The sequence below is a fragment of the Vibrio rumoiensis 1S-45 genome (genome assembly GCF_000286955.2).
Taxonomy (GTDB): domain Bacteria; phylum Pseudomonadota; class Gammaproteobacteria; order Enterobacterales; family Vibrionaceae; genus Vibrio; species Vibrio rumoiensis_A.
The window spans coordinates 1-81164 of record NZ_AJYK02000057.1 but is presented as its reverse complement, the minus strand read 5'-3'; the positions used below and the strand labels follow the sequence as shown (position 1 = coordinate 81164).

Annotated in this window: 64 protein-coding genes, 2 tRNA genes and 1 pseudogene; 18 read left to right on the top strand and 49 right to left on the bottom strand. The window is 41.9% G+C overall.

Annotated elements, in window-relative coordinates; genetic code table 11:
- The first annotated feature begins 114 nt into the window (after window positions 1-114).
- On the top strand, window positions 115-663 hold the full coding sequence (locus A1QC_RS07425; RefSeq protein WP_017023868.1) for an OmpA family protein: 549 nt from the start codon (window positions 115-117) through the stop codon (window positions 661-663).
- A gap of 106 nt (window positions 664-769) precedes the next feature.
- Here A1QC_RS07425 and A1QC_RS07420 read toward each other — a convergent pair whose 3' ends face one another.
- The 5 genes from A1QC_RS07420 to A1QC_RS07400 all read right to left on the bottom strand — a co-directional run bounded on the left by A1QC_RS07420 (window position 770) and on the right by A1QC_RS07400 (window position 12264).
- Entirely contained in the window at window positions 770-1231 is a 462-nt protein-coding gene (locus A1QC_RS07420; protein ID WP_017023867.1) for a YhcH/YjgK/YiaL family protein, read from the bottom strand.
- A gap of 22 nt (window positions 1232-1253) precedes the next feature.
- The gene (gene recD / locus A1QC_RS07415; RefSeq protein ID WP_017023866.1) at window positions 1254-3572 is read right to left on the bottom strand and encodes an exodeoxyribonuclease V subunit alpha; all 2319 of its coding nucleotides are present in this window, start codon (window positions 3570-3572) and stop codon (window positions 1254-1256) included.
- A complete protein-coding gene (recB, locus tag A1QC_RS07410; protein WP_017023865.1) occupies window positions 3572-7282 on the bottom strand; it encodes an exodeoxyribonuclease V subunit beta in 3711 nt (1236 codons plus the stop codon). The genes recD and recB overlap by 1 nt, the downstream gene beginning before the upstream one ends.
- A gap of 315 nt (window positions 7283-7597) precedes the next feature.
- Window positions 7598-11200 carry an exodeoxyribonuclease V subunit gamma gene (recC, locus tag A1QC_RS07405; RefSeq protein WP_017023864.1) on the bottom strand — a complete coding sequence of 1201 codons (3603 nt, stop codon included), beginning with the start codon at window positions 11198-11200 and terminating at the stop codon, window positions 7598-7600.
- An 89-nt stretch (window positions 11201-11289) separates the two neighbouring features.
- Window positions 11290-12264, bottom strand: coding sequence for a TDT family transporter (locus A1QC_RS07400; RefSeq protein WP_017023863.1), 975 nt, complete (start codon window positions 12262-12264; stop codon window positions 11290-11292).
- A gap of 140 nt (window positions 12265-12404) precedes the next feature.
- Between A1QC_RS07400 and A1QC_RS07395 the strand changes: the two genes are divergently transcribed.
- From A1QC_RS07395 to A1QC_RS07350, 10 genes are all read left to right on the top strand, one after another.
- A complete protein-coding gene (locus A1QC_RS07395; protein WP_017023862.1) occupies window positions 12405-13307 on the top strand; it encodes a LysR family transcriptional regulator in 903 nt (300 codons plus the stop codon).
- A gap of 219 nt (window positions 13308-13526) precedes the next feature.
- A complete protein-coding gene (locus tag A1QC_RS07390; protein WP_017023861.1) occupies window positions 13527-13826 on the top strand; it encodes a YebG family protein in 300 nt (99 codons plus the stop codon).
- A gap of 231 nt (window positions 13827-14057) precedes the next feature.
- Window positions 14058-14651 (top strand): acetate uptake transporter, encoded by a 594-nt coding sequence (locus A1QC_RS07385; protein WP_017023860.1) that lies wholly within the window; start codon window positions 14058-14060, stop codon window positions 14649-14651.
- A gap of 157 nt (window positions 14652-14808) precedes the next feature.
- Window positions 14809-15840, top strand: coding sequence for a 2,3,4,5-tetrahydropyridine-2,6-dicarboxylate N-succinyltransferase (dapD, locus tag A1QC_RS07380; protein WP_017023859.1), 1032 nt, complete (start codon window positions 14809-14811; stop codon window positions 15838-15840).
- A 315-nt stretch (window positions 15841-16155) separates the two neighbouring features.
- On the top strand, window positions 16156-17349 hold the full coding sequence (gene pncB, locus A1QC_RS07375) for a nicotinate phosphoribosyltransferase (RefSeq protein WP_431305839.1): 1194 nt from the start codon (window positions 16156-16158) through the stop codon (window positions 17347-17349).
- Between the two features lie 126 nt (window positions 17350-17475).
- Window positions 17476-18615, top strand: coding sequence for a sugar diacid recognition domain-containing protein (locus A1QC_RS07370; RefSeq protein WP_017023857.1), 1140 nt, complete (start codon window positions 17476-17478; stop codon window positions 18613-18615).
- Window positions 18616-18747: 132 nt separating this feature from the next.
- A complete protein-coding gene (locus tag A1QC_RS07365; RefSeq protein WP_017023856.1) occupies window positions 18748-19893 on the top strand; it encodes a glycerate kinase family protein in 1146 nt (381 codons plus the stop codon).
- 77 nt (window positions 19894-19970) lie between these two features.
- Entirely contained in the window at window positions 19971-21173 is a 1203-nt protein-coding gene (chrA, locus tag A1QC_RS07360; RefSeq protein ID WP_017023855.1) for a chromate efflux transporter, read from the top strand.
- 225 nt (window positions 21174-21398) lie between these two features.
- Window positions 21399-23078, top strand: coding sequence for an AMP-binding protein (locus tag A1QC_RS07355; RefSeq protein ID WP_017023853.1), 1680 nt, complete (start codon window positions 21399-21401; stop codon window positions 23076-23078).
- Window positions 23079-23141: 63 nt separating this feature from the next.
- A complete protein-coding gene (locus A1QC_RS07350; RefSeq protein ID WP_017023852.1) occupies window positions 23142-23354 on the top strand; it encodes a VF530 family DNA-binding protein in 213 nt (70 codons plus the stop codon).
- Between the two features lie 220 nt (window positions 23355-23574).
- Here A1QC_RS07350 and fusA read toward each other — a convergent pair whose 3' ends face one another.
- Window positions 23575-25665 carry an elongation factor G gene (gene fusA, locus A1QC_RS07345; protein ID WP_017023851.1) on the bottom strand — a complete coding sequence of 697 codons (2091 nt, stop codon included), beginning with the start codon at window positions 25663-25665 and terminating at the stop codon, window positions 23575-23577.
- 322 nt (window positions 25666-25987) lie between these two features.
- Here fusA and mtgA point away from each other — a divergent pair, with 322 nt between their 5' ends.
- Window positions 25988-26677 carry a monofunctional biosynthetic peptidoglycan transglycosylase gene (gene mtgA, locus A1QC_RS07340; protein ID WP_017023850.1) on the top strand — a complete coding sequence of 230 codons (690 nt, stop codon included), beginning with the start codon at window positions 25988-25990 and terminating at the stop codon, window positions 26675-26677.
- An 18-nt stretch (window positions 26678-26695) separates the two neighbouring features.
- Here mtgA and radA read toward each other — a convergent pair whose 3' ends face one another.
- Window positions 26696-28078: a DNA repair protein RadA gene (radA, locus tag A1QC_RS07335; RefSeq protein ID WP_017023849.1), complete on the bottom strand. Its 1383-nt coding sequence runs from the start codon at window positions 28076-28078 to the stop codon at window positions 26696-26698.
- 187 nt (window positions 28079-28265) lie between these two features.
- On the bottom strand, window positions 28266-29246 hold the full coding sequence (gene serB, locus A1QC_RS07330) for a phosphoserine phosphatase (RefSeq protein WP_017023848.1): 981 nt from the start codon (window positions 29244-29246) through the stop codon (window positions 28266-28268).
- A 182-nt stretch (window positions 29247-29428) separates the two neighbouring features.
- Here serB and A1QC_RS07325 point away from each other — a divergent pair, with 182 nt between their 5' ends.
- On the top strand, window positions 29429-30031 hold the full coding sequence (locus A1QC_RS07325; protein WP_017023847.1) for a YtjB family periplasmic protein: 603 nt from the start codon (window positions 29429-29431) through the stop codon (window positions 30029-30031).
- 94 nt (window positions 30032-30125) lie between these two features.
- On the opposite strand, the gene deoD is transcribed toward A1QC_RS07325, so the two are convergent.
- The 26 genes from deoD to rlmE form a co-directional block, all read right to left on the bottom strand.
- Window positions 30126-30842 (bottom strand): purine-nucleoside phosphorylase, encoded by a 717-nt coding sequence (gene deoD / locus A1QC_RS07320; RefSeq protein ID WP_017023846.1) that lies wholly within the window; start codon window positions 30840-30842, stop codon window positions 30126-30128.
- A gap of 88 nt (window positions 30843-30930) precedes the next feature.
- The gene (deoB, locus tag A1QC_RS07315; RefSeq protein WP_017023845.1) at window positions 30931-32151 is read right to left on the bottom strand and encodes a phosphopentomutase; all 1221 of its coding nucleotides are present in this window, start codon (window positions 32149-32151) and stop codon (window positions 30931-30933) included.
- Window positions 32152-32181: 30 nt separating this feature from the next.
- Window positions 32182-33549 (bottom strand): thymidine phosphorylase, encoded by a 1368-nt coding sequence (deoA, locus tag A1QC_RS07310; RefSeq protein ID WP_017023844.1) that lies wholly within the window; start codon window positions 33547-33549, stop codon window positions 32182-32184.
- Between the two features lie 127 nt (window positions 33550-33676).
- The gene (gene deoC, locus A1QC_RS07305; protein WP_017023843.1) at window positions 33677-34450 is read right to left on the bottom strand and encodes a deoxyribose-phosphate aldolase; all 774 of its coding nucleotides are present in this window, start codon (window positions 34448-34450) and stop codon (window positions 33677-33679) included.
- 543 nt (window positions 34451-34993) lie between these two features.
- Window positions 34994-36247 carry a NupC/NupG family nucleoside CNT transporter gene (locus A1QC_RS07300; protein WP_017023841.1) on the bottom strand — a complete coding sequence of 418 codons (1254 nt, stop codon included), beginning with the start codon at window positions 36245-36247 and terminating at the stop codon, window positions 34994-34996.
- Window positions 36248-36474: 227 nt separating this feature from the next.
- The gene (locus A1QC_RS07295) at window positions 36475-37275 is read right to left on the bottom strand and encodes a TatD family hydrolase (protein WP_017023840.1); all 801 of its coding nucleotides are present in this window, start codon (window positions 37273-37275) and stop codon (window positions 36475-36477) included.
- The gene (locus tag A1QC_RS15535; protein ID WP_017023839.1) at window positions 37275-37439 is read right to left on the bottom strand and encodes a hypothetical protein; all 165 of its coding nucleotides are present in this window, start codon (window positions 37437-37439) and stop codon (window positions 37275-37277) included. The genes A1QC_RS07295 and A1QC_RS15535 overlap by 1 nt, the downstream gene beginning before the upstream one ends.
- A 104-nt stretch (window positions 37440-37543) precedes the next feature.
- Window positions 37544-39124 carry a peptide chain release factor 3 gene (gene prfC, locus A1QC_RS07290; RefSeq protein WP_017023838.1) on the bottom strand — a complete coding sequence of 527 codons (1581 nt, stop codon included), beginning with the start codon at window positions 39122-39124 and terminating at the stop codon, window positions 37544-37546.
- A 114-nt stretch (window positions 39125-39238) separates the two neighbouring features.
- Complete coding sequence (gene rimI, locus A1QC_RS07285) at window positions 39239-39739, bottom strand: ribosomal protein S18-alanine N-acetyltransferase (RefSeq protein WP_017023837.1); 501 nt, start codon at window positions 39737-39739, stop codon at window positions 39239-39241.
- Window positions 39726-40136, bottom strand: a complete 411-nt coding sequence (locus A1QC_RS07280) for a DNA polymerase III subunit psi (protein WP_017023836.1) — start codon at window positions 40134-40136, stop codon at window positions 39726-39728. The genes rimI and A1QC_RS07280 overlap by 14 nt, the downstream gene beginning before the upstream one ends.
- Window positions 40137-40142: 6 nt before the next feature.
- A complete protein-coding gene (locus A1QC_RS07275) occupies window positions 40143-40658 on the bottom strand; it encodes a GNAT family N-acetyltransferase (RefSeq protein WP_017023835.1) in 516 nt (171 codons plus the stop codon).
- Between the two features lie 298 nt (window positions 40659-40956).
- Window positions 40957-41940 (bottom strand): lipoprotein NlpI, encoded by a 984-nt coding sequence (gene nlpI, locus A1QC_RS07270; protein ID WP_017023834.1) that lies wholly within the window; start codon window positions 41938-41940, stop codon window positions 40957-40959.
- 191 nt (window positions 41941-42131) lie between these two features.
- Window positions 42132-44246, bottom strand: coding sequence for a polyribonucleotide nucleotidyltransferase (gene pnp / locus A1QC_RS07265; RefSeq protein ID WP_017023833.1), 2115 nt, complete (start codon window positions 44244-44246; stop codon window positions 42132-42134).
- 437 nt (window positions 44247-44683) lie between these two features.
- Window positions 44684-44953, bottom strand: a complete 270-nt coding sequence (rpsO, locus tag A1QC_RS07260) for a 30S ribosomal protein S15 (RefSeq protein ID WP_017023832.1) — start codon at window positions 44951-44953, stop codon at window positions 44684-44686.
- A 140-nt stretch (window positions 44954-45093) separates the two neighbouring features.
- Window positions 45094-46035 carry a tRNA pseudouridine(55) synthase TruB gene (truB, locus tag A1QC_RS07255; protein ID WP_017023831.1) on the bottom strand — a complete coding sequence of 314 codons (942 nt, stop codon included), beginning with the start codon at window positions 46033-46035 and terminating at the stop codon, window positions 45094-45096.
- A complete protein-coding gene (gene rbfA, locus A1QC_RS07250; protein ID WP_017023830.1) occupies window positions 46035-46436 on the bottom strand; it encodes a 30S ribosome-binding factor RbfA in 402 nt (133 codons plus the stop codon). Before rbfA ends, truB begins: the two co-directional genes overlap by 1 nt.
- Before the next feature lie 116 nt (window positions 46437-46552).
- Window positions 46553-49240: a translation initiation factor IF-2 gene (gene infB, locus A1QC_RS07245; RefSeq protein WP_017023829.1), complete on the bottom strand. Its 2688-nt coding sequence runs from the start codon at window positions 49238-49240 to the stop codon at window positions 46553-46555.
- A 21-nt stretch (window positions 49241-49261) separates the two neighbouring features.
- Window positions 49262-50749 carry a transcription termination factor NusA gene (nusA, locus tag A1QC_RS07240; protein WP_017023828.1) on the bottom strand — a complete coding sequence of 496 codons (1488 nt, stop codon included), beginning with the start codon at window positions 50747-50749 and terminating at the stop codon, window positions 49262-49264.
- Between the two features lie 18 nt (window positions 50750-50767).
- On the bottom strand, window positions 50768-51223 hold the full coding sequence (gene rimP / locus A1QC_RS07235) for a ribosome maturation factor RimP (RefSeq protein ID WP_017023827.1): 456 nt from the start codon (window positions 51221-51223) through the stop codon (window positions 50768-50770).
- Window positions 51224-51536: 313 nt separating this feature from the next.
- Window positions 51537-51613, bottom strand: a tRNA-Met gene (locus A1QC_RS07230).
- Window positions 51614-51683: 70 nt separating this feature from the next.
- A tRNA-Leu gene (locus A1QC_RS07225) sits at window positions 51684-51768 on the bottom strand.
- A 15-nt stretch (window positions 51769-51783) separates the two neighbouring features.
- Window positions 51784-52131: a preprotein translocase subunit SecG gene (secG, locus tag A1QC_RS07220; protein WP_017023826.1), complete on the bottom strand. Its 348-nt coding sequence runs from the start codon at window positions 52129-52131 to the stop codon at window positions 51784-51786.
- Window positions 52132-52356: 225 nt separating this feature from the next.
- Window positions 52357-53694, bottom strand: coding sequence for a phosphoglucosamine mutase (gene glmM / locus A1QC_RS07215; protein WP_017023824.1), 1338 nt, complete (start codon window positions 53692-53694; stop codon window positions 52357-52359).
- A gap of 72 nt (window positions 53695-53766) precedes the next feature.
- Window positions 53767-54600, bottom strand: coding sequence for a dihydropteroate synthase (gene folP / locus A1QC_RS07210; RefSeq protein WP_017023823.1), 834 nt, complete (start codon window positions 54598-54600; stop codon window positions 53767-53769).
- 108 nt (window positions 54601-54708) lie between these two features.
- Window positions 54709-56673, bottom strand: a complete 1965-nt coding sequence (gene ftsH, locus A1QC_RS07205) for an ATP-dependent zinc metalloprotease FtsH (protein ID WP_017023822.1) — start codon at window positions 56671-56673, stop codon at window positions 54709-54711.
- A 51-nt stretch (window positions 56674-56724) separates the two neighbouring features.
- Entirely contained in the window at window positions 56725-57354 is a 630-nt protein-coding gene (gene rlmE / locus A1QC_RS07200; RefSeq protein WP_017023821.1) for a 23S rRNA (uridine(2552)-2'-O)-methyltransferase RlmE, read from the bottom strand.
- A gap of 150 nt (window positions 57355-57504) precedes the next feature.
- Between rlmE and yhbY the strand changes: the two genes are divergently transcribed.
- The gene (gene yhbY / locus A1QC_RS07195; RefSeq protein WP_017023820.1) at window positions 57505-57801 is read left to right on the top strand and encodes a ribosome assembly RNA-binding protein YhbY; all 297 of its coding nucleotides are present in this window, start codon (window positions 57505-57507) and stop codon (window positions 57799-57801) included.
- 82 nt (window positions 57802-57883) lie between these two features.
- Here yhbY and greA read toward each other — a convergent pair whose 3' ends face one another.
- Entirely contained in the window at window positions 57884-58357 is a 474-nt protein-coding gene (greA, locus tag A1QC_RS07190; protein WP_017023819.1) for a transcription elongation factor GreA, read from the bottom strand.
- Between the two features lie 547 nt (window positions 58358-58904).
- On the opposite strand from greA, the gene A1QC_RS07185 reads away from it, so the two are divergent.
- Both A1QC_RS07185 and dacB read left to right on the top strand, forming a co-directional pair.
- Window positions 58905-59948 (top strand): porin, encoded by a 1044-nt coding sequence (locus A1QC_RS07185; RefSeq protein WP_017023818.1) that lies wholly within the window; start codon window positions 58905-58907, stop codon window positions 59946-59948.
- Between the two features lie 105 nt (window positions 59949-60053).
- Window positions 60054-61463, top strand: a complete 1410-nt coding sequence (gene dacB / locus A1QC_RS07180) for a serine-type D-Ala-D-Ala carboxypeptidase (protein WP_017023817.1) — start codon at window positions 60054-60056, stop codon at window positions 61461-61463.
- Between the two features lie 145 nt (window positions 61464-61608).
- Here dacB and carB read toward each other — a convergent pair whose 3' ends face one another.
- From carB to ffh, 8 genes and pseudogenes are all read right to left on the bottom strand, one after another.
- The gene (carB, locus tag A1QC_RS07175) at window positions 61609-64839 is read right to left on the bottom strand and encodes a carbamoyl-phosphate synthase large subunit (RefSeq protein WP_017023816.1); all 3231 of its coding nucleotides are present in this window, start codon (window positions 64837-64839) and stop codon (window positions 61609-61611) included.
- Window positions 64840-64852: 13 nt separating this feature from the next.
- Window positions 64853-65992, bottom strand: a complete 1140-nt coding sequence (gene carA / locus A1QC_RS07170; protein ID WP_017023815.1) for a glutamine-hydrolyzing carbamoyl-phosphate synthase small subunit — start codon at window positions 65990-65992, stop codon at window positions 64853-64855.
- Window positions 65993-66539: 547 nt separating this feature from the next.
- Window positions 66540-67350 (bottom strand): annotated as a pseudogene (gene dapB / locus A1QC_RS07165) (4-hydroxy-tetrahydrodipicolinate reductase).
- A gap of 158 nt (window positions 67351-67508) precedes the next feature.
- Entirely contained in the window at window positions 67509-67862 is a 354-nt protein-coding gene (gene rplS, locus A1QC_RS07160) for a 50S ribosomal protein L19 (protein WP_017023813.1), read from the bottom strand.
- Window positions 67863-67919: 57 nt separating this feature from the next.
- The gene (gene trmD / locus A1QC_RS07155; protein WP_017023812.1) at window positions 67920-68663 is read right to left on the bottom strand and encodes a tRNA (guanosine(37)-N1)-methyltransferase TrmD; all 744 of its coding nucleotides are present in this window, start codon (window positions 68661-68663) and stop codon (window positions 67920-67922) included.
- Between the two features lie 28 nt (window positions 68664-68691).
- Entirely contained in the window at window positions 68692-69225 is a 534-nt protein-coding gene (gene rimM, locus A1QC_RS07150; RefSeq protein WP_017023811.1) for a ribosome maturation factor RimM, read from the bottom strand.
- A 64-nt stretch (window positions 69226-69289) separates the two neighbouring features.
- Window positions 69290-69538, bottom strand: coding sequence for a 30S ribosomal protein S16 (gene rpsP, locus A1QC_RS07145; protein ID WP_017023810.1), 249 nt, complete (start codon window positions 69536-69538; stop codon window positions 69290-69292).
- Window positions 69539-69758: 220 nt separating this feature from the next.
- Window positions 69759-71141, bottom strand: a complete 1383-nt coding sequence (gene ffh / locus A1QC_RS07140) for a signal recognition particle protein (protein WP_017023809.1) — start codon at window positions 71139-71141, stop codon at window positions 69759-69761.
- Window positions 71142-71473: 332 nt separating this feature from the next.
- Between ffh and A1QC_RS07135 the strand changes: the two genes are divergently transcribed.
- Entirely contained in the window at window positions 71474-72268 is a 795-nt protein-coding gene (locus A1QC_RS07135) for a cytochrome C assembly family protein (protein WP_026025657.1), read from the top strand.
- Window positions 72269-72357: 89 nt separating this feature from the next.
- Window positions 72358-73641 (top strand): HlyC/CorC family transporter, encoded by a 1284-nt coding sequence (locus tag A1QC_RS07130; protein WP_017023807.1) that lies wholly within the window; start codon window positions 72358-72360, stop codon window positions 73639-73641.
- 164 nt (window positions 73642-73805) lie between these two features.
- Here A1QC_RS07130 and luxS read toward each other — a convergent pair whose 3' ends face one another.
- The 6 genes from luxS to A1QC_RS07100 all read right to left on the bottom strand — a co-directional run bounded on the left by luxS (window position 73806) and on the right by A1QC_RS07100 (window position 80980).
- Window positions 73806-74324, bottom strand: a complete 519-nt coding sequence (gene luxS, locus A1QC_RS07125; protein ID WP_017023806.1) for an S-ribosylhomocysteine lyase — start codon at window positions 74322-74324, stop codon at window positions 73806-73808.
- A 42-nt stretch (window positions 74325-74366) separates the two neighbouring features.
- Window positions 74367-74981: a hypothetical protein gene (locus A1QC_RS07120; RefSeq protein ID WP_017023805.1), complete on the bottom strand. Its 615-nt coding sequence runs from the start codon at window positions 74979-74981 to the stop codon at window positions 74367-74369.
- Between the two features lie 3 nt (window positions 74982-74984).
- Entirely contained in the window at window positions 74985-76556 is a 1572-nt protein-coding gene (gene gshA / locus A1QC_RS07115; protein ID WP_026025655.1) for a glutamate--cysteine ligase, read from the bottom strand.
- 143 nt (window positions 76557-76699) lie between these two features.
- On the bottom strand, window positions 76700-79567 hold the full coding sequence (locus tag A1QC_RS07110; RefSeq protein ID WP_017023803.1) for a M16 family metallopeptidase: 2868 nt from the start codon (window positions 79565-79567) through the stop codon (window positions 76700-76702).
- Window positions 79568-80017, bottom strand: a complete 450-nt coding sequence (locus A1QC_RS07105) for a YqaA family protein (RefSeq protein WP_017023802.1) — start codon at window positions 80015-80017, stop codon at window positions 79568-79570.
- 9 nt (window positions 80018-80026) lie between these two features.
- Window positions 80027-80980, bottom strand: a complete 954-nt coding sequence (locus A1QC_RS07100) for an NADP-dependent oxidoreductase (protein WP_017023801.1) — start codon at window positions 80978-80980, stop codon at window positions 80027-80029.
- Window positions 80981-81164: the final 184 nt, after the last annotated feature.

Sequence of the window (81164 nt, the reverse complement as noted above, 5' to 3'; positions counted from 1 at the left end):
TTTCTTCAGAATCATTATTTTAACTATAGATCGCGCCAGTCCTAGAGGTTGGTTAACTAACAAAATAATAATGAGTCTTATATGAAAAAAACAATCTGACATACCACTATTGCCATGTCATTGTTAGGGCTGTCTCTATCAGCAACAGCAAGTGATACGACGATTGATCGTTCTGGTTTGTACCTAGGTGCAAAAACAGGTTGGGCTGAATTCAACAGTTGCATTGATAATGCTTGTGATGATGCATTAGAAACAGCTCAAGCTGATCGTGATGCTGCCTTAGCTCGTGCCAAAGCTGCCGAACTGGCTTTAGCCGCAGATAAACCGCAGATTGTTTATGATTCCAATAGCTTTGCAACCAACTCAGCAACCATGAGTTCAACGGCAAAAGTGCAAACTAAAGGTATTCTTGAAGCACTCAAAGCCGATTCTACCTTAAAAGCTCGTATTGTTGGTCATACTGATTCAACAGGTTCTGCGGCTTATAATGTAACGTTATCTAAAAAGCGTGCTGAAGCAGTGGCAGATTATTTGGAATATCAAGGTATTGATGCTTCACGTATCACAACTCAAGGTTTAGGTGAGTCTAATCCTGTCGCGATCAATACAACGGAAGCTGGTCGTTCTAAAAACCGTCGTGTAGAAGTATTTATTACTCAATAACCTCAGTTCAAGAACGTTTTTAATTCGTTCCACTTACTTAAATGAAAAAGCACTCCTTACTATTAAGTAAAGAGTGCTTTATATTTCTGTCACCATAATCAATCTACTAAATAAGATCGCGGTGCACTTTCACCACTAATTTTCTTACCATCATCGGCTCTTTGGTTGCGCATTGTGGACGGTGTGATTCGCCAGGATAAAAGATAATAAAATCGCCTCTTCTTAACGAAATAAAGCTTTCATTTCCCACTTCGTTAAACAGTAATACATCGTTTGTATACTCAGGCTTATCCAATAATGCTTGAGGGGTTTCGATTGAATAACCGAACGTTTCTTCCCCTTCTAAAATGAGTTGGATATCTAAATAGTCACGGTGAATTTCAGTTTTCCGCTCTTCTCTTGGCTCTGTTTCTGGCGTCATGATCACGCAGAAAACCTTATCGCCATCGATGTCATATCGACCATTTTCATTACTTTCTGCTATGTGTTGAGCTTGCTTAATATACTCAATAAAATGCTTAGGAAGGATTGAGCTCCACTCTAAGCGTTCAACATTGCCAAAAAACATTTTGCCTCTCCAATATTACGTTCTAGTCCCTGACGATTTGGTTTAACTTTTCACTTAACCCACTCGTTCTTAGGGTTTTTATCGAAACACCTTGCGCCAAAACGTGAGGGTTTGCAAATAAATCCAAGCGAGATTTTGCCCGTGTCACACCGGTATAAATCAGCTCTCGCGTGAGGATACGATTCATTTTTGGTGGTAACAATAAAACGGTATGAGCAAACTCACTGCCTTGAGACTTATGAATTGTCATCGCAAAAGCAGTTTCATGCTGCGGTACTCGGCTTGGTAAAACACCTTTGATACGTCCATCTGGCATTTCAAAATACACGCGCGATCGAGGGTCTTCCTCGCTTAAGTCTGACAAACAAATACCGATATCACCATTGTGTAGCCCTAGAGCCGAATCGTTATGACTGATCATTATCGGCCTCCCTTCATACCAAAGCTCACCTGGCTTAGGCGAAATATGTTTCTTCTGCGTTAAAGCATGCTCGATCGCACGATTCATGCCTTCAACGCCATGCTCACCTTCACGTACAGCGCAAAGTAAACGAGTTTGAGAAAATGCCTTTAGCACCTGTTTAGCTTTTTCTTCCATCTGCGCTTTGCTTAACGGTTCAACATCAATATCAGCAAATAAATCGGCTTGAGCCTGCTCTGCATGAAATTGAGATAATGCTGATTTTATCAAACGTATGGTCTCGCAATAAGGGCGATACCCTTCAACCATTAAGCCGAGTAATTCAGCTTGAGCGGTTTCTAGTTCTTGAGGCGTTTGCAGGTTTGGTGCGATTAATGGATGAAGGTGAATATCATTAAAACCTTGCAGCCAAGTTGCGGAGACTTGTGCGACATCACCCTCATTAATCGCTTTGGCTAACTTGCCGATCCCCGAACGAGCATGGAAACGATAACTCTTTCTTAGCATGCATAAGCTGTCGGCAATATCATTGCTTTTCGTTGATGATTGGAACGATTGAAATCCAGTAATATCTATTAACTGCTTTGCGTATTCAGCTTGGTATTCGGTTTGACTTAAAGAGCAAATATCACCCAATATCGCACCAGCTTCAACCGAAGCTAACTGATCTTTATCTCCTAACAAGATAAGACGAGCATGCTTTGGTAACGCATCGAGTAATCGGTGCATCATAGGCAAATCGACCATAGAAGCCTCATCGACCACTAAGATATCAACGTGTAACGGGTTTAGCCTATTGTGTTTCAATTGAACAGTATTAGCTCGAGCACCAAGCAGCTTATGGATCGTACTTGATTGTCTTGGCATTTTAGCTTTGATATTAGGGTCAACTGGCAATTGGTCAATCGCTAAGCCTATCGACTCCGTTAGCCGGGCCGCAGCTTTACCCGTCGGTGCCACCAGCTTAATGATCGGCGTGGTCGCTTCATCTTGAGATTGAGTGACTAGCGCGGCAAGTAACTTGGCTACTGTGGTTGTTTTCCCCGTCCCCGGACCACCTGAAATCACTGAGAATTGACGAGTTAATGCTACTGCTGCAGCGACTTTTTGCCAGTTTAAACAGGCAGACATGGGTACCAATGAATCCAAAAGAGCGAGATCATTCACGCAACGGGCAGAAGCTAAAGCGTTATCTATTTCTGTCCAATTTAAGTTATCGGTTATTTCAACATCCAGCGATTCGCACATTGCACGTCGACGATCTTGAATATTATCCAAGTCGATTTGGGATAATGCCATCCAAAGGTAGGAATATTCACGAGCAAAAAGACGGTCTAACGTATTTCTCATTGCTTGTTTTTTATCAGATGAATACAACACCGGCTTCGCTCTTTGCAAAAATCCTGCAGCAACTTTCATTTCATAATGCCAATAGCGAGTCATATAAACTCGGTCACCGTCTAAAACCAAAGGTTGTGCGGTCGAGCCATTTGCATTTGCAACGAGATCAGACTTTAAACAGATGGCTTTCCAATCAAGTTGTTGCCATTGCATCAAGGTAGTGGCGTATTTATCAGACCATTTTGAATGTATTTTTAACCAATATTTAAGCGATAACATCTCATGGATAGAAACCTTATTCACATCAATGCAAATATGCCCCAACCCAAATTCATAGCTCAGCAAACAAGCCAAAACCCCGATATGCTCGGCGAGTTCGTGAACTGAATTATCTTGATCACGACTAGCTCGGCATTGCTGTTGGTAAATAAACAATCCAAATTGCACATCAATTGCGCGTAACCCACCTGCAGATTGCAACTCTTTTAATAATCCAAAAGAAGCGGGGATTGAGCGCGACGATTGAGCGGTAGCGAGCGATGATTCCATGAGGCTTTCAGAGGTGTTAATTTTTGACATTACACACGCTCCCCATCAAGTAAACGGTCAAAGTCTTGCAAGAAACTTTGGCTTGGTTTAGCCGAAAAAATTCCATACTGAGCATGGCTATTTTCTGGTTCATCACTTTCAAACCCTTGAGCTTCTTGTGAAGAAAACCCACGCAAGAACAGATAATACACCCCTCCAAAATGCTTCTGATAATCATAATCGGCAATTCGGCTTTGTAAAAATCGATGCAGTGCGAGCGCATAAATTTGATACTGAAAATCATAACGATGATCCACCATCGCTTGTTTTATATTATCAAGATGGTAATCCTCGACATTCGAGCCTAAATGATTCGATTTCCAATCTAAAACATAATATTTACCTTGGTGCTCAAACACGAGATCAATAAAGCCTTTCAGCATGCCTTTTACCGAATAAAAATCCAGATCGCCCGCAACGCTGGATAGCTCATCATGCGTTTTTATCAGCTTATTTAACGAACTGGCCATTAATGATGTTACTGGCAATAAAAACTCCATCTCCACTAAACGCTGCTTTGGCCCTTTCGTTCCAAGCCGTAAATCATGGCTATCTAATGGGGTCTTTAAAACCTGATCGACCATATTTTGAATAGCAGGTAACCACTGTAAATCGTATTTTTCTTTCTCCAAAAGCTGAGTAATCACTTCAGTATTACTAGAGCTCGTAGCAGCTTGGGTAAATTCAATTTCTTCAAAAATAGTATGTAAGAATGTACCGGGTCTCGCGCCTCTTGGAAATTCAAACATGTTCCATGGATCTACGTTTTTCGCCTCTAGCATTTCGCTACCGGTCATTTCATCGCCCAATACGTCACTACCAACCTCCATCGCAATAGAAGATGCCGAGCTGACAGCGTTGTCATCTTGAGCATCACTGTCGATGTTAGATTCAACATCAACTGCAACATCAAAAACTTGATGCCCATGAGGTTGATGTGATTGTTTTATCAAGCTCGAATAGCTGGTCATGCGCCATGAGCGATCAATGGCTGCCTTCAATTCAAGTGCTTTCAAACTCAACTTTTGTTCTACACTCGGGACATAAGGTTGCGACGGGATTGCAGGCTCAGCTGCAATTAACATGCTTGATGCTTTCTTTAACAACGACTCACACCCTGCCTTTAAACCTGAGGCTGGCGACGCTTGATGATTTTGCAACAAACAGCCTAATGCACTTAGATGAGCAGTCGATTCATCTTTTTTCGAATTGCCTTTTTTCAATGGCGCTATACCAATAAAACAGCCGTATACCGCCCGAGTTAACGCTACATACAACAAACGGAGATCTTCAGCTAAACGCTCTTTTTCAGCCAGAGATAAGCCTTCATCTGGCTTAGAGAGATCCAACACTGTTTGTTTTTTGTCTTCTTGATAATACTTCGCCACTTTCGCGGCTCTAAAATTACTCGTAAATGGCAAGAAGACTAAATCGTATTCCAAACCTTTTGATTTATGAATAGTGATGATTTGCACCAAATTACGCTCAGATTCCAAACGTTGAGTTTGATCGCCTATCTCACCATCAGGTTGCTCGATGTTTTCGCCTAACCAACGGATCAGTGCATTTTCACCCTCTAACGTTAAACTCGCTTGCTGAATCAATTCGGATAAATGCAATAGATCAGTAAGCTTGCGCTCTCCATTGATTTCCATCAACCAACGTTCGGCAATATGACGCTGACTGATAACCGCGCGGATCATCGGCAGTACACCACGTTGTAACCACAATGCATGATAACTTTCAAATTCGTTGACCACGTTTTCCCATGCATTTTCATCAGTATTAAACCGGTCAAGTTCTTGAGCATTAAGAGCAAATACATCACTGGCAAGAATTGCTCGTAAAGCGCCTTCATCACTCGGGTTAGATGCAGCTACTAGCAAACGGAGCACATCACTTGCAACGTCACTACCAAACACACTGTCACGGTTCGACAAATACACACTGGCAATCCCTTGTTTCGCTAGTGCTTGTTTGATTTGCTTGCCTTCTCGGCCAGTTCGAACCAACACCGCAATGTCACTGGCTTGAATGGCTTTTTCTCTACCTTTTTTATCAATAAATACCGCTTGATTGCTTTGAGATGCCGATAAAATACGATGGATTTGATGCGCGGTGTGGCTTGCCATCGCTTGGTTATAATCGCCACTAGAAACCGGCAAATGAGTGTCATCTTCATGTAGCCAAAACTGAATGGCGCTCTGCGCTTCCCCTTCTAATAACCAATGCATGTTGTCCGCGTTATCACTGGCATTAACGGGCAAAAAGGGAATATCCTCATCATAAAGAAATGGGCGTTCTGCAAAGCTAAAAATCTGGTTCACACCGTCGATCATAGCAGAGCTGGATCGCCAGTTAGTTCCCAATGTGTAATGATCGTTTACTTCATTACGCGCTTGAATATACGTAAAGATATCCGCACCACGAAAGCCATAAATAGCTTGTTTGGGATCGCCGATCATGAACCATCCATTGTCAGCATGATTGAGATAAATATTACGGAAAATTTGATATTGCTGAGGATCGGTATCTTGAAATTCATCGATCATCGCCACCGGATAAAGCTGGCGAATTCGCTCGGTAAGCAGGCCATCTTTATCGCTATTTATCGCACGTTCTAATTGACTTAATAAATCATCGAATGACAACTGTCCTTGCTGTTCTTTGGCTAGTGCAAGCAGCTGCCGACAGCCACGAATCGCTTGGTATTTAAAAATCAATTCAAAATTCGGCTGGTTATCAAGTAACTCATCAATCGCAACAAAAGCTTTATGTTGAGCAACATCGCCTTTTTTAGTATCCGTGGCGGTATTTAAAGTACTTTGCGCAAAGCGGATTAATTTATCCGATATCTGACCATCGGTTGTTGGCATTTGCGCCCATTGATGCACTTCATCCAACCAAGCAGGAAGACGGGTTTTATTGTATGGATTGCGTTTAATACCTGAACCATCAATCAAACTAAACATATCATGACGGCTTTCATTCCATAATGTTTTGACCTTCTCAAGACGTTGTAAGTGTTGCTGTTGAAGCTCAACTAAATCCACATCCAATTTCATCGCTGGAAACGATAATTCTGGCCCAGATAAATAATTGCCGATTTCAGACAACAAGCTGTGAGGGCTGCTCCAGATCGTTTGAATTTGGGCAGCTAAACTTTTGGGTAATGGATAAAAATGACGACGCCAATAATCACTGACAACTTGCAGTTTTATTTGGCTTTCATCGGTAATAAATTCATTTTGAAAACGACTGCCTGATTCAAATGCATTTTGGGTGAGCATACGTTGGCAAAAACCGTGAATGGTAAATATCGCTGCTTCATCCATTTGCCGTTCGGCTTGCAATAATGTCTCAATCGCAAGTTCTCTTTGGCCACTTTTGGCTATAACATTGGCTAATAACGGCGCTAAAACCGGATCGTTGGTTTCACCTTGCGCAAATGCAATTCGAGCTTCATGGATACGGCGTCGAATTCGACCCCGTAGTTCAGCAGTTGCCGCTTCGGTGAAGGTCACCACTAAAATTTGGTCGACCGTTAAAGGTTGTTGATGTGCTGCGCCATCTCGACCATGCCCAAGTAATAAACGTAGATACAATGCCGCAATGGTAAACGTTTTTCCGGTACCGGCCGATGCTTCAATTAATCTCGCCCCATGCAGTGGAAAAGTCATACTGTTCAGTGTTTGCGCCATCGATTTTTATCCTGTTTAAACGTGAGCTTAGCCGATTTTTTCGTGAGTCGATTCTCACTTTCAGCCAGATATTTGGCTTTGACTGAGTTTGAAACACAATGTGAGAATCAACTCACATTTTTTTAATTCACTTCGTCTTACTATCCGTGCCGCATCAAGACTAATTAGAGTTCACTCAATCATTCGATGCAAACCAACATTACCAAATCAAAATAATAATGAGAAACAACGGTCTCCTCGACCCTCGGCCGACCAGCGAACACCCTACACGATAACGATTTGCTGGCGGCCTTTTCTTTTTATTCTTCGAATTCTTTACTGTTCATTACTCTCTTCTGACGAATTGGCATCTTTACAGTGATCAAGCAATGGCTTTAGAATCTGCTGTGCGCAATCCAATAGTGCTAACCCGGCATTGTCCGTCCACTTTTTCCATACTCGTTGAATATAAGTCTCTCGACCTTCGCCCAATACAGGGCTTCCGAAACTATCATGAAAACATTTCGACATAGCATTCAGCGCGCTATCTTTCGCCTCTCGGCCTTCTTCGTTTTCTTCAAACCCAACCCACGCACCATATTTATCATAACCTTGCTCTATACCTGCAAAGGCCGTTTTAGGTGCAAACCAGAGCGGTGAATCCATTCCTTGATAATACAATTCAATTAAGGTTTGTAAGTGTTGCTTTGCTTGTAGCTGATCCAGTGCTTGCAGTTGGATATGCTGAACTTGCCCTTTACTCGTACCAAAAAGCTGAGTCGATTTGTGGTGCCCCATTGCGTTAAAACACAAGTGCTCAATCCAGTTACTCAGTAAATTGACACTATGCACACCACCATTTCGGTAACGCACCAACCCATTTTGGTAGTGGCCAGTGAGCCATCCAGATAAACGATGAGCTTGAGTTTTCCCGCTTATATTCAATTCAAAATCTAGAATGACTTCTAAGTCTGAATTTGGGTTCTCTACCCAAGGTAACAAAGCTTCTGCCAATGGCTTCACACTGGTTAATAAACTATCCGCCGCTAAGTCACCAAAACTGGCGATCGGCAATTGTCCTTGCGCGTGCTGCTGTTTTATAAACGCTTGTGCCGTTTGGTCAAATTCTGCTAAACAAGGCTGGGTTGAAATATTGAGCCAATGAGATAAAAGCTGTTCACCAAATTGATACTTCTCTAATCCTGCAACCAAAAACGGTTCATCATCAATCTGAGCCGACATCACCTGATGACTGTCGAAATACGTTTTTAATCGACGGTTAAAGAAATATTTCACAGGTAAACGCCAAAAACGTTGCAGATCGTGTAATTCGAGCGGGTAATAGCCTGAACTGTCTAATTCCAATTGAGCTAGATATGGCTCTAATGGTTGATGAAAGAAGGCTTGGATAGCATCATCAGGTGCATCACTCGGGTTTACCTCTAAGTCTGATTGCTTCGCGGCTGGAAGCCATTCTTTGGCATAACTTGAAAGCGCATGATCACGACCATCAAATGCTCGAGTACTAAATGGCACTAATGGATGCGCATGGGTAAAAGTGTTAATCAAGGCGAGTCCGGATTGATCACTCGGCTGATTTTCATACCCTTTTAGCGCATAGTTTTGCTGGCAGTATTCTAATAATTCTGCCACTAACACCGAGGGTTCTTGCTCGCTGTTATCTTGAATAGAACGCCCGACATAACTGATGTACAAATATTGCTGAGCAGATAATAAAGCTTCAAGAAAGAGGTAACGATCATCATCTCGGCGTGAACGGTCACCGGCTCGAGTTCGGCCATTAATTAAATCAAACCCTTCAGGGGCAACCGTTCTTGGATATAAACCATCATTCATACCGAGTAAACATACCGCTTTGAAAGGTATTGAACGCATCGGCATTAAGGTACAAAAATTCACTTGTCCGGCTAAAAAGCGCTGACTAACTCGGGCATTCGATAGATGATTTTGCAAATACTGCTCAAGCACTTTAGGAGAGAATTCTTCATTAGTACCGATTGCCGCATCTTTCAATTGCTCACTTAATTGATGCAAGCATTGACGAATTGAACCCAGGACCACCTCCCCTTCTAAATCAACAACGAAGAAGTCCTCTAGCAATTCCAATAGATAGTTCTGCCAAGTATTAAAGGTATGGGTGTGGGATAAACGATCGCGGTAAACTTGCAAGGCACGAACAAACTCAGCCAATTTACCGGCCAGTTCAGCGTCCATTCCTTGAACTTCATCAAAAGCGGCGATGATCTCATCACCACATTCAAATAAGCCTAGCTCTTCCGGCATGGCATAACCAAGCAACATCCGTTCAATACCAAATAACCACGTATTTTGTTGCTGGCGTGGTAAAGATAAATCGAGCGACGTATTTTCATCTAACCCCCAGCGAATGCCAACTTGCTGCACCCACAGCGATACTCGTTCAAATTCTTTATCATCCATACCAAAACGCGACATCACTGCGGGTACTTCTAATAATTCTAAGATCTCTGAAGCTTGGCAACGACGACGAGGCAAAGAAAGCAAGCGCATAAAGGCTTGCAGAATGGGGTTTTCTTGGTCAACACTGCGATCGGAAATAGAGAACGGAATAAAACGCTCGCCCGGCGCATTCCCAAAGACGGCTTGAATGGCATGACTATAAGCATTGATATCTGCCACCATGACGATGATATCGCGTGGTTTGAGCGTTGGATCGGCATCAAACATGGCCAGCAAGCGATCATGCAACACTTCCACTTCGCGCATTGGACTATGGCAAATATGCAATTGTAGAGTAGTGTCATTTTCTTCAATAACCGGCTTATATTCACTGGTATGCAATGATTGTTGATCATCTTGATGCTCACGCAATTCCAGAATATCTGCCTGAATTTGTTGTAATAATCCTTGGCTATCAATATCGACAAAGGCATCAATCTCATTCGCTTCAAGTTGCGAAAGTAAATACAGGTTATCGCGCCCCAATTTCCCCATCGAGGCCAATAAGCTATTACCGATGGCATCCTTAGTGTGAAGCTGTAGATATTCAGGCACTTCGTTTTGTTCAATCGTCCCTTTAAGTAAGGCTGTATCACCCGTATATTCAGAATGATCTTCCACCCAACTCATGTGCTGACGAGTTTGAGCCGCTAATTTAGATAAATATTTACGGTCACGCACATCTCCCCAATAATAACGGCATGGGTTAGTGAACATTAGATGCACATCAATATGATCGCCTAGCGCATGCAAAGCATCCATATAACGAGGAGGGAGAGCCGTAATACCAAATACAAATAAACGTTTCGGTAAATGAGTCGTTTCAACCAAATTACCGACAAAGCTGTCGAGCGTATCAATAAAATGTTCATATAAATTGGCGCGATGATAAGGCGATTGCCCTAAGCTCACCGTTTGATCATACAATGCTTGCCATAAAATCGGCTGCCAAGGGTGTTCACCTTTAAGTTCCTCAACCGTTTCACCGGCTTCCCAAGCGGCTATCCATTCAGGGCGATACACTAAGTAACCATCGAAAATATCCGCAATTTTCTCTGAAAGCTGATAACGCTTGGATTGATCATCATCGTCCTCCAAGTAACGTTTAAGCGGCAAAAATTCTGGCGTATCCAATAAAGGAGGTAATAAGTGCATTAACTTCCACGTCATGGCTTCTTTATTAAATGCACTGCGTTTTGGAACATCACTTAAAACATCGGTAAATACATTCCAAATAAAAGTCGCAGGAAGAGGAAACTCAAGATTAGCCGCCACGCCAAATTCATTGGCCATTTCCATTTTTAACCATTGAGACATACCCGGGCTTTGCACCAAGATCTGCTCGGCTTCAAAAGGATTTTCAAGTGGGTTTAGTCGAATCAGCTCGACTAATAAAGACTTTAATACATCAACTTGATTTGAATGGTAGAGGGTAAACACAAGGCACTCACGCTGCTGGGCTTAGGTAAAATTCAGATTAGCATAAGTGCTTAGTTAGATTGAATACTTTATCGGGTTACTTGTGATTGTTACGCAACCACCGCTTGATTTAGCTCACCGCTTGGCTTGAAAAACAGCCAATAACGGTAAGCTACATAAACCACAACAATACTTGCAACCACCAGCTCAACCACTGCAAGTGCATAAATAGAGCTTGCATACACGGCTAACAAATCAATACTCGCCATCCAATGCGCGGTTTTAAATAAAGCGGTGGCTCCAATCACCATTGGGAAGGTAAATGCAGCGTAGCCTGGGCTAAATGGTAGTTTCAATAAGGTTAAAAATGAAAGGTAGATCAAGCTTGTCATCAAAACCGCAATCGTCATTAACACCATCACCAATAAAATAGAAGGTTCCGAAGCCACGGTTAAGTAACCCGCTAATGAAAGACTTGCTGGCGCAGCCATAATCGCTAATGTCGGTTTAGCTGCATCTGGAACTTGTTGGCAGAAGATAAAACGGTAAATCATAACAGGCAGCATAATGGCATAAGCGGCAATACCAAACATCAATACCGCTTGCGCGACCAAAACTAAACTCGGGTTACCTGAAAAAGAAACATCCGCCACGATGATACCAATGGGTGGTACAAACCAACTTGGCACCATATGGTGTACTTCAAATGCTTTGGCGCGGTGATAAATAAAAGTCACCAAAAAACCAATATGCAAAGCCACAGCGAACAGCCACAAAGCGTCTCCTATCTGCGGGTAAAAATGACCGAGTGAACTTGATACCACCATAGTGGCCATAGCAAAAGTAGGCACAACGCTTCCCACGACAGGGTGCGCTAAATCTTGTGCGAGTAATTGACGATGAAAAAGAAATTTAACCGCCAAAAGCACTAAAACAACCGAAGCAATGGCAGCGGCAAACCATTGACCATAACCGTGCAGTGGAGCCGCATTTTCCCAACTCCACCCTAGGCTAGCGATACCTAACGCTAATCCAGCAATTGGCGTAGGAATATCACTGACAATACTTTTCACTGTTCTTTTCATCATTGCCTCACAACAACCATTTCTTAATGAGGCTATTATATTCTTGCATATTGTTTTGATATATCTAATTATACAAAACAAGCGTCAAGTTTAATTAAACAACTTTCCATTCATTGCAAAACATCCTGGGGAAATTATTGATGGCGACCAATATCACCTTAAAACAGCTCAAAGTTTTCACCAGCATTACTCAACATAAAACCTTAACCGCTTCGGCTGAAAAACTGTTTCTATCCAAAGCCGCTGTAAGTTTGTCTTTAGGTGAACTGGAAAAGCAGCTTGGGCATGTATTGTTTGATCGCGTAAACAACCGCTTAATACTCAATCAAGAAGGCAAACGTTTATTGCCACTTGCCGATGAATTACTCCACCGCAGTGACGATTTACACCACATGTTTCAAGCTGAACAAGCGTTACATGGACTATTAAAAATAGGGGCTAGCGACACCATAGGCAACCAAGTCGTGCCTTATTTATTACGCGATTTTCGCCAAGAATCGCAACATACACAGCAAAGCTTATTTATTTCAAATACCTCGTTAATCTGCCAAAAGCTAATGGATTACGAGTTAGATATCGGATTAATCGAAGGGAAAATACAATCTGATCAACTATTCATGCAACCTTGGAATCAAGATGAAATGTGCGTGGTTTGCTCTACGGATCATCCTTTAGCCAACAAAAAAGACATTCACATCACCGATTTAGAAAATAGCCAATGGCTTCTAAGGGAAGCTGGTTCTGGTTCTCGTGAGTTCTTCCTGCGTACTATCGCACCAAGAATTGAAATTTGGACGGAATCCTTTCAGCTCAACACCACCGAAGCAATTTTAAATGCCACCGCAGCCAATCTTGGGCTTGCCTGTTTATCACAATTAGCTGCCCAGTCCGCCATTCAAGATAACCGTGTCATGGTGTTATCACTACCATTGAATATGTCGCGCCGTTTCTGGTTGTTAGTTCACAAAGAAAAGTATCAAAGCCCTTTATTAAAAAGCTTTATGAGGTTTTGTACGGATTGGGAAATATCTATACCCAAGTAACTTCATCGGTAATAGAAAATAAGGCGATTGTAAGGTTGATAACAAAAGGCAATGCCAATCTAAAGTGAGATCAACATTGCCATTATAAAAAGATAATAGATTACATGTGGTAGTATTGGTCATTGAAAGTAACGTAGACATAACTAGTTGTTATTGAAATCAAAGAAAATACCTGTATAAAAATAAATTAATATATCAAGAACACACACGAGGATAACTATGGCTGTAATCGTCAAGTACGTGGTGGAACGCAACGGAGAAGAAAAGATGACTTTCACTTCCAAAGCTGAAGCTGACGCTTATGACAAGATGTTAGATATGGCGGATGAGCTTTTCACATTGTTAGAAAACAGCAAGCTCATTGAAGAAGATGACAAGAAAGAAGAATTGTCTCTTTACCTTGCACAGAATAAAGAAGAAGTGCTATACGCGTTAGGCGCCAAACGAAAACCAACGCCTAAGAAGGCGAAAAAAACCGACGTGGCTGAAGAACCTAAAGACGAAGCAGACGCAGTTTAATTCGCTTTGTCTATTCGCACCTAAAGTCACAGGTTTTCACCTTCTATTGCTCTCTAGCGTTGAAAAACGATCTATAAATATCAACACTCTAGGCTAGTACTTGACCATACATCATTACTAGCCTTTTTATCACTGCATCGAAATATTGTACACAATAAAGAATACAATGTTTACAGTTCTTGATTTCAGTGGTATTACTAATAGCATTGTTCAATCATTGACCACTTTATAATGACACTACCGACCGCTTCTCCTCAGATCGATTACAGCCCACTTGGATTATTGGGCTTTAGCATGACCAGTATTGTCGTTAACCTGCATGGTCTGAGTTTGTTACCATTAAACGCTTTAATTATTTCGATGGCACTATTGTGTGGTGGGCTAACACAACTGTTTGTAGGTTTACTTGAGTACAAAAATGGGCGCAGCTTTTCTGGAGTAACATTTTGTGCTTATGGGATCTATTGGCTTTCGTTTGTGAGCCTGCTTATTTTTCCACAGTTGGGGTGGGAATCGGCGCCAACTGGGTTAGTTGGATGCTATTTCATCTTATGGGGTTTATTTACTGGTTGTATGACTCTGATTGCTCGTCAACTAAGCCGATTAGATTTTATTATTTTTAGCTCATTAGCCATGGTGTACTTTTTACTGGCACTCCATCAATTTATTCCAATAGAAAGCATTGGAATTGTAGCCAGTTTAATGGGGTTAGTGTGTGGTGGTTGTGCATTTTATTTAGCGGTGGCGAAAATCCTTTATCAAGAATTAGGACGTACGATTCTTCCCATTGGCCTCATGGCACCCGAGAGACTTATCGAGCCATAGCTAAACATTTGGGATAAATTCTCTCAATTTCGATTATTTTCACTTCAAGCCTTTTCACTCAGGCACGCAATCATTATGATTGGGATAACAGTTTGACATTCAATGGGTAAGTTTTATTGACCTTTACCCACTATTTTTATATGGAGATATCTTTTAAATGGCCAATTTCGCACTTGCCTTCGGCACCGCAACCAAAAACCGCGACGGTAAAATCATCGAAGCCTTTTTCCCAAGCCCAATCATTAATCCATCAGACGCTTTAGTGGCTGCTGTTGCTCAAGTATCGGGCTACTCTGAAGGCAACCAAGCGATTGAAATAAGCCCTGAAATCGCAGGTGAACTTTCTACCGCTTTCGCTGCTAATGCAGATGTAGCCAATGCAGATTTTGCTGAAAAAGCAGCGCAATCTTCTCAGCCGTTGGTATTAGTTGTGCTTGCTAGCGATGAGCAACCAACATCAGTCGCTGAAGGTTTCCTTAAACTGCAATTAATTTCACACCGTTTAGCCAAGCCACACGGCATCGTACTAGATGGCATCTTTGGCTTATTGCACAACATTGCATGGACTAACCAAGGCCCTATCGATTTACCTGAGCTAGCTTCTCGTCAAATTCAAGCTCGCTTAAATGGCGAAATTTTAACGGTCGATTGTGTGGATAAATTCCCTAAAATGGTGGATTACATTGTCCCTACTGGCGTACGCATCGCCGACACTTCTCGTGTTCGTCTTGGCGCACATGTGGGCGAAGGCACAACAGTTATGCATGAAGGCTTCATCAACTTCAATGCAGGCACTGAAGGTGTGAGCATGGTGGAAGGTCGTATTTCTGCTGGCGTTTTAGTCGGTGAAGGTTCTGATATCGGTGGTGGCGCTTCTATCATGGGTACCCTTTCAGGTGGTGGTAAAGTGGTCATCAAGATTGGTGAAAACAGCTTACTAGGCGCCAACGCTGGCCTTGGTTTCCCACTGGGCGATCGCTGTACGATTGAATCTGGCTTATACATTACCGCAGGCACAAAAGTGACTATGCTAGATGCCTCTGGCAATGAAGTCGAAGTTGCAAAAGCACGCGACCTTTCTGGTAAATCAGACCTATTGTTCCGTCGCAATTCAGTGACAGGCAAGATTGAATGCTTAACCAATAAATCAGCGGTTGAGTTAAACAGCGAGTTGCACTCAAACAACTAGAACCGTGATCCCTTTGTGCAATTTACTTGCTCATTTTTGGGCTTGGTACAGGGAATAGGCTTTGGGATTACAATAACTCAAAAGCTAAGATTAAAATAAGCTGAACATTCTAACCATTTGAAATCCCGTCAATTCTGGCGGGATTTTTTATATCTAAAGCAAGGAAGGATCACCATAGGCCAATAGCTTTTAGATCATGATAGGCCAAATACTCATTAATCTAACGCCTGCGATCAATCGTTCGATTTTTCCTATTTATAAGGATGTCAGGTAAAATACTCAAATTATTGTTATTTGAAGCTTGCTATGACTCAGTTGAATCCAACCAACCACACACCAATCATTAACTCTTTACTTGATACCGACGCGTACAAACTGCACATGCAGCAAGCGGTCTTTCATCAATATCCAGATGTTGATGTTGTGGCCGAATTTCATTGCCGTAGCCAAGAAGATTTACGTCCGTACTTAGATGATCTCATTATTCAAATTGAGCATTTATGTCATCTGTCCTTTAAGCAAAGTGAATTGGATTACCTCGCCAGTTTGCCTTTTTTTAAACCAGACTACCTTAGCTACTTAGCCACCTTTCGTTTCAATAAAAATAATATAGAACTAAGTAATAATGGCGATCAACTGACCATTACTCTTTCAGGGAAATGGCTAGATGTCATTTTGTGGGAAGTACCATTATTGGCAATGATCAGTGAGATTCGTGGGCGCACTATTTACCCAACGGCCACCGCAGAGCAAGCTTGCCAAGTATTACACCGTAAATTAAATCAATTACATGCCGCTTACCCCACCTTGGACATGAGCCAGTTTTCGTTAATTGATTTTGGCACTCGTCGCCGTTTTTCTAAGCAAGTACAGCATAATATCATTGAACAATTGATTGAGTATTTCCCACAATTTGATGGTACCTCTAACTACTATTTAGCCTACAAAAAAGGGCTTAATCCAGTGGGTACTCAGGCCCATGAATGGTTTCAAGCGCACCAACAACTCTCTGGTGAATTAGCCGATTCTCAACACCTTGCCTTACAAACTTGGCTCAAAGAATACCCTGATTCATTGGGTATCGCGTTAACCGACTGCATTAACATGGATTCCTTTTTACGAGACTTTACTCCTGCCCTTGCCAATACTTTTGTTGGCTTACGCCATGACAGTGGTGATCCCATCGCTTGGGGGAAAAAAGCCATCGCCCATTATCAAAAACTTGGTATTGACCCAAAGTCCAAAGTTCTGGTTTTTTCCGATGGTTTGTCTTTGCCTAAGGCCGTTGAGATCTACCAACACTTTCTAGGTCGTATTAAAACCAGCTTTGGGATTGGTACTAAATTGACTTGCGATCTTCCTGAAGTGGAAAGTTTGAATATTGTGCTTAAACTCACTTCGTGCCAAGGAAAGCCGGTAGCAAAAATTTCTGACGAACCGGGAAAAAGCATCTGCCGAGATGAATCTTATCTATTACGCTTAAAACAAGCTTTTCAACTGGTTTCTTAATACAACTCGCATAAATTGTGCAAACTCACAATTTAAAGCCAACTTGCTAACAACCTTTATGGACATAAGTTAATCTGATATTGGAAGGCCACTCTCAATGTCACTTTATGTTTATAAGGTAGAACCATGTATATAGACGCTGCTCTCGCACAAGAAATCGTAAATCGCACAATGGCGATCATCGGTACGAACATTAACGTGATGGATAAAAGTGGTGTCATTATTGGCAGTGGAGAGCCTGAGCGAATTGGGCAAATGCATGATGGTGCTATACTCGCTCTGCAGCATGGCGATACGGTTGAGATCAGCCAACAAAGCAACCAATCGCTAAAAGGCGTGAAGCCCGGTATTAATCTACTGCTACAGCACAATCATACTATTATTGGTGTGGTCGGCATAACAGGCGATCCGGACATCATTCGTAGCTACGCTGAGCTGGTAAAAATGACCTCTGAGATGCTCATTGAACGCTCATTGCTTATCGAACAATTACAATGGGATAAACGCCATGTTGAGGAGTTTATTTCCGCTTGGGTTAACGATGAACTTGCCGAGCCTGCGCTGCAGGAATGGGCGCATCGCCTTTCGATTGATTTATCCATGCCCAGAGTGGCAATCATTGTTGAGATTGAATCTCACACCGAAAATCAATTCGCACATGTTCGAAAAATCGTTGATACGCTAGAACGCCAACAACACGATGATCTGATCGCCGTTATTTCAATGGATCAGATAGTCGTGTTAAGCATGGTTAATACAAAAAATGTCGATCATGAAACACAGTTAAAACCTACGCTAAATAAACTCATTCAACGTTTTAGTCAGCATTTATCTCATCACAATATAAACGATATACGTATTTCTTTAGGGCAGAGCTTCCCTCACCCAAAAGATATCCCGCTTTCATATCAAAGTGCCAAACAAGTCATGCTACTTGGTAAGCGACAACGGCCAAATCAAACTAGCTATGTGTTTTCAGACTTTCGCATTCCAGTTCTTTTATCGCCTCTTGCTGATAATTGGCAAAGCGCACAATTAAGCCAATCCGTTAACAAACTCAAGCAACAAGATAAATCAGGGCAACTGATGAAAACCTTACAGTGCTTATTTGAGCATCAAGGCAATTTAAAATCGTGCTCTGACAGCCTTTATATTCACCGTAACACACTGCGTTATCGCCTAGACAAAATTGAACAAATAACCCATATATCGCCACACACCTTTACCGGGTTAGTCGAATTATACATTGGGTTAACCATCTATTAGAAATTGTTCATTCGAACAAAAAAAAACCATTATTCAACCCCCATATTGAGTCAGTTGCCCGAGGCAGTATTGCGTAAATTTCGCCATACTCAGTAAAGTACTTTCTCGCTATCGCAATCATTAGGTGACCTTATGAAAATCATCATCGCTCCCGATTCATTTAAAGAAAGCTTAACCGCCAAACAAGTTTGCCAAGCCATTGAAAACGGTTTGGTTAGAGTATGGCAAGATGCCGAATTTGTTCATATTCCAGTTGCCGATGGAGGTGAAGGTACGGTGCAATCACTGGTCGATGCGACCAATGGAGCGATCATTGAATGCCAAGTGAAAGGACCATTGGGTGACACCGTTGAGGCTTTCTATGGGCGATTGGGCGGCGAACATGCACATACTGCGGTGATTGAAATGGCAGCCGCCAGCGGTTTACATCATGTCCCTCCCGCCAAACGTGATCCTAAAGCCACCAGCAGCTTTGGGACTGGTGAGCTTATTTCACATGCCTTAAATCAAGGGGCAACCAAGCTCATTATTGGTTTAGGCGGCAGCGCCACCAATGATGGAGGCATGGGGATGCTAGAAGCGTTAGGTGTTCAATTTTTAGATAAGCAAGAAAACGCTATTTCAGGCAATGGGATCGGATTAACCAAGATCGAAAGCCTATCCGCTCACCAACTTGATCCACGCTTGGCAAATTGTGACATTGTGATCGCTTGCGATGTTGATAATCCATTATGTGGAGAGCACGGCGCGACCGCCACTTTTGGTAAACAAAAAGGCGCAACAGAAGAAGATACAAAACTGCTAGATGACGCTTTAAATCATTATGCGGATTTAGTTGAAGCATTAATGGGAAAATCCATCAAAAACATTGCAGGCGCAGGAGCAGCCGGCGGATCAGGCGCTGCCTTTTTAGGTTTTACCAACGCCACCTTAAAACCGGGCATTCAAATTGTATTGGAAACATTAGCTATTGATAGGCATTTAGAAGGCGCGGATCTGGTGTTTACTGGGGAAGGGAGAATCGACTGGCAAAGCGCACACGGTAAAACGCCTGTCGGGGTTGCTCAAGCTGCCAAAGCATTCAATTTACCGGTTATTGCATTAGCCGGTGGTTTAGGCGATAACTACCAAGCGGTTTATGAACATGGTATTGATGCCGTTTTTGCCGCTACCCCTCGCCCATTCGATCTTTCCACCGCATTTGAAGAAGCCGGTGTGAACATGGCGAACTTAGCCGAGAATGTTGCAAGAGTTTGGCAATGTAGCCAACGCTCATAAACATTAGGATCGTTAATTAAAATGTAACCTAAACTTGGTGAAATACTCTCTTTTGCTTTTTAGGTTACTGCTAACTCATGCTCCTCATATTCAAAACCTTTTTCTTTCTCGGTTGCATCAGTTTTGGTGGTCCTGCGGCTCACATTGGCTATTTTCGTTCTGCGTTCGTTGAAAAACGTCAATGGCTTAGCTCAGAAGATTACGCACAATTAATTGCGTTAAGCCAGTTTCTTCCTGGCCCCGGTTCAAGCCAAATTGGATTTGCCATCGGCTATCAAAGAGCAGGCGTTTTAGGTGGTATCTGCGCTTTTTTAGGGTTTACCTTACCGTCGATTCTTCTCATGGTCATGGCGGCCAGTTTAAGCTCTGCATTCTTAAATAATGATATTTTTGAAGGCATAATTCATGGGTTAAAACTGCTGGCAGTGGTGGTGGTTGCCGATGCCACGTTCAGTATGTATCGCAACTTCTGCCAAACCAAACTCACCACAACTTTGTGTGTTATGACGGCTTGCTTTATCTTATTGCTCCCGAGTGTCGCAAGCCAGCTGATCAGTTTAACCATTGCAGCCATTGTTGGCGCGCGGTGGATACCGGATAAACAATCACCGACAACGCCAAGCTCACTACCAAGCCACTCAAACACCTCATATAAAGAGTGGGTAGCGGGAGGTTTATTCTTATCTTTCTTCTTCATTCTCCCTTGGTTTGGCGATCTGAATGTCACTCTTAAGGTATTTTCTGAATTTTTCCAAACTGGCAGCTTAGTATTTGGTGGCGGGCATGTGGTTCTGCCTTTATTACAAAGTAATCTAGAATTACAAAGCGGATTAGATTCGGTAAATAGCTTGCAAGGGCAGATATCCTCCGAGCAATTTTTAACCGGTTATGCTACCGCTCAAGCCGTCCCCGGCCCTATGTTTACCCTAGCAACATACCTTGGCTATTTCTTGCTACCAAACACCCCAATATTAGGCGCTTTAATCGCAACCTTAGCTATCTTCTTACCCGGTTTTTTGCTGGTAATTGTTTTTCTTGGTCACTGGAAAACCCTTGCAAACAAACCAGTATTATCGAGTGCGATTGGCGGCATCAATGCTTCTGTTGTGGGCTTACTACTCGCCGCGCTATATCAACCGGTATTTGTCACAGCGGTCGAGCAAACGATTGATATAGTTTCGATAATTCTGGGGTTATTTATTTTAAGAAGATTCAAATGTCCCATTTTATTGCTTGTCATCGGCTTTATGTTATTAGGTGCTTTATTAACAATCACTTAAAGGTGAAATAATGAAATACGGCTATACTGAAACAATAAGGCATTGGAAGCGCGTCCATTTCATTACATCCAAAAATTTTCATTATTCCAATTCCTTATTGACATAATTGTTTACAAACTCAGAGTGGTTCCAGTTCACACTATTAAACTGGTTGTACCTCAATCTATTGTGCTTTTTATAGGAACAGGCTAAATATGTTAATGAAATGTAACCAGGGCGTGAATTATGAATAAAACAAATCAACAGCCAATGCAGCCGTTAACTTTACCTCATGAAATGATTTTAAAATGGGCGCAAGAGACACCTAATGCCGTTTATCTGACGCAACCGATTAACCGTGAAATTAAAGAATTCACCTTCTCTGAAGTTGCGGATCAAGCATTACGTTTGGTTTCTGCCCTACGAGGCCTTGGATTACAGCCAAGAGACAAAATTGCTCTGCTATCTAAAAACTGTGCAGAATGGTTTATTACTGACTTAGCATTAATGCTTGGCGACTATATTAGCGTACCTATTTTCCCAACTGCAGGCAGTGAAACTATTGAACATTGCCTCGTACACAGTGAAGCAAAAGCCGTTATTGTTGGTAAACTTGATGATGATAAAGCCACCATTGAAGTTTTAAATAAACACCCAGAATTGATTTCAATTAGCTTACCTTATGCTGGCGTCCCAACCTGTCAGCATCGCTTCGATGAGCTCGTCGATAGCCACCCTGCAAGTGAAGAACGCCCTGAACATCACCACGACACATTAATGTCGATTGTTTATACCTCGGGAACATCCGGCCTACCTAAAGGTGCCATGCTGACTTATGGTGGATTTGCTTGGAGTTCTTCTAAGATCGTTGAACACATTGGCCTTCAAGGCAATGATAGGCTTTTCTCGTATCTGCCTCTCGCTCACATTACTGAACGTGTGTATGTTTTCGGTAGCTCTGTGCTCGGTGGCGTACCCACCGGCTTTGCAGAAAGTCTTGATACTTTCATTGATGATGTGAAAGCACACAGACCAACATTATTTATTTCTGTGCCACGTTTATGGACGGTTTTCCAACAACGTATTTTAGATAAGATGCCGCAGCGTAAACTGAACATTCTACTCTCTATCCCTTTCCTCAATGGCATTGTGAAAAAGAAAATCATTGCAGGATTAGGGCTTGATCAAGCCAGAGTATTAGGTTGTGGCTCGGCACCTATATCGCCTTCGTTACTTGAATGGTATCGCACCGTGGGTATGAATATTACTGAAGCGTGGGGAATGACTGAAACCTTCGCTTACAGCACATTAAATTACCCTTTCCGCGCCGATAAAATTGGCACAGTTGGCGCGGCAGGCCCAGGGGTTGATATCAAAATTGCCGACGATCAAGAAATCATGGTTAAAGGAATTGGTTTGTTTGCCGGTTATTATAAAAATGCAGAAGCAACAGCGGAATCGTTTGATAGCGATGGTTGGCTGCATACTGGTGATATAGGCAGTATTGATAATGAAGGCTTCTTGTCGATTGAAGGCCGTAAAAAAGATACCTTTAAAACCGCTAAAGGAAAATTTGTTTCACCCGTTCCGATTGAGAAGAAAATCTTTGAGCACTCAAGGGTAGAAATGATGTGTTTGATTGGCCTTGGATTACCTGCACCTATCCTACTGGTAATACCCCATGCCTTCAAAAACTTTGATCGCTCACGATATGAACGTAAAACGGCGAAGATCATAGAACAAATTAATGCAGGTCTTGAATCACACGCCAAGATCAAAGGTGTACTTATGGTGAAAGAACCTTGGTCGATTGAAAATGGCGTTTTAACACCGACGCTAAAAATTAAGCGTCATATTCTAGAAAAGAAATACAATGAAGTTGGCGCAGCGTGGCCAAAAGATAAATTGGTGGTGTGGGAAGAATAATCAGAAGGGTCTAGGGTCAGATTGCGATATACTGACCCTTATTCCAAATATTTTAGGCTTCTTATGTCTCAGACCAACAACCCACTACACGGCATTACTCTTGAGAAACTCTTAACTGAATTAGTTGAACATTATGGCTGGGAACAGCTCGGCCAGATGATCAACATCCGCTGCTTTACTTCCGATCCAAGCATTAAATCCAGCTTAAAGTTTTTGCGCAAAACTGAGTGGGCAAGGGTAAAAGTTGAACAACTGTATATCAATCTAAAAGGATAATGACAGCGTCAAATTAATATTATCCCCACAGCAATTTAAAATTACCGTGATGTGATAAACGAGTGAGGCCCTTTGATATAAATGCCTGTACCATTGTTTATATAAACAATAATGCGAATACGTCGGCTAAATAATACTGAAGCTTCATTTACTAAGGATATAAAAAAACCCGCTATCACTAGCGGGTTTTTATTTAAGCTTAAATCAGCTTAGAAAAGAATTACTTCTTCTCTGCTTCTTTACGTGCTTTAACGTCAGCAATTACTTGCTCAGCTACATTAGAAGGACAAGGTGAGTAGTGTGCGAACTCCATAGAGAACTGACCACGACCTGAAGTCATTGTACGTAGAGAACCGATGTAACCGAACATTTCAGAAAGCGGTACGTCTGCCTTGATGCGAACGCCTGTAACGCCTGCTTCTTGGTCTTTGATCATGCCACGACGACGGTTAAGGTCACCGATAACATCACCAACGTGATCTTCTGGAGTGAACACGTCTACTGCCATGATAGGCTCAAGAAGTTGAGCGCCAGCTTTAGGCATAGATTGACGGAATGCACCTTTCGCTGCGATTTCAAATGCTACTGCAGATGAATCGACTGCGTGGAAGCCACCGTCAAATAGTTCAACTTCAACGTCTAACGTTGGGAAGCCAGCTAGAACACCGTTGTCCATCATGCCAGCAAAACCTTTTTCGATTGCAGGCCAGAATTCTTTCGGTACGTTACCACCCACAACAGATGATTTGAACGTAAAGCCAGAGTTTTGCTCACCAGGCTTGATACGGTAATCAATTTTACCAAATTGACCAGAACCACCAGATTGTTTCTTGTGCGTGTAGCTATCTTCAATTTCTTTAGTGATAGTTTCACGGTAAGCAACTTGTGGTTGACCAACAATTAGGTCTACGCCGTAAGTACGCTTCAAGATGTCTACTTTGATGTCTAAGTGAAGCTCACCCATACCTTTAAGGATGGTTTCGCCTGAATCTTCATCAGTTTCAACTTGGAAAGATGGATCTTCTGCAACCATTTTACCGATAGCGATACCCATTTTCTCAGAACCGCCTTTATCTTTAGGCTGTACAGCAATCGAGATTACTGGAGTTGGGAATACCATTGGCTCTAGAGTTACTTGGTGCTTAGGATCACATAGAGTGTGACCAGTTTGCACGTTCTTCATACCAACGATAGCGATGATATCGCCCGCTTGTGCGAAAGATAGCTCTTTACGCTCATCCGCTTGCATCTCAACCATACGGCCAACACGCTCAGTTTTACCTGTGAACGAGTTCATGATGGTGTCACCTTTATTCAATTTACCAGAGTAAATACGAACGAAAGTTAACGCACCAAAACGGTCATCCATGATTTTGAATGCTAGCGCTTTAAATGTTTCATCTGCAGAAACGATAGCGAATTCGCCGTTTTCGTTGCCTTCTTCATCCATAAGAGGTTGAGGATCAACTTCTGTTGGAGAAGGTAGGTAATCAACAACCGCATCTAGTACTAGTTGCATACCTTTGTTTTTAAATGCTGAACCACAGTATGTTGGGAAGAACGCTAGGTCACGAGTACCTTTACGGATACAACGTTTGATTTCTTCTTCAGAAGGTTCTTCACCTTCCATGTAAGCCATCATTAGTTCATCATCTTGCTCAACAGCTGTTTCAATCATCTCTTCACGGTATTGCTCAACATCGTCAACCATGTCAGCAGGAACGTCTTCAACTGTGTAGTTCTCAGGAAGACCAGTTTCGTCCCAGATGTACGCTTTACGAGTTAGAACGTCAACAACGCCTTTAAAGTCATCTTCAATACCGATTGGTAGAGTCATGATAAGCGGAGTTGCGCCAAGTACTTTACGTACTTGCTCAGTAACACGGTAAAAATCTGCACCCATGCGGTCCAGTTTGTTTACAAAAATGATACGTGCAACTTCTGATTCGTTAGCATAACGCCAGTTAGTTTCTGATTGTGGTTCAACACCACCAGAACCACAGAATACACCGATACCGCCGTCAAGAACTTTAAGAGAACGATATACTTCTACTGTAAAGTCAACGTGTCCAGGGGTGTCGATCACGTTAAAACGGTGGTCTTTCCAGAAACAACTTACTGCAGCCGATTGGATAGTAATACCGCGCTCAGCTTCCTGCTCCATGAAGTCAGTCGTTGATTCGCCGTCATGTACTTCACCAGTTTTGTGGATAGTACCTGTAAGCTTTAGAATACGCTCAGTCGTGGTAGTTTTACCCGCATCAACGTGCGCAAAAATACCAATGTTTCTGTATTTTGATAAGTCAGTCATTGTCTTACTCTATTAATAGGATATAAAGTTCGCGCAGAGTATAACACAATCTGTCAAGACTGATATCCCCTGTGTGCATTTGGATAAAAAATCTTTTTTGTCTCGGATAAAGCGCAGTTAACACTGGCGGATCCCAATTGATTCCCACCAGTCACTACAGTTTATATTCATACGTGAAACCGCGATAGAGTATCAAATAAAATCAGACTATTAGGTAAATTAAACGTCATCTTTTCGAGTCTTTCTCGCATTTCATTTCACTTCGCTCTATTCTGTCTTATCTTTAGCAAGAATATTACGAATTGTCACAAAAGGATAAGGCATGGGCAAATGGATCAAAAAATGGGTACTTCGAGCGATAGTGTTTTTCTTCGCCTTTTCTATTTTGATCACTTTACCTTTAAAGTTTATCAATCCAGCGCTCTGGAGTTGGCAATTGCAACGAGATTTCTTCCCGCCGAAAGGCTATAAACAATACCCACCTTCAGAATGGGTATCACTTGAAAACATATCGCCTCACATGCAACTTGCTGTGATTGCCTCTGAAGATCAACGCTTCCCTTTTCACCACGGTGTCGATTTCGATTCAACCCAAAAAGCCATTTCAGATATGATATCGGGCGATCGCTTTCGAGGTGCTAGTACACTGACGCAGCAAACCGTCAAAAACTTATATTTATGGTCGGGTAAAGATCTCATCCGAAAGGCAGTTGAAGCTTATTTGAGTATTTTGGTTGAATTTGAATGGGGCAAAGAAAGGATACTGGAAATGTATTTGAATATCGTTGAGTTTGGCCCTGGTATTTTTGGTGTGGAAGCGGCCAGTAAACACTACTTTGGTGTTCGCCCTAGCCAATTATCAGCGTCACAAGCTGCTCGCCTTGCCGCGGTACTTCCCAACCCTTATCTATTTAAAGTACAAAACCCAACCCCTTACATCTGGAAACGCGTAGCTTGGATCGAAACTCAGATGAAGCAATTGGGGTTAGGCTACTTAAAAGAATTGAATTAGAGCAAGAGATATCCCTAGTTACAACTCATCAAACGCATCAATCGCTTCTGATAACTTTTTAACGCCATGAATTTGCATACCTGCAATACCGCCTTTAGGCATATTAGCAGCAGGGACGATGGCCTTCTTAAAACCATGTTTATACGCTTCCATTAATCGCTCTTGACCACTCGGCACTGGGCGGATTTCACCGGCGAGTCCGACTTCACCAAACACCACCACATCTTTTGGTAATGGGCGATCTTTAAAGCTCGACAACAATGCCATTAATAATGCTAAGTCGGCGCTGGTTTCAGCTACTTTCACCCCACCAACAACATTCACAAACACATCTTGATCGGCCATTTGTAGGCCGCCATGTTTATGCAATACCGCAAGCAGCATCGATAAACGGTTTTGATCAAGACCAACCGCAACACGACGAGGATTGGAAAGCTGTGAATAATCCACCAGCGCTTGAATCTCAACGAGTAGTGGACGTGTACCTTCCCAGACCACCATCACAGAACTGCCAGAGGTTTCTTCCTCACCACGAGATAAGAAGATAGCCGAAGGATTACTGACTTCTTTTAAGCCCTGCCCTGTCATGGCAAAAACGCCTAATTCATTGACTGCACCAAAGCGGTTTTTATGGCTGCGTAAAGTGCGGAAACGGCTATCGGCGCTGCCATCGAGTAACACGGAGCAGTCAATAATATGCTCAAGTACTTTAGGGCCTGCCAAAGTACCATCTTTAGTTACATGTCCAACTAAAAATACCGCAACATTATTTTGTTTTGCGTAGCGAGTGAGCGTGGTTGCCGATTCACGAACTTGAGACACACTACCTGGGGAAGACTGCACATCAGCCACATGCATCACTTGAATTGAATCAATCACCATAATTTTCGGTTTTTCAGATTCGGCAATTTGGCAAATAGTATCAACATTAGTTTCCGATAACATTTTCAAGTTTTCTTTTGGCAAGCCTAAACGTGAAGCACGCATTGCCACTTGCTGCAGCGACTCCTCGCCGGTGACATATAAGGTTGGCATTTGGGAGGCTAAACGGCAGACCGTTTGAAGCAATAGGGTACTTTTCCCTGCTCCCGGGTTACCCCCAATTAATACTGCGGAACCGGGAACGATTCCACCACCGAGCACTCGGTCGAATTCTTTAAACCCTGTTGAAAAACGCGGTACTTCTTGTAAGTCAATATCAGCTAGGTTTTGTACCTTTGCATCGTTAACCGAGCCTGCATACCCTGATAGACGTTCATTACGAGCGACTTGAGGAGAGGCAGCAAGACGCACTTCTGTAATGGTATTCCAAGCACCACAAGCATTACATTGCCCTTGCCATCGAGGAAAGTCTGCTCCACAGTCATTACAGACATACGCACGTTTTGCTTTGGTTGCCATCACGATCTCTCAAAGTGTTATCAAAATAAAAAGCAGAACGATTGAGGCTCTGCGTAAAGGTTATGGTTCCTAGAAAAAGAAAAGCCATTGCTTAAAGTACCGTCAACCGTTAAATCATCAATCTTTTGCGGTGCATTTCCAGCGCTTACCACCGAAACGAAGAACGGCTCTTCCTGCTCTTCTCTGCCTACGGGATAGCTTTCCAGCTTATGCGTTTTTGCTGCACTAAGGCGGCAGACAAAATACATAGCACTCCACCTAAACCTGAAAAGCGAATTGCCGTTTTAGCTTGTTGTTCTACTTTTGGTTTCGCATGATACGCCACGCCAAGACCTGCTGTCTCCATCATTACGAGATCATTTGCGCCATCACCAACCGCAACGGTATTATGCTGCTCAACATCATACTCATCCGCTAAGGTCACCAGAATATCTGCCTTGGTTTCTGCCGACACAATATCGCCTAACACTTTACCGGTGAGCTTACCGTCAACAATTTCAAGCGTATTTGACTGTGCAAAATCAAGACCTAATGTTTCTTTTAAGTGATCTGAAAAGTACGTAAATCCGCCAGACGCAATCGCTGTTTTCCAACCAAGCGCTTTTAACGTATTCACTAATTCTGGTAAATCCGGCATAAGAGGTAAGCTTTCACGAACCTGAGCCAGTATCGATTCGTCGGCACCTTTTAACGCAGCTACACGTTCACGTAAGCTTGCTTCAAAATCTAATTCACCTTGCATAGCACGCTCTGTAATGCCTGAAACCAGTTCGCCTACACCGGCTAACTTGGCAATTTCATCAATACATTCAATTTGAATGGCAGTGGAATCCATATCCATCACAATCAAACCCGGCTTTGCTAACTCAGGTAACACACTAATTGAAGCACAATCTAAACCAAGATTATGAATAAACTCTATCATCTCAGGGATCAACTCACCGCCCATCAAGGCCACTTCATACGAACCGACTTTCCAAGAATCCAACACCGGGTTGAACCGACCCGTAAATAAATCAATACGGTTAAAATCATCAATCGATAAATAGTCACCAAAAACGATCCACTGGGCTTTTTGTTTATCCAAGCTTGAATACAAATGGGACTCAGGTAAACGCTTTATCAGCGACATATTTTTTTGAATCTTTAATGTTTTTGTTACGTCCATGTTTTTCGCCTTAATAAGTTCAAAATTTTCTACGATTGAATCGTCGGTATTTACTCAAAGTAAACACATTAATGCTAAGCAACTTACCCTATTGCAATTTAGTAACGCAAGTCCCAAACTAGTAAATACATAAAAAACCGACTTTTGGTTAAATTATCCACAACATTTGAAGGTAACTTTACATGCAGACCTCATTGTTTTCTTGGCGCGTTTTTTTACGCTTTGCCGCAATCATCTTATTAGGTGGCATGTTTGCTTACACCATTATTAACAGCTTCGTGATCAGCCGCGATAATGAACACATTCAAAACCAACAATTAGAAACATTAACCAATTTATTGATATCTCAGTCTGCGTTATCTGCCAGCGACATGATTATTAATGATGACCAAGATGCTCTATTGAAACTAACCAATCAAATTTCCTCTGACCCACTTGTTTTGGACACCACCATTTATAATGCTGAAGGCGTTCGATTGGTCGCCAGCGATAATGCGCAAAGTGTCCGAGAAACATTAGGGCTAGATACACCGTTAAAAACAGCATCGATTGGACGTGAGCAGTTAGTCAAACCTGTGTTCAATGATGGTTCCATGATCGGTTTTATTCGAATTACATTTGAAAGAGGCAAAGTGACTGCTATTTCCGATCATCGCTACCGCAGCAGCGACCACCTGATGTACATGATGTTGATGTTAAGCTTTATTAGTGGCGTTTTATTATGCTTATTACTGCTGTTTAAACCGAAAGATCAAGTTGAGAATATTTTACTGAAAGATTTATAAAACACGTATTTCTCATGGCGAATAAACAAAAACCTCTTGCTAAATAATAATCAGCAAGAGGTTTTTTTATAGATTTGATTCTACGATTGATGGATTACTTATCGCCAAGTAACACTGAATCAAGCGCAATATGAATCATATCGTTGAAGGTAGTAGCACGCTCATCAGATGTAGTTTGCTCACCTGATTTGATGTGATCAGAAACCGTACAAATCGCCACCGATTTAGCCCCATATTCTGCCGCAACACCGTAGATACCTGCTGCTTCCATTTCAACGCCTAAAATGCCGTATTTATCCATTACTGTGAACATGTCTGGATCTGGCGTGTAGAAAAGATCAGCTGAGAATAAGTTACCCACTTTCACATCAATACTACGTGCCTTCGCCGCTTCTTCAGCGTTACGTACCATTTCATAATCGGCAATGGCAGCAAAATCGTGATCTTTAAAACGCATGCGGTTTACTTTTGAATCGGTACAAGCGCCCATACCAATCACAACATCACGTAATTTGATGCTATCGCTGACTGCGCCACAGCTACCTACACGAATGATTTTCTTCACGCCGAAATCTTTAATCAGTTCCGTCACGTAGATAGAACAAGAAGCGATACCCATACCGTGTCCCATTACTGAGATTTTACGACCTTGATAAGTACCTGTGTAACCAAACATATTACGAACATTACACACTTGAACCGCATCGTCTAAAAAGTTTTCTGCGATGTATTGTGCGCGAAGTGGATCACCCGGCATGATAACAACGTCTGCAAAATCACCCATTTCAGCATTAATATGTGGAGTTGCCATGTTTATTTCCTTTATAAGTTTCATTCGCTGCTTCTTTTCGTGCAGCAATTAAAATAAATTATTGTATTTCTACCAGTTTGTTATGCGTTTATAAAAACGACTTACCATATTCCATATCTGAAGTACCAAAGTATTCTGCCAGGCTTTGGCCAATGTCGGCGAAGGTATCGCGACGACCTAATGAACCTGCTGGAATTTTCGGACCAGAAACCAATACTGGAATGTGTTCACGAGTATGATCACTGCCCGGCCAAGTTGGGTCACAACCATGGTCTGCAGTTAAGATCAGTACGTCATCTTCTTTTAAAATCGCTTGAATTTCAGGTAAACGAGCATCGAAATATTCTAACGCCGCCGCATAACCAGCCACATCACGACGGTGACCGTAAGAAGAATCGAAATCAACGAAGTTAGTGAATACAATCGTATTATCACCCGCGACTTTCACTTGCTCTAACGTGGCATCGAATAACGCTTCAAGACCCGTAGCTTTGAATTTTTGAGTTATTCCGCAACCTGCATAGATATCAGAAATTTTACCAATCGATACCACTTCACCACTTTTTTCATCGACCAATTTTTGTAAAACGGTCGGCGCTGGCGGCTCAAGCGATAAATCATGGCGATTACCAGTACGTGCAAACTCACCCGCTTTCGCGCCAATAAATGGACGAGCAATAACGCGACCAATATTGTAAGGCTCAAGTTCTTCACGCACGATTTCACACAACTCAAGTAAGTTATCTAAACCGTAGGTTTCTTCATGGCACGCGATTTGGAAAACGGAATCTGCCGAGGTATAGAAAATAGGCATTCCGGTTTTCATGTGCTCTTCACCAAGCTCGTCAAGAATCACGGTACCTGAGGAATGACAGTTACCTAAGTAACCTTTCAAATTGGCACGTTTCACAATTTTGTCTAACAGTTCTTGTGGGAAGCTGTTTTCTACATCTGAAAAGTAACCCCAGTCAAACAATACAGGGACACCGGCTATTTCCCAGTGACCCGATGGCGTATCTTTACCAGACGACAGTTCAGCCGCATGGCCATAAGCACCAGTAATTTCTGCATTTTTATCCAAACCAATTGGGAAATTCCCCGTTGATTCTTCGCCAGCTTTACCTAAACCTAATTTAGATAAGTTTGGTAGCGTTAAAGGGCCGCTGCGCTGATCGTTATCCGCTAAGCCTTTATGACACTGCTCGGCAATATGACCAAGGGTATCAGCGCCTACATCACCGAATTTAACGGCATCTTGAGTTGCCCCAACCCCAAAAGAGTCGAGTACTAAAATAATTGCACGTTTCATGGTTAATTCTCCTTCCAAACCGTTTCGATCTTATGACAGATCTTGAGCTCGGATTTGGCGATAAATATTCGGAGTCGGTACATAAACCTCATCCGATACGGTTATCGCTTGTTGTAATTCATCAGCGGCTTGTTGCCATTGTTCTTCGGTACGAGCATGGATCATCGCCAAAGGCGTTTGCTCATCCACCGTTTCACCTAAGCGTATAAATTGGTCAAACCCGACGGCGTAATCAATAGGATCTGATGCTACTTTACGTCCACCGCCCATCGAAACCACTGCCATGCCAATGGCGCGAGTATCCATCGCGGTCACTGTGGCAACTTTTTTATCACCATCAAATTTGGCAAATACTGGTTTAATAATGTCAGCTTTTGGTAGGTAGGCATCGTAGTTTTGGATAAAATCTTGTGGGCCGCCTAAGCCTGCCACCATTTTACCAAAGCATTGCGCTGCACTGCCATCATCTAAAACAGCTTGAAGTTGTTGATGTGCTTGCTCGGTATTGTCGGCTAATTTTCCTAACACCAACATTTCCGCACACAACGTAATGGTGACATCAAGTAAACGAGGGTTACGCACTTCACCGCGAGAATTTTTCTCACCAGTTAAGAATTGCACGGCTTCACGCACTTCAACCGCATTACCTGCCGATGATGCCAATACTTGGTTCATATCAGTAAGGATAGCAGTCGTGGTTGTGCCTGCGCCATTGGCGACGGCAACAATCGACTGTGCCAGTTCTTCAGAGGCTTCATAGGTTGGCATGAAAGCGCCAGAACCAACTTTGACGTCCATCACCAATGAATCCAGACCTGCCGCCAGTTTTTTAGATAAAATAGACGCCGTAATCAAAGAGATATTATCGACGGTTGCGGTAATATCTCGCGTGGCATACACTCGCTTATCGGCTGGTGCCAAGTTACCGGTTTGACCGATGATCGCAACACCCGCCTCTTTAGTAACCCCACCAAACACCTCATTAGAAGGCATGATGTTGTAGCCAGGAATTGACTCGAGTTTATCTAAAGTTCCACCCGTATGGCCTAAACCTCGGCCTGAGATCATCGGAACAAAACCACCACAAGCGGCCACCATTGCGCCCAACATCAAGGAGGTCACATCGCCCACACCACCCGTTGAATGCTTATCAACAATGGGGCCAGTGAAGTTCATGTGCGACCAATCAATCACCATGCCTGAATCACGCATCGCACAAGTTAATGCGATCCGTTCTTGCATGGTCATTTCATTGAAGAAGATGGTCATGGCAAAAGCGGCAATTTGACCTTCGGAGATCGTGTCTTTGGCAACGCCTTGGATAAAGAAGTTAATTTCTTCAGCCGTGAGCACTTCACCATCACGCTTTTTTCGAATAATTTCTTGAGGAAGATACATAGCACTACCTTATGGAAATATGAATCACCTATTGAAATAGCAATACAGCTAAAAACAGTGTTTTTTTAAACAATGCCTCAAAGCACTAGCGTATATAAATAGGCAATGCCTTGAAATTCAAATAGGATTAGTAGCCGCCTTCCGCTGCTTTCTCGCCTTTGCCAAGTGTATTAAGCAAATTAGCAAGTAGACTTGATGCGCCAAAACGATAGTGCATGTTGTCGGCCCATTCAGCGCCTAAAATACGATCAGCCATTGCTAGGTAAGCTTGTGCATCTTCTGCTGTGCGAACGCCACCAGCGGGTTTAAAACCAACTGTTTTAGCTACACCCATATCTTTAATCACATTCAGCATGATCTCTGCTGATTCAGGCGTCGCATTCACTGGCACTTTACCCGTTGAGGTTTTAATAAAGTTTGCGCCCGCTTCAATTGAGATTTCAGAAGCACGTTTGATCAACGCTTCTTCTTTGAGTTCACCGGTTTCGATAATCACTTTCAATAAAATGTCACCACAAGCGGCTTTGCATTGCTTAACCAGTTCAAAACCAGTTTTCTCATCGCCAGCAATCAAAGTACGATATGGGAAAACCACATCCACTTCATCAGCGCCATAAGCAATAGCAGCCTTGGTTTCAGCAACCGCGATATCAATATCGTCATTACCGTGAGGGAAGTTAGTCACTGTCGCAATACGGATTTCAGGTGTACCTTGTTCACGTAGTGTTTTCTTCGCAATAGGTATAAAACGTGGATAAATACAAATGGCGGCAGTGTTGCCAGCCGGTGATTTTGCATCTTTACAAAGTGCAATCACCTTCTCATCCGTATCGTCGTCATTTAACGTGGTGAGATCCATTAGTTTTAGTGCACGTAAAGCTGCTGCTTGTAAATCGCTCATTTCTATCTCCGATATAAAAAATTATTGTGACGACTCGGTAAACACTTGAGTGTGTTATTTTAAACACCATAAACAAGTGTAGTGCGATTCCCATTATTTGTGAGAACCGACACCAAGTTGTCTGAAATGAACGGACTTGGTTCCTTGAAGACTTAACTCAAATTAAAGAGTTAATTGCAATCCCTGTCACCGCCAACCACATCACCAGAATAGCCGGATACTTGGCCGCTAACACATCATGTGTTGTGAACATTTCCAACTAACAAGCTTAATCAATTCCTTTAAGCTCTCTATCATTAGTAGGAATTCACTGATGATTATACTCTTAAACCCTCTAAGGTCAGCCATTATCCTGAACGCAAACGGTTTGTATCTCAAAAAGAACGGGAATCATTTATCAGCCCATACCTTTTGAGTTACCAACGATACCTAAGTAGCGTCACGATGCGATGTTCAGCGAGAATGAAAAACAAAAAGCCGCAGCAAAAAAATGCTACGGCTTTCATTTAGATTCTAATGGCGTCTATAAATAGAAACCTTACCCTACATTGCTTGTAATGTAAGGAAGAAACCTGCAATTGTTGCAGCCATTAAGTTAGATAATGTACCAGCAGCAACGGCTTTCATACCCATACGTGCAATGTCACTACGACGGTTAGGAGCAAGGCTACCTAAACCACCAAGTAAAATCGCAATCGAAGAAAGGTTAGCAAAGCCGCATAATGCGAATGAAATAATGGCTTTAGTTTTCTCAGACAATACAACTGTCGCAGTATCTTGTAGATAAGGCGTGAAGTTCAAGTAAGCAACAAATTCGTTCACAATCACTTTTTGGCCAATGAAAGAACCTGCAAGCGTTGCTTCAGACCAAGGAACACCAATTAAGAATGCTAATGGTGCGAATACCCAGCCTAGGATTAATTGTAGCGTTAGGTTCGGCATATCAAACCAACCGCCAACACCACCTAAAATACCGTTAATTAATGCGATAAGACCAACGAATGCTAATAACATTGCACCAACATTAAGAGCAAGTTGTAAACCCGAAGAAGCACCGCTTGCTGCCGCATCAATCACGTTAGCAGGTTTATCATCACCAGATTGGTCAATGTCTTCGATTTGATCAATAGGCTCATCAGTTTCTGGTTTCATGATCTTAGCGAATAATAGACCACCAGGAGCTGCCATGAACGATGCTGCGATTAAGTATTCAAGAGGAACACCCATTGCCGCATAACCCGCCATTACACCACCTGCAACAGAAGCCAAACCACCACACATCACAGCAAATAATTCAGATTGAGTCATCTTTGGTACAAATGGACGAACCACTAACGGTGCTTCTGTTTGACCAACGAAAATATTCGCTGTCGCAGACATAGATTCCGCACGAGAAGTACCTAGCGCTTTATGCAATGCACCACCAAGAACTTTAATTACTATTTGCATAATGCCTAAGTAGTAAAGAACCGAAATCAGTGCAGAGAAGAAAATGATAGTAGGTAGCACTTTAAAAGCAAAGATGAAACCGATGCCATCAACAGAGAAGTTAACTAGGTTACCAAATAGGAACCCAATACCTTCATTACCGAAGTCGATGACATATTGAACGCCATTTGTCATTGCATTCAATACATCTTTACCCCAAGGAACATACAGTACAAATGCACCTAAAAGGAATTGGATAGCAAATGCGCCACCAACGGTTCTTAAATTAATTGCTTTGCGGTTGTCAGAAAGAAGAACTGCAATAAGCAGTAAAACGATCATGCCAACGATGCTCATAACCAGGCTCATGGTATATGGCTTCCTTATTTGTTGTGTTGCGTTATAAAAATAAAATGTGGCTCATCAAAAAGCGGAGTGGATTATACTCTGACAATTCTCAACAAAGTAATACCAATGTCACATTAGCCAATGAAAGATTAATGAAAAACATAAATCAACGTGACCAGTATCACCAAATCATCACCCTTTCTATATTGACAAGATAGCAAACGATTGCTTTTCATTCATAAAAACTATCAAACAAGCTCAAACAATTGAATAGTATTTTTCAATATTTGATCTTTAACCTCCAATTCAGACTCTTCTCGCAGTGTACATAACGTCTTAAAAATACCTAAAATTTGAGCGGGATGATTAGGTTCACCTTGGTACCCCGATAAAGGCATGTCTGGTGCATCCGTTTCAAGAACCAAAGAGGATAAAGGTAACTGTGCCATAGTATTGCGTGTCTTTTGCGCTCTTGGGTAGGTAATGATCCCTCCTACTCCAATATAGAAGCCCAATTTCACATATTCCATTGCTTGCTGATAACTTCCTGAAAAAGCGTGAATGACACCACCTTTTTTCGGCTTAACTTGTCGCAAACGTTGCAAGATTTTATCGTGAGATCGGCGAGCATGAAGAATAAGAGGCAGGGAATAGTGGACTGATAGCTGTATTTGCGCATCAAGTAAGTGGTACTGCCTCTCCACAAGCTTGGGCGTTAATAGTGCATCATCGAGCATAAAATCAAGACCGCACTCACCAATCGCAACACATTTAGATGAGCGTAATTGCAGGCAAGCTTCTAATTGTTCTAAAGCATTATCATGATGCTGTTCGATAAAATAAGGGTGCAAACCGAGTGAATAATATAACGATGGATATTGCTCGGAAAGCTGTTGAACTTGTTGCCAATTACTGTCACCAATTGCAGGAATAATAATTTTTTGCACACCTGCACGAAAAGCAATATCCAGCTCTTTCTGCGTGTTCGAAAAAGGCGAAAAATCGAAGTGGCAATGAGTATCAATAAATTGAAATGGATCACTTTTCATCAGGCTTGAATATTTTTAATGCATTTCTTTTCAACTGCATTTTTATCATGCGCAGGATCCACTTTATACACACAGCAACTGCGCTTATATTCAGAGGTGAGCCCAAGCTCTTCACACCAAGCATCATAACGTGCTATCCAACGCTTTATCTTAGTAAGCAACATAAAACCCTCTTTGCGTTATCTATCATTAAAATAACTATAACCCTCTAAGGCATTTTTCACACATAAAAAAACGGAGCCTTTACGACTCCGTTTCAAAATAATGATTAATGCTCGCGAGTCGCGTGGAATTCAATATCTGGGAAACGCTCTTTGGCTAAATTTAAATTCACCATAGTCGGTGCAACGTAAGACAGGTTATCACCACCATCTAATGCAAGGTTAGTCTGGTTCTTACGTTTAAATTCATCGAGTTTTTTCTCATCACTGCATTCAACCCAACGAGCGGTCGCCACATTAACACCTTCATATATCGCTTCCACGTTATATTCCGATTTTAAACGAGCGACAACCACATCAAACTGAAGTACACCAACCGCACCAACAATCAGATCGTTGTTTTGTAATGGACGGAAGACCTGTACAGCCCCTTCTTCAGAAAGCTGGACCAAACCTTTCAATAATTGCTTTTGTTTTAATGGATCGCGCAGGCGAATACGACGGAACAATTCTGGCGCAAAGTTTGGAATACCGGCAAACTTCAAGGACTCACCTTGGGTGAAAGTATCACCAATTTGAATCGTGCCATGGTTATGTAAACCGATAATATCACCCGCATAAGCATGTTCCGCGCGAGAACGATCGCCCGCCATAAAGGTAACGGCATCAGAAATATTGACCATTTTCCCAGAGCGAACATGATTCATCTTCATACCTTGGGTATAAGTCCCAGAGACAATTCGCATGAAAGCAATACGGTCACGGTGTTTTGGATCCATATTTGCCTGAATTTTAAATACAAAACCCGAGAACTTTTCTTCTGTGGCTTCAACTGGGCGTTCATTGGCTTCACGAGCAAGTGGTGCTGGAGCCCATTCCGTTAAGCCCGTAAGCATGTGGTCAACACCGAAGTTACCTAAAGCAGTACCGAAAAATACCGGTGTTAATTCACCTTTTAAAAACAGTTCTTGGTCAAACTCATGCGCCGCACCAATAACAAGTTCCAAGTCTTCACGTAGTTGATCAACAATATCACTACCTAATTCGGCATCAAGCTCTGGATTATCTAATCCTTTAATGCTGCGCACTTCTTGGATTGTAGAGCCTTGACCAGTGGCATATAAAATCGTTTCGTCACGATGAATGTGATAAACACCTTTAAACTCTTTACCACTTCCGATAGGCCAAGAAACTGGAGCACAAGCCATTTTCAGCTCAGTTTCCACTTCATCCAGCAAATCCATAGGATCACGCGTATCACGGTCACATTTGTTCATAAAGGTGACAATAGGAGTATCACGCAAGCGAGTAACTTCCATTAGCTTGCGAGTACGATCTTCGACACCTTTTGCAGCATCGATGACCATCAAGCAAGAATCTACTGCGGTAAGCGTTCGGTAAGTATCTTCCGAGAAGTCTTCGTGTCCCGGAGTATCAAGAAGATTGACCAAGCAGTTGTTATAAGGAAATTGCATCACAGACGTGGTTACCGAAATACCACGTTCTTTTTCCATTTCCATCCAGTCGGATTTTGCATGTTGATTTGAACCACGCCCTTTTACGGTACCTGCTTTTTGTAAAGCGTTTCCGAATAAAAGTACTTTTTCAGTGATGGTGGTTTTACCCGCATCGGGGTGAGAAATGATCGCAAACGTACGACGCTTGCCAACTTCAGAAAGGAAAGACATAAGAGCTTGAAACCTTATAAACAGTTTGATAGTTGCCGCAATTATCGCAGCAACAAAAAATAATGGGATCACTTAAGTGAGATGGGCGAATTATACGCAAAAATCAAGATAACTCTAGCTGAAAGGATTAAAACCACTATCCAGCAATAGGTTCATGATGATGGCATCTTCTTTGCCACTCTTTGAGGTTTGAGATGGATAATAATTCACACGACGATCCATCTCGTTAAAGCCAAGCGACTCATAAAGATGATAAGCCCCTGTATTACTGGCTCTCACTTCCAACCAAATACTTTCCGCTTCGCAGGCTTCACTGTGTTCGATTAAATGCTGCATTAACATTCGTCCATAGCCTTTGCCTTGCTGACTAGGATCCACAGCAATCGTCAGTAACGTGACTTCCCCAACTACATTCTGGCTGTAGTAGTAACCGACTAATGTTTGATCAAGCCACAAGCCAAATTGATGCTTACTGGAGTTTGGCGTGTTTTGATGGCTGAGATCGCGGATCATACTTTGCGCCCACGGATGGCTATGCGCTTGTTGTTCAATCGCCCATACTGCATCGAGATGCTCAGTAATTAGAGGCAATGTTTGAAGATTATTTTGTGTCATAAGAGCAAATCTGCTGCCAAAGGTCTCGGCGATTTTGAGTATTACCATGAATGTCTTGCAACAGTGGCGAAGATAACTGATTCACCCCATCAAGGGTTAGGCTAACCTCACAACCAGCAAACCATATCCAACTGAGCTGATGCTTTTCCAGAGTGACCAACTGAGCAGGAGTAATCTGCAGAGCCTGCTCCGGTTTTAATGTCATGCTGCCAAGCACTTTAATAAACAAGGTCGCATCTTCGCCTTGAGGTAAGCTTTCAGAAACCAATAACAAAACGCAAGAAGATGGAAGGACAAGACCTGGAGCTTGGTAGCCTTGCAACCGTTCCGGATGTGCAAGCTCCCAAACAGGAATTGCCATTTCTTGTAAATACTGTTGTTCACGAAGGTTTAGCATAATAACTCAAATAGCGTTAAATTCTGGGCTGTATTCTACCAAACCCGCTTGTCCGTCAAAAGCACCATCCGCAAGCGCAAGAGCTTGGAAAGCACCCACTTGATATTCAGGCATAACATTATAAATAGACACCAATCCCATTGGTGCGCCATCTTGAAAGCCTAATCGAGAATAGTAATGTGGTGAACCTAAAACAAAGCAAGCCGAATAACCAAATTCATATAATGAATCCAAACCGGATCTGATCAGAGCCTCTGCAATACCTTGCCCACGATATTCTTCTTTAACCGCAACCGGTGCTAGCCCTTGCCAACCCAAGTCATCACCATCAATCGTAACTGGCGTAAACAGCACGTGCCCAATCACTTCACCCTCATCGCTACAAGCCACCAGAGATAAAGTAAAGCGGCTATTTTCACGTAAAGAACGTACTAATTTAGCTTCTGATGAAGTAGGAAACGTTTGGCGTAATAATGAATCAATGGTGAGAATATCAGCGGGAGCTTCGGTACGAATTAGCATGATTATCCTTGTGAGTGGTCAATAGAAAGCAACAAGAAATGGATTCTATACTGAAACCATCATTATTTGTCAGTTTTCTTATTTAACCCGAGTTCTGGCTTGAAGAACGAGAGCCAGATAAACCTTTTACACAATGGGTGGTTGATATATTAGGTCAATTTTGCTTAAACTTTTTTATTACCAAAACCAGGTTGCTGATTGAATAACAAGAGCAATCACATTAGAAATGTAGGCATAATACTATCCACCTAGATCAGATGGATAGTCAAAAAGTCACTAATTAGGCACTCAACTTAAGTTAAACACTCAGCTTGGGTGCTTGATAAGTCGGTTGTTGGTTATTTTTCTCATCAGGCTGATTGCTCGATTCTTGATCGATAGCAGGCTCTGTTGATTCCGCTTGCGCTTTATCTCTCTTTGCTTGAATCGCTTTAAAAATACGCCCTAATTCTAAAAATGCATACCTATGTTCAGAGAATTCATACACATTAAGTGAAATCGATAACTTATAAAGAGCAATCGCATCTGAATATTGACCTTGATATTGATACTTCTTCGCCAAATAGAAATAAAGCTCGGTTAACTTTTGCGCCAATTCGACATTATTGTTCGTACCTACTGCAACGGATTGTAGTGCATCGTTTTCATTGACTTTACCCAGAGTTATACCGACTAATACCCAACCCCATTGCTCATCACGATCTTGGTAACGTTGCTCTAAATCCGCTGTTGCTTGCTTTTCATCACCATTTTCTCGATCAATATAATACAACCACAATGCACGATACGGATCGGAAGGATCTTTATTGTAATTGCTGGCCATATCTTGCGAGGCAAGCACATACCTTTCAGCATAATATAAAGCAATGGCTCGATTACGTTCCGCATAGTCGTTATTCGGATCAAGCTCTAAACTAGAATCAAATGCATCAAATGCTGAATCATAGTCACTCACTTGGGTAAAATAGACACCTAGAACATTGAATACTTCAGATTGAGCAGGATTTAATTTTAATGAACGCTCGTAATCCAAGCGGGCTAAATCTGCTAAACCCACACTGTCGAGATAACGGCCACGTTCTGCAAATATTTGAGCACGAACATTTTGGCTCACCTCTTTACGTTGCAATAACTGGTTAAGCCTTGCGATTTGCAATTCTTGTTGAAGAGAAGGCTGAAGAGGAATGGCTAATGGTGGGTAAGCCCAATTTGAACCACCTTGGTTTGCACAACCCATTAAGAAAAAAGCGGTAATCAGGCTTATCCATTTATAATATTTCACGAACGTCAAACTCCTTTACAGTACGTATATAAATTTAGAATTAAAGAAAACCGTAACTGTATTCATTAACCCAAACTAATATACACGTTGTCTCACCCTCTCACCACTGCAATATCAATCCTAATACAAGAATAATAGACATAAAAAAAGAGGAGCCTAAGCTCCCCTTTCTTGATTCATTCTAGATGAAATTACTCTGCAGCAGGTTCTGCTGGAGCTTCAGTGGTTTCAACCGCTTCTTTCATGCTTAGACGAACACGGCCTTGACGGTCGATTTCAAGCACTTTAACTTGAACTTCTTGACCTTCAGTTAGGTAGTCAGCCACTTTCTCGATACGCTTATCAGCAATTTGAGAAATGTGTACTAGACCATCTTTACCAGGAAGAATCGTTACGAATGCACCGAAATCAGCCAAACGTGCCACTTTACCTGAGTAGATACGACCCACTTCAACTTCAGCAGTGATCTCTTCGATACGACGGATAGCTTCTTTCGCAGCTTTACCTTCAGTCGCAGCAATTTTGATTGTGCCATCGTCATCGATTTCAATCGTTGTGCCAGTTTCTTCAGTAAGAGCACGGATCACAGCGCCACCTTTACCGATCACGTCTTTGATTTTCTCAGAGCTGATCTTCATGGTGTAGATACGTGGAGCAAATTCAGAAATCTCTTCACGTGCACCAGAAATCGCTTCATCCATTACTTTTAGGATGTGCTTACGTGCGCCTTGTGCTTGGTTAAGCGCAATTTGCATGATTTCTTTAGTGATACCTTCGATTTTGATATCCATTTGCAGTGCAGTGATACCTTCGTTAGTACCCGCGACTTTAAAGTCCATGTCACCTAGGTGATCTTCGTCGCCAAGGATGTCAGAAAGAACAACGAAATCGTCGCCTTCTTTAACAAGACCCATCGCGATACCTGCAACTGAAGCTTTAATTGGTACACCAGCATCCATAAGCGCTAGAGAAGTACCACAAACAGAAGCCATTGAAGATGAACCGTTTGATTCAGTAATTTCAGACACAACACGTACTGTGTATGGGAACTCTTCTACTGATGGCATTACCGCTTGAATACCACGTTTTGCTAATTTACCGTGGCCGATTTCACGACGCTTAGGAGAACCAACAAAACCAGTTTCACCTACACAGTATGGAGGGAAGTTGTAGTGTAGAAGGAAGTTGTCTTTCTTCTCACCCAATAGGCTATCGATGATTTGTGCATCACGTTGTGTACCAAGCGTAGCCGTAACCAATGCTTGAGTTTCACCACGAGTAAACAAAGAAGAACCATGGGTACGTGGAAGAACGCCAGTACGTACATCAAGTGCACGAACCATGTCTTTTTCACGGCCATCGATACGTGGGTTGCCTGCAATAATGCGGCTACGTACTACGTTTTTCTCTAAGTCATGGAAAATAGCGTGAATTTCTTTTGGATTCAGATCTTCGTTTTCAGCTAATAATTTTTCTTTTACTTCATCGCTAAGTTGGTGGATACGATCGTAACGCGCCATTTTCTCAGTGATTTGGTATGCTTCAACCAGTTGGCTTTCTGCTAACTCAGCAATTTTTGCTTTCAATTCTGTGTTTTCAGCAGGTGCTTCCCAGTTCCAAGACGGCGTAGCGACTTCAGCTGCGAATTCGTTGATAGCAGAAATAACCGTTTGTTGTTGGTCGTGACCATAAACAACTGCAGCTAACATTTCTTCTTCAGTTAGGTTGTCAGCTTCTGATTCAACCATTAATACCGCGCCAGCAGTACCCGCAACCACTAGGTCTAGTTTAGAAGACTCAAGTTCAGTTTGGCTTGGGTTAAGTACTAGTTCACCATTGATGTGACCAACGCGCGCTGCACCGATAGGACCATTAAATGGAACACCAGAGATAGCTAAAGCAGCAGAAGTGGCGATCATTGTGATCATGTCAGGTTGAATGTCTGGGTTTACAGAAACCACAGTGGCAATCACTTGAACTTCGTTTTTGAATTCAGATGGGAATAGCGGACGAATTGGACGGTCGATTAGACGAGCCGTTAATGTTTCGCCTTCAGAAGGACGACCTTCGCGCTTAAAGAAACCGCCAGGGATTTTACCGGCAGCGTATGTACGCTCTTGGTAGTTCACAGTAAGAGGGAAGAAATCTTGCCCTGCGACTGCTTCTTTCTTTGCGACTACAGATACGAATACTGAAGTGTCATCCATGCTTGCCATTACAGCAGCAGTTGCTTGACGAGCCATGACGCCAGTTTCTAGAGTAACGGTATGATTACCGTACTGGAATTTTTTTACGATTGCTTTCACGTAAAGATCCTTAAATTTAATAATTTCAAAGTATTTCAATACCCTGTGATTTCTTTACCAATCGCGACTAATAGCAGTTTTTTCTAATTTGTAACTCACTAAAAGATTAAAGAGAGATACGGAAAAGGCTGTTATTAGTCGCGACCTTCATGGTCGACATCGGTGACTGTAAAGTTAATCAACAGAGGTTTATTTTAATTTAGCTAATAGAGCATTCGTTAACTAAAACAAACGAGACGTAGTATAAACCACTTGGACGTAAATGTCTTATTTTGGGCTAGATAATGTTTAATCCACCAAACGGCAAACGCAAAAAAGGAGCCTAAGCTCCTTTTTATCAAGTATCTGTCTATTTTTCTTCGCTTGTTGAAATTCAAGCAAGCAGCAAATCAATAAAACAAATGCTTTCTAATCTTGGTATTAAACCAAACGACGAATTAACGACGTAGGCCAAGACGCTTGATTAGTGCGTGGTAACGATCTAGGTTTTTACCTTTAAGGTAATCTAGAAGTTTACGACGACGAGAAACCATACGTAGTAGACCGCGACGGCTGTGGTGATCGTGTTTGTGATCAGCAAAGTGACCTTGTAGGTGGTTGATAGAAGCAGTAAGTAGTGCTACTTGTACTTCTGGTGAACCTGTATCGCCTTCAACTTGTGCGTATTCTGCAACGATTGCTGCTTTAGTTTCTGCATTCAGAGACATAATGCTCTCCTAATAAGAGTTAATCTATAAAATGTGACAGCCAATCTCTGATTCAGCCATCACGCGAGGTGCGGATTATAGGGGAACGAAAACATAAGAGCAAGAGATATTCTGACGCCTAAAGAATAGAAATGCGCTTCCTATTCTTCTCTAAACACCACCAATCTCTTTGGTGCAACTTTCCCATCATCATCAATATGCGCAATGCCTAAGAATAAGCGCTCTTCACCTGCCGTCATGCGAACAATACCTTCGCTAGGCGCACCAGGTACTTGTACCGCTTGCCCCTGCTGAACATAACCAACAAGGCTTGGTAGCATATTCACTTCCGGTAAATCTTGTACTGCAGTATCCATTGGCAATAGTAGAGGATCCAACAACTCGCGTGGTTCAATCTCTTGTTCTTTGGCTTGTTCAATCAAAGCTTCAAGCTGCTCCAATGTCACCATACGCTCGGCTGGATAATGCGATACACCAATACGACGTAAGTACGTCACATGCGCGCCACAACCTAACATTTCACCTAAATCATCCGTAATGGTGCGAATGTAAGTGCCTTTTGAACAATGCACTTCCATTTCAACTTCATCACCTTCAAAGCGGATCAGTTTAAGTTCAAACACTGTGATCTTACGTGACTCACGAGGAACCTCGATGCCTTGACGTGCATATTCATACAAAGGTTTCCCTTGATATTTTAATGCAGAGAACATCGAAGGAATTTGATCGGTAGTACCGCGAAACTTATCAATGCAAGCTTCTAGAAATTCTCTTTCAACGTTCACATCTCGAGTTTGAACCACTTCACCATCAGAATCGGAGGTATCCGTACGCTCGCCTAATTTTGCAACCACACGGTAACGCTTATCCGAATCTAATAGGAATTGAGAGAACTTAGTTGCTTCACCAAGACAAATTGGCAGCATACCCGTTGCTAAAGGATCCAATGCACCAGTATGCCCTGCTTTCTCAGCGAAATAGAGACGTTTTACTTTTTGCAGCGCATCATTAGAGCTAATACTGGTTGGTTTATCCAATAACAAAACGCCGTCAATAGGACGACCACGACGTCTACGAGCCATTACTCTTCTCCTTCGTCCTCACGACCAGCTTCTTTTTTGCGTTGGTTATCTTTGCTTACGACTTCACTTACCAAGTTAGACATGCGCATGCCTTCGGTTAAGGTGTTGTCGTAAGTAAAGCGAACTTCTGGTGTTAGACGTAAACGAATACGCTTACCTAGCGTCATACGAACCGCAACTTCATGCTCTTTTAGTGCCGCTAAGCTTGACTCTGGAGTTTGTTCACCCACACATAAGAAAGTCACGAATACTTTGGCATAAGCTAAATCACGTGAAACTTCAACGTCAGAAATCGTCACCATTCCGATACGAGAATCACGTACATCACGTTGTAAAATCGAGGCTAGCTCTTTTTGTAATTGTTGTGCAACACGTTGTGCACGGCTAAATTCTTTGGACATATTGTTACCTCTGCTGCGATTTAATATCACATATAACAGAAAAAATGGGGAGCATAATGCCCCCCATAGTGTATTAAGAAATCTTGCTAACCTAGGAGGTTAAGTCAGATTTTAAATTAATCAAGAGTACGCTTAATTTCAACGATTTCGAATACTTCGATTTGGTCACCAGCGCGAACGTCATTGTAGTTCTTAACACCGATACCACATTCGTAACCGTTACGAACTTCTTGTACGTCATCTTTAAAGCGACGTAGCGATTCTAGCTCACCTTCGTAGATAACGATGTTATCGCGAAGTACGCGGATTGGGTTACTACGCTTAATTAAGCCTTCAGTTACCATACAACCTGCGATAGCACCCAGTTTAGGTGACTTGAACACGTCACGAACTTCAGCAAGACCAATGATTTCTTGTCTAAATTCAGGAGCAAGCATACCGCCCATCGCTTGTTTCACTTCGTCAATCAATTGGTAAATGATTGAGTAGTAACGAAGATCTAAGCTTTCGTTTTCAACAGTGCGGCGAGCTGAAGCATCAGCACGGACGTTAAAACCAAGTAAGATGGCGTTAGAAGCGGCTGCAAGTACTGCATCCGTTTCAGTAATACCACCCACACCAGAACCTACTATGTTCACTTTCACTTCTTCAGTTGAAAGTTTACGTAGTGAGTCGGCAATCGCTTCTACCGAACCTTGAACGTCCGCTTTAAGTACCACGTTCAGTTCAGCAACTTCACCTGCTTCCATGTTAGAGAACATGTTTTCAAGTTTCGATTTTTGCTGACGAGCCAGCTTCACATCACGGAATTTACCTTGACGGTAGTTCGCAACTTCACGTGCTTTACGCTCATCACGTACTACTGTCGCTTCATCACCTGACGCAGGAACACCAGATAGACCAAGAATTTCCACTGGAATCGATGGACCCGCAGTTTCAATGTCTTGACCATTTTCATCACGCATAGCACGAACACGGCCGTATTCTTGTCCACACAGTACGATGTCGCCCTTGCGTAGAGTACCCGCTTGTACAAGTACAGTTGCAACTGGACCACGACCTTTATCAAGGCGAGATTCAACAACCACACCAGAAGCCATGCCGTCGGTTACTGCTTTAAGCTCAAGAACTTCAGACTGAAGTAAGATAGCTTCAAGTAAACCTTCAATATTGGTTCCCACTTTTGCAGAAATGTGAACGAACATGTTTTCGCCGCCCCATTCTTCAGGAATAACGTCATACTGAGCAAGCTCATTCTTAACGTTATCAGGGTTCGCGCCTTCTTTATCAATTTTGTTTACTGCAATAATCAAAGGAACGCCAGCCGCTTTAGCATGCTGAATCGCTTCAATGGTTTGTGGCATTACACCATCATCGGCAGCAACAACAAGTACAACGATATCTGTCGCTTGAGCACCACGAGCACGCATTGAAGTAAACGCGGCGTGTCCTGGAGTATCTAGGAAGGTGATCATGCCATTGTCAGTTTCAACGTGGTATGCACCGATGTGCTGAGTAATACCACCCGCTTCACCAGAAGCAACACGGCTACGACGGATATAATCCAGTGTCGATGTCTTACCGTGGTCAACGTGACCCATGATAGTCACAACAGGCGCACGAGATACCGCTTCTGAACTGTCGTCACGATCAGATAGAATCGCTTCTTCTAATTCATTTTCTTTACGAAGAATAACCTTGTGACCCATTTCCTCTGCCACAAGCTGTGCAGTTTCTTGGTCAATCACTTGGTTGATGGTCGCCATTGCGCCCATTTTCATCATAGTTTTGATGACTTCCGTACCTTTCACTGACATTTTGCTTGCCAATTCAGATACAACAATTGTCTCACCAATCACAACATCAGATTTAGCAACGGTTGCTGACTTATCGAAGCCATGTTGCATAGATGTTGGTTTCGCAAGTTTACCTTTACGGTTATTACGTCCACCACGAGCGTTACGTCCGCCAGTGTTACGTTCTTCTTCTTTCTTCGCTGGCTTTTTCTTTTTACGACGACTTGCTTCACTGCGACGATCAGCTTCATCTTCTGCAGCACGAGCGTGTACGTTCGTCGTTACATGGTAATCAGAGTTTTCAGATTCTTTCTTCTTCTTCTCTTCTTCTGACCAACGAACTTCATTTTCTTCTGCTAGTTTACGTGCTTCTTCAACCAATTTTTGAGCTTCTTGTTCTGCTTTACGTTGAGCTTCTTCTTCCTGACGGCGCTTTAATGATTCTGCTTCTTTTTTCGCAGCGTCATGTTTTGCTTTTTCTTCAGGAGAACGTTTTGGAGCTGATTTTTCTTCAACTTTCGCTTTTTCGGCAGCTTCACGTTTTGCCTTTTCATCAGCTTCACGTTTTGCTTTCGCGGCGGCTTCTGCTTTCATTTTAGCTTCTGCTTCTTGTTTCGCTTTTTCTTCGGCGGCATGTTGCGCTGCAATTTCTGCTTCACGTGCGGCTTGTTCTTCAGCTTCACGGTTGGCTTCATCTTCAACAGCTGAACGCTTCACGTAGGTGCGTTTCTTACGCACTTCTACTTGAACTTCTTTACTTTTACCGCCACCAGCAGCCACACTTAATGTGCTTTTGGTTTTACGTTGTAAAGTCAAACGAGTCGGCTCTGAATCACCAGATGCACTGCCATGTTCTTTTTTAAGATACGTAAGAAGTTGTTGCTTCTCTGCATCTGTAACGTTGTCTGTACTGGCTTTTTTCATACCAGCATCAGCAAGTTGTTCTACCAAGCGTTCAACTGGTGTACCAATTTCTTCACTCAGTGCTTTCACTGTCAGTTCTGTCATACTGCTTTCTCCTTGCTGAAATTATTCTTCGTCGCCAAACCAGCAAATATTACGAGCGGCCATAATTAATTCGCCTGCACGTTCATCTGTTAAGCCTTCGATGCCTTCTAGGTCATCAATGCCTTGGTCAGCTAAATCTTCTAAAGTCACTACACCTTTAGCTGCTAGTTTAAACGCTAATTCGCGCTCTAAACCGTCTAAAGCAAGTAGATCTTCAGCAGGCTCTAAACCATCCAGTGACTCTTCTTGAACAAGCGCTAAAGTGGTCAATGCATTTTTAGCTCGAGCACGTAGCTCTTCAACCATTTCTTCTTCAAGGCCGTCAATTTCAAGTAATTCATTTACTGGTACGTAAGCGATTTCTTCTAATGTTGAGAAACCTTCTTCAACAAGCATTTCAGCAAAGTCTTGTTCAATATCAAGATGCTTCATGAAGTTTTCAATAGCGGCTACTGATTCTTCTTGATGCTTATTTTTAAGGTCTGCAACTGTCATTACGTTCAATTCCCAACCCGTTAGTTGAGAGGCTAAACGTACGTTTTGGCCACTACGGCCTATAGCTTGTGCTAAATTATCTGCTTCAACTGCAATATCCATTGAGTGAGTATCTTCATCAACAATGATTGAAGCTACATCCGCAGGAGCCATTGCGTTGATAACAAATTGCGCTGGGTTATCATCCCAAAGCACGATATCAATACGCTCACCACCAAGCTCACCAGAAACAGCTTGTACACGTGCTCCACGCATACCAACACAAGCACCAACAGGGTCAATACGACGGTCGTTGGTTTTTACTGCGATTTTGGCACGAGAACCTGGATCACGAGCCGCCGCTTTCAATTCAATTAGCTCTTCGCCAATTTCTGGCACTTCAATACGGAAAAGCTCGATAAGCATTTCAGATTTTGAACGAGTTAAGAAAAGCTGGAAACCACGCGCTTCAGGTTTAACTGCATAAAGTAAACCACGGATACGATCGCCAGGACGTAAGTTTTCACGCGGCAATTGATCTTCGCGTAAAATGACTGATTCTGCATTATTACCAAGATCGACGATAACAGCATCACGAGTTGCTTTTTTAACAACACCCGTAACCAACTCACCTTCATTATCGATAAATTGCTCAACGATTTGTGCACGTTCAGCTTCACGTACTTTTTGTACGATAACTTGTTTCGCTGTTTGCGTGGTAATACGGTCGAAGGTTACCGATTCAATATCGTCTTCAACGTAGTCACCAAGTTCAAGCGATTCATCATCGTATTGCGCTGCTTCAATTGACATTTCCTTTGTTGGAAACTCAACTTCTGCCACCACTAACCAACGACGGAAAGTATCAAAATCGCCGGTCTTACGATCGATCTCAACGCGAACTTCAATTTCATGTGCGCTTTTTTTCTTAGTTGCCGTAGCTAAAGCAATTTCTAATGCTTCAAAAATACGCTCACGGGGAACCCCTTTCTCATTCGAAACAGCTTCAACTACCGCTAAAATTTCTTTATTCATGTTTATGCCTCTTCAGACTTAAAATTTTGGTATCAAGTTAGCTTTAGAAATATTACTTAAAGCAAATTGTTCTTCTTGACCATCGACATCTAGAGTTACGATTTCTCCGTCAATAGTCGAAATTACGCCTTTCCATTTGCGACGATTATTCATCGCCATTTTCAAAACCAAGTTCACTTCGTGTCCGATAAACTGTCGGTAATGTGCAGGTTTGAATAGTGGACGCTCCAAACCTGGAGAGGAGACTTCTAAGTTGTATGCCACTGTAATTGGATCTTCAACATCCATAACAGCACTAACTTGACGGCTAACTTCAGCGCAATCATCAACGTTAATGCCATTTTCATGATCAATAAAAATACGTAATGTCGAATGTTCGCCAGCACGGATAAATTCCAAGCCAACTAATTCATAACCTGAAGCCGCGACAGGGGCATCTAAAAGTTCGGTTAATTGTTTTTCTAAACCAGTCATTAAATTCTCCGGAAATGAAGCTTTCCAAGGTTTGCTCATGTTTGTTGCAAACTTAATGGAATAAAAAGCTTAAAGCCGAGTGTCCAGAAACAAAAAAAGGGCATAAAGCCCAATTCAAACACCATGCATTATCCACAAAACACGTTAAATTTGCTAAAAAAGAGCCAATCTAAGTGCGCAGATAATAAAAAACCCCGAATTCGGGGTTTTTTATTGCTGGACCCTGATATTACCAAGCTATAGTTTAGCTTAGCTGTGTAAAAAGTCAGACTTTAAACACAAAAACTTGCAAAAGCATTTCCTTAAAAAGGATTGGTTGCGGGGACCGGATTTGAACCGATGACCTTCGGGTTATGAGCCCGACGAGCTACCAAACTGCTCCACCCCGCGTCCGATATTGCTTTCTAATCTGAGCGGCATTATACGCGCTAGCTTAGACTTTACAAGCTTTAACAAACAATGGTGCCGAGAGGGGGACTTGAACCCCCACACCATAAGGCACTAGCACCTCATGCTAGCGTGTCTACCAATTTCACCATCTCGGCAATACTATCTTTTACTTACTGAGGAATCTCATCATTGCTCTTTGGAGCAGGAATTTCATCAGTAGCGACTTTATCTTTTAGATCAGCTTTCTGTTCTAGACCAAGGCCTGGTGCAGCAAACTGAGATTCATCTTTAGCCGTTGACATATGGCCAAGCACTAAACTAATAATGAAAAATATTGTCGCAAAAATTGCTGTAGATCGGGTTAGGAAATTTCCTGAGCCACCAGAGCCAAATACTGTATTTGATGCTCCAGCCCCGAAAGAGGCTCCCATGTCTGCGCCTTTACCCTGCTGAATCAACACTAGGCCAATTACACCAAGCGCAGCCAGAAGATAAATCACAAGTAGAACTGTTAACATTTTTCCACCTATGTTCTGAATTTTTGAGTTGAGTGACTAAAGCCAACAACAACGCACCTCCCTAATGAGGCGAGGTGATACTAACGAAAGCGGCACTAGCTGACAAGAAAAAATTATCAAAAAAGTGCATGTTGATGCTTAAACGATTAAAAAAGGCACAAAAGCAGCAATTTGGTCAGAAAATGATGCTACTCATCTACTTTTACTGACCAATGATTATTGCTTTTAGCAACTTTCTTTTACTTTATCAGCAATGGCATTAGCTGAAGATTCAACTAATTGTGCATCTTCCCCTTCCACCATAACTCGAATTAATGGCTCGGTTCCTGATTTACGCAGCAATACTCGACCTTTATCACCAAGTTGCTTTTCCACACTAGAAACCGCTTCAAGTACAGATGGATTTTGTAGTGGATCTGCATTACCAGAAAAACGTACGTTTACCAAAACTTGCGGGTAAAGTGTCATGCCCGACGCCAGTACGTTTAATGATAACTTGCTTCCGACTACCGACGCTAATACCTGTAACGCAGCAACGATAGCATCACCAGTGGTTACTTTATCTAACAGAATAACGTGCCCTGAATTTTCAGCACCAATTTTCCAATTATTTTCAAGCAATTGCTCCATTACATAACGATCGCCAACTTTTGAACGTACAAATGGAATACCTAATTGTTTTAAGCCATTTTCCATGCCTAAATTGGTCATCAGTGTACCAACAACGCCACCTTTTAAATCGCCACGACGTAGTGCATCACGGGCAATTATATAAGCAATTTGATCACCATCGACTTTATTACCTAGCTCATCAACCATGATGATACGGTCGCCATCACCATCAAACGCTAAGCCAAGGTCGGCTTTTTCTTCCAACACTCGAGCTTGTAATGCGCGAACATCGGTTGCACCAACTTCATCATTGATATTTAAGCCGTTTGGCTCACAACCGATAGCAATGACTTCCGCTCCAAGCTCAGTAAAGACACTAGGCGCAATGTGGTAGGTTGCACCATGAGCGCAATCCACAACAATCTTTAAGTCTTTTAAGCTTAATTCATTCGGGAAGGTGCTCTTACAAAATTCAATATAGCGGCCTGCAGCGTCGACCATTCTTTTTGCTTTACCCAATAATGCTGATTCGACACATTCAATGTCTTTTTCAAGTTCCGCTTCAATTGCTAACTCTACAGAATCTGGCAGCTTAGTCCCTTCAGAAGAAAAAAACTTAATCCCGTTATCATAATACGGGTTATGCGATGCAGAAATAACGATACCGGCTTCCGCTCGGAAAGTTTGCGTCAAGTATGCGACAGCTGGTGTTGGCATTGGCCCAGTAAAAATCGCCTTCAAACCCGCCGCAGCTAAACCTGCTTCTAATGCTGATTCAAGCATATAGCCTGAAATTCGAGTATCTTTACCAATAATAACTTGCTTGGTTCCTTGTTGGGCTAATACGCGCCCAGCTGCCCAACCGAGCTTTAACATAAAATCAGGCGTGATAGGAAACTGGCCGACTTTGCCGCGCACACCGTCGGTTCCAAAATATTTTCTCGTTGACATAACTTGTCCTTTTTCAGCAAGTGAAATACTTAACATGCTTTATAGGTTAGAAGACATGCTGAAGTATAATTATTAATTTTTATTAATTTGCACCATGTTAAGTACACGCATAGCATCTTGAGTCTCAGCCACATCATGAACTCGAATTATTTGAGCGCCTTTTTGTGCCGCAATTGTCGCACAAATTACACTACCGACAACACTCTCAGCTGGCACTTTATCGAGTAATTTTGAGATCATTGATTTTCGTGACATTCCCGCAAGAATCGGTAACCCAAATTGATGAATTTGCTCTAGATTCGCTAATAGATGATAGTTGTGTGCTAAGCTTTTTCCAAATCCAAATCCTGGATCCAATATAATGTTTTCTCTCACTATACCGGCTTCTTCGCATGCTTTGATTCGCTGTTCAAGAAAATCACACACATCTTTCAATACATCGTCATAAACGGGATTATGCTGCATTGTTCTTGGCTGACCTTGCATATGCATAATACACACAGGAATGTTTGCCTTAGCCGCAACCTCTAAACTTCCTGGCTCTCTTAATGCTCGAATATCATTAATCAGATCAACTCCATGAGTAATCCCTTCACTCATGACATCCGCTTTACTGGTATCCAGTGAAATCCACACATCAAAATTTTCTTTAATGCCTCGAACTAAAGGAATCACTCTATTTAACTCATCTTCAACGGATACTTCTTGGGCACCAGGACGAGTAGACTCTCCACCAACATCAATGATCGTCGCACCAGCTAGAATCATAGACTCTACCTGTTTCATTGCTTTATCTAAGTGATTAAATTTGCCACCGTCAGAAAATGAATCTGGCGTCATATTCAAGATGCCCATAATTTTAGGCTCAGTAAGATCGAGGGTTTTACCATTTGCGTTCAAAAACATATTGAATCATCTCATCAATAAGGTGTGGAATTGGGTATGTCAGAAACCCTTGTCTTCAGAATAGAAAAAGCCCTGACAGAATCAGGGCTTAGTATTACTTACACAGGATTAAGAATCTTTATTTTTAGTTTCTTTATCATCCGCTGTTTGTTCTTGATCTGACGTTGTTTCAGACTGAGTGTCGGCTTTGATCTCAGGTTCCGATGCTTCAGCTTTAGCAACAGTTTCATCCGCTTTACTGGTCGCATCATCCGTCCAACCTTGTGGCGCACGAATCGTATCACTGCGATTCATCAAGTCTTCGATCTGACCAGCATCAATGGTTTCATATTTCATCAATGCATCTTTCATTGAGTGCATGATATCCATATTGTCTTCCAGAATTTGCTTCGCTCGAGCGTAGTTACGATCAATGATAATGCGAACTTCTTGGTCGATAAGGCGAGCCGTTTCATCCGACATATGCTTCGCTTGAGACATACCACGCCCCATGAACACTTCGCCTTCTTCTTCTGCGTACAGAAGTGGGCCAAGTTTTTCAGAGAAGCCCCATTGAGTCACCATCTTGCGTGCAATATCTGTAGCACGTTCGATATCATTTGATGCACCAGTTGATACTTTATCTACGCCATAAATAAGCTCTTCAGCTAAACGGCCACCGTACAAACTCGAAATCATAGACTCAAGGTGTTGACGATTCATACTCACACGATCTTGCTCAGGTAAATACATGGTAACACCCAATGCACGGCCGCGAGGAATGATCGACACTTTATAAACAGGATCGTGCTCAGGAACTAAGCGACCAACAATCGCATGACCTGCTTCATGGTAAGCGGTTGATGCTTTCGTATCTTCCGTTAATACCATAGAGCGGCGCTCTGCACCCATCATAATCTTGTCTTTGGCTAATTCAAACTCAACCATTGAAACATTACGCTTGTTACCACGAGCAGCAAATAGAGCCGCTTCGTTAACTAAGTTAGCAAGATCTGCACCAGAGAATCCTGGAGTACCACGAGCAATCAAAGATGGTTCAACATTTTCAGCTAAAGGCACTTTGCGCATGTGTACTTTCAAAATTTGTTCACGACCACGGACATCTGGTAAGCCAACAACCACTTGGCGGTCAAAACGACCTGGACGAAGTAATGCTGGGTCAAGCACGTCAGGACGGTTCGTTGCCGCAATAACAATGATACCTTCATTACCTTCGAAACCATCCATTTCAACTAGCATTTGATTTAGCGTTTGTTCACGTTCATCGTGTCCACCACCAACACCAGCACCACGTTGACGGCCTACTGCATCAATCTCATCGATAAAGATAATGCAAGGCGAGGCTTTTTTCGCTTGTTCAAACATGTCACGCACACGAGATGCACCAACACCAACAAACATTTCTACGAAGTCAGAGCCTGAAATACTAAAGAACGGTACTTTCGCTTCACCAGCAATCGCTTTAGCTAGTAAGGTTTTACCTGTGCCCGGAGGACCAACCAATAAAACACCCGTTGGTATTTTACCACCAAGCTTTTGGAATCGGCTTGGATCTCGTAAGTAATCAACCAGTTCTTTCACGTCTTCTTTCGCTTCATCACAACCGGCCACATCAGCAAAGGTTGTTTTGATTTGGTCTTCACCCATCATGCGAGCTTTGCTTTTACCAAATGACATAGCGCCTTTACCGCCACCGCCACCTTGCATTTGACGCATGAAGAAAATCCAAACCCCGATGAGTAAAATCATTGGGAACCAAGAAATGAAAATGGTGCTTAGCAAACTTTGTTGCTCAGGTGGTGTCCCTGTCACTTTCACATTTTGGTTAATAAGATCGTCGAGAAGCTTACTGTCGTAAACTGGCATGTAAGTTACATTGCGAGAATTATCAGAACGAACAAAGGTAATTTCTCTATCCTTGAACTTTGCCTCACGAACTTGGCCTTGACCAACGTCTTTTACAAAGGATGTGTAATCTATTGCTTTTCCGCTACTGTCCCCAGGCCCAAAGCTCTGGAAAACTGACATCAAAACTACGGCGATTACTAGCCACAAAATTAAATTTTTTGCCATGTCACTCAAGGTGTCAGCCTCTCGGTCACTATTATAATTAAAAGTAGATTACTACAGTTTATAACCTGTAGCTACGATATAAACCTCACGTGAACGTGCGCGTGAAGAGTCTGGTTTACGAATTTTGACTGCTTTGAACATATCCCGTACATCTTTAACGTACTGATCAAAACCTTCGCCTTGAAACACTTTAACCACAAAACTACCATTAGGAGCTAGAACTTGTCGACACATATCCAATGCCAATTCAACTAAATACATCCCTCTAGGCTGATCTACAGCAAGGTTTCCACTCATATTAGGAGCCATATCAGACATCACTACATCTACCATATCAGGTTGTATGCGTTCTAGTAAGGCTTCTAAAACCGTTTCTTCACGGAAATCCCCTTGAAGAAAGCTTACGCCAGCAATCGAATCCATAGATAAAATGTCACAAGCTATTACTTGGCCATTGTCACCCACAATTCCAGCTGCATATTGAGACCAACCACCAGGGGCGGCACCTAAGTCGACAACCGTCATCCCTGGTTTCAATAATTTATCTTTATCTTGAATTTCTTCAATTTTAAAAATAGCTCTAGAACGGTAACCCTTCTTTTGAGCCTCGGCTACGTACTTATCATCAAAGTGCTCTTGCAGCCAACGACCAGAACTGGCCGAATGTTTTTTCTTACTCATTTAATACCTAATGATTGTATTTACGCCCCTGTTATTAGGCACAAATGCAGAAGTTCTAACAGAAACTATTACGGAAATTATAGTCTTCCACTATAGATGGCGTTAAAATAGATGTTTTCAACCCTAATAATATAAAATAATGGCCGCATAATGAACCTAAGCACCAAACAAAAGCAGCACTTAAAAGGACTAGCTCACAGTTTAAAACCTGTAGTGCTAATGGGCGCAAATGGATTAACCGAAGCCGTTCTTGCAGAAATTGAGCTTGCCCTCGACCACCATGAACTGATTAAAATCAAAGTTGCCTCTGAAGACAGAGAAACTAAGCAATTGATTATAGACGCGATTGTTCGTGAAACGAAAGCAGAAAAAGTACAAACCATTGGTAAGGTGCTTGTTTTATACCGCCAAAGCGAACAACGTAAAATCGAAATCCCTCGTAAATAATTCTTTTATTTACCAATAATAGAAAAAGGCCGCTTGATTTGCGGCCTTTTCATTTTTATTTGATTAACAGATGTTTACACAATTAAATGTAATCAACTTTAATAATTTCGAAGTCTTTTTCGCCACCAGGTGTCGAGATAACAACTTCATCACCGTCAAATTTCCCAATAAGCCCACGAGCAATAGGTGAGCTCACTGAAATTTTTCCTGATTTGATATTTGCTTCATCATCACCAACAATTTGATAAGTAACTTCTTTATCGGTATCAATATCTAAAAGCGTTACTGTTGTACCAAAAATAACCTTACCAGTGTTATCCATTTTCGAAACATCAATTACCTGTGCAACAGATAATTTATATTCGATATCTCGAATTTGTGCCTCACAAATACCTTGCTCTTCACGAGCTGCATGGTATTCCGCATTTTCTTTTAAATCACCAAGCTCACGTGCTTCTGCAATTGCTTGAGAAATCAGCGGACGTCGCTTTAATAACACTTCTAATTCTGTTCGTAGTTCTTGCTCACCACGAATTGTCATTGGAACTTTATCCATTTAAACCTCACTCCAACCCTACTCAATAAGAGCGGACTTTGGACAATAAATACCCACTCAACAAAGGCTGAGTAGGTTACGTTGAAATAACTTGTGGTCACAGTGTAAATAAAGTTCTGAATTCAGTCACCTTAAAAGTTGGATTCTCGTCACGCTTTGTTGAAATTGTTTATCTTTTTAGCGAGTACTTAAAAAAATAAAAATTATTTAACCGATGAATTACACGAATAAAAACATAAAAAAATAAAAAAACAGAGCACTAATGAAAAAAGCGAAATACCCACCCAAACCACTGATACAAAACAATAAAAACAAAACAAATCCAATCTCAAAGTAAACAAAAGTCACGATTTTAGTTATTTTTATATCATTTCACTATCGAGAAAGGGAACTTTCGGAGTACAACGTTTAGCAGACAAACTATATGCAAGCTTCTGTATTTTGGCTAAATTATAGTGAATGGTATGCAAGCTTATGCATAACCATACAAAGAATGGTAAAACCGTTCCTTCATTAATGGAAAAGCTAATCAGTTAGGATTAATACAATGAATAAAAAATTACTTGCTCTTGCAGTGGCCGCTGCTTCAGTTTCAACCGCAGCATCAGCAGCAACTATCTATCAAGACGACACTTCTACCCTAAACATGGGTGGTCGTGTTGAAGTTCGTGCTAACTTTTCTGATGCAAACAAAACTGATGCTGATGATAACCAATACAAAGACGCTTCTCGTGTTCGCCTAAACATTGGCGGTGAGCAAAAGCTAAATGATGATATCTCTTTCATCGGTTTTACTGAGTTTGAAATTACAGAAGATCAGTCAGATGCAACTAATTCTGACGACGCATTATTTAACACTCGTTACCTATACGCTGGTGTGAACTCTAAAACATACGGTGGCTTAACTTACGGTCATCAAGATAACGCCTTTACATACCTGACTAACTTCACCGATATGGCTGAAGTATTCAGTGGCTACATCAATGAAAATAACGTAGCAACCTCTGACCGTGCAAACAACGTTTTACGCTACGCTTTCAACACTGAAAAACTGACTATCCAAGCAAGTGTACAAGGTGATTCGGATTCAGATGGCAGCGCATTAACTCAAAACGCAGACGGTTTTGGCGTTATCGGTGCATACAAACTGACTGAGACTTTAGAAGTTGGTTTAGGTTATGCTCAAACGGATGCAAATGACTCTGGCTCTGATGCTGACAGTACTGGCGATAACAACACTTACACTGCAGCAGTTCGTTATACTAACAATGGTATCTTATTAGCAGCAACATACGAAGGCGGTAAAATTGCTCGTTCTTCTGCCGATGAATCAGATTTCGATGCTGCCGATGCTTACGCAGGTTACACCTTTGGTGACAACAACGTAAACATGACGTACAACTACTACAATGCTGACGAAACGTCTTTCAATGAGTACAATGTTAACAACGTTGCACTTGAATATGCTCGTTATTTCGGTAATGCTACTGTTTATGGTGCCTACGCATTTAACCTTCTTTCAGAAAATGATGCTGCTGATAAAGCTCAAACTGAAGATGAATTCCAAGTTGGTTTCCGTTACGCATTCTAATCTAACCATCTCGTTAAATTAGTATAAATGTTTAAAACGCCTACTTATTTAAGTAGGCGTTTTTGTTTATACTCACCCTCTAATTTCTTTTCATGGAATGAACTCATGCGCTTGCTGCTCATTGCTACTGGCTTAACCTACTCTTTTTTTCTTACTGTATCTTCCAGCCTTGCAGCCCCAATTAAACCACATTTTCCCAGTAATGATATTTTACCTTCTGGTACACGTGTGGGATTAATTGCCAAATCTCCAAGCTCAACGCTTCTTTATCAAAATAAAGACATGATGTTTCCACCAGCAAGTACGCTTAAGCTGATCACTGCCCTTGCTGCAAAGCTAGAATTAGGGGATAGCTTTCGCTATCAAACTCAATTAGAAAAAGACGGTAACAACCTTATATTACGCTTTAGTGGCGATCCTAGCTTAACCTCGTCCGATATCGAAAACTTACTCGATAAAGCGAATAACAAGCTTATTAAAGGTGATTTAATCATCGATCAGAATGCCTTTACCGGTTACGAAAAAGGTGTAGGTTGGCCATGGGATATTCTCGGGGTTTGTTATAGCACCCCTTCTAGCGCCATCACTTTAGACGGCAATTGTGTGATGGCATCGATTTACACCAATGCTGATGGTACCACGCGCGTCTTCGCACCAGCTCATCAACCCGTTGTTGTGAGCACTCAAGCGAAGGCAGTTACTCGCCAGCAACAAAAAGATCAATATTGCGAATTAGAACTAGCGACAACACCTGCTAACCATTACCAACTTTCAGGTTGTTTAGTCAAACAAGATAAACCTTTGCCCCTTAACTTTGCGGTGCAAAATTCCTTTTTATATTCTTCTGGTATTTTGCAGCAAATCTTAAAGAAAAAAGGCATAAAGCTCGCAGGTACCATCAAACTTGCAAAGCAGCCCTCAATTTTTGGCAAACCTATCGCCTCTCATAGTTCAGAACCACTGCCAAGCTTGCTTGAACATATGTTAAAAGATTCTGATAATTTATATGCCAATAACCTCTCAAAGACGTTAGGAGCGCATTATTTTAAGCAAGCAGGATCATTTACTAATGGCGCAGAAGCCATTAAGCAAATTTTAAAGAAGAAAGCGAAAATCAATTTAGATGATGCCATTATTGAAGATGGTTCCGGCCTTTCTCGTAATAATCGAATCACCCCAGAACAAATGTATTCCGTACTGAAATACATAAAAGCCCAAGATCATAAACTCGACTTTATTCGATTAATGCCAACCTCAGGTGAAACCGGTACATTAAAATACCGCTCGAGCATGAGAAAAGCCCCCATTAAAGGGCAAATTGTTGCTAAAAGTGGTTCTCTTTTTGCCACTTATAACATGGCCGGTTTCGTATTAGATAAATCAGGCAAACCAAGCACTATGTTTGTTCAATATGTCACCGACTATCACCCACAGAAAAACACCAATCTAGTGCCACCACTGGCTCAGTTTGAACAAAGTTTTTACCAGAATCTAATCAAAGCAACTCAAGAATAAAAAATTACACACCAAGAGAAAACGGAAGACTAATCGATAGTAAACACTCACACTACCTAGCTTCCACTTTGAATTAGCAGCAATAAAAAACCGGTATCAATCAACTTGATACCGGTTTTTATTATTACTTATTAAACGTTTTATTTTACGCTAATGATGCTTTTACTTGTTCATGCAGTTCTTGAACAGAAGTGACCGTATTGCGGTTATCTTCTGAATGTGCCATACAAGTTGCAAACGCTGCATTAAGTGTTGTGGTGTAATTCACTTTTTCTTGGAGTGCGCCACGACGTAACACTTTTGAATCTTCAATTGCTTGACGACCCGCTGCTGTATTTACAATGTAGGTGTATTCATTATTCTTAATACGGTCAAGAATATGAGGACGACCTTCGTGTACTTTATTCACCAAGCGAGGATTAATCCCTGCTTCGCCAAGAATAACCGCTGTACCGTGGGTAGCATCCAATTGATAACCTAGTTTAATTAACTGAGAAGCCAATTCAACCACACGTTTCTTATCTTCTTCACGAACAGAAAGCAGCGCACGTCCACCTTCTGGGTACACATTACCAATACCAAGCTCTGCTTTTGCAAACGCTTGAGCAAAAGTTTTGCCGACACCCATCACTTCACCTGTTGAGCGCATTTCTGGGCCTAACAGTGGATCCACGCCTAAGAACTTGTTAAATGGTAATACAACTTCTTTTACAGAGTAATACGGTGGAATGATTTCTTTAGTAAAGCCTTGTGATGCTAAAGATTGACCAGCCATAACACGGGCAGCAATTTTAGCGAGCGGTGCACCAGTTGCTTTCGATACAAAAGGAACAGTACGTGCAGCACGAGGGTTTACTTCAATCAGGTAAACTTTATTATCTTTTACCGCAAATTGAGTATTCATTAGACCACGAACGCCCAGCTCGAAAGCCAGTTTTTCAACTTGCTCACGCATCACATCTTGAATTTCTTTGCTTAGTGTATAAGCAGGTAATGAACATGCTGAATCACCAGAGTGAACACCGGCTTGTTCGATGTGTTCCATGATGCCACCAATGACGACTTGCTCACCATCACAAATCGCATCAACATCCACTTCTACTGCATCATCAAGGAATAAATCCAGAAGCACTGGAGATTCATTCGATACGCTTACCGCTTCATTGAAGTAGCGACGTAGATCTTGTTCGTCGTATACGATTTCCATCGCACGACCACCAAGAACATAAGAAGGACGAACCACTAACGGATAACCAATTTCACGAGATTTTTCGATCGCTTGTTCCATTGTCGTTACGGTCGCATTTTGTGGTTGTAGCAGACCTAAGCGGTCAACTGCAGTTTGGAAACGCTCACGGTCTTCTGCACGGTCAATTGCATCTGGACTGGTACCAATAATCGGCACACCAGCAGCTTCTAATGCACGCGCCAGTTTCAGTGGTGTTTGACCACCGTATTGTACGATAACGCCTTTTGGCTTCTCGATACGCACGATTTCAAGTACATCTTCCAGTGTAACTGGTTCAAAGTACAAACGGTCAGACGTATCATAATCTGTTGATACGGTTTCAGGGTTACAGTTCACCATGATGGTTTCGTAGCCATCTTCGCGTAATGCTAATGAGGCATGTACACAGCAGTAATCGAACTCGATACCTTGACCGATACGGTTTGGACCACCGCCCAATACCATGATCTTATCGCGGTCAGTTGGGTTTGCTTCACACTCTTCATCGTATGATGAATACATGTAAGCAGTATCGGATGAAAATTCAGCCGCACAGGTATCAACGCGTTTGTAGACAGGGTGAATGTTGTATTGCTCACGAGCACGACGAATTTCACCTTCTGCCACGCCTAGTAGTTTCGCTAAACGCGCATCACCAAAGCCTTTACGCTTCATCTTGCGAAGCACTTCTTCGTTTAGACCTGCGTAACCGCCCGCTTTCACGTCTTCTTCAAGTTTTACTAGCTCTTCGATTTGAACTAGGAACCAACGATCAACATTGGTTAAGTTGAATACGCCGTCAACCGACATGCCCGCACGGAATGCATCGGCGATGTACCAAATACGGTCACAGCCAGCTTCTTTTAGCTCTTGGCGAATTTTAGTGAGTGCATCTGGTGCATCTAAATCCACCATTTCATCAAAGCCATCGCGTCCTACTTCTAGGCCACGTAATGCTTTTTGCAAGGATTCTTGCTGGTTACGACCAATCGCCATTACTTCGCCAACTGACTTCATTTGCGTGGTTAAGCGATCGTTCGCGCCCGCAAATTTTTCAAAGTTGAAACGAGGGATCTTAGTCACAACGTAATCGATAGTTGGTTCAAATGATGCTGGAGTTGCACCACCGGTAATATCATTCATCAATTCATCAAGCGTGTAACCAATTGCCAGTTTTGCTGCAATTTTAGCAATAGGGAAACCAGTTGCTTTTGAGGCTAGCGCAGATGAGCGCGATACACGTGGGTTCATCTCGATGATAACCATACGGCCATCTTTCGGGTTGATACCAAACTGTACGTTTGAACCACCCGTCTCAACACCAATCTCACGTAAAACCGCTAGAGAAGCATTACGCATTAATTGGTATTCTTTATCAGTTAATGTTTGCGCTGGTGCAACAGTGATAGAATCACCTGTGTGAATGCCCATTGCATCGAAGTTTTCAATAGCACAAACGATAATACAGTTATCCGCTTTGTCGCGAACTACTTCCATCTCGTACTCTTTCCAACCGATCAATGATTCATCAATAAGCAGTTCGTGTGTTGGCGAAAGATCAAAGCCACGGTGACAAATTTCTTCAAATTCTTCTTTGTTGTACGCGATACCACCGCCACTACCACCCATGGTGAAAGATGGACGGATAATACAAGGAAAACCAACCATATCGAGAACTTTGTAAGCTTCTTCCATGGTTTTCGCAGTATCAGCACGCGGACATTCAAGACCAATGGATTTCATCGCTTTATCAAAACGAGAACGGTCTTCTGCTTTATCAATCGCATCGGCTGTTGCACCAATCATTTCCACACCGAACTCAGCAAGTACGCCGTGCTTTTCAAGGTCTAATGCACAGTTCAATGCGGTTTGGCCACCCATTGTCGGTAAAACCGCATCTGGACGCTCTTTAGCAATAATGTTGCGAACCACTTCCCAGTGAATCGGCTCAATGTAAGTTGCATCGGCCATTTCAGGATCGGTCATGATCGTCGCAGGGTTCGAGTTTACAAGAATAACGCGATACCCTTCTTCACGCAGCGCTTTACAAGCTTGTGCGCCAGAGTAGTCAAATTCACAGGCTTGGCCGATAACAATTGGGCCAGCGCCTAAAATCAGAACACTTTTTATGTCATTACGTTTTGGCATTCTCTGACTCCGATTACGCTTTATGAGTTTTGATTAATTCGATGAAATGGTCAAACAGTGGCGCTGCATCATGTGGGCCAGGACTTGCTTCTGGGTGTCCTTGGAAACTGAAAGCAGGCTTGTCTGTACGATGAATCCCTTGTAGAGAACCATCAAACAATGACTTGTGCGTGGCACGTAATGTTTCTGGCAGTGTCGCTTCATCAGCAGCAAAACCATGGTTTTGAGAAGTGATCATAACGACATTACGATCTAAATCTTTTACCGGATGGTTGGCACCGTGGTGACCAAACTTCATTTTGATGGTTTTAGCACCTGAGGCAAGAGCAAGAATTTGATGCCCTAAACAAATACCGAACACAGGAAGGTTCTGTTCTAAGAATGTCTTGGTCGCTTCAATCGCGTAAGTACATGGTTCTGGATCACCAGGGCCATTGGATAAGAATACGCCATCTGGATTTAATGCTAATACGTCTTCTGCAGAAGTTTCCGCCGGTACTACCGTTAAACGACAACCACGGTCAACTAACATACGTAAGATGTTACGCTTTGCACCAAAATCATAAGCAACAACATGGTACGGTAATTCTGCATCAGTTTTCGCTTCTGGCAAACCACCCGTTAAGGTCCAAGAACCTTGTTTCCAAGAATACGCTTCTTTGGTTGATACCACTTTGGCTAAATCCATACCTTTAAGACCTGGAAATTCTTTTGCTTTCGCAAGCGCCAGCGCTTCATCTAAGTTACTACCAGCAACAATACATCCGTTTTGAGCACCTTTTTCACGTAATATACGAGTTAGCTTGCGCGTATCGATATCGGCTATGCCAACAATATTTTGTGACTTTAAGTATTCAGAAAGGGTTTGTTCACTGCGGAAATTAGAAGCGATAAGCGGAAGATCACGGATAACTAAGCCTTGAGCATGGATTGCTGAAGATTCTTCATCTTCTGAGTTAGTTCCGGTATTGCCAATATGAGGATAAGTAAGAGTAACGATTTGTTGCGAATAAGAAGGATCAGTGAGGATTTCTTGGTACCCCGTCATCGAGGTATTAAAAACAACTTCTCCGACGGCTGAACCATCTGCTCCAATGGATTGACCGCGGAACACTGTCCCATCTTCTAGGACTAACAGTGCGGAATTACTCAAGATAACCTCCAGAATAAATATGCAAAAAAAATGTATAAGCTTTCGCCTTCATCTTACCAAATGACCAAAATTATGGATTTTAGATAAATTGGCGCTATTCTAAAGATGACTGAGATTTGTGTCAACAAACACTGAAAAAGAAATTGTATATTTAGCACGACTTCATGAAGCTTTTTTTTCAAAGCGACAAAAACAGATCTTTAACTACCTATTTCCTTTCATTTAATCATGATCTATTATTTTTGAACTTCGCTGACGTTATTTTCATCAAAGAAAATGCAAACCAAGCAAAAATAGACTAATAAATCGAACTTAACTGTAATTTTTACCCACCTCGCAAAGAAAACAACATGAAACACCAATAAAAACACAAATAAAAATTACGCAATCGATTCTTTCATGCCACTAAAATAAAAAAACCACAACAAAAAATTGCTGTGGTTTCCATCAATTTCAACTGATTTAGCTAAAAATAAAATTTCAACATAATGCATATTAGTGCGAATGATGGCAATACATAAAGTATTCACCCAATCGTTTGCTATGTTTATAGTTCATTCAAACCTAGCACATCTTGCATGCTATAAAATCCAGTCGACTTGCCATTCAACCAAACTGCGGCTTTAATCGCACCGTTAGCAAAAGTCATTCTATCTGTTGCTTTATGAGTGATTTCGACTCGCTCGCCAATATCAGGCAAACATGGCAGTATGCTCACCAATGATATCACCGGCACGAATCGTCGCAAAACCAATTTCATCTTTTGTACGCTCACCGGTAATGCCTTCTCTAGCATACACGGCGACATCGCTTAATTTATTTCCCATAGCATCAGCTATCGCTTCGCCCATCCCTAAAGCAGTGCCTGATGGCGCATCTACTTTATGACGATGGTGAGCTTCAATCACTTCAATATCACAGTAGTCCCCCATAACCTTGGCTGCTTTTTCTAACAACTTAAACATAAGGTTAACCCCTACGCTGTAGTTGGGCGCCATGACGATAGCAATATCCTGCGCGGCTTGATCAATCAGAATTTTTTCTTCTTCAGAGAAGCCAGTTGTACCAATAACAATTTTCTTGCCATGCTGCTTACATAATTCAATATTCGCAAGCGTACTCACGGGAGCGGTGAAATCCACAATCACATCAAACTCAGAAATGACTGAAGATAGATCATCAACCAGTGCGATTTCAAACTTACCTTCACCACATAACTCCCCAATATCAACACCAACAAGTGATGACTCCGGTCTTTCTGAACCTGCTCCAACTTGAGCATTAGGATTTAAGTGGGTAGCTTTCACTAAATTACGGCCCATTCGACCTGCTGCGCCTGCAATCGCAATACGAACCATTGCGTCTCTCTCCTTTGATAAAATCATTTATGGGAATGTAGCGTTTTTGAGCGTGAATGGAAAGGGGTTCATGCACATCCTAGCTTCCAGTCACTGAGCCACGCATAAAAAAACGGGCCCCAAATGGGACCCGTTTATCTTTGAGAACGCAGCGTGCGTTACTTTTTAGCCAACTTCTCTTTGATACGAGCTGACTTACCAGAACGCTCACGTAGGTAGTACAACTTGGCACGACGTACTGCACCACGACGCTTAACTTCAATGCTATCAACCATTGGAGAGTGAGTTTGGAAAGCACGCTCAACACCTTCACCGTTCGAGATTTTACGAACTGTAAATGCTGAGTGAAGACCACGGTTACGCTTAGCGATAACAACGCCTTCGAATGCCTGTAGACGCTCACGGTCGCCTTCTTTAACTTTAACCTGAACTACAACAGTGTCACCTGGTGCAAATGCAGGGATATTTTGTTTCATTTGCTCTTCTTCAAGAGCCTTGATGATATTACTCATGTGTCTATTTCCTAGATTAAACTGATACTAAATTTATTAGGCTTTGCTTTTATCTTCCTAAGAAGATGGCTGCTCTTTAATGAACTGCGCCAGCAATAATTCCTGTTCGTCAGTCAGAGCTAGGTTTTCCAGAAGCTCTGGTCTTCTAAGCCAAGTACGGCCCAGCGATTGCTTTAATCGCCAGCGACGAATGTCCTCATGATTTCCGGAAGTCAGTACCGATGGCACTTTCTCATCGTTTAACATTTCTGGACGTGTGTAGTGCGGACAATCCAACAAACCATTTGCAAAAGAATCTTCTTCTGCTGACGCAAAATCCCCCAGCACTCCCGGAACAAACCGAGAAACGGAATCAATTAACGTCATGGCTGGGATTTCCCCACCCGTCATTACAAAATCTCCAATTGACCATTCTTCATCAACGTAAGTTTTTATAATGCGCTCATCTACTCCTTCATAGCGGCCACAAATAAGAATTAAATTCTCATTGGTTGCCAACTCTTCAACACCTTGCTGATCGAGCTTTCGACCTTGAGGTGATAAGTAAATGACTTTCGCCTTTTCCGGTGCGGCTTGTTTGGCTGCATCAATGGCATCGCTCAAAGGCTGAACCATCATTAACATGCCAGGACCACCACCGTAAGGTCTATCATCAACAGTGCGATGTTTATCATGGGTGAAATCACGAGGATTCCATGTTTCCAATGATAAAAGACCTTTTTTTACCGCTTGACCAGTAACACCAAACTCAGAAACGGCTCGGAACATTTCGGGAAACAGGCTAATTATGCCAATCCACATTGCGTTACTCGCTTATCTTGTTAGGTGTCTAGAATCCAGGATCCCAGTCAACTTCGATCCGTTGAGCTTCACGATCAACGTTTTTGATCACTTGCTCTTCAAGAAACGGGATTAAGCGTTCCTTTTGGCCAAAAGCATCTTTTAAATTCGCTTTCACCACCAAAACATCATTTGAGCCAGTTTCCATCAAGTCCGTAACTTCACCAAGGTGATAGCCATTTGTTGAGTAAACTTGCATACCAAACAATTCGCGCCAGTAGAATTCTTCTTCTGACAGTTTAGGTAATGAAACAGGGTCGATTAAAATTTCAATATTCGCATAAAGCTGAGCTTCTTCACGAACATCAATGCCTTCAAGCTTACACACATAACCATTGTTATGACGTTTCCAGCTTTCGACTTTACATTCAACCAACTCACCCTTTTGTTTTATAAACCAAGGGGAATAATCAAAAATACTTTCGCCGTTGTCGGTATAGGAAAAAACTTTAAGCCAACCACGAATGCCGTAAGAAGAACCAAGCTTACCTACTACAATTTTTTCGTTTTGTTGTGAACTCATTGTTTTTACCTTTAACCTATACAACTCAATTGCGTACTAATTAGATTGTGTACAAAAGTCAGCATTACGCTGCTTTTTGTGCATCTTTAACTAATTTAGCAACGCGGTCAGATACAGATGCGCCTTGACCAACCCAATGGTTAACGCGATCTAGGTCTAAACGTAGACCTTCTTCTTGACCTTGAGCAGTAGGGTTAAAGAAACCTACGTTTTCAATGTAGCGACCAGTTGATGCACAACGGCTGTCTGCTACAACGATTTGATAAAATGGACGCTTTTTAGCGCCGTGACGTGCCAAACGAATGGTAACCATGTCGTCCTCTTTTGCTTTCTCAATAAATAAATTAGCCCCAATAACGTGTCTTTCGTAATACAAAAAACATACTGGGGCCTCGTGCCAAAATAAAGCCCCCGAATTTTACTCTTATTCAGAGTCAATGCAAGGGCTTTAGTTATCTTTCTACCGCTTGTTTCTAGAATGCGTTATGTGACACGCTTCACAGGTAATTTCAAACGATTAAATTAAATAGTGATTAACGGCCGAAACCACCCATTCCGCCCATACCACCGCCGCCGCCCATCATGCCTTGCATGTTGCGCATCATGCCTTTCATTCCACCTTTTTGCATTTTCTTCATCATTTTTTGCATTTGGGTGAATTGTTTCAGCATACGGTTTACATCTTGTACTTGTGTACCAGAACCGGCTGCAATCCGTTTTTTACGAGAGCCTTTAATTAACTCAGGATGTTCACGCTCTTTCATGGTCATCGAATTGATCATCGCTTCCATCTGGCTGAACATTTTGTCATCAACTTGATCTTTCACATTGGCAGGTAAATTTCCCATGCCAGGCAATTTATTCATCATGCCTGCCATACCACCCATGTTTTTCATTTGTCCAAGCTGTTCACGGAAATCTTCTAGATCGAAGCCTTTCTTCTGCTTGAACTTTTTCGCCATTTTTTCTGCTTTTTCTTTATCGACATTACGCTCAAGATCTTCGATTAAAGAAAGAACATCACCCATTCCTAAAATGCGTGAAGCCACACGATCAGGGTGGAAAGCTTCTAAAGCATCGGTTTTCTCACCGACACCTAAGAACTTAATTGGTTTACCCGTGATATGACGAACAGAAAGTGCAGCACCACCACGAGCATCACCATCAACCTTGGTTAAGATCACCCCCGTTAACGGCAGTGCATCACCAAAAGCTTTCGCTGTATTCGCCGCATCTTGGCCTGTCATGGCATCAACAACAAATAAGGTTTCTACTGGGTTGATTGCCTGATGCAGATCTTTGATTTCTGTCATCATGTCTTCATCGATAGCAAGACGACCCGCAGTATCGAGAATCACAACATCGTAGAATTTTTTCTTCGCGTGATCGATAGCTGCATTGGCAATATCTATCGGCTTTTGATCCGCGCTCGATGGGAAGAAATCGGTACCGACTTCGTTGGCTAACGTTTCAAGTTGCTTGATCGCCGCAGGACGGTAAACATCGGCAGAAACGACCAGTACTTTTTTCTTATCACGTTCAGTTAATAACTTAGACAGTTTACCGACACTGGTGGTTTTACCGGCACCTTGTAGACCCGCCATTAAGATGACAGCTGGCGGTTGAGCCGCTAAATTTAACGCTTCATTTGACTCGCCCATCACAGCTTCAAGCTCAGCTTGAACGATTTTGATGAACTCTTGACCTGGCGTCAGTGATTTAGAAACTTCAATACCAACGGCACGCTCTTTCACTTGCTTTACGAAATCACGAACAACAGGTAATGCAACGTCAGCTTCAAGCAATGCCATGCGAACTTCACGCAGCGTGTCTTTAATATTGTCTTCTGTTAATCGACCTTTACCGCTGATGTTTTTCAGCGTACTGGATAGTCTTTCCGTTAAATTATCAAACATGATTGGGCCTAAATAAACATTCTAATGTCGTTGAGAATAGCTAATAAATGGGTTGCGAAGTCTAACAATGCAACTGATGTTATGCCTTTTCTTGCTATTTTCTTACTTAAATTGGTATTTTCACTATATACAATTGCTGACAGTATAACGAGGCTGTAGCTATGTTTCACTGACTTTCACTATATTGTCTATTTTTTCTGCTTTTATGCTGCGAATATTCTGTTATGAAATGCTAGTATGAGTTTTTTAGACTCAGATACGAAACCATACATAGCCCCTACCGAAAGAGCGAGTTATAATCTTTCATTCAATGGATTTATTAAATGAGTAATATGGAAAACCTGCTTTCAATTATCGCTGTTGTTTTTTACTTTGCAGCTACTTGTATGATCGTTCCTGGGCTCGTACACAGTTCTGGCATTCGTATAAAGCTGGTCTTTACGCTGGCGATTCTCGCGATTAGTACTCATGGATGGTTAATCAGCGATCTTATCATCAATCCAAATGGACAAAATTTAAGCATTCTCAATGTTGCTTCATTGATTGGCTTTATCATCTGTTTGGTATTAAGTATCTCTATGTGGAAAACAAGGCTGTGGTTCTTACTGCCTGTCGTGTATAGCTTTTCAGCCATTAACTTAGCGGCAGCAAATTTCTTACCCAGTACTTTCATGACTCACTTTGAGGGGAGAATAGAGTTACTGATCCATATTAGTATCGCGTTATTTGCTTACTCAACCTTAATGATTGGTGCGTTATATGCACTACAACTGGCTTGGCTTGATCACCAGTTAAAAAGCAAAAAATCCATTATCATTAACCCTAATTTACCGCCTTTAATGATGGTTGAACGCCACTTATTCAAAATCATTTTAATTGGAACGCTACTGCTCACTGCAACATTAGTGACTGGTGCAATTTATGTTGATGGGATGTTTGCTCCCCCGAATGCACATAAGGCTGTATTGTCGTTTGTTGCTTGGGCCTTGTATTGCATTTTATTATGGGGACATTACCAACAAGGTTGGCGTGGTAGAAAAGTTTTATGGCTTTCTATCTCTGGAGCCACTTTATTAACACTGGCCTATTTTGGCAGTCGTTTCGTTCGAGAAATAATTTTACACTAATTAGTCGAGCTTAATTACCCCTAACTATTGACAGGGTAATCAGATTTCGTCATAACTGCTATGTCTAATAATCAAAGGAAAACCTAAGTTTGGGTGATATATCAACAGGGCTGCTGTTTAGCCTGCTTGCAATTTTAATCCTTATCTCTGCCTATTTCTCTAGTTCAGAAACCGGCATGATGTCGCTAAACCGCTATCGTTTACGTCATTTAGCCAACCAAGGCCACAAAGGCGCTAAGCGAGTAGAAAAACTTCTTGAAAGACCGGATCGCTTAATTGGCTTAATTCTAATTGGCAACAACTTAGTCAATATATTAGCTTCAGCCATTGCCACCATTATCGGTATGCGTTTATATGGCGATTATGGTGTGGCGATCGCAACCGGTGTTTTAACTTTAGTTATTTTAGTTTTTGCGGAAATCACCCCAAAAACATTAGCGGCGCTTTACCCTGAAAAAGTGTCATACACCAGCAGTATATTATTACGCTTATTAATGAAAGTGATGGCCCCATTGGTTGTCATGGTAAATATCATTACTAACGGTTTACTTCGCTTACTCGGTATTAAAGCCGATGAAGTTGCAGGTGATCATTTAAGTTCTGAAGAGCTTCGTACTGTGGTAAATGAAGCTGGCAGCCTGATCCCTCGTCGTCACCAAGATATGCTGATCTCCATTTTGGATCTGGAGCATGTCACAGTAAATGACATTATGGTTCCTCGTAATGAAATCACGGGTATTGATATCAACGACGATTGGAAATCAATTGTGCGCCAGTTAACCCACTCCGCTCATGGCCGTGTGGTTTTATATCGCGACCATATTGATGAAGTTGTGGGTATGCTACGTTTGCGTAAAGCTTATCGTTTAATGCTTGAAAAGAATGAGTTTAATAAAGAGACCTTATTACGAGCAGCGGATGAAGTGTATTTCATCCCAGAAGCCACACCGTTGAATGTTCAGTTGCTTAAATTCCAGCGCAATAAAGAGCGTATTGGCATGATTGTCGATGAATATGGCGACATCATTGGTTTGATTACTCTTGAAGATATTTTAGAAGAGATTGTGGGGGAGTTTACGACTTCCATGTCCCCTAGCCTTACCGATGAGATCACGCCACAAAGTGATGGTAGTTACTTAATGGAAGGCAGTGCTAATGTTCGAGATATTAATAAAGGGTTAAACTGGAAGTTACCGACCGATGGCCCACGGACTCTTAATGGTTTGATTTTAGAGCACTTGGAAGATATTCCTGAAAGTTATCTCAGCATTGAAATTGCCAATCATAAAATGGAATTAATTGAGATTGCCGAAAATAAAATCAAGTTAGTAAAAGTGTACCCTTCGAAGAAGAAAGTGAAGAAGAAGCATTAATCAACTGAGCCTCGTTGTTCGGGCTCTGCACTGCACGTTTATCGTGCTGAAAGATAAAGCAGTATAAATAGAAATAGCCCTTAACTCTAAAAAGCTAAGGGCTATTTTTATAACGGTTCTAGAATAGAGTTAAAAGAAGTTGAGCTTTTTAGCTCCGAACAACATTAATCTACTTTTAGTTCTTGTAGCATTGAATCAGGCAACGCTAATTCATCATTTTTATTCACACTAATGCCTGCAGCAATAATGTTTTTTGCAATCTCTTGTGCTTCCGTTAATGAATGCATTGAATATGTACCACATTGATATTCATTCAACTCTGGGATCTTATTTTGATCTTCAACTTTAAGCACATCTTCCATTGCTGCCAACCAAGAATCAGCGACCAATTGTTCGCTTGGCGTGCCAATCAAACTCATATAGAAACCAGTACGACAGCCCATTGGTGAAATATCAATAATCTCAACATTTGATCCATTCAAATGTGCTCGCATAAAACCAGCGTAAAGATGTTCTAAAGTATGGATACCTTTTTCAGACAAGATATCTTGGTTTGGTATGCAAAAACGTAAATCGAATACAGTAATGGTATCCCCTTTTGGCGTTTGCATAGTCTTCGCAACACGTACTGCAGGTGCTTGCATACGTGTATGGTCAACGGTAAAACTATCTAATAGAGGCATTGCTGTTTTCTCCTAATATTATTTATTGCTTCCGGCTGCGCTTTAAAAAAACCAGCTACGGTTACTGTCTAATTCGGCTTTGCATTGTTTTAGCTGCCAGCCATAATTTTTTGCGGTTTGGTCAACACGTCTTGCCACTTTAAGTAAGTTAGGTTTACGTGTATAGGATTTTCGTTTAAAGCCACCACGGCCTTCATGGTAGGCTAAATATTGGCTATAGGCATCCCACTTTGAAATGCCTAAGGTTTTTTGGCTACCGTCGATATACCAACCAATAAACATAATGGCATCACCAAAATCGCTTCTTGAAGACCAGGAACTGACTTGATCTTGATATTCAGACCAGACAGGATCTTGGGCTTGAGCGTAACCATACGCACTGCTGACACGCCCCCAAGGAATGAAACCTAAAGCGTAATAACGAGGGGGTTTTGCATCACCAACATAAGCGCTTTCTTGTTTCATAAAGGCCATCGATATTTGAATAGGGACACCAAAGGCGTCTTGCATATCTAAGGCGTCATCATACCAATCTGGATATTCACGAAAAATATCACATAAGTTTTCTTGATTCTTGGGCGGTGACGTTGCACAACCTGATAATACAACCAAGCTGAGAACACTGAATAGCACTTGCCACAACAATCGATTCTTCATCTTTTACATTTTCACTAAATAAGAAAAGTATTGTTCTAAAAACTCATCAAAGCCTTGTTTATCCGATGCTTCAATCTCGTTTTGCTCTTGACGAGAGCGGACAACTTCATCTTCCATCATCGCTTGATTGTAGACTTGATATGGATGCGCTAATAGCTCGTCACGATATTGAGTGCCTAAATCACAACCTACTTTGCCAATACCACCGGCTTGTTTGATGTCATTTAAAAGACGTCCTGATATGGTCAGTTCTGGGTTATCAATCCAACCCACTAACGTGGCACACGTATCTTGGTATTCTGTTCCACCATGAGCTTTATCCATCTCAATGGCAATTTGGTTTAGCTGTTCAAACATCTGCTTACCCCAATATTCCAATGAGCTAGGTTGTTGATCACAGCATAACTTAAATTCAAGTCCCGGCTTGCGACCTTCTAAAATGATACTATTCCAATTACCACGCCAGCATTCTAAATCACCATCTTTCATTGGTGCAGAGTCTTTCATACCACACCATGCAACAAACAAATCTAGAAATTGAACTTGTTGTTTCGAAACCCCAATTGGGCTGTATGGATTAACATCTAATGAACGTACTTCGATATATTCAACACCGCCACGCTTTAGGGCTTCTGATGGTTTTTCACCATTTTTAGCAACACGCTTTGGGCGAATTGGTGCATACAATTCATTTTCGATCTGTAAAACATTGCTATTTAACTGGCGATGCTCACCATCGACTTTTACACCTAATTCAGCAAAACGAAAAGATGGTTTATGCATGGCTTGCTGTAGGCCAGCAAGATACTCATCAAGGCTATTAAAGCCAATTTTCAAATCACTTTGGGCGCTATTGGTATACCCCAAGTCACTTAAACGCAAGGCAGTAGCGTACGGTAAGTACAAGGTCTTCCCGATATTATCAAAATTAAGCCCAGTTTCACGCCCTTGGATAAACGAAGGGCATAATGCAGGAGATGCACCAAATAGGTACGGAATGATCCAGCCATAACGGTAATAGTTACGAATTAACCCAAAGTAACCTTCCGACTTGCTATCAGCCCTTTCTTGTTCAGTTTGCTCGCCATGAAGGCTATCCCAATAACTTTCTGGGAATGAGAAGTTAAAATGCACACCTGAAATAATTTGCATCAAACTGCCGTAACGATGCTTTAACCCTTGGCGATATAAATTCTTCATACGCCCAGCATTAGACGTTCCGTATTCAGCTAGTGGGATTTTTTCTTCATCACTAACAAAACATGGCATCGACATTGGCCATAATTTTTCATCACCCATTTTAGTCATCGTAAAATGGTGCACATCTTTCAACTGGTTCAGTAATACGTCAACGTCATTAGACACTGGAGTAATGAATTCGAGTAGAGACTCCGAGAAATCAGTCGTAATCCATTGGTTGGTTAAAGCTGAACCTAAATCTTTAGGATGAGGCGTTAAGGCAAGATGATCATCAAGGTCATATCGTAAAGCTTCACGCTCAATTCCGCGGCCAAATTGCTTAAAAGTTTTAGGGTTCTTTGCAACTTGTTGAAGTCGTGCAGAAAAGTCGGTCAAAATAGCACTCACTTATGTGGTTTGAGATCCGAGTAGGATAGTCATTCTTGAAGATAAATACTATCAGCAAAATCTGATAGCAATATAAAAGCATAAGGTACACCTATCATAATCGGATGTACCCTACACTTTATTTATGGGCGTTAGCGCTTAACTTCAAGGGGTTTGATAGGAATTCCTAACTTTTTAAGCTCTGGAGTTAAACGTTTTGCATCACCCACCACGATGATCTGAAAATCTTGAGGTTGAAACCATTTCTTTGCTTCACTATCTAAAACAAACTTATCTACGGTCTGCAATATTTCCGCTTTCTTCGCAATGTAATCATCAGGTAAAGAATAGTCTAAAATCGAGGATAATAAGCCTGCCTTTTGAGAAGGCGTTTCATACTTCAACGCGTCTTGTTGGCCAACAGCAAGTCGCATAAAGCTCAACTCTTCATCGGTCATTCCTTTATCGCTGTAGTTTTTCATCTCTTGGATAAACTCATGAATCGAGGCTGCAGTGGCATCGGCTCTTACTTGCGCATTAAATAACACAAGTCCAGTTTCTTTAGTGCCGTAAACCCCACCACTCGCGCCATAGGTATAACCTTTATCCTCACGCAAATTTTGGTTTATTCGGCTATTAAAATTACCACCTAAGTTGTAATTAGCCAGTTGCGTTAGATACATCTCACCAGTTGGATCATATGGCATGCCTATACGAGCAATACGCACTATACTTTGAGGAGCATTAGGTTGATCGACCAAGTAAATACTTTGCCCTTGGGGTGGATCGATATTACCAATCGCGGCCATTAGAGGTTTCGCGCCCTTCGCTTGCCAACTATTTAAAAAGCCAAGACTTTGTTTCGCCGTTGCCTCATCAACATCCCCCACTACGACAACATTTGAACCATCCGGAATGTAATACTTTTTATAAAAGTCTTGCACATCTTGTAAGGTCAAGCTCTTAACTGAAGCCAGAGAACCATTACCATCTCGGTCAAACAGCGTACCTTGATATAAGACTTGCTTCGTCGCTTGGGAAGCTAACCAAGACGGTTTTTGATGCTCATAAACCAAGCCTTGAATACTTTGATTTTTTATTCTAGAAAAGTCACTGGTATTGAATGCCGGCTGAAAGAGCATTTCATTGGCAATGGTTAATGTTTTCTCTAGGTTCTTGGTTAGTGATGTGATCACTAAACTCGATTGATATCCGCCCGATGAGAAACTAATGCTACTACCAAGTTGATCTAGCTGTTGTTGTAGCACTTCGCTAGAGCGTTGCTTTGTGCCTTCATTGAGCATTTGTGCGGTTAAACCCGCTAATCCTTCTTTTCCTTTAGGTACATAACGATTACCGGCTGGGAAAGAGACTTCAATTGCTACCGTTGGTGTTTCGTTTGTTTGTGTTCCTAACACCTTAATTCCATTATCCAATTCAAAGCGATACAACGGTGGCATCGTTCCAGATACAGGTTGAGAGACTGGCGGGATCACAGAACGATCAAAGCTATCTTTAGGTTCCCTAATCTCTAATTGATCATCGGTAATTTTAGGATAGTTTGGCAAATCTCTAGCAGAAGGCGTAAAGTTGGATGGTTTAACCGCTAACTGTGTTTGTTTTTTAGGTACAACACTTAACACAACTTTATGTTTACCATCCACAAACTGATTATAGGCATCAACGACAGATTGCGGCGTTACTGTACGTAAATCATCAAGTTCAGTTTGCAGACGATCAGGTTGACCATAGAACGTTTGATTGGCCGCAAGTTGAGATACTTTGCCGCTCACACTTTGCAATGCGTAAATAGTACTAGCTTCTGCTTGTCCCATAATCGCATCAAGTTGTTCTTGCTTCACACCATTGGCTTTAACATCGTTCAATGCTTGCAGTAGATCTTGATATATCGGTGTCAAATCTCCCTTTTCACCAGAATCACCCATCGCATACACGTATAAAGTACATGAAAGCTCAGCACAATCTTGGAAGGCACCCGCATCGATCGCTTTTTGTGTTTTCACCAATTTTTGATAGAGGATACTGTTTTTACCATCCCCTAGAATAGAGGCTAGGGCATTCACCGAGACTTGTGATTGGTCTCCACGGTATTTGGTTGGGAAAGCCATCATCACCATAGGCTGTTGAATTCTATCTTCTAATGTAATAAATCGGTCTTCTGGTAAATCCACCGGTTGCTTTGGTGCATTAACCACGGCTGGACCTTTTGGTATCGTTCCAAAATATTTATTGACCCATTCAAGTGTCTTCGCTTCATCGATATCGCCACCAATAGTAAGCACCGCATTATTAGGGCCATACCAACGTAAGAAGAAAGCTTTTAAGTCATTAACATCGACGCGATCCAGATCTTGTACATAGCCAATAGTTTGCCATGAATAAGGATGATTTTTAGGGTATAAGGCTTCGCCTATTTTTTCGTAAACAAGCCCATAAGGACGGTTATCATAATTCTGTCCACGTTCATTTTTTACGGTATCACGCTGAATTTCAAATTTACGTTGAGAAACCGCGTTCACTAAAAAGCCCATACGATCTGATTCTAACCACAGCATTTTTTCTAATTGATTTGAGGGTACTGTTTCAAAATAATTGGTCCGGTCACGATTGGTTGTTCCATTTAAGGTTCCACCTGCTTCAGTGACAATTTTAAAATGCTGTTGATCGCCAACATGTTCAGAACCTTGGAACATCATATGCTCAAAAAAGTGAGCAAAACCTGAGCGGCCGATTTGTTCACGAGCCGAACCAACATGATAAGTCACATCAACGTGCACTAAAGGATCGGAATCATCTGGTGAGAGAATCACGGTTAGCCCGTTATCCAATTGATATTTTGAATAAGGTATCGAGACCTTTCCTAACTCAGAAGGCTTAGATTCAACAAAATGCACACCTTTTGGAAGCGGCTCTGATGGCTTATTCGAGTTTTCTTGATCGGTGAATAATGAACACCCTGCAAGTACTGAAAAGCATAAACCCATAACGAGCTTTTTCATCTACATTAATCCTTTAAATATCATGACAAGGAAAGCATAACGAAGTCCTTTACCGACCCCAATCGCTAACAAACACAACCAACCATTCATTCGTAGCCAGCCTGCAGCCACACATAATGGGTCACCGAAAATAGGCACCCAACTCATCAATAAAGCCCAATAACCATAGCGTTGAATCCAAGCTTCTAGTTGTAGACCTTTTTTTTGCTTCAATGTTCGATTTGGTAAAAATGCTCCGAGAAAATAATTTGTCATTCCCCCCAAGGTATTACCTAACGTTGCTACCACGACCACCGTTAATGTAGAAAGCTGATCTAAATTTAATGCGGCGTATAAACTTAACTCTGAGCTTCCTGGGAGCAAGGTAGCACTTAAGAAGCCAGATAGAAATAAAACCAACAAAGGATCATTGGAAAACAATAGGTGCAATTGTTGGTATAAATCTGACACTGAAGAAGATTACATTTGCATATCGAGTAAGATCTTACCACGAGCATGACCACTTTCAATTTTCAAGTGAGCCTGTGCAACTTCATTCATCGCAAAGCATTGTTCAACTTCAACTTTTAACATTCCAGCACTGATCAATCCAAGTAATTCTTCGAGTTGAACCGTATCAGGTTCAACTAACATACCCATGCCAATAATACCCAGCTCAGCAGCATGTGAACACACCATTGAAGAGGTTATAGTGGGAACTGTAATCACTCGGCTCCCAGGGTGCAAACAGGCCATCGCTTTAATTGCAGCTTCACCACCAACCAAGTCGATCATCACATCTACGTGATTAAGTGCTTCAAGCTCACTCGGATTGTTATAATCAATTGCGGTGCCGCCTAGTATTTCAATATAAGATTTATTGTCTTCACAGCAAGTTGCATATACCTTGGTTTTCGCGGCAACCGCAATTTGCACGGCAATATGACCAACGCCACCTGCGCCAGCTAAAATCAATACGGTTTCACCTGATTGTATTTGCGCTTTTTCCAATGCTTGCGCAGCCGTTTGCCCTGCTAATGGGATAGCTGCAGCAGCTTTTAAGGAAATGTCTTCTGGCACTAAAGCCAGTTCGGTTTCAGAAACGCACAAATATTGACTGTAGCCACCGCCACGTAATGGGAATCCAATAAAGCCCGACACCATATCATTTAAATTAAATTTTTCACTGCCAATGCCTTGTTTCACCACAACGCCAGAAACGTCATAGCCAGGCGTCCATGGTAAATTATTTTTATTGTGCTCTGCAGCCCAGCCAATACCAGCGCGAGTTTTCACATCAATTGGATTCACGCCTGAAAAAGCAACTTTGACTAGCACTTCGCCAGCTTGTGGTTGAGGGATCTCTGTCGTGAGAATATTAAGTTGTTCTGGACCACCAAATTGCGAAATTACGATTTGTGCATTTGAAGACATATTTTTTTGTCCTTTAAAAATATCCGGCAAGGCGACGATAAGTAGCCAGTCTAATTTAACCCTATCTCATTGACCATTAAGAATTACATCAAGTCACTCAATAATCTATATCTAGTAGCGAAATAGCAAAAAAGCCCTACACAAATGTGCAGGGCTTCAAAATATGGTGCGCGCGGGAGGATTC

Excerpts from the sequence above, each read along its gene's own strand:
- nusA (WP_017023828.1), bottom strand. The coding sequence starts at position 50,749 with ATGAATAAAGAAATTTTAGCGGTAGTTGAAGCTGTTTCGAATGAGAAA.
- deoA (WP_017023844.1), bottom strand. The coding sequence starts at position 33,549 with ATGTATCTTCCTCAAGAAATTATTCGAAAAAAGCGTGATGGTGAAGTG.
- A1QC_RS07390 (WP_017023861.1), top strand. The coding sequence starts at position 13,527 with ATGGCTGTAATCGTCAAGTACGTGGTGGAACGCAACGGAGAAGAAAAG.
- dapD (WP_017023859.1), top strand. The coding sequence starts at position 14,809 with ATGGCCAATTTCGCACTTGCCTTCGGCACCGCAACCAAAAACCGCGAC.
- rpsP (WP_017023810.1), bottom strand. The coding sequence starts at position 69,538 with ATGGTTACCATTCGTTTGGCACGTCACGGCGCTAAAAAGCGTCCATTT.
- rimP (WP_017023827.1), bottom strand. The coding sequence starts at position 51,223 with ATGACTGGTTTAGAAAAACAATTAACCGAACTTTTAGATGCCCCTGTC.
- rimI (WP_017023837.1), bottom strand. The coding sequence starts at position 39,739 with ATGACACAAAATAATCTTCAAACATTGCCTCTAATTACTGAGCATCTC.
- A1QC_RS07295 (WP_017023840.1), bottom strand. The coding sequence starts at position 37,275 with ATGAAAAGTGATCCATTTCAATTTATTGATACTCATTGCCACTTCGAT.
- A1QC_RS07185 (WP_017023818.1), top strand. The coding sequence starts at position 58,905 with ATGAATAAAAAATTACTTGCTCTTGCAGTGGCCGCTGCTTCAGTTTCA.
- A1QC_RS07370 (WP_017023857.1), top strand. The coding sequence starts at position 17,476 with ATGTATATAGACGCTGCTCTCGCACAAGAAATCGTAAATCGCACAATG.
- prfC (WP_017023838.1), bottom strand. The coding sequence starts at position 39,124 with ATGTCTTTCCTTTCTGAAGTTGGCAAGCGTCGTACGTTTGCGATCATT.
- truB (WP_017023831.1), bottom strand. The coding sequence starts at position 46,035 with ATGGCTCGTAGACGTCGTGGTCGTCCTATTGACGGCGTTTTGTTATTG.
- A1QC_RS07425 (WP_017023868.1), top strand. The coding sequence starts at position 115 with ATGTCATTGTTAGGGCTGTCTCTATCAGCAACAGCAAGTGATACGACG.
- glmM (WP_017023824.1), bottom strand. The coding sequence starts at position 53,694 with ATGTCAACGAGAAAATATTTTGGAACCGACGGTGTGCGCGGCAAAGTC.
- A1QC_RS07325 (WP_017023847.1), top strand. The coding sequence starts at position 29,429 with ATGCAGACCTCATTGTTTTCTTGGCGCGTTTTTTTACGCTTTGCCGCA.
- infB (WP_017023829.1), bottom strand. The coding sequence starts at position 49,240 with ATGACAGAACTGACAGTGAAAGCACTGAGTGAAGAAATTGGTACACCA.
- A1QC_RS07400 (WP_017023863.1), bottom strand. The coding sequence starts at position 12,264 with ATGAAAAGAACAGTGAAAAGTATTGTCAGTGATATTCCTACGCCAATT.
- greA (WP_017023819.1), bottom strand. The coding sequence starts at position 58,357 with ATGGATAAAGTTCCAATGACAATTCGTGGTGAGCAAGAACTACGAACA.
- recB (WP_017023865.1), bottom strand. The coding sequence starts at position 7,282 with ATGGCGCAAACACTGAACAGTATGACTTTTCCACTGCATGGGGCGAGA.
- chrA (WP_017023855.1), top strand. The coding sequence starts at position 19,971 with ATGCTCCTCATATTCAAAACCTTTTTCTTTCTCGGTTGCATCAGTTTT.
- A1QC_RS07100 (WP_017023801.1), bottom strand. The coding sequence starts at position 80,980 with ATGTCTTCAAATGCACAAATCGTAATTTCGCAATTTGGTGGTCCAGAA.
- recD (WP_017023866.1), bottom strand. The coding sequence starts at position 3,572 with ATGTCAAAAATTAACACCTCTGAAAGCCTCATGGAATCATCGCTCGCT.
- rplS (WP_017023813.1), bottom strand. The coding sequence starts at position 67,862 with ATGAGTAATATCATCAAGGCTCTTGAAGAAGAGCAAATGAAACAAAAT.
- deoD (WP_017023846.1), bottom strand. The coding sequence starts at position 30,842 with ATGGCAACTCCACATATTAATGCTGAAATGGGTGATTTTGCAGACGTT.
- A1QC_RS07120 (WP_017023805.1), bottom strand. The coding sequence starts at position 74,981 with ATGAAGAATCGATTGTTGTGGCAAGTGCTATTCAGTGTTCTCAGCTTG.
- ftsH (WP_017023822.1), bottom strand. The coding sequence starts at position 56,673 with ATGGCAAAAAATTTAATTTTGTGGCTAGTAATCGCCGTAGTTTTGATG.
- fusA (WP_017023851.1), bottom strand. The coding sequence starts at position 25,665 with ATGACTGACTTATCAAAATACAGAAACATTGGTATTTTTGCGCACGTT.
- A1QC_RS07275 (WP_017023835.1), bottom strand. The coding sequence starts at position 40,658 with ATGCTAATTCGTACCGAAGCTCCCGCTGATATTCTCACCATTGATTCA.
- A1QC_RS07355 (WP_017023853.1), top strand. The coding sequence starts at position 21,399 with ATGAATAAAACAAATCAACAGCCAATGCAGCCGTTAACTTTACCTCAT.
- trmD (WP_017023812.1), bottom strand. The coding sequence starts at position 68,663 with ATGTGGATTGGCATAATTAGCCTGTTTCCCGAAATGTTCCGAGCCGTT.
- A1QC_RS07135 (WP_026025657.1), top strand. The coding sequence starts at position 71,474 with ATGGAAAACCTGCTTTCAATTATCGCTGTTGTTTTTTACTTTGCAGCT.
- A1QC_RS07350 (WP_017023852.1), top strand. The coding sequence starts at position 23,142 with ATGTCTCAGACCAACAACCCACTACACGGCATTACTCTTGAGAAACTC.
- rbfA (WP_017023830.1), bottom strand. The coding sequence starts at position 46,436 with ATGTCCAAAGAATTTAGCCGTGCACAACGTGTTGCACAACAATTACAA.
- A1QC_RS07420 (WP_017023867.1), bottom strand. The coding sequence starts at position 1,231 with ATGTTTTTTGGCAATGTTGAACGCTTAGAGTGGAGCTCAATCCTTCCT.
- rimM (WP_017023811.1), bottom strand. The coding sequence starts at position 69,225 with ATGAGTTCACAACAAAACGAAAAAATTGTAGTAGGTAAGCTTGGTTCT.
- A1QC_RS15535 (WP_017023839.1), bottom strand. The coding sequence starts at position 37,439 with ATGTTGCTTACTAAGATAAAGCGTTGGATAGCACGTTATGATGCTTGG.
- A1QC_RS07365 (WP_017023856.1), top strand. The coding sequence starts at position 18,748 with ATGAAAATCATCATCGCTCCCGATTCATTTAAAGAAAGCTTAACCGCC.
- yhbY (WP_017023820.1), top strand. The coding sequence starts at position 57,505 with ATGAACCTAAGCACCAAACAAAAGCAGCACTTAAAAGGACTAGCTCAC.
- luxS (WP_017023806.1), bottom strand. The coding sequence starts at position 74,324 with ATGCCTCTATTAGATAGTTTTACCGTTGACCATACACGTATGCAAGCA.
- carB (WP_017023816.1), bottom strand. The coding sequence starts at position 64,839 with ATGCCAAAACGTAATGACATAAAAAGTGTTCTGATTTTAGGCGCTGGC.
- deoC (WP_017023843.1), bottom strand. The coding sequence starts at position 34,450 with ATGAGCGATTTACAAGCAGCAGCTTTACGTGCACTAAAACTAATGGAT.
- secG (WP_017023826.1), bottom strand. The coding sequence starts at position 52,131 with ATGTTAACAGTTCTACTTGTGATTTATCTTCTGGCTGCGCTTGGTGTA.
- A1QC_RS07110 (WP_017023803.1), bottom strand. The coding sequence starts at position 79,567 with ATGAAAAAGCTCGTTATGGGTTTATGCTTTTCAGTACTTGCAGGGTGT.
- A1QC_RS07385 (WP_017023860.1), top strand. The coding sequence starts at position 14,058 with ATGACACTACCGACCGCTTCTCCTCAGATCGATTACAGCCCACTTGGA.
- A1QC_RS07280 (WP_017023836.1), bottom strand. The coding sequence starts at position 40,136 with ATGCTAAACCTTCGTGAACAACAGTATTTACAAGAAATGGCAATTCCT.
- dacB (WP_017023817.1), top strand. The coding sequence starts at position 60,054 with ATGCGCTTGCTGCTCATTGCTACTGGCTTAACCTACTCTTTTTTTCTT.
- serB (WP_017023848.1), bottom strand. The coding sequence starts at position 29,246 with ATGGACGTAACAAAAACATTAAAGATTCAAAAAAATATGTCGCTGATA.
- rlmE (WP_017023821.1), bottom strand. The coding sequence starts at position 57,354 with ATGAGTAAGAAAAAACATTCGGCCAGTTCTGGTCGTTGGCTGCAAGAG.
- A1QC_RS07395 (WP_017023862.1), top strand. The coding sequence starts at position 12,405 with ATGGCGACCAATATCACCTTAAAACAGCTCAAAGTTTTCACCAGCATT.
- mtgA (WP_017023850.1), top strand. The coding sequence starts at position 25,988 with ATGGGCAAATGGATCAAAAAATGGGTACTTCGAGCGATAGTGTTTTTC.
- deoB (WP_017023845.1), bottom strand. The coding sequence starts at position 32,151 with ATGAAACGTGCAATTATTTTAGTACTCGACTCTTTTGGGGTTGGGGCA.
- A1QC_RS07300 (WP_017023841.1), bottom strand. The coding sequence starts at position 36,247 with ATGAGCCTGGTTATGAGCATCGTTGGCATGATCGTTTTACTGCTTATT.
- radA (WP_017023849.1), bottom strand. The coding sequence starts at position 28,078 with ATGGCAACCAAAGCAAAACGTGCGTATGTCTGTAATGACTGTGGAGCA.
- folP (WP_017023823.1), bottom strand. The coding sequence starts at position 54,600 with ATGTTTTTGAACGCAAATGGTAAAACCCTCGATCTTACTGAGCCTAAA.
- ffh (WP_017023809.1), bottom strand. The coding sequence starts at position 71,141 with ATGTTTGATAATTTAACGGAAAGACTATCCAGTACGCTGAAAAACATC.
- rpsO (WP_017023832.1), bottom strand. The coding sequence starts at position 44,953 with ATGTCTCTGAATGCAGAAACTAAAGCAGCAATCGTTGCAGAATACGCA.